This is a genomic window from Curtobacterium sp. 22159, assembly GCF_052045775.1.
Lineage (GTDB): Bacteria > Actinomycetota > Actinomycetes > Actinomycetales > Microbacteriaceae > Curtobacterium.
Map to the genome: position 1 here is coordinate 146277 of NZ_JBQEPN010000006.1, position 94450 is coordinate 240726.

Here is a 94450-nt window from a genome sequence, read left to right on the forward strand (position 1 = left end):
TGCCAGCTGGCACCGCGCCTCCCGTCCGTCTGCGCGCGCTGCCACCGCCGCCGGGTCGACGCCGCCGGGGCCGATGCCGAACGACATCCTCGCTGTCGTACGACGGCGACATCGTCGTTCCGAGTCGCCCCGCGCCATCGCGTCAACTCAGGTTGACAGTGTCGGACCGTCAATGTAGGTTGACAGTCATGGACCGGCCGACCATCACGAGCCTCGCGGCGGGTGCAGCCGGAGACGACCCGTTCTCCGCCCTCGCCAGCGTGCGCGAGCTGCGTCGTGAGCTCGACCGCACCGAGGAACTCGCCGCTCGACGCGCCCGCAACGCCGGCGCGTCCTGGCAGGAGATCGCGACGCTGCTCGGCGTCAGCCGACAGGCAGTGCACAAGAAGTACGGCAGAAACTAGGAACACGATGAGCTCCCCCTTCGCGCGACCCAAGAAGACCGACGGACCTCGCGCCAGCTTCGGCCGGCTGCTGAGCTACCTGTTCGAGAACAAGCCCGCGATGGTCGTCATCATCGTGCTGAGCGTCCTCGGTGCCGGTGCCTCACTCGCCCAGCCACTGCTCGTGAACCAGGTCGTCACGGCGGTACAGCACGGCAACACCCTCAGCACGCTGGTGTGGATCCTCGTCGCGCTCGTGATCGTCTCCGGGCTGCTCAACGGCATCCAGCACTTCCTGCTCCAGCGCGCCGGAGAGGGCGTCGTGCTCTCCACCCGGCGCAAGCTGATCGCGCGCATCCTGAACCTCCCGATCTCCGAGTTCGACACCCGTCGCACGGGTGACCTCGTCTCCCGGGTCGGCAGCGACACGACACTCCTCCGTGCGGTCCTCACGCAAGGCCTCATCGAGTCGATCGGCGGCGCACTGACGTTCATCGGCGCGGTCGTCGCGATGGCGATCATCGATCCGCTCCTCCTGGGCATCACGGTGTTCATCGTCCTCATCGCGATCGTCGTGGTCGGCGGCCTGAGCCGGCGCATCCGCGTCGCGTCGAAGCGCGCGCAGGAGAAGGTGGGCGACCTCACCGCGGCCGTCGAGCGCGGCATCGGCGCGGTCCGGACGATCCGGGCCGCCGGCGCGACCGAACGTGAGGTGCGCGAAGTCGACGACCACGCGACGGAGGCGTACCGGCGCGGCCTCGACATCGCCAAGATGTCCGCGTTCGTCGTGCCCGTGGCGAGCATCGTGATGCAGGTCGCGTTCATCGCGGTGCTCGGCGTGGGCGGCGCCCAGGTGGCCGCGGGGACGATCACGATCGCCACGCTCATCACGTTCATCCTGCTGCTCTTCATGATGATCATGCCGCTCGGTCAGGCCATGGGTGCCGCGGTCGCCGTCGCGCAGGCCCTCGGAGCGCTCGGCCGGATCGAGGAGATCCTGCACCTCCCGACCGAAGCGCAGGACGACGCCGCGGTCCGGGTCGCGGCGGCGGTCGAGACGGACGACGCCATCACCTTCGAACACGTGTCGTTCCGGTACCGCGGCACCGCGGACGCGTCCGGAGCAGACGGCGCGGTGGCGGCGGACCACACGAGCGAGCGCGACCCCGACCAGACGGTGCTGCACGACGTCTCCTTCCGCGTCCCCCGCGGTGCCCGCGTGGCGCTCGTCGGCCCCTCGGGTGCGGGCAAGTCGACGACCCTGGCCCTCATCGAACGCTTCTACGACCCCACCGACGGCGTGATCCGGCTCGGCGGCGTCGACGTACGCGGACTCGACCGTGCCGAGCTCCGCGCCCAGATCGGGTACGTCGAGCAGGACGCACCGGTGCTGGCCGGCACGATCCGGGCGAACCTGCTGCTCGGTTCACCCGACGCCACCGAGGAGGACTGCGTCCGCGTCCTCGAGGCGGTGAACCTCGGTGAGGTGCTGCACCGCGACCCGCGCGGCCTCGACGCGCAGGTCGGCGAGGACGGCGTCATGCTCTCCGGTGGGGAACGTCAGCGTCTGGCGATCGCCCGGGCGTTGCTCGCCGCTCCCCCGATCCTGCTGCTCGACGAGTCGACCTCGTCACTCGACGGTGTCAACGAGCAGAAGATGCGGCTCGCGATCGACGCCGTCGCCGAGGACCGCACCCTGCTCGTCATCGCGCACCGACTGTCCACCGTGGTCGACTCCGACGTGATCGTCGTGCTCGAGCACGGACGGGTCGTCGGCGTCGGGACCCACTCCGAGCTCGTCGAGTCGACGCCGCTCTACCGGGACCTCGCGAAGCACCAGCTCCTGGTGTGACGGACGCCCCTCAGGCGGCGAACGGGTCCGGCGTCAGCACGTAGACCGTCTCGAGGTACTCCTCGATGCCCTCGTGCGAGCCCTCGCGCCCGAGCCCTGACGCCTTCACGCCGCCGAACGGGAACGCCGCGTTCGAGACGACGCCCGTGTTGAGGCCGAGCATCCCCGTCTCGAGCCGCTCCGCCAGCCGCTGCCCGCGCGTGAAGTCCGAGGTGTAGGCGTACGCGATGAGCCCGAACTCGGTGTCGTTGGCGAGCCGGATGCCCTCCTCCTCGGTGGTGAACCGGGTGATCGACACCACGGGTCCGAAGATCTCGGTCGTGAGGATGTCCGAACCCGGCTGCACGCCGTCGAGGACCGTCGGCGCGTAGTAGGTGCCCGGCCGGTCGACCCGCTGGCCACCGGTGACGAGGCGCGCGCCGCGGGAGACGGCGTCGTCGACGAGCCGAGCGGCCTTGTCCACGGCCCGGTCGTCGATGAGCGGCCCCAGCGTCGCGCCGTCCTCACTCCCCCGGCCGATGCGCAGCGCGTCCACCTTCGCCGTGAGCGCGGCTGTGAAGGCGTCGGCGATGCCCTCCTGCACGAAGAACCGGTTCGCGGCCGTGCACGCCTCACCGACGTTGCGGAACTTCGCCTGCATCGCGGCGCTCACCGCGGTGTCGAGGTCGGCGTCGTCGAACACGAGCAGCGGGGCGTTCCCGCCGAGCTCCATGCTCGTCCTGAGGACGTTGTCCGCCGCCTGCTTGAGGAGCGCCGAACCGACGGGGGTCGACCCCGTGAAGGTCAGCTTCCGGAGTCGGCGGTCGGCGATGATGGGCTCGGACAGGCCCTTCGCGTCGAGGGAGGGCACGACGTTGAGCACGCCGTCCGGGAGCCCGGCACGGCGGAACAGCTCCACGAGGAACAGCGTCGTCAGCGGGGTGAGCTCGGCCGGCTTCACGACCACCGTGCACCCGGCGGCGAGGGCGGGGCCGATCTTCCGGGTCGCCATCGCGAGCGGGAAGTTCCACGGCGTGATCGCGTACACCGGTCCGACCGGGCGCTTGAGCACGATGGCGCGGCCGGTGCCCTCCGGGTTGGTGCGGTAGTCGCCACCGATGCGCACGGCCTCCTCGGAGAACCAGCGCAGGAACTCGCCGCCGTACACGACCTCGCCGCGCGCTTCGGCCAGGGGCTTCCCCATCTCGAGCGTCATGAGCGCCGCCAGGTCGTCCTCGTGCTCGCGGACCAGCTCGAACGCGCGGCGGAGGATGTCCGACCGCTCCCGCGGCGCGGTCGCCGCCCACGCGTCCTGCGCCGCCACGGCCGCGTCCAGCGCCGCGATGCCGTCCTCGGGCGTTCCGTCGGCGACCTCGGCGAGGACCTCACCCGTCGACGGGTCCCGCACCGGGAACGTCGCGCCACCGGAGGCCGCACGCCAGGCGCCGCCGATGAACACGCCGGTGGGGACGCCGTGGACCGAGAGGTTCTCGTCCGCGACGGTGGTGGTCGGTCCGGTGGGGGTCGTGGTGGTCACAGTACTGCTCCTCCGGGGTTCGCCAACCCCTCGTCCATGTCGCTGTGGTCGACGTGCCCGCCGACCGTCCGGATCTCCTCGAGTGCCCGCGCGCTCCGCCCCGGATCGACACCCGTGACGAGGTCGTCGTACACCGCCACGTCGAAGCCGGCGGCGCGGGCGTCGAGCGCCGTCGCACGCACGCAGTGGTCGGTCGCGATCCCGACGATGTCGATCGTCACGACGCGGTGCTCGGCCAGCACGTCGGGGAGCGTCCGGCCCTCCTCCGTACGGGCCTGGAACGCCGAGTAGTCCGGTGTGCCCTGGCCCTTGTACACGTGCACGTCGACGGGCTCCGTGTCGAGGTCGGGGTGGTACTCCGCACCCGGGCTGCCGGCGACGCAGTGGACGGGCCAGGTGGTCTCGTAGTCCGGGCCCTCGGGGCCGGCGAAGTGGCCGCCGTTGTCGTCGTCGCCGTGGTGCCAGTCACGAGAGGCGACGATGAGGTCGTACTCGTCGGCGTGCCGGCCGAGGAAGGCGGTGATGCGCCGTGCGAGCGCCGAACCGCCCGTGACACCCAGGGCGCCGCCCTCGGTGAAGTCGTTCTGGACGTCGACGACGAGGAGTGCCCGGGACATGCACCCATCCAACACCCGGCAGGGCTACGAGCCGCTGAGCTTGCTCCCGCAGGAGTAGGTGGCAGCGGTCACGGCGTCGAGCGCGGGCAGCGCGGCGGCCCGCGACGACCCGATGGCGTAGAACGCGAACGTCAACCGCGTGCCGTCGGCGGCGTCGATGTACCCGCCGAGCGTGTTCGCGCTGTCGATCCAGCCGGTCTTCGCGTGCACCTTCCCGCGCGCGACCGCGTTCGCCCCGGTGAACCGACTCGCGAGGGTGCCCGACTGTCCAGCGACCGGCAGCGCGGAGGCGAGCGTGCCGAGCCCCTTCACCCCCGCGGCGACCTGCACCATGAGGTGGGCGACGAAGTTCGGCGACACGGCGTTGGCGGCGCTCTCGCCCGAGCCGTCCTTGATGACGATGCCCGACGGGTCGACCCCGTAGGACTTGAGCGCGGTCTGGTAGACGGAGGTCAGCGACGCGGCGGAGCCGTTCGCACCGGACTCCTTCGACGACACGCGTGCGAGCATCTCGGCGAGGGTGTTGTCCGAGTTGGGGATCATCTGCCCGATGAGCGTCGACACCGGCTGCGAGGACACGGTGGCGATCGTGTCCGTGCTCGTCGTGGCCCGCTTCACGATCTGCGCGTTCGCGGCACCAGCGACCCCGGCGTTCGCGAGGGCGGTGCGGAACAGCGCTCCGGCCCGGCCGACCGGGTCGGTCGAGCGCGGCGAGGTGGCAGCCCCGGGGTTCGCTCGGTCCCCGTCGACCATGAGCGCCGTGACCTCGGGCTGGTAGCCGATCGTCCGCTCGCTCACCGGCCAGGTCGGGTCCCAGGCGTCGGCGTCGTTCCAGTACGTGTCGTCCGTGACGATCGTCGTCACCGGGGTGCTGCCGAGCTTCGCCTTCACCTGCTGGGCGAGCTGCGCCAGCGTCGGCGCCCCCGGGTACACCGTGGCGCCGCCCGCGGAGAGGGTGGCGTCGCCGTGCCCGACGAGCGCGATGGCGCCGCCGGACTCCCTCGTCACGGTGGTGGGGATGCGGTGGTCGCCCCCGAGCACGGCCAGCGCGGTCGCCGTCGTCAGCGTCTTCATCACGCTGCCGGTCTGCGCCGCCTTGTCGCCGTTGCGGGAGAACAGCACCTGACCGGTCTTCGCGTTCATCACGTAGCCCTCGAAGGCACCGAGACCGCTCGCCGAGGCCGCGCCCGAGATCGTGCACGTCCGCAGGGCGGACGGGCCGGCGACGTCCTCGGGGACGGCGCGGCCGCTCGGCGTCGGGGTGGGCGTCGGCGCGGCCGCCGTCGCGCTGGGCCCGCCCGGGGCCGCGGCGGGTGCACTCGCGGCGGCCGTGGAGGTCGGTGCCGGCGTCGTCGCCGCCGCGACGGCCACCGCCCCGCCGGAACCGAGCACGAGCACGGCCGCGAGGCCGCCGGCGATCCACGGGACCGGACGGCGCGCGACGGACGCGCGGACGGCGGTTCGGGCGTCGCGGAGGCGGTCGGCGACGGAGCGCGGTGCTGGCTGCTGGTCGGACATCGCGAACGATCCTACGGAACTGCGGGAGGAGCCTCCAGGCCCCGACCCGATCTGCTCGGGCCGATCTCAGCCGTCCGCCGGGTACCGGACCCCGACCTGGCGACGGGCCTCGTCCATGAGCGCCATGATCGCGACGGTCTCCTCGGGGTCCATCGGCCCGCCCTCATGCGTGCCGGACACCACCATCGACTCGAAGGCGCGGACTTCGTGCGCGTACCCGGTGAGTTCCTCGCGGCCGTCGAACTCCTCGACCACGGCGCCGTCCCGGTCGCGCAGCCGCCACGTCGTCGGGGTGTACCAGGTCGAGTCGATGTCGATGCGGCCGACCTCACCGATCACCGACGCCGTGTTCGGGCTACGGAGGTCGAGTCCGAAGTGCAGCACCGACTGCGCCCCGCCCTCGTGGGTGAGCACCAGGCCCATCTGCGTGTCGACGCCCTGCTCGCTCAGGGTCCCCGCCGCGACCACGTCCGTCGGCACCCCCAGCACGTCGACCGCGAACGACACCGGGTAGACACCGAGGTCGAGCAGCGCTCCCCCGCCGAGCGCGGGGTCGTTCAGCCGGTGCGACGGGTCGGAGGGCAGCGCCTGGTGGTGCGTCGCCTCGACGACCCGGGGCCGTCCGATGCGCCCCTCGGCGATCACCTCACGGATCATCGCCATCTGCGGGAGGAACCGCGTCCACATCGCCTCCATCACGGCGACGTCGGCGCGGCGGGCGGCGTCGACGACCCGACGGGCCTCGTCGGCGGTGATCGTGAACGCCTTCTCGACCAGCACGTGCTTGCCCGCCTCGATCGCGAGCAGTGCGTCCTCGGCGTGGCGGGAGTGCGGGGTGGCGACGTAGACCGCGTCGACACCGTCGTCGGCGACGAGGTCCTCGTAGGAACCGTGTGCGCGCGGGATGTCGAACTCGGCCGCGAACGACTCGGCATGCGCCGCGGTGCGGCTGCCGACCGCCACGAACTCGACGCCGGCGGCGGTGCAGTCCGCCACGAAGGAGCGTGCGATGCCGCCTGTGCCGATGACTCCCCAGCGAACCGTCATGGGTCCTGTCTACCAGGGGGTGCGGACGGCACGNCACGCCACCGACGCGGAGCCCCGAGACCCAGCGGGTCTCGGGGCCTCCGTCAGATCACCTCGGCATCGTCATGGCCGGGGGCGCCGCTGCCTCGATGCGCCTCACTCCCAGCGCAGCCCGGAGCCGCCCATCGAGTAGAGGCCGCTCCATCCGGTGCCCTGACCCGGGGTGGAGTAGGTGTGGTAGAGCTGCCCGTTGCTCCCGATCGCGAACACCTCTTCGTTGTCCTGGTCGTTGTACCCCACGGCGACGTCCTGGAAGCCGGAACCTCCGAGGCCGGACCAGCCGTTCCACCCGTTCGACGGGTCGTACCAGGCGTGGAAGAGCGCGCCGCCACCACCGATCGCGATCACGTCGGTGTTGCCCGAGGCGTTGTAGCCCACAGCGACGTCGGTGAAGTTGGTCCCGCCGAGGCTGTCCCATCCCTTCCAGCCGCTGGAGGGGTCGAACCAGGCGTGGTACATGACACCGCCGCCACCGATCGCGAACAGTTCCTCGTTACCGGCCGCGTTGTAGCCGAGCGTCACCTCGGTGAAGGCGGAACCGCCCATCGAGGACCAGGAGTTCCAGCCGGAGCCCTTGGTGAACCAGGTGTGGTACATCGTCCCGCCGGCACCGATGGCGAAGATCTCGGGCTCGCCGTTCTTGTTGTACCCGGTGGTCACGTCGGTGAAGTTGCTGCCGCCGAGGCTCCCCCAGCCGACCCAGCCCTTCGATGGGTCGTACCAGGTCTGGTACATCTGACCGCCGCCTCCGATGGCGTACAAGACCTCGTTCCCCTCGAGGTTGTAGCTGAGCGCCATGTCGGTGAAGTTCGATCCACCGAGCGAGCTCCAAGCCGTCCACCCCTTCGCAGGGTCGAACCACTTGTGGAAGATCGCGCCACCGCCGCCGATGGCGAAGACCTCCTCGTTGCCCTCGGCGTTGGTGCCGACCGTGATCTTCGTGTTCGAGCTGCCGCCGAGATCACCCCAGCCGTTCCACCCGCCTCCCTTTCCGGGCGTCGAGAAGTTGTTGACGACGTTCCCGCCGGAGCCGATCGCGAAGACCTCTTCGTTCATCGAGGAGTTGTACCCGATCGGTCCGCTGGGGTACCGCTTGTTCGCCTTGTTCTGGCGGGTGCGCTGCTCGGTCGGGAAGCCGGGGAAGGACCAGGCGATCGGCGTGCCCTGCGTGACCTTGGCACCGCACGCGAAGTACGAGCTCGGGCCCGACTGCGCGACTCCCTTGATGATGACCTCGAAGTGGAGGTGAGGACCGGTGGAGTGACCGGTGCTGCCCACCTTTCCGATGACCTGCCCCTTCGACACGACCTGTCCGACGTTCACCGTCGGCGAGTTGACGATCATGTGCCCGTAGCGGGACGTGTAACCTGCCCCGTGGTCGATCACGACCTGGGTGCCGTACCCCTCCGTGCTGCTGGACTGGCGGACGTCGACGACCGTGCCCTTCGCTGCTGCTTCGATCGCCGTCCCCGAGTTGGCCGCGATGTCGAAGCCGGAGTGGGCCGAACCGTCGATGCAGTGACCCTGGACGAGGTTGCCGGTGACCGTGCCCGACACGGGCACGATCATGTCCCCCGTTGCTGCACCGGCGGGTGCCGCAACCACCACGCCGCCGAACATGGCGGCGACGGCTGTGGAGACGGCGAGCCATCTCCCGGTGTTCTTGCGCTTGCTCATCGATCTCTCCCCTGGAGGCCGTCGGGGGGGGGGGGGCACCGCCCCTCGGCGCCCGCCCGCCTCCTCCGGAAACCTATCGATACACACAGGATCGCGACGAGGCCCCACAACGAGCGTCGACGAAACGCCCCACCGGCGGGGGTACAAGATCGCCGGGAATGCTCACGCGTGTCACCGGCGAAGCGGTCTGCCGCCGGCCGAGAGGCCGATCTCCGCACACGACCGCGGCAACGAAAAAGCCCCGATCAACAGGAGCTGGAGTCCGTTTGAACGGGGCTTTTCTTCGGAGCCGCCTGTCGGAATCGAACCGACGACCTATTCATTACGAGTGAATCGCTCTGCCGACTGAGCTAAGGCGGCGGACGCTCCGTTGCCGGAGCGGCACGGGTCACAACTATACAGGTTCACGCGAGCGAACGCGAAACGAGCGCGTCGAGGTCGGCGAACGACCGCTCCAACTCGTCGACCAGGTGCGTGTCGGCGTCACCGTCCGACCACTCCCACCACGCGTGGCGGAGTGCCGCGAGGGCGACGAGCGACGCCAGCCGCGCCCGCCGACGAAGGGCTTCCCCGACGAGGTCTCCGCCCGCCCGCTCGAGCCGTTCCACCACCGCACGCTCGATCGCGGCCTGGAACTCCTTCATCGACTCCATCCGCCGACTGAACAGCTCCGGTGCCGCGCGGAGCACCTGCTGGCGTTCCTCGATCAACCCGCGCTCTTCGATGAGCTCCCGCGTCGAGTGCACGAGCAGCGCGCCCAGGTCCCCGAGCAGGTCCCCCGTGGGCCCCCCGTCCCGGAAGTCCGACAGGAGGGCGTCGTCCGGCAGCGTCGGGTCGTCCCCGAGGAGCGCACCTTCCTTGTTCGGGAAGTAGTTGAAGAACGTCCGCGGGGAGACGTCGGCGCGACGCGAGATCTCGTCCACCGTCACCGCCGCGAGGCCGTCCTCGATCGCGATGCGGAGCGCGGCCTGCTGGATGGCCAGTCGGGTGGCACGGCGCTTCCGCTCGCGCAGGCCGGGTTCGGCGTCGGGCATGCGGCGATTGTCCCATGCGCTGCCGTGCGGCACGCCACTCGCTGTCATGTCTCGCAGCGTGCGTCTCGCTCAGCATCGTCGGGGTCGTACCCGCGCACAGACTGGAGGCGCGGTCCGGGCAGGCACCGCGCCTCCAGTCCGCGTCGTGGTGGCGTCGCGGCAGCGGCTCGCTCGCTCGGTCGGCGGCCGGCCGGCTGTTGGCGGCCGTCGCTCCCGCGCTGCAGGGTGCTCAGCGGCTCGCGCGGGCCACCGTGACGAGCAGCGCCTCGAGCGCGAGGAGCGCCGCGACGTTCGCGGCGATGCGCTGGCGTGCGAGGGCGACGGCGTCGAGGACCTCGAGCGCCGCTGCCGGCGTCACCGACTGGAGCGCCCGGTCGAGGTGCTCGCGCATCGCGAGGTTCACCGGTTCGGCCGGAGCGCCGAGACCGAGCAGCAGGAGGTCACGGTAGAGCGACGAGACGTCGACCAGGATGCGGTCCAACCCGTCCCGGAGGCTCCGGGTCGCGCGCCGCTTCTGGTCCTCCTCGAGCGCGCGGAGCTGCGAACGCAGTGCGGGTGGGATCGTCCCGCCGGGTTCGACACCGAGGGAACGGAGCGCCGCGTCGCGTTCCTCGGCGTCACGCTGCTCGGTGATCGCCTTGGCGTCCTCGTCGGCCACGGCCAACAGCTCCGCCGCGGCCATCACGGCGTCGCCCACCGTCCGGACGCCGAGCACCGTCGTGAGGGTCCGACGCCGACGGGCACGGGCGTCCTCACTCGTGGCGAGACGCTGGGCCATGCCGATGTGGCTCTGCGCCTGCCGGGCAGCGTCCATCGCGAGCGCCCGGTCGACACCGGTGCGCGCGACGATGAGGTCGGCGACGGACTCGATCCCCGGTACCCGGAGCCGGACCGAGCGAACCCGTGAGCGGATCGTCGGCAGCAGATCGGCTTCGCTCGGCGCGCAGAGGATCCACACGGTGCGCTCGGGCGGTTCCTCGAGCGCCTTGAGGAGCAGGTTGGACGTCCGTTCGGTCATGCGGTCGGCGTCCTCGATGATGACGACCCGGTAGCGACCGACCGACGGCGAGTAGTGCGACGACGTCACGAGCTGCCGGATCTCGTCGATCGTGATGATGACCCGCTGCGTCGTGAGCACCGACACGTCGGGGTGGGTCTTCGCGACGATCTGCTGCAGGGTGTGGTCGTCGTCGGGGCCGTTGCCGACGAGGGCGGCCGCGAACGCCGCAGCGACGTTCGACCGGCCGGAACCGGGTGGTCCGGTGATGAGCCAGGAGTGGGTCATGCCACCCGTGCCGTCGGGCCCCTCGGCCGCGTTCCGCAGGGAGGCGACCGCTTCTTCTTGCCCGGTCAGGCCGTCCCACACGCTCACGGGATCATCCTGCCAGTGACCACCGTCATCCCTCATCGATCCCGACGAGGGGACCGACGGCCGCCCGGATGACCTGCTGTACCTCGTCGGCGGGCGCCTCCGCGTCGACGACCAGGAACCGATCGGGCTCCGCTGCCGCCATGTCCAGGAAGGCCTGCCGGACGGTCTCGTGGAACGCCTCGGCCTCGGACTCGAGCCGGTCGAAGGTGTCACCGCGGGCAGCGGCGACCCGGGACCGCCCGACCGTCACGTCGAGGTCGAGCAGGATCGTGAGGTCGGGCGCCAGACCGTCGGAGGCCCACTCGGACACCTCGCGGATGTGCTCCGCGCCGAGGCCGCGCGCGACGCCCTGGTAAGCGACCGACGAGTCGATGTAGCGGTCCTGCAGCACGACGTCGCCGCGGGCGATCGCCGGGCGCACCAGCGTCTCCACGTGGTGGGCGCGGTCGGCAGCGTAGAGGAGGGCCTCGGCACGCGGTGCCACGTGGCCGCGCTCGTGGAGCACGATCTCGCGGATCCGGACGCCGAGGTCGGTCCCACCGGGTTCACGGGTGCGGACCACGGTCCGGCCGTGCTCCTCGAGCCACGCCGTCAGCAGCTGCGCCTGCGTGGTCTTGCCCGCGCCGTCACCGCCCTCGAGCGTGATGAACCGGCCGCTCACTTCTTCTTGGCCGCCGGCTTCCGCGCCGCGGTCTTCTTCTTCACCGGACCCTTGGCACGCTTGTCCGCGATGAGCTGCACGGCCCGGGCGTGGTCGACCGCCTCGATGTCCTCGCCGCGCGGGATCGTCGCGTTCGTCTCGCCGTCCGTGACGTACGGGCCGAACCGGCCGTCCTTCATCTTGATCGGCTTGCCGGACACCGGGTCCGCGTCGAACTCCTTGAGCGCTGCACTCGCTGCCCGGCGCCCGCCGTACTTGGGCTGGGCGAACAGCTCGAGCGCGCCCGGGAGGTCGATGTCGAAGATCGCGTCCTCGCTCGGGAGGGTCCGGGTGTCGGTCCCCTTCTTGAGGTAGGGACCGTACCGGCCGTTCTGCGCCGTGATGGGTTCGCCGGACTCGGGGTCGGTACCGACGGTCCGCGGGAGGTCGAGCAGCTTCAGCGCGGTCTCGAGGTCGATCGTCTGCGGGTCCATCGACTTGAAGAGCGAGGCCGTGCGTTCCTTGGGCGCTGCTGCCTTCTTCGTCGTCTTCTTCGCCGGCGCCTTCTTGGCGGTCGTCGTGTCGGCAGCCGTGGCCGTGCCGGCAGCCGTGGTCGTCCCGGCGCCGGCCGCCGGTGCTGCCGAGGTGTCGAGCACCTCGCCCGTCGCAGGGTCGACCTCCGGCTCGGGCTCCGGCGTGCGCTCGGTCACGTAGGGCCCGAACCGACCGTCCTTCGCGAGCACCTCCTTGCCGGTCTCCGGGTTGATGCCGACGACGCGGTCGCCGAGCACCGGCGCGTCCACCAACTCGCGCGCCTTCTCGGCGGTGAGCTCGTCGGGTGCGAGGTCCTCGGGGACGTTGACGCGTCGGGGCTTCTCCGGGTCGTCACCGGGCACCTCGATGTACGGACCGTACCGACCGATGCGCAGGGTCAGACCCGGGGCGAGCTCGACCGAGTTGATCTCACGGGCGTCGATCTCACCGAGGTTGTCGATGACCGTGCGGAGGCCGCGCTGGTCACCGCCGCCGAAGTAGAACTCCTTGAGCCAGTCGACCCGGTCAGCGTCGCCGTTGGCGATCCGGTCGAGGTCGGCTTCCATGTCGGCCGTGAACTGGTACTGCACGAGGTCACCGAAGTAGTCCTCGAGCAACCGGACCACGCTGAACGCGATCCAGTTCGGGACGAGCTGGGTGCCGCGCAGCGAGACGTAGCCGCGGTCGATGATCGTCGGACTGATCGTCGGGAAGGTCGACGGGCGCCCGATGTCGAGGTCTTCGAGCGTCTTGATCAGGCTCGCCTCGGTGTACCGCGGCGGAGGCGTCGTGTCGTGTCCCTTGGCGACGACGTCTTCGACACCGAGGTGCTCGCCTTCCTTCACGTCGGGGAGCGCGACGTCCGTGCCCGACCGGTCGGAGGACTCGTGTCGGTCCTCGTCGCGGCCTTCCTCGTAGGCGTTGAGGAACCCGCGGAAGGTGATGACGGTGCCGGACGCCGTGAACTCGGCATCGGTGCCGTTCGCCGTCGACGCGATGCCGGCGACCTGCTCGTCCGAGGTGATGCCGAGGACGATCGACGCCGTGGATCCCTTGGCGTCCGCCATCTGGGACGCGATCGTGCGCTTCCAGATGAGGTCGTAGAGCCGCCACTCGACGCCGGTGAGGGTGCCCTCGAGCTGCGCCGGCGTGCGGAAGGTGTCACCAGCGGGACGGATCGCCTCGTGCGCTTCCTGCGCGTTCTTGCTCTTGCTGGCGTAGACCCTCGGCTTGTCCGGCACCGTCTCGGCGCCGTAGAGGTCGGCCGCCTGCTTCCGGGCCGCGTCGATCGCCTGCTTCGACAGGTTGACCGAGTCGGTACGGATGTAGGTGATGTAGCCGTTCTCGTACAGGGTCTGTGCTGCGCGGGCGGTCTGGCGCGGCGAGAGGCGGAGCTTCCGGGCCGCCTCCTGCTGCATCGTCGAGGTCGTGAACGGCGCGGCGGGGCGACGCGTGTACGGCTTTGACTCGACGCTGCGCACGGTGGCGTTACCGGCACGCTCGAGCACGGTCGTCAGGGCGGCGGCCGCGGCCTCGTCGAGCCGGACGGCGTCGCCCTTCAGCGTGCCGCGGTCGTCGAAGTCGCGTCCCGAGGCGACGCGGGTCCCCTGCACACGGGCGAGCCGGGCCGTGAAGGCGGCGTCACCCTCCTTCTCGAAGCGGGCGCTGAGGTCCCAGTAGTTCGCGGAGACGAAGGCGAGCCGCTCGCGTTCGCGGTCGACGACCAGGCGGGTCGCGGCGGACTGCACCCGGCCGGCGGACAGGCCGGGCCCGACCTTGCGCCAGAGGACCGGCGAGACCTCGTAGCCGTAGAGGCGGTCCAGGATGCGACGGGTCTCCTGCGCGTCGACGAGGGCGGTGTCGAGCTCGCGGGTGGCTTCCTGCGCGCGCTGGATCGCTTCCTTCGTGATCTCGTGGAACACCATCCGCTTGACGGGCACCTTGGGCTTGAGGACCTGCAGGAGGTGCCACGCGATGGCCTCGCCTTCGCGGTCTTCATCGGTTGCGAGGTAGAGCTCGTCGGCTTCCTTGAGCGCCCGCTTGAGCTCGGCAACCGTCTTCTTCTTCGCGTCGGAGACGACGTAGTAGGGCTCGAAGCCGTTGTCGACGTCCACCGAGAACTTGCCGAGGGAGCCCTTCTTGAGCTCCGCGGGCAGGTTCTTGGGCTCGACGAGGTCACGGATGTGTCCGACGGACGCCTGGACCTCGTATCCGTCGCCGAGGTATTGCGCGATCGTCTTCGCCTTCGCGGGGCTCTCGACGATGACGAGCTTCTTCGTGCCTGGCACGTGTCTCCTTGATCGATGGTGCGCGTCGGCCCTGGACGACGAGCGCGTCCGGGTCGACCGGGGCACCGGTGACCGGGGGCCGACAGGCACACCATACACATAGTGTTCGGGCTGGTCGTCCGCGGGTCCGGCGACTGCGGATGCGCCGACGGCGAACGGTCCGCCGCCGACGACGACCCGGACGCGCGCGATCGACGCGGCGGTGTGGCAGGTGCCGATCGACGCGGCGTTGGCGCGCGCGACGCGGGCGGCGACCGCACACGGCTCCCCCGAGAGCAGTCCGACGACGGCTGCTGCTGCGGCGACCGCGGAGGCGTCCGCAGCGGACTGGGCGCGGACCGTCGCGACGCGCACCCCCGCCGCGGCGAGCGCCGACGTCCCCACGAGGAGGGCGACACCGACGGCCACCGTCACGAGGACGGTCGCCGACCCGCGCTCGTTCACCGGCCCTGCTCCGCCGCGCACCCGGTGGCACGGAGCGGGACGGCGGAGAAGGGGCCGACACCGCCGCGCGAGGTCTCGACGCACACGACGTCGCCGCCACGCCGAACGGAGACGGCGGCCCCGGGTGCGAGCCGGTCGACCGCGCTCCGCCCTGCGTCGTCGTCGCCGCGCCCGAGCGCACGTGCCGCGGTGGCCGCGGCCAGCTGGAGTCGGCCGAGGCCGTCCACCACGAGCACGGCGGCGACGAGCGTGGTCAGGACGAGTGCGACGACGGGGAGCACGACCGCGAACTCGACGCTCACGGTGCCGCGTTCCCCCGTGGGCGGCGCGACGGCGTCTCCCCCGGCCCGGGACCTAGAGCGAGAGCGCACCACGGACCAGTTCCGTGAGGATGCTCTGGACCTCACCGGAGCGCATCACCGCGACGAGCACCCCGGCGAACGCGACCGCGGCGAGGATGACGACGGCGTACTCGGCGGTGGCCGAGCCCCGGTCGTCCTGCAGTCGTCGGCGGAGTCGGGTCACGAGGCGTCGTCGCTGGGTGGCGGGTGTGTCGGTCATGGGTTCGTCCTTCCTTCTGCGGTGGACCCAGCCTCCTTTCCCCGCAACGCCCGGTACGGCGCGGTCGGCGGATCGGTGGAGGCGTCACAGCACCTCGACGACTGTGGAGGAGAGGACACCGACCACGACCGGCACGACGCCGACGAGGACGAACGCGGGCAGGACGCACACACCGAGGGGCAGGACCAGCCGGACGGCCAGCCGCTCGGCAGCGGCGAGGCCGAGGGCGGCCGCCTCGTCCCGTACGTCCTCCGCGGCAGCGTGCAGCAGGGCCGCCGCCGGCACCCCGGCTCGCCGTGCGAGCCCGAGGACCTCGCGGAGGTGGGCGTCCTCCGACCGCTGGCGTGGGTCCCGTTCCGGCTCGGTCGTGGCCGCCTCCGCGAACGCCGCGCGCACGGCAGCACCGGCAGCGGTCCACGATCCGCCGCCGGACACGGCCACTGCCCACGCGTCGAGCAGGATGCCCGGCACGTGGCCGTCCGGTGTGGCTGCCCGGACGAGCCGCGCCGTCCACGCTCGTCCTGCCCCGACCAGGACGGCGGCGAGCAGGCAGCACGCCCACCCGACCGGCGTCCCGACGAGCACGTGCACGGCACCGGCACCCCACGCCGACCCGAGGGCGAGCCCGAGCACCGGGAGCGCCAGGACGACGCGTGCGCTGGCACGCGGGCCCGCCAGTGCCACCCGCACCGCTCGGTCGGACGCCGCCGAACGCCGCAGGGCCGAGGCGAGTGCCCGGAGCGTGGCGGCCGACGGGGCTCCCGTCCGCTCGGCGACACGGATCACGACGGCGACGTCCTGCAACGCGGCATCGACCCCCCGGGGAAACCCACCGGCGAGGGCCCAGGCCCGGGGCGGGGGAACGCCGGCGGCGACGAGCGTCGCGACCCGGTCAAGGGTCCGAGCAGCGGCGGCGGCCTCCTCCGACGGCCGGCCGGGTCGCCGGGGGAACCGACCACGGCGTTCCCCGTCCGTCCGCGTCACCGCACCCGTTCGACGGGGCGGACGACGAGCCTCCCGTCCGGGCCGACGCCCAGGCCGCCGACTGCACCGAGACGTCGTCGTCCGGACCGCCGTTCGACGTGCAGCACCAGGTCGAACGCGCTGACCGCCTGCCGGGCCAACGCCTCGGCACCGAGGCCTGCCAGCGCTCCGAGTGCTTCGAGCCGCGCGGGCACGTCGGCGATGCCGTTGGCGTGGACGGTGCCGGCGCCGCCGTCGTGGCCGGTGTTGAGCGCGGAGAGCAGTTCACGCACCTCGGCGCCGCGACACTCCCCGACGACGATCCGGTCCGGGCGCATGCGGAGCGCTTCCCGGAGGAGTCGGTCGAGTCCGAGCGCGCCCGCTCCCTCGGCGTTCGCCTGTCGTGCCTCGAGCGCGACCACGTGGGGATGGTCGACCCGGAGTTCGGCGACGTCCTCGACCGTGACGATCCGTTCGTCCCGCGGGACAGCGCCGAGCATCGCGGCGAGCATCGTGGTCTTGCCGCTCCCGGTCGCGCCGGTGACGAGGACGTTCCGCCGCTCCTCGACGGCGTGCTCGACCACGGCCCGCGGGACACGGGTGAAGGCGCCGAGTGCCTCGAGCGCGGCGAGGGTCGGCACGTCCGGTGCGGGGAGCCGGATCGACACCGACGTCCCGCTGACCGAGACGGGTGCGAGGACGACGTGCACACGGATGCCGTCGCCGTGCCGGACGTCGGCGCACGGCGTGGACTCGTCGACGTGCCGTCCGCCGTGTGCGACGAGTTCGGTCGCGAGTCCCCGGACGCGTCGTTCCGGCAGGTCGAGCGCGACGCGTTCGAGCCCGGTCCCGCGGTCGATCCACGTGCCGCGGTCCCCGATGACGAGGACGTCGGTCACGGCGGCGTCTCCGACCAGTGCGGCGAGTTCCTCGAACTCGGCGGCGGCCACTGCCCGCCGTCTGCTCGGTCGGGACGCTCCGGGCAGGAAGGGCGTGGCGGCGCGGTGTCGGTGCATGGCACCGGACAGTAGGGAACGGAGGCCGGGCGGGGGACGGCGTTCGGCGATGCCGTGGACAGGGGCGGCAGCAGCGGACCAATGAACTGTTTTGTACCCCGAACCGGAAAGCCGTACCCCAGTCAGTGTCCACTCCCCGCAGGGCGGATCCGACGAGGAGACCGGGACGACCGGAGGTTGGCGAACGCAACAGCAACACAGCCCGGTGAACTGCGGTTCGATGCACGAGCATGGACAGGTCTGTCCATGCTTCGGCATGCCCGTGCGGATCGGCGGCCACGAAGACCGTCGCGTCCTGCTCGTGCCACCCGCGGCCGCCCGGGGAAAAAGAAGAGGCGGCACCAGTTGGGGGGAACAGGTGCCGCCTTGACATCGGTGGATTGGGGGGAATCCGAACCGTTGCCGCCGGAAACGAGTCCAGCGGGATCTACTGTACCCCATGATCGGCCGTTCCGGACAACCCCCGACACGAGTTCCGGGCGCGCCGCGTCCTCCGCGCCCCCGGGGTAGTCTCCGATTGCACCCCTGCCGCAACGAAGCGAGAGGACATCGATGTCCGTTCCGACCCAGACCGACCCCCGTCACGACGGAGCTCACGACGACGGCGTGACGTTCCCGCCACCACCGGAGTTCGTCGCGGACGCGGTCGCCACCGAGGACCTCCACGAGGCCGCGGCCGCCGATCGGGAAGCGTTCTGGGCCGAGCAGGCACGCAGCCTGCTCGACTGGCGGACCCCCTTCACGCAGACCCTCGACTGGTCCGGCGCACCGTTCGCGAAGTGGTTCGCCGACGGCACGCTCAACGTCGCGGAGAACTGCCTCGACCGGCACGTCCGGGCCGGCAACGGCGACCGGGTCGCAATCCACTTCGAGGGCGCACCGGGCGACACCCGTCGGATCACCTACGCGGAGCTCACCGCCGACGTCCAGCGCGCAGCGAACATGCTCACCTCGCTCGGGGTCGGGCCCGGGGACCGCGTGGTGGTCTACCTCCCGCTCATCCCGGAGGCCGTCGTCACCATGCTGGCGGTCGCACGCATCGGCGCGGTGCACTCGGTGGTGTTCGGCGGGTTCAGCGCCGAGAGCCTGCGCGCCCGGATCGAGGACGCCGGCGCGAAGCTCGTCGTCACCGCGGACGGCGGGTGGCGCCGCGGCGCCGTGTCCCCGCTCAAGCCCGCGGTCGACGAGGCGCTCGAGGGCGAGGGCACCGACAGCGTCGAGCACGTGGTCGTCGTCAAGCGCGGCGGGAACGAGATCGCCTGGAACGACCGGGACCTCTGGTGGCACGACGAGTTCGCGAAGGCCGATCCCGAGCACACCGCCGAGGCGTTCCCGGCCGAGAACCCGCTGTTCATCCTCTACACCTCGGGCACGACAGGGAAGCCGAAGGGCATCGTGCACACGTCCGGCGGGTACCTCACGCAGGCGGCCTACACGCACAAGAACGTGTTCGACATGCACCCCGAGAAGGACGTCTACTGGTGCACCGCCGACATCGGCTGGATCACCGGGCACTCCTACGTCGTCTACGGCCCGCTCGCGAACGGCGTGACGCAGGTGCTCTACGAGGGGACGCCCGACGAGCCGAAGCCCGGCCGTTGGTGGGACCTCGTCGACGCGTACGGCGTGACGGTGCTCTACACCGCACCCACCGCGGTCCGAGCCGCGATGAAGGCCGGGCGCGAGATCCCCGAGGCCCGCAGCCTCGAGACGCTCCGTCTGCTCGGCAGCGTCGGTGAGCCGATCAACCCCGAGGCCTGGCAGTGGTACCGGCAGGTCATCGGGCACGACCGGACGCCGATCGTCGACACGTGGTGGCAGACCGAGACCGGCGCGATCATGATCTCGGCCCTGCCCGGCGTCACGAAGCTCAAGCCGGGCGCCGCGCAGACCCCGCTCCCCGGCATCGTCGCCGAGATCGTGGACGAGGACGGCAACCGCGCCGAGCCCGGTGAGAGCGGCTACCTCACCATCAGCGAACCGTGGCCGTCGATGGCCCGCGGGATCTGGGGCGACCCGGACCGGTTCGTCGAGACGTACTGGTCGCGGTTCCCCGGGCGGTACTTCGCCGGTGACGGTGCGCGGCTCGACGGGCAGGGTGACATCTGGGTGCAGGGTCGGGTCGACGACGTGATGAACGTCTCGGGGCACCGGCTGTCGACCGCGGAGATCGAGTCCGCACTCGTCGGGCACGAGGGCGTCGCGGAGGCCGCCGTCGTCGGCGCCGCGGACGAGACGACGGGCCAGGCGGTGGTCGCGTTCGTGATCCTGACGGCGGAGGCTGCGGACGGGGTCGACCGCGAGGCGACCGCGACGGAGCTCCGCAACTGGGTCGGCACCCGCATCGGCGCGATCGCGAAGCCACGGCAGGTCGTCATCGTCCCGGAGCTGCCGAAGACTCGGTCGGGCAAGATCATGCGGCGTCTGCTCCGCGACGCGGCCGAGGGCCGCCGCATCGGCGACACGACGACGCTGGCCGACCCGACGATCATGGCGACCATCGCGGAACTCATGTAGTCCGCACGGAACGAGCCGCGCCTCCCGTCAGTACGTTCCGGACGGGAGGCGCGGCTCGCGTGTCGTACTCCGCTGACGGACCGTCAGTCGGTGAGCTCCACCACCAACTCCACCTCGACCGGCGCGTCCAGCGGGAGCACGGCGACGCCCACCGCGCTCCGCGCGTGGACGCCGGCGTCGCCGAAGACCTCGCCGACGAGCGTGGACGCGCCGTTCGCAACGGCCGGCTGCCCGGTGAAGGACGGGTCGGACGCCACGAACACCGTCACCTTGACGACGCGGGCGACCCGCTCGAGCGAACCCGCGACCGACTGCACGGCGGCGAGGGCGTTCAGCGCGGCCGTGCGCGCCTCGGCCGTCGCGGTCTCGGCGTCGACGTCGGCGCCCACCTTGCCGGTGACGGACAGCACGCCGTCCACGAACGGCAGCTGGCCGGCGGTGTGGACGTGCTTGCCCGTGACGACGGCGGGCACGTAGGCCGCGACCGGAGCTGCGACCGACGGGATCGTCAGCCCGAGCTCCGCGAGCCGGTCCGCGACGCTCACGCGTCCGCCTTCGGGCGCTTGAGGTACGCGACGAGACCGCCCTCCGGTCCGGTGACGACCTGGACCAGCTCCCAGCCCTCGTCCCCGAAGTTGTTGAGGATGGCGGTCGTGTTGTGGATGATCAACGGGGTCGTGAGGTATTCCCAGCGGGTCATGGAGATCCTTGCCAGCCTTTCAGTCGGCGGTGTCGTTTAGGCTGCATCCTATGTCTGCCCAGAAGACGTCTGCCTCGCGGACCAAGCCCGTCTCTGCAGTCGGCGCCTTCGTCGGTTTCGTCGGGTTCAGCGTGCTCGCCGGTCTGCTCGTCACGATCGGTGTCACCCCCGCGATCGCGGTCGCCGGTGTCACGACGACCTCGACGATCGGCGTGTTCGAGTCGCTGCCGGAGTACATCGAGATCGGCGACCTCCCGCAGCGCAACGAGCTGTACGCGTACGCGAACGGCAAGCCCGTCAAGCTGGCGACCGTCTACGACCAGAACCGTGAAGAGCTGAAGTTCGACCAGATCAGCGACCAGCTCAAGAACGCGGCGATCGACGGCGAGGACAAGCGCTTCTACGAGCACGGCGGCGTCGACATGACCTCGCTCATCCGAGCGGGCGTGGGCAGCATCGCGGGCGGACTGGGCGAGTCCGGCGGCGGGTCGACCCTGACGATGCAGCTGGTCCGCAACATCAAGATGAACCAGGCGCTCGAGCTCCCCACGCAGGAAGAGCGACTGAAGGCGTACAACGACGCCGTCGAGCAGACCATCCCCCGCAAGCTCGAGGAGATGAAGCTCGCGATCGGGCTCGCGAAGAAGTACAGCCACAAGGAGATCCTCACCGGGTACCTGAACATCGCGTACTTCGGCGACCAGACCTACGGCGTGCAGGCCGCCGCGCAGCACTACTACAACAAGAGCGCGTCGAACCTCACCCCGGCCGAGGCCGCGTCGATCCTCGCGATCGTGCAGTCCCCGAACACGCGCAACCTGTCGAACCCGAAGTACTACGACGCGAACGTGGCTCGCCGCAACGTGATCCTCAAGTCCATGTACGCGCAGAAGCACCTCACGAAGGCCGAGTACGACAAGGCCGTCGCGTCGAACCCGAAGGACTACGTCCACCTGACGGAGCCGAGCCAGGGCTGCCAGTCGGCCGCGGGCAACGGCGCTCAGTTCTTCTGCGACTACGCGGTCAAGGTCGTCAAGCAGATGTCGCAGCTCGGTGCCACGCAGAAGGAGCGCGACACCGCCTGGCGCAACGGCGGCTACAAGATCCAGACGACGCTCGACATCAACCTCAACGGACAGCAGAAGGACCTGCTGAACACGTACGACCCGAAGACCGAGACCCAGTTCAAGCTCGGCAGCACGCTCAACTCCGTCGAGGCCTCGACGGGCCGCATCCTGACGATGGCGCAGAACAAGGACTACGACCAGTCGCTGCAGTCGCCGCCGACCTCGACGTCGATCAACTACAGCGTCGACAAGAAGTACGGCGGATCGATCGGCTTCCAGGTCGGTTCGACGTACAAGGTCTTCACGCTGCTCGACTGGCTGAAGGCCGGGCACGGCCTCAACGAGAGCGTCAACGGGACGCCGCACACCATCAACCAGTGGACGCACTGCGGTTCCCCCACCTACCAGGCCTACGGACCGAAGAACGACTCACCGGGCGAGAACGGCATGTTCACCGTCGCCCGCGCCACCGCACTCTCGGTGAACGCCGCGTTCGCGTCGATGGCCGCGAAGCTCGACCTCTGCGACATCAAGCAGACGGCGGAGGACCTCGGTGTCCACTCCGCCGACGAGAAGACGGAGCTGAACTCCTACCCGTCGTCGATCCTCGGCACGAACAACATCGCGCCGCTCTCCATGGCGTCGGCGTACGCGACCATCGCGAACAACGGCACCTACTGCTCCCCGATCGCGATCGACAAGATCACGAACGGCGAGGGCAAGGATCTCGGCGGGCAGCCCAAGGAGTGCAAGCAGGTGCTCGACCCGAGCGTCGCCGCGACCGCTGCCTACGCGCTGCGCGGCACGATCCAGTACGGCACCGCCGTCGGCGCCCAGACCCCCGACGGAACGCAGCTCTTCGCGAAGACGGGCACCACGGACAACGCCGAGCAGATCTGGCTCGTCGGCGGGAGCTCGAAGGTCGCCACGGCGTACTGGCAGGGCAACACGGACGGCGCGAAGACCAGCCTCCGTCACTACTACCCGGGCGCCGGGTACGGCACGTACGCTTCGCAGCGTGCACACGTGTGGCAGCAGGCGATGATCCCGATCAACCAGCTCCACCCGGCCGACCCGTTCCCGACGCCCAGCTCGACCGCGCTTCGTGGCGACAGCAAGGCCGTACCGAACGTCGCCGGCAAGACGACCGCGGACGCCAAGGCGACGCTCGCCGCCGCCGGGTTCACCTACGTCGACGGTGGTTCGCAGGCCGGGTCCGGCACGGCGGGGACCGTCTCCTCGACGTCGCCGGCCGCTGGTTCGCTGCTCTCGTCCGGTTCGAGCGTGACCGTCTACACGACGGACGGCTCGCAGGTGTCCGTCCCGGACGTCCGCGGGAAGTCCGTGCAGGACGCGCGGTCCGCGCTCGGCGACGCCGGCCTCGGGAACGTCGAGGTGCTGAACGAGTACGCGAAGGGCGGCGGCGGCAACGAGTGCAAGGTCGCAGCGATCGCCCCGGGCCCCGGTGAGACCACCACGAAGGGTGCCGACGTGAAGATCAAGCTCTACGGCGACAAGGACGGCAAGGCGCCGAAGGACTGCAAGTGACCCGCGGTCGCGCCGCAGCCGGGGTGATCGCTGCGGGCGCGGCCGCGGGGGCGGCTGCGGCCGCGTGGGGAACCCTCGTCGAACGCCGACGGTTCGGCATCCGGTGGGAGACCGTGCCGGTGCTCCCGCCGGGCTCCCGCGACGTGGTGGTCCTGCACCTCTCGGACATCCACATGGCGCCGTGGCAGGCCGACAAGCAGCAGTGGCTGCGCGACCTCAGCCTCGTCGAACCCGACTTCGTGGTCAACACCGGCGACAACCTGGGCCACCCCACTGCGAACGCTGCCGTGGAGTACGCCCTCGAGCCGTTCCGTGGGGTGCCCGGCGCATTCGCGTACGGCTCGAACGACTTCTTCGGACCCACACCGCGGAACCCCTTCAAGTACTTCTCCGGGCCGAGCAGGATGCACTCCGGCAAGCGCCCGGTCGAACTCGACATCGACCGACAGACGGCCTTCTTCGAGTCGCTCGGCTGGCTCGACGTCAACGACCAGGCGCACGCGATCGAGCTCCGTGGGTCGCGGTTCGAGCTGTTCGGCACGTCCGACGCCCACCGCGGCTGGGACCGCCTCGACCTCCTGCCGACGAACGTCGACGAGATGCGGAGCGACGTGCCGTGGTCGGAGGACGAGGACGGCCCCTCCCCCGTCGCGATCGGCATCACCCACGCGCCCTACCGACGGGTGCTCGACGCGTTCGTGACGCAGGGCGCCGACATCGTCTTCGCGGGCCACACGCACGGCGGTCAGGTGCAGGTCCCGGGCGTGGGGGCGCTCGTCACGAACTGCGACCTCCCGCGTCGGTACGTGAGCGGGCTGCACAAGTGGCAGCACCGTGGCCACTGGTCGTGGCTCGAGGTCTCTGCGGGCCTCGGCACGTCGATCTACGCGCCGGTGCGCTTCGCCTGCCGTCCGGAAGCCGTCGTGGTCACGTTGACCGCCCGCACCGTCTGAGGTGCTCCGGGCGACGCGCCCGGGAGTTCTCCGGATGGTCACGAGCACCCCTGATCATCGGATAGACTTCTGGGGTTGCTCCGGTACGGAGTGACCACACCGCGGGGTGTGGCGCAGCTTGGTAGCGCGCCTCGTTCGGGACGAGGAGGTCGCAGGTTCAAATCCTGTCACCCCGACACTGTGTTGAGACAGTACGCAACAGGCCCTGGTTCTCCGGAACCAGGGCCTGTTGCCTTCCCGCAGGACGATCGACCGGATGTGTCGCCCGACACACGAGGTTCACGAGGCACTCGCCGGGCCGAACGCCCGGGATACGCTCGGCACGACATGGACATCACCGCACCGCTCGCCGCCGTCCTCGCGCAGATCGGCTCCCGCTTCCCCGAGCTGGCCGACGACCCCGTGATGGCCGAGAGCCTGCTCGAGAACGTCACGTCGATGATCGCCGAGGCGCACGAACGCTACCGGGCGGGTGCCGAGGCCAGCATCGTGAGCGACCGGTACCTCGACCCCGCGCACCTCGCGACCGGCGCCCTGCACGCCGAGCACGCCCAGCACCCGGCCGGTGCGATGCTCGCGGCCGAGGTACTGTTCGACGCCTACCTGCCCGTCTTCGTCGACGAGGTCGGAGCGCTCTCCCCCGCGGACGTCCTCCGTGCCACCAGGGCTCTGCACGCCGGCATCTGGAGCCGGTTCCCCGCGGGTGCCATCGCCTACACCGAAGCGCTCCGGCAGCGCGTCACGACGGCGCACCTGGACTCGCGGACCCAGATCGCGCGGGACCTCCACGACCGTGTCGCGCACGGGATCCTCGCCGGTCTCCAGCGCATCGACCTCACCCTGCTCACCGACCCACCCGCCGCGGACCGCACCGCGCGGCTCGAGGACGCTGCCCGGCTGCTCCGCGGAGCCCTCGGGGAGGTCCAGGACCTCGCCGTCGCACTGCACGCCCGCGTCGGGGACGACCTCCTCGACGCAGCACTGGCACGACACGCGAAGGACCTCTTCCCGCCGGACAGCGCGATCAGCATCGTGTCGCTCGGCACGCCCCTCGTGCTGCCGAACTGGAAGGCCGAGGAGGCGCTCACGATCCTGCTCGAGGCGCTCACCAACTGGCGGAAGCACGCCCCCGGATCGACCGCCGTGGTCGAGTTCGACTGGGGCTCCGCGTCGGTGACCGTGACGGTCGCCGACGACGGTCCCGGCTTCGACACCACCACCGAGGCCGACGGCCGGCTCGGACGACTGACGATGCGCGAGCGTGCGGCGCTCATCGGGGCGACGCTCGCGGTGACGAGCGCGCCGGGTGCGGGGACGACCGTCTCCCTCGCCGTCCCGGCGGGGCCGCTGTGAACGCCGTCACGCACGTCGCGATCGTCGACGACCACCGGCTCTTCCGCGAGGGACTCGCCACGATCCTGGCGTCCGTACCGACCATCCGTGTGGTCGCCCACGGTGAGCGTCCGTCCGACGTGCTCGACTCCCCCGAGGTCGCCGCCGTCGACGTCCTGCTCCTCGACGTCGAACTCGACGGACCACCGGCGCGGACGACCATCGCGACCGTGCGGCGCAACCACCCGGGGATCGCCGTCGTGGTCCTCACGATGCACCGGGACGCCGTCCTCCGACGTGCCCTGCTCGACGCGGGCGCGGTGGACTTCGTGACGAAGGACACGCCGAGCCGAGAACTGGTGGACCGCATCGTCCGGGCGACGAGGGTCGACGCCGCGCCCGTGACGTTCCCGGTCGACCTGGTCACCGAGGCCCGCGCGGGAACACCCCTCAGCGACCGCGAGGTCGAGGTCCTCCGGCTCATCGCGGCTGCGCGGTCGAACGCCGAGATCGCGTCGGACCTCGGACTGGCGGTGGGCACGGTGAAGCGGCACGTGTACAACGTGTTCCGGAAGCTCGACGTCGGGTCGCGCGTGGCCGCGGTGGCCACCGCCACCCGGCTGGGCCTGCTCGCCTAGCGCCGACGCGCTACACCGCTGCAGCCGCCCGCACGAGACGACCGTCCGCGTGCAGCGACGCGACGACCTCGAGCGCCTGGTGCCGGTACCGCGCCTGGGCGGCACCGGGCGCGACGATCACGCCGTCCGCGCCGGTCGACGCCGCCAGGGCGTTGATCTTCGCCGCCACCTGGTCCGCGGTGCCGTACGCCTGCCGCTCCGTGCGTGCCGCGATGAACCGCCGCTCGAGGTCCGAGAACTCGTACGCCCGCGCCTCGTCCATGGACACCGGCTCGGGCTTCGCCCCCTGCCGCATCCGGATGAACGAGATCATGCCCGGCGCGGACTGCTCGTCGACGATCGCCGGGTCCTCGTCGGTGACCACCTGCACGCCGATCAGCGCGTTCGGCTCGGACCGGAAGCGCGACGGCCGGAAGGAGTCGCGGTAGAGCGCGAGCGCCGCCTCCGTGTTGTCGGACGCGAAGTGGTGCGCGAAGGCGAACGAGACGCCGAGCGCTCCCGCGACCTGGGCGCTGTACCCGGAGGACCCGAGCAGCCAGAACTCCGGCACGTCGCCGTACCCCGGGACCGCGCGGATGCGTGCGAGCGGGTTGTCGGCGTCCATGCCGGTGAAGAACCCGATCAGATCCGCCAACTGCTGCGGGAAGTCGTCGACGTCGAGCCGGTCGGTGCGCCGCAACGCCATCGCCGTCGCGCCGTCGGTGCCCGGTGCACGGCCGATGCCGAGGTCGACGCGGTCGCCGTAGAGGGCACGGAGGGTCCCGAACTGCTCCGCCACGACGAGCGGGGCGTGGTTGGGCAGCATGACGCCGCCCGAGCCGATCCGGATCGTCGAGGTCGCCGCGCCGACGGCGCTCAGCAGCACCGCCGGGGAGGAGGACGTGATGCCGGGCATCCCGTGGTGCTCGGCGACCCAGAAGCGTTCGTACCCGAGCTTCTCGGCGTGCACCGCCATGTCGATGGAGCCCTGCAGGGCTTCGGTGTTGGACTGGCCGTACTCGCGGGTGGCCAGGTCGAGGACGGACAGGTGCACGGAAGCGTCGCTCATGACGGGGTCAACCGCAGCGGACCCACCGGCATTCCGACGGGTCAGTCCCCGTCGAGCCGACCGCCGGACTCGGTGAGGTAGCAGTTCGCGCAGAGCGACTCGTAGGTGACGTCCACGCCGTCGATCGCGACCTGGGACCCGTCGAAGACGAACCGTCCGTCGACCTTGCGCGCGTTGAACACCGCCTTGCGGCCGCAGCGGCAGATCGTCTTGAGCTCCTCCAGCGAGTGCGCGACCTCGAGCAGCCGCGCGCTCCCGGGGAACGCCTCGGTACGGAAGTCCGTGCGGATGCCGTACGTGATCACCGGGATCTCGTCGAGCACCGCGATCCGGAGCAGGTCGTCGACCTGGCGCGGCGTCAGGAACTGCGCCTCGTCGACGAGGACGCAGCTGACCGGTCGGACCATGCCGTCGAGACGGTCCGACTCCGGGTCGGTGGCACCGGCCTCGGTCACGGCGGCACGCACGTCCGCTCCGGGCGAGAACACGATGTCCACCGCGCGGGTCACACCGAGCCGCGACACGATCTCGCGATCACCCTTGGTGTCGACCGAGGGCTTCGCGAGGAGGACCCGGTGACCACGCTCCTCGTAGTTGTACGCCGCCTGCAGCAGCCCCGTGCTCTTGCCGCTGTTCATCGCGCCGTAGCGGAAGTAGAGCTTGGCCACTACGCGAGGAACCCGTCCTCGGCGGCACGACGGATGAGGTCCGACTTCTTCGACGCGGGACGTCCGACCTTGCTGTACTTCTCGCGGACGCGCCGGAGGTACGTCTTCGCGGTCTCGTACTGCACGTTCATCTGCGCCGCGACCTCGTTCGTCGAGTACCCCGACACGTACAGCCGGAGCGCTTCTTCCTCGCCGTGGCTCAGCTTCGGCCGCTGGTGCGCGTTCGCGCCGGTGGGCAGTGGGCGCCAGTCCCGCTGCGGCGGCGTCTCCCGCGCCACCCCCATGATCTCGCGCGCGACGTCCATGACCTCGCGCATGGGCAGCGACTTCGACAGGAAGGCAGCGGCGCCCGCCGCGAGCGCACGGTCGCGGGATTCGCGGCTGTCGACGCTGGAGAGGACGATCACCTTCGCTCCGGCGGCCCGGCAGGTGCGGACGCGGGCCTCGATCGAGACCGGCTCCTTCAGCTGGAAGTCGAGGAACACCAGGTCCGTCGGGAAGTTCTCACTGTGCACCATCTCGAGCCACGTGTGCGCCGTCAGCGCGAGGTCGAAGTCGAACGCGTTCACCGCGATCCAACTCGACAGGCTGTCCAACAGCACCTCGTGGTCGTCGAGGATCGCCAGCCGCACGCGTCGTGTCCCCGGGTTCGGGAGGGCGGGGCCGCCCTCCGTGATCCGGCTCGGGTCAGTGCTGGTCATAGGAGAACCTTAGTGCGAGGGCGGAGGGTCGGACCGCGACGTCCAGGTCGGGGAACGTCACGCGCAGGACCGCGAAGTACGGGTCGAAGGTGCGGTGGATGCCGACGTCGGAGTCGGCGACGGCCAGGTCGATCGCGACCGCCACGCGGCCACGTCCGGGCCCGCCCGCGGGGACCTGGGGTCCGTCGTCCGCCTCGGACCTGCGGACGGTGGCCCGGAACCCCGCCGGGTCGACCGTGGAGGCGCGGAGCGCGGCACGCAGGAACGTCCGGACGACGGTCCGCTGGTCTGCGTCCAGCGTGGCCATCAGGCCGTCGGGGTCGTCGACGACGGCTGCGCCGCCGCCGGCGACGAGGACCGCGTACTCGAACCAGGTCCGGTCGGCCTCGGCGACCATGGAGCGCCGGATCCCGTCGGCGATCGCACGGGCACGGGCACGGTCGGCGTCGGTGATGACCTCTCGTGTGCGGAGCTCGGCGAGGAACGGCGCGACGTCCCGGGCGAGGATGGTCGACCGGTCGTGCTGGACGCTCGCGGCGATCCCGTCCCGCTCCGCTCGTTCCACCGAGTACGAGCCGGCGCGGATCTGCACGCGTTCGGCCAGACCCGCGAACGTCCGTGCGAACACGGCTGCGGCGGCGGTCAGCACGAGCGTCGGCGCGGCCGCGAGGAAGGCTGCGACGGCGAGCGGCACGTGGTGTGGGAAGACCGCTGCGCCCACTCCCCAGGCGACGCCGACCACGACGGCGAGGACGGAACCGCCGACCACGAGGTCGGTCCAGGGACGGTACGGGGCGCACATGACGATGCCCGTCGCCGTCAGCAGGGACATGAAGTCGTTCAGCGCGTTCCGGTCCGGGCCCCACTGCGCCGCGACGCTCGTCACCGTGGCGACGGCGAGCAGCGCGACGTGCAGGACGAACGCCCACCGCGGGAAGGGTGCGCGGAAGGGGCTCGAAGCGACCAGCACGACCGCACCGGACGCGGCGACGAGGAGCACCGTCAGTGCGCTGAGCGTCGGGCTCCCGACGACGTCGCGGTCGAAGACGGAGACGATGAGCGCCCAGAGCACCCCCGCGGCCCCGAGCACGATCGCGAGCGGTCGGGAGCCCATCGCGCCGAGCGGGTCGTACTGCTGCGCGGTGCGGGAGGAGTCGCGACGACCGGTGCGTGGCGTCATGCTGCCACGCGTCGCACCTCGCGCCGCGTCCGTGGCCGTCGCCCCGGTGCTGCACGTCGACCGGTCCCGGTTCACGGGCGGCCCTCGGCGTCGTCCGCGCCGACCGCCGACGAGCCGGTCGTCGGCGCCCCTCCGGCCACGGGCACCCCACCGGTCGCCGCTGGGTACGGCACCGACATCATGACGCTCGTCCCCGAACCCGGCGAGGACCACACCTGCACGTCACCGCCGACCCGTCCGATCCGCTGCCGGACGGAGCCCCGCAGACCCATGCGGTCCGCGCCCGTGGTGGACTCGTCGAACCCGCGACCGTCGTCCACCACCATCACCGTGCAGGCGACGCCGTCGTCGAAGACGCTGATCTCGGCCGCATCCGTCCCGGCGTGCTTGTGGACGTTGGCCAGGCACTGGCCGACGGCGCGCAGGAGGGCGGTCACGGCCTCGTCGTCGAGCCGGGACAGCACCGTCGGGTCGCCCGACACCGTGACGTCGAGCCCGTGGGCACGGTGCTCGTCCACCATCTGTTCGAACGCCTGCGTCGCGGCGCCCGGCTCCGGTCGGCCCGGCGGCGTCCCGGGAGCCAACCACGCACGACCGGTCAGCATCGCCACGTCGGCATCCACCGTCCGCGCGAGCTGCCGGTCCATCGGCCCGTCGGGCGCGAGGGCGATCGCACCGAGGTGGTTGAGCACGGTGTCGTGCAGGATCGCCGCGGCTTCCGCCTCGACACCGGCCCGGTAGGCGGACACGTGCTCCTCCCGGGCGGACCGCAGCAGCTCGGGCTGCACACGCTCGGATCGCGCCGTGCTGCGACTCGTGAAGAACACCAGCGCGACCACGAAGCCGAGGGTGACCCAGGCGAGCACCAGCGGGTGGGACGGCCCGCCCTGCTGCGCCACCGCGAGGGCCGCCGCACCGCGTCCCACCAGGAAGCCCGCGACGGACCAGAGCGCGACGCGTCCGGCGACGGCACCGGCACCGCCGACGAGCACCAGCGGGATGATCGACAGGGACAGGAGGTAGGACGTGACCCAGCCGACCGGGATCTCGCGTTGCACGATGACGGCGAACCACCAGGCGCACACGCCACCGACCACCAGGAACGCGACGGCGGAGCGCCACGTCCCGAACTGCACGTGCACGCCGATCATGCCGAGCATCGGGATGAGGGCCAGCACCGCCCCCACGACACGGACGTCCGGGTCGGCCAGCCGGTAGAGCAGGAGCACGATGGCCGCTGCCCCGAGCGAGCCGATCGCGGCGGCGTGGAACGCCCGCACGGTCGACCACGCGTTCACTCGCGGAGCGAGGTGCGTGGGGATGCCGAGCACGGGTGGAGGGTCCTTCCGACCGAGTGGGAACGCCGCCCACGATCCAACCACCATCGGCGCGACCGTGTACCCCGATTGTCAGAGCGATCGGCGACCCGCTCGATGATACCGGCAGGTCAGCGATCCTGGTGTCCCCCGAACGCGAACCGACGGGTACTGAGAACGCCGACGCTCAGAACAACGTCGGGACCGCCTCGGTCCGGCGCGGGGCCAGTCGACGGTCGAAGCCCGGGTCGGCGCGCTTCAGCGGTGACCCGATCGGGACGGCACCCACCGCCGTCCCGTCGCCCGCCAGTGCCGCAGGGGCGGTGGACGAGCCGACAGACCGGTTCGAGAACCCCATCGAGCCGGTCGCCGGGTCCACCCGCCCCACCGCGAGCCCGTGCGCCCGGAGGATCGGTCGGACGCGGTCGGCCAGCCAGCGCCGGTAGTCGGTCGGCGCGTACGTGTTGTCGAGGTACATCGACCGGTAGCGCTGCACGAGGTCGGGTCGGGTCCGCTCGAGCCACGCGAACCACCACGGCTTCACGCCGGGACGCAGGTGCAGCGCCGAGTACATGACGCTCGACGCGCCCGCCGCCGCCGCGCGCCCGATCGCGTCGTCGAGGTGTGCCACGGTGTCGGTGATGTACGGCAGCACCGGCATGAGGAACACCGAGCACTCGAGACCGGCGTCACGGACGGCACGGACCGTCGCCAGGCGCGCCGCCGTCGTCGGGGTCCCCGACTCGACCTGCTGCTGCAGTTCGTCGTCGTACACCGCGATCGACATCGCGAGGTCGACGGGCACCGACTTGGCTGCCTCGACCAGGAGCGGGAGGTCGCGCCGGAGGAGCGTGCCCTTCGTCAGGATGCTGAACGGCGTCCCGGACTCCGCCAGGGCGCGGATCACGCCCGGCATGAGGCGGTAGCGCCCCTCGGCCCGCTGGTACGGATCGGTGTTCGTCCCCAGGGCGACCGGGTGACGGTCCCAGCTCGGCTTCGTGAGTTCGCGGTGGAGGACGTCCGCCACGTTCGTCTTCACGACGATCTGCTGGTCGAAGTCCGCCCCACCGTCGAACTCGAGGTAGGTGTGCGTGGGTCGGGCGAAGCAGTACACGCACGCGTGGCTGCACCCGCGGTAGGGGTTGATCGTCCAGCCGTACGTACCACTGCCGTCCGCTGAGGGCACCCGGTTCAGCGCGCTCTTCGCCAGGACCTCGTGGAAGGTGACGCCGGCGAACTCCGGCGTCGTGACACTGCGGACGAACCCGCTGTTCGACTCGAGCCCGGGGAGCGCGTCGCTCCGCGAGGCATCGATCGCCTGCCCACTCCATCGCATCCCGTCATTCGAACACACGTTCGAACGGGATGCAAGCGCGGTGAGCTCAGTGGTGCAGCCCGAGGACCTTCGCCGTGCGCTCGAGGGTCTGGTCGGCGAGCTCCGGGTCGTTGCCGAGGTCCTGCCCGTAGGTCGGCACCATGACGCGGACGGCGCTCTCCCAGCGGTCCCACCGGTCCGGGAAGCACTTCCGCAGCAGCCCGAGCATGATCGGTACGGCGGTCGATGCCCCCGGGCTCGCGCCGAGGAGCCCTGCCACGGACCCGTCGGCCGCGGTGATCACCTCGGTACCGAACTGCAGCACACCGCCCTTGTCCTTGTCGGGCTTGATGACCTGCACGCGCTGGCCGGCGGTGATGCGGTGCCAGTTGCCCGGCTCGGCACTCGGCATGAAGTCGCGCAGCGCGTCGAACTTCGTCTGCTTCGAGGCGAGCAGCTGACCGATGAGGTACCGGACCAGGTCGAAGTTCGAGAACGCGACGCTCAGCATCGGTCGGAGGTTGTGCGGCCGGATCGACTTGAACAGGTCGAGCAGCGAACCCTGCTTGAGGAACTTCGGGCTGAACCCCGCGTACGGCCCGAACATCAGCGAGGCGTGGCCGTCGACGATGCGGGTGTCGAGGTGCGGCACCGACATCGGCGGCGCACCCACGCTCGCCTTCCCGTAGACCTTCGCCGCGTGCTTCTGCACGACCTCGGGGTCGTCGGTGCGGAGGAACTCGCCGGAGACCGGGAACCCGCCGTACCCGCGGATCTCCGGGATGCCGGACTTCTGCAGCAGGTGCAGTGCACCGCCACCGGCACCGACGAAGACGAACTTCGCCGCGATGCGCTGGGTCGACCGACCGACCTCGTTCCGGACGTCGAGCACCCACCCGTCGCTCACCTTCGACCGGGTGAGGTTCGTGACCTGGTGGGACGGCTCGAACTCGACCCCGTCGATCTCGAGCTGGTCGAACAGCTGGCGGGTGAGCGAACCGAAGTCCACGTCGGAGCCCGCGGCCGAGTACGTCGCCGCGATCGGCTGGTCCTTCTTGCGGCCCGGGATGAGCGCCGGAGCCCACTGCCGGATCTGCTGCGGGTCGTCCGAGTACTCGAGCCCGGCGAACAGCGGGTGGTCCTTCATCGCCTCGTACCGCTTCCGCATGTACTCGACGTTCTCGGCGCCCCACACGAACGAGATGTGCGGCGTCGGGTTGATGAAGTTCGACGGCTCGGGGAGCGCGCCCGTCTCGACGAGGTACGACCAGAACTGGCGCGACACCTGGAACTGCTCGTTCACGGTGACGGCCTTGGCGATGTCGACCCGGCCGTCCGCCAGCTCCGGCGTGTAGTTCAGCTCACAGAGCGCCGAGTGCCCCGTTCCCGCGTTGTTCCACGGGTTCGAGCTCTCCTGCGCGACGGTGCCGAGGCGCTCGTAGACCCGGATCTTCCACGTGGGCTCGAGCCGGTGGATGATCGCGCCGAGGGTGGCGCTCATGATCCCTCCCCCGACCAGGACGACGTCGATGGGGTCCACCTGCTTCACTGCCACCCGACGATCCTAGCGGCGTCGGCTGACAAGCCGGGCACGTGGCGGACGGGAGGCGCGCTGCCGGTCCGCAGCGCGCCTCCCGTCCGGGATTGTTTCGACCCGTTGCGTTACGCCGCCACCGAGCGCCGCGCGACGATCGCCTCGGCGATCTGCACGGCGTTCAGCGCCGCGCCCTTGCGGAGGTTGTCGTTGCTGACGAACAGCGCCAGCCCGTGCCCCTCCGGCGCGGACTGGTCAGCGCGGATGCGCCCGACGAACGACGGGTCCTTGCCCGCGGCCTGCAGCGGCGTCGGGACGTCAGCGAGTTCCACACCGGGAGCGTCCGCGAGGATCTCGGTGGCGCGTTCCGGGGAGAGCGCGCGCTCGAACTCCGCGTTCACCGAGATCGAGTGCCCCGTGAAGACCGGGACGCGCACGCAGGTGCCGGCGACCAGCAGGTCCGGCAGCTCGAGGATCTTGCGGCTCTCGTTGCGGAGCTTCTTCTCCTCGTCGGTCTCGCCCTGGCCGTCGTCGACGATGCTGCCCGCGAGCGGCACCACGTCGAACGCGATCGGACGGACGTACTTCACCGGCTCGGGGAACGTCACCGCCGCCCCGTCGTGGGTGAGGGCCGCGGTGTCCTGTTCGAGCGCCGCGCGCGCCTGGCCGAGCAGTTCGTCGACGCCGGCGAGCCCGGAGCCGGACACGGCCTGGTAGGTGGTGGCGACGAGCCGACGGAGCCCGGCCTCGGTGTCGAGGACCTTGAGCACCGGCATGATCGCCATGGTGGTGCAGTTCGGGTTCGCGATGATGCCCTTGGGGGCGTCGTCGAGCGCGTGCGGGTTGACCTCGCTGACCACCAGCGGGACGTCCGGGTCCATGCGCCACGCGCTGGAGTTGTCCACGACGAGTGCACCGGCGGCGGCGAACTTCGGCGCGAGCGCGCGGGACGCGGTGGCACCGGCCGAGAACAGCGCGATGTCGATGCCCGACGGGTCGGCGGTCTCGGAGTCCTCGACGACGATCTGCTCGCCGCGGAACGGCAGGGTGGTGCCGGCCGACCGGGCGCTCGCGAAGAAGCGGACGTGGTCCGCGGGGAACGCGCGCTCCTCGAGCAGGCGGCGCATGACCGCGCCGACCTGGCCGGTCGCGCCGACGACGGCGACGGTGAGGGTGCTCATGGGTGCTCCTGTCGGGTCAGCGGCCGGTGCCGGCGTACACGACGGCCTCGGAGTCGGCGTCGAGGCCGAACGCGCTGTGCACGACGCGCATCGCCTCGTTGAGGGTGTCGGCACGGGTGACGACCGAGATCCGGATCTCCGAGGTGGAGATCATCTCGATGTTGATCGACGCCTCGTGGAGTGCCCGGAACAGCGACGCGGAGACGCCGGCGTTCGTCCGCATGCCCGCGCCGACCAGCGCGAGCTTGCCGATCTGGTCGTCGTACTGGATGCCCTCGTACCCGATGTCCGCCTTCGCGACCTCGAGCGCGGTCAGGACGCCCTGGCCCTGGTCCTTCGGCAACGTGAAGGAGATGTCCGTACGGCCGGTGACCGCCTCGGACACGTTCTGCACGATCATGTCGATGTTCGCACCGGCGCGCGCCACGATCGTGAAGATCTCGGCCGCCTTGCCGGGGGTGTCGGGCACGCCGACGACGGTGATCTTGCCCTCGGAGAGGTCCCCGGCGATGCCGGTGATGATCGGTTCTTCCACGGTTTCCCCCTTCGCAGGGTTGTAGACGATGGTTCCCTCGGCGTTGCTGAAGGACGAGCGGACGTGCAGGGTGACGCCGTGCCGTCGGGCGTACTCGACCGCGCGGATGTACAGGACCTTCGCGCCGGACGCGGCGAGCTCGAGCATCTCCTCGCTGGTGATGCGGTCGACCTTCTGCGCACGCGGCACGACGCGGGGATCGGCAGTGAAGATGCCGTCGACGTCCGTGTAGATCTCACAGATGTCGGCGTCGAGCGCTGCCGCGAGGGCGACGGCCGTCGTGTCCGAACCGCCACGGCCGAGCGTGGTGATCTCGCCCGTCGTGCGGTTGAAGCCCTGGAACCCGGCGACGATCGCGACGTGGCCGGCGTCGAGCGCCTCGCGCACGCGCTTCGGGGTGACGTCGACGATGCGGGCCTTGCCGTGCTGGGCGTCCGTGAGCATGCCGGCCTGGCTGCCCGTGTAGGAGGACGCTTCGACCCCGAGGCTCTTGATCGCCATCGCGAGCAGCGCCATCGAGATCCGTTCCCCGGCCGTGAGCAGCATGTCGAGCTCACGCCCGGCGGGGATCGGCGTGACGGAGTGCGCGAGGTCGACGAGCTCGTCGGTGGTGTCGCCCATCGCCGAGACGGCCACGACGACGTCGTTGCCGGCCTTCTTCGTCTGCACGATCCGCTTCGCCACGCGCTTGATGCTCTCGGCGTCCGCGACGGACGATCCACCGAACTTCTGCACGATCAAGGCCACTGGCTGGTACTCCCGGGGACGACGGTTCCGCGAAGTGACGCGGTCTGACAATGGTAGACGGTGTTTCGCGGATGTTGCGTCGGAGCGGGCACCGACGCAACGATCCTGCGTGCGGCCGCCGGTTCAGCCGCCGACGAGGCGACGGCCCTCGAAGGCGCGGCCGAGCGTGACCTCGTCGGCGTACTCGAGGTCGCCGCCCACCGGCAGTCCGGACGCCAGGCGCGTGGTGCGGATGCCCATGGGGACGAGCAGTCGGCTGAGGTAGGTCGCCGTGGCCTCGCCCTCGAGGTTCGGGTCGGTCGCGATGATGACCTCGTCGACGGTGCCGTCCGCGAGTCGGGTCATGAGCTGCTGGATGCGCAGGTCGTCCGGCCCGATGCCGTCGATCGGACTGATGGCGCCCCCGAGCACGTGGTACAGCCCGCGGAACTCCCGCGTGCGCTCGATGGCCGCGACGTCCTTCGCTTCCTCCACGACGCAGATGACCGCCGGGGACCGACGGGGGTCGCGGCAGATGCTGCACTGCACGTTCTCGGTGACGTTGCCGCAGATCTCGCAGAAGCGGACCTTCTCCTTCACCTCTGCCAGGAGCTCGGACAGCCGCGACGGGTCGAACGACTCCGTCTGGAGGATGTGGAACGCGATCCGCTGCGCCGACTTCGGCCCGATGCCGGGCAGACGACCGAACTCGTCGATGAGGTCCTGCACGATGCCGTCGTACATCAGGCGCCTTCCTCGTGGAGGGAGGTCTCCTCGATGAACTGGGCGTTCAGGATCTCACGGACGACGGCCTCGCCGTAGCGGCCGGCCACGGGCGTACGCCTGACCTGGGGGCTCGGTGCGGCCGGACGTCCCGGCGCCGGCACCTGTGCGCTCGGGGTGGCGAGCACGACGCTCGCCTGCGGGGCGGGAGCCGGTGCGGCCTGGGCGTCCGGGTACGGGTCGCCGTCACCGTAGGGGTCGTCGTCGAGCGGGTAGTCGTCGACGGGGACGTCCGGCGCCGGCGAGCCGACGGCCGCCGGTCCGGCCGCGGGCGTCTGCTGTGCAGGCTGCCCGGACAGCGCGGAGGCGGGACGCAGCTGCGCGGCGAGCGCGGCGTCCGCGCGGGGGTCCGACAGGATCGGCGCGGGCGCGACCGGCTCGCCCGTGTCGGTGGTGCCGAACGGGGCAGACCAGGACGGCTCGACGTGCTCCGGCACCGCACCGGCGGTGGGGTCGGTGGCGGGGATCGCCGCGACGGCCCACTCCGTGACGGGCGCGCTGGGTTCCGCGGCGGGGCCGTCGGACGCCGGCGTCGGGGGCTGCGCCGACGACCGGCCGCCCGTGGCCGCGTCGGACCGGGCGGCTTCCGCAGGAGCGGCCGGGGCGCGATCCGGCGCGTCCTGACGCCCGGGTGCGGACGGCGCAGCAGCTGGCGCGGCCGGAGCGACAGCGGCCGGAGCAGCAGCGCCCTGCCCGGCCTGCGTGCCGGAGCCCGCCTGCGTGCCGGAGCCCGCCGGTGTGCCGGGCGCAGCGCCTGCGGCGGGCTGCGTCGTCGGCGGCGTCGGGGCCGTCTGCGCCTCGGCCGGCTGCGGTCGGGACGCCGGCCGCTGCCGGGCAGTCGCGCGCTGCTGGTCGGCGGGGGCCTGCCGCGGCGGGGCGGACTGCTGCCCCGGTGCGCCCGGCCCGCGCGCGACGAACTTCACCCGCAGGCCGAGCACGTCGACGATGGCCGACCGCAGGAGCTCGCTCACGCTCGTGGCGGGGTCGGTCATCTCCTTGAAGGAGGCAACGTCCTGCTGGCTGGGGAACGTCAGGGTGAGCACGTCGTCGCGCAGCGCGGTCGCCTGCGCGGTGACCACGACCGACCACGCGGAGCGCTTCGACCGCTGGACGTGCTCGACGATCTGCGGCCACGCGTCGCGCAGTTGCTGGAAGCCGACGGCCCCGACCGGACGCACGGCCGGTTCGTCGCCGGCGACGGTGCCCTGCCCCGTGGAGGAGGCGTTGGCCGCCCCGGACGGCGCTGCCGCCTGCTGCTCCGCCGGCGCTTCGGGCGCGCTCGGCACGGCCGCAGCCCACGATGCCGCCGCCGCACGCGCGGCGGCGCCCGGGTCGACCGGCTGGCTGGGCTCCGGCGCGGAGTCCGATCCGGTGGACACCGCCGGTGCGGACGCCGCCGGCCCAGATGCCGCCGGTGCGGACGCTGCCGGGGCGGGCGCCGGGGCCGGGGCCGGTGCGGACGCCGCCCGCGGTGCCGGCGCCGACACGGGGAGGGTCTCCGGTCCGGCCTGGTGCCCACCGGCGTCCCCGACACCGATGCGGCGTTCGAGCCGCTCCACCCGGGCGAGGGCACCACGCTGGGTGTCGTCGGCTTCGGGCACGAGCATCCGTGCGGTCATCAGCTCGAGGTGGAGTCGCGGTGAGGTCGCCCCGGTCATCTCGGTGAGGGCCTTGTTCGCGATGTCCGCCGCGCGGGACAGGCCGGTCGCCCCGAACACCCCGGCCTGGCGGGTCATGGTGTCAAGTTCTTCCGGCGAGACGCCGCGCAGCACCGCGGCGGCGCTCTCGTTCGTCGCCGCGACGACGATCAGGTCGCGCAGGCGCTCGAGCAGGTCCTCCACGAAGCGCCGCGGGTCCTGCCCGGTCTGCACCACGCGGTCGATCGCGGCGAACGCCGACGCCGGGTCGGCAACGGCGAGCGCATCCACGACGTCGTCGAGGAGGGCGGCGTCCGTGTAGCCGAGGAGCGCGACCGCTCGTTCGTACGCGATCGCACCGTCTTCACTGCCCGCCATGAGCTGGTCGAGCAACGACAGGGTGTCACGCACGGAACCACCGCCGGCGCGGACGACGAGGGGCAGCACCCCGGGCGCGACCGACACCGACTCCTGCTGGCAGAGCTGCTCGACGTACTCGAGCATCGCCGCGGGCGGGACGAGCCGGAACGGGTAGTGGTGGGTGCGGGACCGGATGGTGCCGATGACCTTCTCGGGCTCGGTCGTCGCGAAGATGAACTTGACGTGCTCCGGCGGTTCCTCGACCAGCTTGAGCAGCGCGTTGAAGCCCTGCGGCGTGACCATGTGGGCCTCGTCGAGGATGAAGATCTTGTAGCGGTCGCGCGCCGGTGCGAACACCGCGCGGTCGCGGAGGTCGCGCGCGTCGTCGACGCCGTTGTGGCTGGCCGCGTCGATCTCGATGACGTCGAGCGAGCCACCGCCGCCGCGCGCGAGTTCGACACAGCTCGGGCAGACGCCGCACGGGGTGTCGGTGGGGCCCTCGGCACAGTTGAGGCAGCGCGCCAGGATGCGCGCGGAGGTCGTCTTGCCGCACCCGCGCGGCCCGCTGAACAGGTACGCGTGGTTCACCCGGTTCGTGCGCAGGGCGGTCCGGAGCGGATCCGTCACCTGCGACTGTCCGATCAGCTCGGCGAAGTTCTCGGGCCGGTAACGGCGATACAGGGCGGTGACCACGCCCCCAAGGGTAGCCGGGACGACCGACACCCGAGCGCCCGTCGCGAGCACCTGTGGGCAGTGCGGTCCGCGGCCGGACGGCACCGCGCCTCCCGTCCGTGCAGGTGACGGACGGGAGGCGCGGTGCGTGTCCAGCGATGGGTCAGGCGCGTCCGCGGCGGCGGATGCCGCGGGCCAGACGGGACAGGCCGAGCAGGAGGAACCCGAGGACCACCAGGCCACCGGCCGCACCGGCGAGCGGAGCGATGTCGGCGCCGGTGAAGGCGAGGCCACCCGGTCCGGAGGCCGTCCCGACACCGGTCCCGGTGCCGCCGCCCGTGCCCGGTGCGCCCGGCGAGCCCGGGAGCCCAGGCGTGCCGGGGGTCCCCGGCGCGCCCGGCGTGCCCGGCGTGCTCGGAGTGCCCGGCGTTCCGGGGTCACCCGGGTCTGCGGCGTCGACCACCACGGCGACCGACTGCACCGCCGACGTGGCACCCGCCACGGTCTGCGTCACACGGATCGTGTGCCGTCCCACGGCGAGCCGCAGCACCACCGCCCACGCTCCGGTGTCACCCGCGGTCGTCGTGACCGGCGTGCCGTCGTCCGCGACCACCGTCACGGTGGCCCCGGGCTCGGCCGTGCCGGTCACCCGCCAGTCGACGGTGCCGCCGGCCGGTGCCGTCTGGTGCGCGCCCGGCGTCGGCGAGGTGATCGCGAGCGGGTCGACCGCCGCGACCACGACCGCCACCGGCTGCGAGACCGTCGTGGTGCCGTTCACGGACTGCGAGGCCTCGATCGTCCAGTCGCCCTCGGGCACCCGGTCGAACGTGACGCTCCAGTTCCCGTTCGCGTCGGCCGTCGCCGTCCGGACCTGTCCGGTCGACAGGCGAACCGTCACCAGCGCTCCCGGCGTGGCGTGCCCGGTCACCGTGAAGGTCCCGGTGTCACCCGTGCCCGTCGCGGGGATCAGCTGACCCGGCGCCGGGCTCGTGATCGTCACGTCGGTCGGCTGCGCCACGACGATCCGCACCGAGCTCGTGACCGGGTCCGAGGTGACGCCGCCGACGGTCTCGGTGACGGACACGGTCCTCGTGCCCGGCGGCACGTCCCCCACGGTGACGGTCCAGGAGCCGTCCGCGCCCGCGGTCGTGCTCGCGGTCCGGCCGGCGATGTCCACCGAGACCGTCGCTCCGGGCTCTGCCGTCCCGCTCACCGGGATCGACGCCGTGCCGCCCGTGATCGGGACGACCTGGCCGTCGGTCGGGCTCGTCACCCGGACCGGAGCGGCCGGAGCGACTGAGAAGCCGACCGCCGGGGCGTCGGTCGTCGTGCCCGCGACGGTCTCGGACGCCGTGATCGTGTGCGAACCCGTTCCGACCGCCGGGACGGTCACCGCCCAGGTCCCGTCGCCGTTCGCCGTCGTCGTGACCGGGGTGCCGCCGTCGACACGGACGGAGATCGCCGCGCCGGGCGCCGCGACGCCGGCCACCCGGACGTCGGTGCTCCCGCCGAGCACCCGGAAGGCGGTGCCGTTCGCCGGCGTGGTGACGACGATGGCGTCCATCGCCGCCGTCTCGACCGTGACGTCGCGTCGGATCGGCGACGAGACCGTGCCGTTCACGACCTGCGTGACGACCACCGTGTGGTCGCCCACGCCGAGACGGGGGATCTCGGTGGACCACCGTCCGTCGGTGTCGACCGGGACGTCGACCGGCTCGGCACCGTCGACGACGATCCGGACGGTGGCGCCCGCCTGACCCGCGCCGCTGACCGGCAGCGGGGCGCTGGTCGTGCCGGCAGGCACCGTGACGGTGTCGCCGTCGGCGGGGCTGTCCACCGTCAGCGCGGTGCCCGGCGCGACCGTGAAGGTCGTGGCCACCTCCGCCGAGGTCGATCCGTCGACGGTCTGGGTGGCGCGGACGGTGTGCTGTCCGGTCCCGACGCCCTCGAGGTTGACCGACCACGTCCCGGCGCCGGTCACCGTCACCGTCTGCGGGTCTCCCCCGTCGATCGAGACCCGCACCGTGGCGCCCGTCTGGGCGGCCCCGTTCGCGGTGACGGTGGCGACGGAGTCCCGCTGCGCGACGCGCAGCGTCGAGCCGTCGGCCGGTGTCGCGATGGTGATCGGATCCGCCACGCCCACCCGGACGCCGACCGTGACCGGCGCCGAGACGGTGTCGCCGATGCGCTGCGTCACGCTGACCGTGGGTGCGCCGGCGGGGACGTCGGGAACGGACACGGACCACCTGCCGTCGGTGGCGACGGTGGTGGACTCGCTGCGTCCGCCACCGAGGTCGACGACGACGGTCGCGCCGGGCTCGGCCGTGCCGCTGACGTCCACGGTGGTCGTCGCGCCCTCGCCGGCGACCAGGTACTCCTGGCCCGCGGTCGGCTCGGTGACCACGACAGGGGCCCCGGGGCGGATGGTGAACGACGACTCGACCGGGGTGGTCGAGGTGGAACCGTCGACGGTCTGCGTGACGGAGACGTCGTGCGTGCCGACCCCGAGGTCGGGGACGCGGACGCTCCACGAGCCGTCGCCGCCCGCCGTGACGCGGACCGGGTCGCCGTCGTCGACCGTCACCGTGACCGTGGCACCCGGCTGGGCGTCACCGGCGACCGTGACGGTGGTGGTCGCGTCCCGGTCGGCGACCGTGATCGGGTCGTCGCCGGGCTGGCGGACGGTGAGGTCGGCAGCCGCGACGACGGAGACCGGTCGTCCGACCGGCGCGCTCGTGGTGCCGTTCACCGACTGGGTGACCTCGGCCGTCCACGAACCCGTGGGCACGTCCGTGACCGTGGTCGTCCACTTCCCGTCGGCGCCGACGGGAGCGGACGCCGTCCCGCCGTCGCCGAGGTCGACCCGCACCGTCGCGCCCGGCTCGCCGGTGCCCGCGAACGGCACGTCGGCCGTGGCCGCGTCGTCGGCGACCGTGACCGTCGTGGCGCGCGCCGGGGTCGTCACCGTGAGCGGCGCACCGGCTCGGACGGAGACCCGGGCGGTCACCGGTTCCGAGGTCTGCCCGCCGACGACCTGCGTCGCACGGACGGTGTGGTCGCCCACGGGCACGTCCTCGAACGTGGTCTGCCAGCTGCCGTCGGGCTCCGCGGTCACGTCGGCGGTGTCCCCGGTCGACAGCGTCACCGTGACGACGGCGCCGGCCTCTGCGCGGCCCGCCGCGCGGACGTCCGCCGTGCCCGACGCGTCCGCGACGGTCAGGACGTCGCCGTCCGCGGGGGTGGTCAGCGTGAGCGCGGTCCCGGCACGCACCGTGACCGTCCGGTCCGGACTGGAGGCGCTGGTGCCGCCGACCGTCTGGGTCGCGGTGAGCGTCGGGTCGCCGACACCGACGCCGTCGAACGTGACGGTCCAGTCACCGTCGCCGTCCGCCGTGGTGTCCAGCCGGGCGTCGCCGAGTCGCACCGTCACCGGGGCACCGGGCTCGGCGGTGCCGGTCACGGTGACGTCGCGGGTGGCGTCGGGGTCCGGCACGAGGAGCACGTCGTCCGCCGCGGGAGCGGTGACGGTCACCGCGTCCGCGGGCGCGATCGTGACCGTGCGGGTCACCGGGTCCGAGGTGGCCGGGGTCGAGACGGTCCCGGGCAGCGTCTGGTCCACGGCGACGGGGTGGGGGCCCACCCCGAGGTCGGGGAAGGTCACCGACCAGGTGCCGTTGGCACGGACCGTGGTCTGCTGGTCCGGGGCGCCGTCCGTCGTGGCCGAGACCGAGGCGCCGGGCTGGCCCGTCCCGGTCACGGTCACGTCCCGCTGCACGTCCGGCCCTGCGACGAGGATCGGCGCCGTGCTCGGGGACGTGATCGCGACCGGCTCCGCCGTGACGACCTCGAACGTCGTCGGGATCGCGGTGGTGACCGTGCCCTCGACGCTCTGGCTGGCGTTCACGGTGTAGGTGCCGGTCGGTGCGAGCCCGGTCGCGTCGACGGTCCAGGCGCCCGCGCCGTTCGCGTTCGTGGTGAACTGCGTGTCCGGCCCGAGCGACACCGTGACGGCGGCGTCCGGCTCCGCCGTGCCCGAGATCGGCACGGTCGCGGTGGCGTCGCCGTCGACCACGACGAACCGCGAGCCCACGGCCGGCGAGTCGATCGTGATCGCGGTCCCGGGCACCACGGTGAAGTCGCGCGTGACCGTGGGACCCGTCGTGCCGTTCACGGTCTGCACGGCCTCGACGGTGTGCTGTCCCACGGCGAGCTCGACCGGGTCGGTGGACCAGTTGCCCGAGGCGTCGGCCACGACGTCGACCGGCTGGCCCCCGTCGACCGTCACCGCGACCGCGGCGCCGGGATCGGCGGTGCCACGCACGACCACGCCGGCGGTGTCGTCGGGACCGGCCGGCACCTGCTGGGCGTCGGTCGGGGAGTCGATGACGAGGTCGTCACCGACCGCGATCGTGAAGTCCCGGTCGACCGGCGCGGAGGTCCGGCCCGCGACGGTCTGCGTGACGCTCGCGGTGTGGTCCCCCGTCCCGACGTCCGGCAGGGTCACCGACCAGCGGCCGTCCGCGCCCGCGGTGGTGGTGACGGGGTCGCTCGTGCCGTCGAGGACGACGCTGACGTCCGCTCGGGGCTGTGCGGTCCCCGACACGGTCACGTCGATGGTCGACGCGTCGGTGGCGACGTCGGTCGTCGTGCCCTGCGCCGGTGTCGTCACGACGAGTCCGGCGGCCGGGGCGACGGTCACGACCTGCCGGACCGCGGGCGAGGTGGTGCCGCCGACGGTCTCGGTCGCCGCGATCGTGTACCGGCCGACCGGGAGGTCCGGCACCGTCGCCGCCCACTGCCCGTCGTCGTTCGTGGTGGCCGTCGCCGTGTGGCCGCCGCCGAGGGAGATCGCGACGGCGGCACCCGGTTCCGCGGTGCCCGTGAGGTCGAGGTCGGTCGTGCTGTCCGCGTCCAGGACGGTCACCGTCGCACCGGGGGCCGGGGACGAGATGGCGATCGGGTCACCTGCGGCGATCGTGAAGTCCCGCGTGACCGGGGCCGAGGTGGTGCCGCCGACGGTCTGCGTCGCCGTCGCCGTCCGCGGGCCGACCGGGACGCCCTGGAACGTCGCGGCCCAGTCACCCGAGCCGTTCGCCGTCACCGTCGCGGTGAACGACCCGCCGATGCCGACCGTCACCTGCGCGCCGGGCGCCGCGGCGCCGGACACCGTCACGGGCGTGGTCGAGGTGGCATCGGCGACGGTGATGGTGCTGCCGTCCTCCGGCGCGGTGATCGTCAGCGCGGGGGCCGCCGTGACCGTGAAGTCACGCGTCACCGGGCTGCTCGTCGACGACCCCACGGTCTGCGTCACGCTCGCGGTGTACTCCCCCGCAGGCACGTCGCCGACCGTGGTCGACCAGCTGCCGCCCGCGTTCGCGGTGGTGGTCGCCGTACGGCCGCCTCCGAGGTCGACGTCCACGCGGGCCCCGGGCTGCGCGGACCCGGAGAACGGGATGTCGCGGGCGTCGCCGGCGAGGGCGAAGTCCTGGTCCGCCGTCGGGCTGTCGACCGTGAGACCGGCGGCGGCGACGACGCGGAACGCCCGCGCGACCGCTGCCGAGGTGCTGTCGCCCACGGTCTGTGTGACGCTCGCGGTCTGGGCGCCGATCGGGACCTGCGGCACCTGGATGCTCCACGCTCCGGTGTCGTCGGCCGTGCCGGTCGCGGTCACTCCTCCGCCGAGGTCGACGTCGATGCGCGCGCCCGGGGTGGCGGTGCCGGTGAGCGTCACCGCCGCCGTGGTGCCGGTGGTGGTGAAGGTCTGCCCGGTGGTCGGGGTCGCGATCGTCAGCGGCTGCTGCGCGACGACCGAGAACGCCTGCGTCGCGGTGCCGGCCGCGGTCCCGCCGACGGTCTGCGTCGCGGTGGCGGTGTACGTGCCGGTGGGGACGTTCGCGATCGTCGTCGTCCACGTGCCGTTCGCGGCGACGGTGGCGGTGCCGGTCCTGCCGCCACCGATGCCCACGGCGACGGTGGCTCCGGGCTCGCCCGCGCCGCTCACCGTCACGCTGCGGGTCGAGGACACCGTCGGCACGCTGAACACCTGGTTCGCGGTCGGCGCGGCGATGCTCAGCGGGGCGAACGCCGTCGCCCGGACCGTCGAGGTCGCGAGGTCGACCGTCGCGACGTCCGGCCCCGGCAGGATCGACAGCCGCAGGGCGTGCACGCTCCGCGAGCCCGGGTCGTAGCCCCGCGCGTCCCGGAACCCGGTCGTGGTGTCCTGCGCGTTCACGGTGAGGTCGATGACCTGGCGGAGGAGGAGCACGACCGGCGACAGCGCCGTCGCCACCGCGGTGGTCGTGTTCGTCAGCGTCGTGCCGAGCTGAGCGAGCGCCGTGCCACCGATGACCGGGCGCAGCGCCGTCTGCAGCGTCGGCACGATGGTGCCGCTGACGACCGGCGCGAGCACGGTGCCGAGCGGCAGGGGCAGCCCGGCCAGGCTGCCCGAAGAGGTGACGGTGGGCGTGGCGGTCGCGGTGCCGGCGAGCGCCCCGAGGGTGGTGTCGATCTGCAGTCCGAGCGCCGCTGCGGGCTGCCCGAGCACCGTCGCGTTCGTGGTCACGTCGACACGCACGGCGGTGGAGTCGATCGTGTTGACCACGGCGGTCTGCAGCGCCGTGGGCAGCTGCGTGCCGAGGATCGTGGTGATGCTCCGGTTGATCGAGTCGACGGCCGCGGCGGTCAGCACCGGGGTGTTCGCCGGCTGGTCGTTGAGCGTCGTGAGCTCGTCGAGGTCCACGGTGATCGCGCCCGTCGACGGGGTGATCGTGACGGCGCCGTCGGTGAGCGGTCGCTGGAGCACCTGCGTCAACGTGTCGTCGAGGTTCAGGTCCACGTTCGCGGTGATGTTGGTCCCGCTGACGTTCACCGTGCCGAGCAGTGCCTGGCGGAGCAGCGTCTGGATCTGGGTGGTGACGGTGCCGGTGGTGCCCTGCAGCGCGCCGCCGGTGCCGAAGACGCCGTTCACGGAGCTGGAGACGGATCGGAGCTGGTCGCGGAGCGAGGCCGTGAGGCCCTGGACCGCGGGGCTCGTCAGCTGGAGGTCCGCGCCGGCGATCCGGTAGTCGCTGGTGGTCGTGACGGATGCCCCGCGGGTGGCGGAGAGGGTCGAAGCGAGCGCGCCGATCTGGAGCTGCGCGTTCGAGAGCACCGTGGTGTCCGCACCGACGCGACCGAAGAGCGGGTTGAGGTCCAGTGTCGCCGCCCCGGTGCCGCTGCCCGTGCCGACGCCGATCCCACCGTCGTTGGTGAGCAGTCCGGACGACGCCGTGGCGCCGTTCGCCGAGGTCGTGGCGTACTGTCCGTCGACGCCGAGGGTGAGGATGCCGTTCTGCCCGAGGAGGTCGATGTCGTTCCCCAGGTCCACCCCGACGGCGTCGAGGGCGGTCAGGTCGAGGGGTTGGTTCGTGGTCCCGCCACCCGTGGTCGCACCGCGCGCCGAGTACGCACCGCCGAGCTGCGCGATGCCGTCCAGGTCCACGATGCCCGAGCCGCTCAGCAGCACGCCCTCGGCCTCGGAGACGTCGGTCTGGGCCGCAGCGGCGGGTTGGATCGCCACGGTGGCGGCGATCAACGCCGTCACCGTGGCGACGACGCCGCTGCGCAGGAGGAGACGCCGATCGCCCGGTGCTCGTCGTCGAGCCCGGCCGCCAGCACCGATGATCCGTCGTGTCCAGTCGCCCGCCGTCGTGGGTACACGGGTACCCCGCAGCGACACGTGCCTGCGCATGCGTGTCTCTTTTCCTGGCGGGCGAACCCGCCACCTGATCCGGAAGGACTCCCCCGCTGGTGAGGCGGTGGAGGGGCAGGAACCCTGGTTGGGAGTTCCTGGGGGTGATCTTTGCACACGATCAGGTCGATGTCCGCAAGCGCGGACGAAAAAGACTCCTCACGCACCCGCCAGAGCCCGGTTACCCTTGCTGCGTTTCCGCCCTGGGGGAGTTGGCCTGGATGGCGTCACGTGAGGAGCCGCCTGGAAGTCTACCGGACGCGGCGGGCAAGATCGGACACATGAAGATCGCCATCGCCGGAGGACACGGCAAGATCGCCCTGCACCTCACCCGTCTGGTCACCGACGCCGGGCACGACGCCGTCGCCATCGTCCGCAACCCCGCCCACGTCGCCGACGTCGAGCAACAGGGCGGCACGGCCATCGTCGCGGACCTCGAGCAGCTCGACGACGACGAACTCGCGCTGCGGCTCCGCGGGGTCGACGCGGTGGTGTTCGCCGCGGGAGCCGGTCCGGGCAGCGGCGCCGAGCGCAAGCTGACGGTCGACCGCGACGGTGCGATCCTGCTCGCCGACGCCGCCGAACGGGTCGGGATCAGCCGCTACGTGATGGTCTCGGCCATGGCCGCGGACTCGTACGACGCCGAGCGTGCGGTGGTGCCCGCCAGGAGCGAGGCGGACGTCTTCCAGGTCTACCTGCGCGCCAAGGCCGAGGCGGACGCGAACCTGCGTGCCCGCAACCTGCGCTGGACGATCGTGCGCCCGGGTGCCCTGGTCGACACGCCGCCGCAGGGCACGATCGACGTCGGGCGGACCGTCCCCCGCGGGTCGATCCCCCGCGCCGACGTCGCCGCGGTCGTGCTGCACGCGCTCCTCGACGACGCCGCCGTGGGGGTCCAGTTCGAGGTCACCAGTGGTGACTCGCCGATCCAGGCGGCGCTGGCCGCCCTCAGCTGAGGGCGACCGCGGCCGACTGCCGGGCGATCTCGAGCTCCTCGTTGGTCGGGATGACGAGCACCGCGACGCGCGAGCCGTCGGTGGAGATGCGCCGCGCGTCGCGTGATGCGAGCTCGTTCCGGTCCGGGTCGACCTCGATCCCGAGGTGTTCCAGACCCGCGAGCACCCGTCGACGCAGCAGCGCGTTGTTCTCCCCGACGCCCGCGGTGAAGACGACCGCGTCGAGGCCGCCGAGCTGCGCGGTGTAGGCCCCGACGTAGCGGCGGATGCGGTGCCGGTACACGGCGAGCGCCGCCTCGGCCTCGTCGTCGCCGTGGAGTGCGGCGTCCTGGACGTCGCGCATGTCCCCGTTGCCGGTGAGCCCGAGCAGCCCGGACTGCTTGTTGAGCATGGTGTCGAGCTCGTCGAACGACATGCCGGCCTCACGGTGGAGGTGGATGAGGACCGCGGGGTCGAGGTCCCCGGAGCGGGTCCCCATCACGAGCCCCTCGAGCGGCGTGAGGCCCATCGAGGTCTCGATCGATCGGCCGCCGTCGATCGCTGCCGCCGAGGCGCCGTTGCCGAGGTGCAGCACGATCGTCTTGAGCTCGGCGAGCGGACGGCCGAGGAACACCGCGGCCTGCTCGGAGACGTACTTGTGGCTCGTGCCGTGCATGCCGTACCGGCGGATCCCGTGCGCGGCGGCGAGGTCGGCCGGGATCGCGTAGGTGTACGCGTGCGGCGGCATCGTCTGGTGGAAGGCGGTGTCGAAGACCGCGACCTGCGGCACGTCCGGGAACACCTGCTTCGCCGCCCGGATGCCCTCGAGGTTCGCGGGGTTGTGCAGCGGTGCGAGGGTCGACAGGTCGTCGATCTGCCGTTCCACGTCGTCGGTGACGATCGTCGCCCGGTCGAACAGGGTGCCGCCGTGCACGACCCGGTGTCCGACGACGGCGGGCGGGTACTCGTCGAACGAGGGCCCGACCTTGCCGAAGGCGTCGATCATCGCCTGGAAGCCCGCCGCGTGGTCGGGGACGTCCGCCGAGTCGTTCGACGAGGACTCGCCGGTGAGGGCGTTGGTGTGCTTCCACGCCCCCGTCGACTCGCCGATGCGCTCGACGAGCCCGGAGGCGAGCGTGCGCTCCCCCTCGAGCTCGATGAGCTGGTACTTGAACGAACTCGAACCCGAGTTCACGACGAGCGCTGCGGTCACTGGTGGTGTCGCTTTCTGTTCGTGGCCTGGTGGGCCGGACGGGAGGCGCGGTGCGGGTGCTGCGGTCAGCCCGCGTCGGAGGCGGTGCCGGCCTGGATCGCGGTGATCGCGACCGTGTTGACGATGTCGCCGACGAGGGCGCCGCGGGAGAGGTCGTTGATCGGCTTGCGCAGCCCCTGCAGCACCGGTCCGATCGCGACGGCGCCGGCCGAGCGCTGCACGGCCTTGTACGTGTTGTTGCCCGTGTTGAGGTCGGGGAAGATGAACACCGTCGCACGCCCGGCCACCGGGGAGTCGGGCATCTTCGTGCGCGCCACGGTGGGGTCGGCAGCGGCGTCGTACTGGATCGGCCCCTCGACGAGGAGGTCGGGGCGGCGTTCCCGCACGAAGGCGGTCCCCGCGCGCACCTTGTCGACGTCCGCGCCGGAGCCGCTGTCGCCGGTCGAGTAGCTCAGCATCGCCACCCGCGGGTCGATGCCGAACTGCATGGCGGTCTCCGCCGACGAGATCGCGATGTCGGCGAGTTGCTCGCTCGTCGGGTCGGGGATGACCGCGCAGTCGCCGTACACCAGGACGCGGTCGGCGAGGGCCATGAGGAACACGCTCGACACGATGGAGGTCTCGGGGCGGGTCTTGATGATCTCGAACGACGGCCGGATGGTGTGCGCGGTCGTGTGCTTCGCCCCCGAGACCATGCCGTCGGCGAGTCCGAGCTGGACCATGAGCGTGCCGAAGTACGACACGTCGGTCACGGTGTCCCGCGCCAGCTCGATGCTCATGCCCTTGTGGGCGCGGAGCTTCGTGTACTCCTCGGCGAAGCGCTCGCGGAGCTCGGGGTCGAAGGGGCTGACGAGCTGAGCGGCGTCGAGGTCGAGGCCGAGCTCGGTCGCCCGGGACCGGATCGCCGCGGGGTCGCCGAGGATGGTCAGTTCGCACACCTGGCGCTGCAGCAGGGTCGAGGCGGCCCGGAGGATGCGGTCGTCGTCCCCCTCGGGCAGCACGATGCGCTTGCCGTAGCCGCGCGCCCGGTCGAGCAGCCCGTGCTCGAACATGAGCGGGGTCACGACGCCGGACGGGGTGAGCTGCAGACGGTCGCGGAGCGCGTCGGCGTCGACGTGCTGCTCGAACAGCGCGAGCGCCAGGTCCGCCTTCCGCGGGGAGTCCGCCGCGAGACGGCCGCGGGTCTGGGTGATGCGCAGCGCCGTGTCGTAGGTGCCGAGCTCGTTGCGCGCGATCGGCAGCGAGCTCGACAGCCCCTCGAGCAGCCGGGAGATCTGGGGCGCGGTCTCGAACCCGCCGTTGAGGATCACGCCGGCCAGGCTCGGGAACGTCTCCGACTGGTTCGCCAGCAGCGTCGCGATGAGCACGTCGCTGCGGTCGCCGGGCACGACGACGATGCCGCCCTCGATGAGCCGCGGGAGCACGTTCTCCATGCTCATGCCGGCGACGACCGTGCCCAGGGCTTCACGGTCGAGCAGGGCCTCGTCGCCGCGGACGAGCGTGGCACCCGTGGCCTGGAGCAGGGCGCGCACGGTCGGCGCGACGAGGACGCGGTCCTCGGGGATCGCCCACACCGGCAGGTCCGGGTGGTCGTCGTGCACGGCCCGCTCGACGCTGGACACGATCGCGGCGAGGGCGTCCGGGTCGGCGCGGTTCACGATGACGCCGAACAGCTGGGCGTGCGCCGCACGGAGCTCGCTCGTCGTGACGTCCGCCACCTGCGCCATGTCCTCCGGGGTGCGGGCGTCCCGCTCGGCGGCGTCGCGTCCGCCGAGCACGAGCAGCACGGGAGCACCGAGGTTGACGGCGACCTTCGCGTTGAACGACAGCTCCGTCGGGCTGCCGACGTCGGTGTAGTCGGACCCGAGGACCACGACCGCGTCGCACTGCCGCTCGACCTGGGCGAACCGCGTCACGATCGTGGCGAGTGCCGCGTCCGGGTCCGCGTGCACGTCGTCGTAGGTGACGCCGATCGCGTCGTCGTACGAGACACCGACCGCGGTGTGCTGGAGCAGCAGCTCGAGCACGTAGTCGGGTTCGTCCACCGACCGCGCGACCGGCCGGAACACCCCGACCCGACCGACGGACCGTGCGAGGGTCTCGAGGACGCCGAGGGCGACGGTGCTCTTGCCCGTGTGTCCTTCTGCTGACGTGATGTAGATGCGGGTCGACACGGGTCCAGGGTAGCCGCGCGTTTGTCGTGACATCTGGGAGCGCGACGGCCTGTGGACGCGTGTGGTCATCCACACCCCGGAAGACCTGTACCATGGGGTGTCGTCGCCGCGAGGTGGCGCCAGGAGAATTCGCCTAGTGGCCTATGGCGCACGCTTGGAAAGCGTGTTGGGTGCAAGCCCTCGGGGGTTCGAATCCCCCATTCTCCGCAGCGACGAGAGCCCCGGGACCATCGGTCCCGGGGCTCTTCGCGTCCGGTCGGTCCCCCGCACGGCGGACCCCGCTGCACCCCGTCAGCCAAGAATCCGTCCGCGGTGCGCGATCGGGGGTGGAACGGGCTGTCCTCGACACCCCGACGTCCCCTAGACTCACCGCACGGACGGCCCCGGGACGGGCCGGCCACGGTGCACGGAGCGGCAGGGGCGTCGCTCGCGGAGCGGTCCCTCGACCGCGCCTGCGCACCCGAGGGGTGAGGAGCCCACGTGGGGGACCTGACGGCGACGGCGACCGCTCGCCCGCGCACCACCGTGTACGACGTGGTCCTCCGGCCACGCCGGTCGCTGGTGCGGTCGACGATCCTCAGCGTCGTGTTCTCCGCCGTGCCGCTCGCGGTCGCCCTGGTCTGGGTCTCACTCCCCCTGCAGCTCTGGCCCGTCATCGCCGGTGTGGTGATCCTCCTGGCCGTCGTCGTCGGTGCCGTGTTCGTCCGCCTCGCGACGGCGTTCGTCGGCGTGGACAGCGACGGGGTGACGCTGCGCGGCGTCCTCACCGCGAACCGCCGTGTCGCACGCGAGCGGGTGCACGGACTCGTGCGGGCGACGACCTACGGCAGTGCCGTGGAGCGGACGAACCGGGAGCTCGTGGCCGTCGACGCCGACGGGGCGCCGTTGTTCCGCCTGCGGTCCGACACCTGGGGCGACGGCGGGATCGACCGCATCGTCGACGCGCTCGGCGTGCGGGTCCGCGACGAGCCCCGCCCCGTGCCGTCCCGCGAGTTCGCGCGCCGCTGGCCGGCGAGCCGTGCGTGGTACGAGCACCGCGCGGCGACCGTCGTCGTCGGGGCGCTCGCGGTCGTCGTCGTCGCCGGGCTGCTCGCCGTCGAGACCGCCGGTCTGATCGGCGGCTGACCCCGCTCAGCGACGCCGGCGCAGCGTCGCGAATATCCCGCGCACGACCTCCTTGGCGATCGTGCCGCCGAGGTCCGACCCGAGCAGGTCCGACAGCGGGTCCTCCGCGCGGCGCGACGACGTCGTCCTCGACGCCGCACGCTTCGCCCGCCGTTCCTCGGCCGCGCGCTCGGCACGTTCGAACTCGCGCTGCGCCCGCTCGTACTCGTCCTGCGCCGACGCCCGCCCCCGAGCCTCCTGCTCCTCCGGCTCGCCCGCGGCGGCAGCGGACTCCATCCGACGGGCGAGCACCTCGCGCGCCGAGTCGGGGTCCAGCCGGGTGCCGTAGGTGGCGAGCAGCGGCGAGGACCGCACCCGCGCCTCCAGGTCGGCTGCCGGCACGGCGTCCATCGACCCCTCCGGTGCGCGCAGACGCGTCCACGCGACCGGTGTCGGGGCCCCGTCCTCGTTCATCACCGTGACGATCGCCTCGCCGGTCGCCAGCGACGTCAGCACCCGGGCGAGGTCGTAGTCGCTCGTCGGGTACGTCGACACCGTCGCACGCAGCGCCTTCGCGTCCTCCGGCGTGTGCGCCCGGAGCTGGTGCTGGATCCGTGACCCGAGCTGGGCGAGGACGTCGTTCGGCAGGTCCTTCGGCGTCTGGGTGACGAAGAAGACCCCGACGCCCTTCGAACGGATGAGCCGGACCGTCCGGACGACCTGGTCGAGGAAGTCCTTCGACGCGTCGCGGAACAGCAGGTGTGCCTCGTCGAAGAAGAAGACGAGCTTCGGCGTCTCCTGGTCCCCCACCTCGGGGAGCTCGTTGAACAGGTCGGCGAGCAGCCACATCAGGAACGTCGAGAAGACCTCGGGCTGGTCCTGCACGGCCGGGACCTCGAGCAGGCTGATGATCCCCCGGCCGTCCGATGCGGTGCGGAGGAACAGGCGGGTGTCGATCTCGGGCTCGCCGAAGAAGTCCTCGGCGCCACGGTCGGCGAACGCGACGAGCTCGCGGAGGATCACGCCCACGGTCTGCTTCGAGAGCCCACCGAGCCCGGCGAGTTCCGACCTGCCCTCGTCGCCCACGAGGAACGTGAGCACGCTCCGGAGGTCGGACAGGTCGACCAACGCCAGCCCGGCACGCTCGGCGTAGTGGAACACGAGGCCGAGCGAGGACTCCTGCGTCTCGTTCAGCCCGAGCGCCTTCGACAGCAGCAGCGATCCGAACCCGGACACGGTGGCACGGATCGGGACGCCCGTCCCACGACCGCCGAGCGAGTAGAACTCGGCCGGACTCGCCTCGCCCTGCCAGTCCTGGCCGATCCCGGCGGTGCGTGCGAGGAGCTTGTCGTTCGACCGGCCCGGAACGGACACCCCGGACAGGTCGCCCTTGACGTCGACCGCGAACACCGGGACGCCCGCCCCGGCGATCTGCTCCGCGAGCAGCTGGAGCGTCCGGGTCTTCCCGGTGCCGGTGGCACCCGCGACGAGCCCGTGGCGGTTGAGCATCGCGAGCGGGATGCGCACCTGCACGTCGGGCAGCGCCACGCCGTTCACGAGGGCGCCGAGCTGCAGTGCGCGTCCGTCGACCTCGTACCCGGTCCGGATCGCTGCGACCGCCGCGTCGCCGAGCGGGCCGGCGGTGACGTCGGGGCCTGGAGGGACGGTGCCGGTCGACGGGACCGCGCCGGACGGTTCCGTGGTCGCGTCGGCGACGGACGACTGCGCGACCGCGGGCTCTGCGTCGGGGGCGAGGCGCGCCTCCCGGCCCTCCGCCTCGGGCGATCCGGCGACGGCCGGTTCGGCGTCGGCGCTGAGCACCGGCCCGGCCGCTGCCGCCGTCGCGGCGGCGTCCCGCTCGAGGGCCGCGGCGAGTTCCTCCGCTCGCGCCGCCGCCTCGTCGGCGAGGCGCCGCGCCTCGTCGGCGGCCGCCCTCGCCGCCGCCGCTGCCGCCCGGGCCTGCTCCACCGCGTCGCTCATGGGCTCAGCATACGAACGGCCCGCGCGCTGTGGAACGGATCGGTCAGTGCGTCAGTTCCGGCACGGTCCTCGGGCGGACGACGAACCACAGGAGCAGGATCGCGACGGTCGACGTGCACGCCATCACGGCGGCCATCGGCGTTGCGGTCGCGATGCCGATCCAGCCGACGACGGGCGAGATGATCCCGGCGACACCGAAGTTCAGGGCGCCGAGGAGCGATGCGGCGGTCCCGGCCTCCTTGCCGTGCGCGGCGAGCCCGATCACCTGGACGAGCGGGAACGAGAACCCGCAGGCCGCGATGAAGAACCACAGCGGGACGAGCACCCCGACGAGCCCGGCGCCGAGCTGGTCGAGCACGATGATCGCCACCGCCGCGAGGAACAGCGTCGCCGTCGAGCACGCGAGGATCCACTGCGGGCCGACGCGTTGGGCCAGTCGCGAGGACACCTGCACGCCGATGACCACACCGACGGAGTTCACGGCGAACAGCAGACCGTACTGCTGCGCGTCGAGACCGAACAGGCCCTGGAACAGGAAGGGGGACGCGCTGAGGTAGGAGAACAGGCCGCTGAAGACCATCGCACCGATGAGTGCGACACCGACGAAGATGCGGTCCGAGAAGAGCGCCCGGTACCGCTGCCCGACCGACGAGTGGCCGGCCTCGTGCCGTCGCGCGGGCGGCAGCGTCTCGACGATGAGGAGGACCGACGCCAGCACGACCGCGCCGCCGTAGCAGGCGAGGAACACGAACACACCGTGCCAGCTGACGAACCGGAGCATCTGGGAGCCGATGAGCGGTGCGAGGATCGGCGCGAGCCCGTTCACCATCGCCAGTCGGGACAGCATCCGCACGAGCGGCTTCCCGCCGAACAGGTCGCGCACGGTCGCCATCGCCACGACGCCACCCGCCGACGCCCCCATCCCCTGCAGGACGCGGAACAGGGCCAGCACCTCGACGTTCGGCGCGAGCGCGGCGCCGACCGACGCCGCGACGTGCACCGACGTGGCGACGATGAGCGGGAGGCGGCGACCGACCTTGTCGCTCCACGGGCCCACGAGCAGCTGCCCGATCGCGAAGCCGAGCGTCGTCGCGGTGAGGGTCAGCTGGACCGCGCCGTCCGTGATGCCGAACTGCTCCTTGATCGACGGGAACGCCGGCAGGTAGAGGTCGATCGTGAACGGCCCGAGCGCGGTGAGGGCGCCCAGGACGAAGACGTAGACGAGTCGCTGGCCGCGGGAGAGCGAGTCTCCCGGGTGCAGGACGACACGGAGCGAACCGGTGGTGGCGGGCGCGGTCACGAGCAGGGGTCCTTCGACGGTGAGGGGAACGGGGAGGAGGTGATCGCGGCACCGATCGAATCGATTCGGCCGCGGAACCATCCTACGTGGCGTGTGAGCGCTCTCGATGCACCCGCTGTGGGTCTCCCGCGTGTTGTGACCTTCCCGCGACCGTCCGGGCACGGCGCATGCGGTACCGTCGGACTGCTCGACGGGGTCGAGCGATGGGAACAGAAGGGGGTGGGCGTCATGGTGGATGCCCGGATCCTGCACACGACCGCTGCCCTGCGCGACGCCATCATGCGTCTCGCCGCCGCACGTCCGGTCTCCGAGATCACGGTCGCCGACGTCACCCGGGCCGCCGGCATCAACCGCGCCACGTTCTACTCGCACGCCGTGTCGCCCGGGTCGCTCCTGGCGGACGTCCTCACCCCGGAGCTCGACCGGATCCGCGAGGACGACGCCGAGGCCCGTCGCACCGCGGCCGCACGGGGCGCGGGTGCGGACGAGCTCGCGGCCATCACCCGGCGCGGCATCGACGCCGTCGTCGAGCACGTGGTGACCCACCGGGACATCTACGGCAAGGCACTCCCCGACCCGAACGACGGCTCGCTGCACCGGCTGCTCGTCGAGCACTTCACGGTGTCGAGCGCGCAGCACATCCGGTCGCTCGACGCCGCACGGCCGGAGCTCCTCGACGACGTCGCCGCGGGGTTCGTCGCGCAGGGCTTCGTCGGGGCGATCGAGGCGTGGCTCGCGGGTCCGCGCCGGTCGCGGAGGGCGCTGGTGGACACGATCGTGCTGTCGTTCCCGTCGTGGTGGCGCTGACGCACACACTCCGCACCAGCCGGTACCGGCGCACCGCGCCAGCGGGGCGACGGCCGTGACTGGAGGTGGGCCCCACCAGCCGGTACCGGCGCACCGCGCCAGCGGGGCGACGGCCGTGACTGGAGGGACGGCGCCAGCCCGCACCGTCCCTCCAGTCCGTCGACCCGCCGTCAGCGGCGCGCGGCCTGCGTCATCCCCGAGAAGGACACCGCACCGAGCCCGGTGACGTCGTCGTAGCCCGGCGCCGTGGTGAGCGAGGTGTCGTGGTCGAGCGTCACGAGGTAGTCCTTGCCGGACGTGGCGCTCGTGTACGCCACGGCGAGCGGCGACGACGGCGTGCGCACGTCGGTGAACGCACCCGGCACCGCCTTGTCCGCCGCGTACAGCGTCGGGTTCGCGAACCCGAGCCGCGTGTGCGTGGACTGCTGCACGAGCGCCGACAGCGCCGCGGTGATCGGCGACGCGAGCGAGGTACCGCCGTACGTCTCGTTCTCGAAGTCACCGGTGGCGAGCGTCGAGTCGTCCGTGATCGGGCGGATGCCGATCGCGAACCCGGTGTACGGGTCGGCGAGCGCCGCGAGGTCCGGCGAGACGCGGTTGCCGTTCGCGAGCCCGGAGGGCACGACGCCCTTCTGGTACGCGGGCTCCGCGAAGAGGGTGCTGCGGCCACCACCGGCACCGCCTCCGACGAGGCCGCCGGGCAGCGGGGTCGAGTACACGTCGCCGCGGTCGCTGCTGACGATCTGGTCGAGGACGTCGCCCCAGCCGGTCTCGAACGTCTTGCGGCCGTCGGCGCCGACGCCGATCGCGGTACCGCCGACCGAGGTCACCCACGGGCTCGACGCCGGGAAGTCCGGCTGGGCGCTGCCGAGGGCCGCCGACTCGTCGCCGTTGTCGCCGCTCGAGAAGTACAGGCCGATGCCCTCGCCCGCCGCCTGGATGTGGAGGTTCTCCTGGCCGCGGATGCTCGACAGCGGCACGTTCTCGCCGACGTCGCCGTAGCTGTTGCTGACGAGGTTCGCGAGCCCCTGGTCGAGGATCTTCGACATGGCGACGTCGAGACCGCCGCCGCAGTTGGTGCCGCCGACGTAGAGGATCTTCGCGGCCGGGGCGACGCCGTGCACGGACTGCACGTCGAGGGTCTCCTCACCCTGCCACCCGCTCGGCTCCTGGCAGAGCGCGGTGTCGGTGAACTGCGAGGGCGACGGGACGCGCTGCTGGAACGTGGCGCTCGTCAGGGCCGGCTCGCCGTGCTGCGCGGAGTAGCTGTTCGTGTCCTGGACGATCGTGGGCGAGGCGTACGCGTCGATGATGGCGACCGTCTGGCCCTGGCCCTGGACGCCCTTCGCGGCGAGGCCGTCGACGCCGTACGCGGACCGGAGCTGCGACGGGACGTACCCGCAGGCGAAGGTGCGCACCGTCGTCTGCCCGTAGGCCGCGGGCACGGTGGCGGTGTGCTGCCCGTCGTACTGCGAGCACTTCGCGTCGATCCCCGTCGGCGCGGTTGCCTGCTGGCGGAGGGTCCGTGCGGGTGTGGAGGTCGCGGGGGTCTCGCCCTGCTGGACGAGCTCGGGGTGGGTGAGCAGGCGCCCCTGGTCGACGCTGACGCCGCTGACGATTCCGGCGAGGGACGACGGCAGCGACGGTGCGGTGGACGGCGCGACGAGGGTCCGGCCGGCGTGCCGGTAGCTGTGCAGCGAGGTGCCGAGCACCCCGTTCACGACCGACGCCGGGCCGCGGAACACGACGAACTCGTGGCTGGCCGGTACGGCGGTGATCGTGAGTCCCTGCGCTCGGAGGTACCCGGTGACCTGGTCGGCGTCCGCCTTCGTGGGGGCGTACTTCGCGATCCACGCCGCGGGGGTCAGCGGCTTGCGGTAGCGGGCGTTGCCGGGGGTCGACACGGCGGTGGCGAGTGCCTCGGCGCCGTGCTGGTCCTTGAGCGGCAGGTACACCTCGCCCTCGACGTCGGTGCTCGCGGCGACCGTGCCGGCGTCGTTGGCCGCGGTCGCCCACGCGGGCGTGGAGTCGGGCAGGGTGTGCCGGGTCGCGGCGTTCGCGGGACCGGCGGCGAGCAGCACTGCGCCGATCGTGCAGGCGGCCGTGGTGAGGGCGATCGCGGTGGTGCGGGTGCGGTGGGTGTCGTGTCGACGTGGCGTCGGTGGGCGTCGTTGCACTTCGGGTTCCTCTCGAGGGTCCCGCCGCGGTCACGGGTCGCTGGGCGGTCCGTTCCCAGCGGGTTCGTGGGATGCGGTGAGCCGACTGTAATGAGCCCGGTGCAGCACCGGACAGTCGGTGGTTCCACCGACGAACGATGTCACCCGTTCGGGGGCCGAAGCTGTCGCTCTGCTCAGCGGACGACCCGCTGCGCAGGCGGGGTACCTCCGGGCAGCTGGACGCCCGCCCTGAACCCGTCGCTGCCCCTTGCGGAGGACGCCGACGGTGCGCTCACCCGCGTGCGGGCTTCTCGCCGCGCTGGAGGGACAGGACCACCGCGGTCGCACGTGCGGCCGTGGCGGCGTCGGAGTCCATGCCCTGCACGCGGTAGTCGGCCGAGACACCGTCGCCCCCGGTGTTCGCGGTCGGGAGCGGGTCCCCGAGCGCGACGACGACCACGCCCGCGTCGTGGGCGTACTGGATGTCGCCGCTCAGCGCCGCCGGGTCGGCGGCCTCGACGAGCAGCACCTTCGCTCCGGCCCGCACTGCCTGACGGACCGCGGTCCGCTGGTCGCCGGCCGGATCCGCGGCTCCCGCGACCCGCACGTCCGGTCGGAAGCCCGCGGCCGTGAGGTCCCGCTCGAACCGGTCGGAGAGGGGCACGCCGCCGGAGGTCGGCCCGGGGGTGGCCGCGGCGGCGAGCAACACCACGCCGACGACCGCGTTCTGGTCGAAGCCGCCGTCGGAACTCGTCAGGTCGCTGCTCTGCACCGGCGTCGGCGCGACGGAGGTCGTGCCCTGGCAGCCGGTGAGGGCGAGCGCGGCGCCGACGACCACGGCGACGACGGCGATGCGGAGGGACACGGCCGACACGCTACCCGCCCGCGGCGGTTCCGGACGGCGCACTGGGCACCGCGTCGGGGAGGGCGGGCGCGTCCGGGACCGGTCCGAGGCGACGCACGGCGACGGTGGCGAGCAGCGCGATGACGGTCATGCCGCCGAACACGAGCGGGAACGACACCGGTCCGTCGGCACCGCCCGTGCCGATGAACAGCAGCCCGGTGACGGCCAGGCCGATGACGCTGCCGGCCGCGTCCGCGATGGTGAGCGCCGAGCTCGCGAAGCCGTCGTCGCCCTCGCCCGAGAACCGGAGCGTGAGCATCGAGGTCCGTGGGTAGATCGCCCCCATGCCTGCTCCGCCGACGAACCACCCGGCGACGAGCGTCCACCACGGCAGACCGAGCGACGCCACGGCCAGCGCGGTGAGGAGGCTGACGAGCACGAGCCCCAGCCCGATACCGAAGGTCCTGCCGGCGGTCAGGCGGTCTTCCCCGATGCGGCCGTGCAGCCAGCTCGCCCCCGCCCAGCTGAGCGCCGCGACGGTCAGGGCGAGCCCCGCTGCCGAGGCGGACAGGCCGTCCTCGGACTGCAGCAGGAAGGGCACGTAGGCCTCGCTGCCGAAGAAGGACGCGGCGACGAGCCCCCGGAGCAGGATCACCGACGGCAGCCCGGGCGCGGCGCGGAACGTCCCGGTGGGCAGCAGCGGGCGCAGCGCGAACCACGTGCCCACGAGTCCGACCACCACGGCGACGACGCGCGGCCACGGCCCGAGGTCGGGTGCGATGTTGAGGAGCAGGATCGCGAGCGCGGCGCCGACCGACCAGCCGATCCTCGCGCGCTGCCACGGGGGCCGGAGCTCGACCGCGGGCGGGTGCACGCGTCCGAGGGTCGGCACGAGCAGGGCGAAGGCACCGAGGGCGATCACGAGCGCTCCGGCGAACACCCAGTGCCAGTTCCACACGTCGGTCACGATGCCGGCGAGCGCCGGGCCGATCAACGCCGGCACCACCCACGCAGCCGCGAACCCGGCGAACACCGGCCCGTGCAGGTCCGCCGGGAAGATGCGGGCGACGAGCACGTAGAGGACGACGTCGATCGCTCCGGCCCCGAACCCCTCGATCAGCCGGCCCGCCAGGAACACCCCCATCGTCGGCGCGGTCATCACGACGGCGGTGCCGACGGCGAAGAGGACGGCCGAGACCCACGCGACGATCCGTCCGCCGGCGCGGTCCGTCCAGTTGCCGGCGAGCACCATCCCCGGGACGCCGGCGGCGAGGGGTGCCGCGAAGGCGAGCGCGTAGAGGCTCTCGCCGTCGAGGTCACGGCTGATCTCCGGCATGACGGTCGTCATCGCCAGGTTCTGGAACGCCGCCACGGCGACGATCGCGACCATGCCGATCGTGGCGAGCGCGTACGGGCCGCTGAACAGACTGGTCCTCGTCCCCGTGGTGCTCACCGTGTCATCGTAGGCCCACCACCGACGCGACGGCAGGACGGACGGGAGGCGCGGTGCGGCGCCGGTGCGCGCCTCCCGTCCGTCGCGTCAGCGCGCGAGCGCCTGCTGCAGGTCCGCGACGAGGTCGCCGGCGTCCTCGATGCCGACCGAGAGGCGCACGACGTTCTCCGGCACCGCGAGCTCCGTGCCCCGGACGGACGCGTGGGTCATCTCGGAGGGGTAGCCGATGAGCGATTCCACCCCACCGAGCGACTCGGCGAGCGCGAAGAGCTCGGTCGACTCCGCGAACCGCCGCGCTGCCGCGGCACCGCCGGTCAGCGCCACCGAGAGCATGCCGCCGAAGCCGCGCATCTGGCGAGCGGCCACGTCGTGCCCGGGGTGGTCGGCGAGGCCCGGGTAGTAGACGCGCTCCACTCCGGGCGCCGCGACGAGCGCTTCGGCGACCGCCTGCGCGTTCTGCGAGTGGCGCTCCATCCGGACCGCGAGGGTCTTGATGCCGCGGGTGGTCAGGAACGCGTCGAACGGCGAGGAGATCGCCCCCGCGCCGAACTGCAGGAACTGCACCTTCGCCGCGAGTTCCTCGTCCGCGAGCACCACCGCGCCACCGACGACGTCCGAGTGTCCGCCGAGGTACTTCGTGGTCGAGTACACGACCACGTCGGCGCCGAGGGAGAGCGGCTGCTGGAGGTACGGCGAGGCGAAGGTGTTGTCGACCACCACGAGCGCACCCGACTCGTGCCCGAGGGTGGCGAGCGCGGCGATGTCGGCGATCTTCATGAGGGGGTTCGTCGGCGTCTCGACCCAGAGCAGCGTCTGGGCGGGAGCGCCCTCGAGCGCACCGCGGACCTGGTCGAGGTCGCTCATGTCGACGACCACGAGCTCGACACCCCACGGCACGTGCAGGCGGCTCACGAGCCGGTGCGTGCCGCCGTACACGTCGTTGCCCATGACCACGCGGGCTCCGGGGGCGAGGGAGGCACGGAGCAGCGCGTCCTCCGCCGCGAGGCCGGACGCGAACGAGTACGCCGCCACCCCGCCGTCGAGGTCGGCGAGGAGCGTCTGCAGCGAGTCGCGCGTCGGGTTGCCGGCGCGGGAGTACTCGTACCCGTTGCGCATCCCGCCGATGCCGTCCTGCACGTAGGTGGAGGTGAGGTGGATCGGCGGGATGACGGCGCCGGTCGGTCCGTCGGGCTCCTGGCCGGAGTGGACGGCACGGGTGCTGAACTCGGTCATGCTGGCTGCGTTCCTTGATCGGGGGTCGGGGTCACTCGGACAGGTAGGTGAGCAGGTCGTGCCGGGTGAGCACGGTGACCGGCTTGCCGTCCTCGACGACGAGGAGCGCGTCGACCGTCTCCAGCGCGCGACGGGCGGCCGAGACCGACTCCCCGACGCCGATGAGCGGCAGCGGCTCCCCCACGAAGCCGGACAGGGCGTCCGCCATCTTCGCGGCGCCGGTGAAGACCTGCTCGAGCAGCGCCTTCTCCTCGACGGCGCCGACGACCTCGCCGATGACGACCGGCGGCTCCGCGCTGAGCACGGGCATCTGCGAGACGCCGTACTTCGTCATGATGTCGACGACCTCGCGCACCGTGTCCGCCGGGTGCGCGTGCACGAGGTCCGGCAGGCGGCCGTCCTTGCCCGCGATGAGCGATCCGACCGTGCGCTCGTCGTCGGTCTCGGCGAAGCCGTAGGAGCGCATCCACCGGTCGTTGAAGATCTTGCCGAGGTAGCCGCGGCCGCCGTCCGGGAGGAGCACCACGACGACGTCGTCCTCCGTGAGGTCGCGAGCGGCGCGCAACGCGGCGACGACCGCCATGCCGCTCGAGCCGCCCACCAGGAGCCCTTCCTCGCGTGCGAGGCGCCGGGTCATCGCGAACGAGTCGGCGTCCGACACGGCGATGATCTCGTCCGGGACGTCGGCGTCGTAGGCACCGGGCCAGAAGTCCTCACCCACGCCCTCGACGAGGTACGGCCGACCGGTGCCGCCGGAGTAGACGGAGCCCTCGGGGTCCGCGCCGACGATCCGGACCCGGCCCTCGGACGCCTCCTTCAGGAAGCGTCCGGTCCCCGAGATCGTGCCGCCGGTGCCGACGCCCGCGACGAAGTGCGTGATGCGCTGCTCGGTGTCCCGCCAGATCTCCGGACCGGTGGTCTCGTAGTGGCTGCGGGGGCCGTTGGGGTTCGCGTACTGGTTCGGCTTGTACGCGCCGGGGATCTCCCGCACGAGCCGGTCGGACACCGAGTAGTAGGACTCGGGGTGCTCCGGCGGCACGGCGGTCGGCGTCACGACGATCTCGGCGCCGTAGGCCGTGAGCACGTTCCGCTTGTCCTCGCCGACCTTGTCGGGCAGCACGAACACGCACCGGTAGCCGCGCTGCTGGGCGACGAGGGCCAGCCCGACGCCGGTGTTGCCCGAGGTGGGCTCGACGATCGTTCCACCGGGCCGCAGGTCGCCCGAGGCCTCGGCGGCGTCGATGATCCGCGTGGCGATCCGGTCCTTCGAGGAGCCGCCGGGGTTGAGGTACTCGACCTTCACGAGGACGGTCGCACGGACCCCCTCGGTCACCCGGTTGAGCTTGACGAGCGGGGTGTCGCCGACGAGGTCGACGACGGAGTTCGCGTAACGCACGCCGTCGAGTCTAGGCGGCGTGCTCCGGCGACCGCTGGTTCCGTTGCCCCCGATGTCTCGGGCCGGGTCAGCTGCCGACGGCGTCGGCGGGGGCGTTCTGCTGGTGGTGCAGCGTCGCGTAGACCCCCTCGCGCGCGAGCAGGTCGTCGTGGGTGCCCTGCTCGACGATCCGTCCGTGGTCGAGGACGAAGATGACGTCGGCGTCGCGGATCGTCGACAGGCGGTGCGCGATCGAGATGGTGGTGCGACCTGCGGCGGCGGTGTCGAGCGCGGTCTGCACGACGCGCTCGGAGATGGAGTCGAGGGCGCTCGTCGCCTCGTCGAGCACGAGCACCGGCGGGTCCTTGAGCAGCACCCGCGCGATCGCGATGCGCTGCTTCTCGCCGCCGGACAGGCGGTACCCGCGCTCCCCGACGATGGTGTCGTACGCGTCGGGGAAGGAGGCGATCGTCTCGTGGATGTTCGCTGCGCGCGCCGCCGCCTCGAGTTCGGCGTCGGTGGCGTCCGGCTTCGCGTAGCGGAGGTTGTCACGGATGGAGGCGTGGAAGAGGTAGGTCTCCTGGCTGACGATGCCGACGTGCCGCATGAGGTCCTCGTGCACCAGGTCCCGCACGTCCTGCCCGGCGAACCGCACCGATCCCGAGGTCGCCTCGTACAGTCGCGGGACGAGGTACGACACGGTCGTCTTGCCCGCTCCCGACGGTCCCACGAAGGCGGCGAACTGGCCGGGCTGCAGCTCGAACGAGACCCCGCGGAGGGTCGGCTTGTCCGGCTCGCCGTCCGGGTAGGTGAACGTCACGTCGTCGAACGCCACGTGCCCCACGCGGGACTCGTCCACCGGTTTCGCCGTCGCGGAGTCGGTGATCGCGGGCTGCAGGTCGAGGTACTCGAAGATGCGGGCGAACAGGGCCCCCGACGTCTGCAGGTCGAGCACCACGCGGAGCAGCCCCACGGTCGGGAAGAGCAGGCGAGACTGCACGGTCGTGAACGCGACGATCGTGCCCGCCGTGACCGGCACGTCGCCGAGGATGAGGTAGGCGGCGACGACGTAGATGATCGCCGGGATGATCGAGAGGAAGATCTGCACGATCGCGAAGAACCACTGCCCGGACATCTGCTGACGCACCTGCAGCCGGATCTGGTTCCGGTTCTCGGCGCCGTAGCGCTGCGTCTCGCTGCGCTGCTGGTTGAAGCTCTTGGCGAGCAGGATGCCGGAGACGCTGAGCGCCTCCTGGGTGATCGCGGTCATGTCGGACAGCGACTCCTGCGTCTCCGCCGCGATGCGGGCGCGCACCTGGCCCACCCGGCGCTGTGCGATCACGAGCAGCGGCAGCAGGACCACCGCGACGATCGTCATCTGCCAGCTCAGCAGCACCATCGCGACGACCGCGGCGATCACGGTCACGGTGTTGCCGAGCACCGACGAGATCGTGTTGTTCAGCACGCTGGCGACGCCACCGACGTCGTTCTGCAGACGGGACTGGATCACGCCGGTCTTGGTGCGGGTGAAGAACGCCAGCTCCATGCGCTGGAGGTGCCCGAACAGGCGCATGCGCATGGAGCCCATGACCTTGTTGCCGACGGTGGCGGTCAGGTACGTCTGCCAGACGCCGACGCCGGCGCTCGCGATCCAGAGCGCGACCATGGCCCCGACGAGCAGGTACAGGACGGGGAGGTCCGGGCCGCCGCCGCCCTTCGGGAAGAGGCCCTCGTCGAAGGCGCGCTGGGTGAGCAGCGGCGGGATCACCGAGATCGCCGCGCCGACGAGGACGAGCACGACCGTCAGGAGGATCGCGTTGCGGTGCGGGACGAACAGCCCCGAGATCCGCCGCAGCAGGTGCGGGATCCGTGGCGCCTCGGCGTTCGCGGCCTTCTGCGCTGCGTAGTCGCCGCTGGAGATGCGACCACCGCGCATGCCGCCGCCGCGCATCCCGCCGCCCATGCTCACGACGCGTCGCTCCTGCCCATGCTGCAAACCTAGCCCCGAGCGCGGACATCGAGGGCACCGGCACATTTGACCCTGTTCAGGGGGCATGCGACCATTTCCCGTCCCCTTCCCCGCACCACCCGAGGTTCCATGACGTCCGCGCCCACCCGCCCCACGTCCCTCCGCTCGCAGCTGGCACGGCGGAAGCCGATCGAAGTGCTGCAGGCCGAAGCCGCGACGGGTGTGAACGGCGAACCACTGCGTCGGTCGCTCGGTGTGTGGCACCTCACGATGATCAGCGTCGGCGCCACCCTCGGTACCGGAATCCTCGTCGTGCTCGGGACCGCCGTGCCCCTCGCCGGGCCCGCGGTGTGGATCTCGTTCGTCCTCGCCGGCGTGGCCGCGCTGCTGTCGGCGCTGTCGTACGCCGAGATGGCCGGAGCCGTGCCCACCTCCGGGTCGAGCTACTCGTACACCTACGCGACCATGGGCGAGGGCATCGCCTGGGTGTGCGGCTGGTGCCTGGTCCTCGAGTACGCGGTGTCCGTCGCAGCCGTCGCGGTCGGCGCGAGCGAGTACGTCGACGAGACGCTGCGCGTGTTCGGGCTGCACCTGCCGCAGGCGCTGTCGGCACCTCCGGGCGACGGCGGCGTCGTCAACCTGCCGGCGGCGGTGCTGGTGCTGCTCGCCACGGCGATCCTGCTGCCCGGCGCCCGCGAGAGCGCGTGGGTGAACACGCTCATGGTCGTCGTGAAGATCGCCCTGTTGGTGTTCTTCGTCATCGTGGCGTTCTCGGCGTTCCGGGCGCAGAACTTCGAGCCGCTCGCCCCGATGGGTGCCGCGGGTGTCACGGCCGCCGCGTCGAGGCTCTTCTTCTCGTACATCGGCTTCGACGCCGCCTCGACCGCGGGCGAGGAGGCGAAGAACCCCCGCCGTGACCTCCCCCGCGCGATCATCGGCTCGATCGCCCTCATCACGGCGCTGTACATCCTGGTGGCGATCGCCGCGATCGGGGCCCGGTCGTGGACGTCGTTCTCCTCGTCGGAGGCGTCGCTCGTGCGGATCGTCGTCGACGTCACCGGGCAGCCGCTCGTGGCGCTGGTGTTCTCGATCGGGGCGGTCATCGCGATCGCGAGCGTCGTGCTCACCGTGCTCTACGGACAGACCCGCATCCTGCTGACCATGGCGCGCGACGGCCTCGTGCCGAAGGTGTTCGGTCGGGTCTCCCGCCGCACCGGGACGCCGGTCGCCAACACACTCATCATCGGCGTCGTCGTGACGATCGTCGCCGCGCTCGTGCCGCTCGGGGAGCTCGCCGACGCGACGAGCATCGGCACCCTCGTGGCGTTCGCCCTCGTGAACGTGTCCGTCATCGTGCTCCGTCGCACCCAGCCGACGCTCGAGCGCTCGTACCGGGTGCCGCTGTTCCCCGTCGTGCCGATCCTCGGCGCGCTGTGCTGCGTGCTGCTCGCGGTGTTCCTCGGCGTCGGGACCTGGATCGCGTTCGGCGTCTGGATGGTCGCCGGCGCGCTGCTCTACCTGGCCTACGGCCGCCGCCACAGCACGCTGCGCTGACGCGGCCGGCCGCGCGGCGCCGGCCGCGCCGGCCGCGCCGGCCGGGACCCGAGTCTCGCGCTGGGCGACACTTCTCGCGCTCTGAGGCGCGAGAAGTGTCGCCCAGACCGAGTCTCGTCACGTCCGCCACGAGACTCGTCCACATGCCGGGAGGCGCGGCAGAACATCCACACGTGAGCTCGAGCCCGGCCTGACGTTGCCTCCGTCCGGCAACGATGCGGTCATGGAAACCCAGGCACCAATCCTCCTCCGCGCGACCGGCCACGACCCCGGCGGCGACCGTTCCCTGCAACGGAGACACCGCGCCGGTCAGCTCGTCCGGCTCGCCCAGGGCGTGTACGTCGAGTCACGACGGTGGGAGCGGCTGGATCCCGTCGATCAGCACGTCCTCCTCGCGAGGGCGGTCGCCCCGTCCGTCCGGAGGTCCGCCGCGTTCTCCCACGTCACCGCCGCGATAGCGTACGGGTGGCCGTTCATCGGCCGACCGCCGGACCGGGTCCACGTGACGGACGGGGCCACCATCAGGACCGAGCACCGCGCGCACCTCGTGCGGCATGCCGGGACGCCGGCGTGCGGTCGAGCGACCCTTGGCGGAGTGCCGATCACGACCGTCCTGCAGACCGCGCTCGACCTTGCGGCAACGCTGGAACCTGCGGTCGCAGCAGTGGCCATCGACCACGCCGTCCGGACCGGTGCGCTCGGGGTGGACGTCTTCGCTGGAGCCCTGCCGCCAGGGCCCCGACGCGGCTCCGTCCGTTCGCGCACCGTGGCCGCCGCGCTCGACCCCGGACACGAGTCAGCCGGCGAGTCGTACGCCTCGATCCGGATGGTCGAACTCGGCCTCCCACGCCCCGTGGTCCAGCAGGAGTTCAGGCACCGTGACGGCGTGGTGGACCGTGTGGACTTCTGGTTCCCCGAGCTCGGTGTCGTGGTCGAGTTCGACGGCAAGCAGAAGTACTCCGACACACAGATGTTGGCCGGCAGAACTCCCTCCGACGCCGTCTGGCAGGAGAAGATCCGCGAGGATCGGCTCCGGTCGCTCCCCGACGTCCGGACCGTCGTGCGTCCGACCTGGTGGCACCTCGTCGATCCGGAGCGCCTCCGGACCCTGTTCCGCCAGCACTCCGTTGTGATCTGACGACCCGAGTCTCGGCAAGCCGCCCCCGAGACTCGCCCTCAGCGACAGTTCTCGGGCTTCGGAGCGCGAGAACTGTCGGCCAGCCCGAGACTCGCGGCAGCGGCAGCGGCCGCCGCGCCGCCTCCCCGCCGCCCCGCACGCGACGAAGGCCGCCGCCCCGAGGGGCAGCGGCCTTCGTGACCGAACGGTCGAGACTACGCGAGCTCGATCGTGGCGCCGGCGGCCTCGAGGGCCTCCTTCGCCTTGTCGGCCGTCTCCTTGTTGACACCCTCGAGGATCTTGGCGTCAGCGGTCTCGACGAGCGCCTTGGCCTCGCCGAGGCCGAGCGACGTGAGGCCACGGACCTCCTTGATGACCTGGATCTTCTTGTCACCAGCGGACTTGAGGACGACGTCGAACTCCGACTTCTCCTCAGCAGCCTCGGCCGGGGCGCCGGCAGCGGCCGGGGCGGCAGCGGCGACCGGAGCGGCCGCGGTGACCTCGAAGACCTCTTCGAACTTCTTCACGAAGTCCGAGAGCTCGATGAGCGTGAGCTCCTTGAAGGCCTCGATGAGCTCGTCCTGCGAAAGCTTCGCCATGATTGTCTCCTACTACTTACTGATGCGTGGTGTGGTTGTGGAACGCGTGCCCGATCAGGCCGCGGACTCCTGCTTCTCGCGGAGGGCGTCCACCGTGCGGACGGCCTGCGAGAGGGGTGCGTTGAACAGGTACGCAGCACCGAACAGCGAGGCCTTGAAGGCGCCGGCGAGCTTGCCGAGCAGGACTTCACGGGACTCGAGGTCGGCGAGCTTGTCCACCTCGGTCGCGGAGAGCGGGTTACCGTCGAAGTAACCACCCTTCACCACGAGCTCGGGGTTCGCCTTGGCGAATGCACGCAGCGACTTCGCGACGGCGACGGTGTCACCGTGGACGAAGGCGAGAGCGGACGGACCGGCGAGCTCGTCGTCGAACGACGTGATGCCGGCGTTGTTCGCCGCGATCTTGGTCAGCGTGTTCTTCACCACGGCGTACGTGGCGTGCTCACGGATCGACGTGCGGAGCTCCTTGAGCTGCGCGACCGTGAGACCGCGGTACTCGGTGAGCAGAACGGCGTTCGAGCTCCGGAAGGACTCCGTGAGCTCGGCGACCGCAGCTTCCTTGTTCGCCATGGTTCTCCTTGGGGGTGTCTTGCCGGGTAGCCCCAGGTCCACCACACATGAAAAAAGCTCCGGCGCAGAGGCTCGGAGCTGCTCCCCCGCGAACGAGAGGAGTGGTTCGGAACACCTGCGCGGGCTGCCTCACGAGTGAGGACCTTCGGTCCGTGTGCGAGCACACGGACAACCGGCGGTCTTTGGCTTCGAGAACTGTACCAGATGCAGTGGACGGCACCAAACGACGGACGGGAGGCGCGGTGCGGGCTGGCACCGCGCCTCCCGTCCGGTGCACCAGCGGTTCCCTACCCGCGGTCGGGGACGTCCGACCAGGCGGCCTCCGCCGGGTCCTGCTGCGCAGGAGCAGCCGGATCCGGAACAGCAGCCGGGTCGGGGCCAGCAGCCGGGTCGGGGACGGCAGGAGCCGCGCCGGCCTCCGACGCATGCGCCTGCTCCGTCGGCAGGTGCACCGTGAAGACGGTGTCGCCCGGCTCGCTCGTCACCTCGACGGACCCGCCGTGCGCCTGCACGACCGCGTCGACGATGGCGAGCCCGAGCCCCGTCGACCCCGCGGTCCGGGAGCGTGAGCTGTCCGCTCGGGCGAACCGCTCGAACAGCTTCGGCAGGAACTCCGGGTCGATGCCCTGCCCGGTGTCCCGCACGGTCAGGTCCACACCGTCGCCGCGTCCGGCGAGCCCGACGGTGATCCGGGTGCCGTCCGGCGTGTGGGTCCGGGCGTTCGTGACGAGGTTCACGATGACCTGGTGCAGCCGCGCGGCGTCCCCGGCGACGACGACCGGCGTCGACGGCACGTCCATCTCGATCGGGTGCTCGGGCGATGCGGCGTGCGCGTCGTTCACCGCGTCGAGCACGAGGCCGGTCAGGTCGACGTCGTCGAACTGGATCTCGCGGCCCTCGTCGAGCCGGGCGAGGAGCAGCAGGTCCTCGACCATGCTCGTCATGCGCTTCGACTCGGACTCGATCCGGCTCATGGCGTAGACGACGTCCTGCGGCAGGTCAGCGCCCATCCGTCGGGTCAACTCGGCGTAGCCGCGCACGGAGGCGAGCGGCGTGCGGAGTTCGTGCGAGGCGTCCGCGACGAACTGCCGGACCTTCTGCTCCGATCGTTCGCGTGCCTGCATGGCGCCGGCGATGTGGCCGAGCATGCGGTTGAACGCGGCACCGACCCGGCCGACCTCGGTGCGGGGGTCGGCGTCCGGTACACGGACGTCGTCCAGCGCGGTGCTGCGGTCGAGGGGCATGCGGGCCACCGACGACGCCGTCTCCGCGACCCGCTCGAGCGGTCGGAGTGATCGGCGGACGACGACGGCGGCCACGACGGATCCGGCGACGAGCGCTGCCACGACGACGATGAGGACCACGAGGAGCAGTGACCAGACGCTCTCGTAGACCGGCGACATCGGGAGCCCGACGACGAGGACCGCGGCGCCGAAGACCGGGTTGTCGACCTGCACCGCCGCGACACGGTACTTCCCGAGCGAGCCGCCGAGGTCCATCGTGGCCGGCGCCACCCCGACCTTGACCTGCCCGAGCCGGGCGAGCTGCGCGGACGAGAGCTGCAGGCGGGAGCTGTCCTCGGTGAGCACGATGCCGCCGGCTCCCCCGCCCGAGAAGTAGTAGGCGGTGAGCGTGCCCGCGGCCTGCCCGAGGGGCTGGAGCGCGTCGTCGTTCGGACGCTGCCCGTTCGGGTTCTGCTGTCCCTCGCCGAACTTGGTGCTGGCGCGGTTCGTCGCCTTCGACAGCTGCCCGTCGATCGCGCCGGTCTGGATGGACGCGAGCGCGATGATGCTCCCCGCCCCGATCACCGCGCTGACGGCGACGACGAGGGCGACGATGCTCAGGACGAGCCGGCGGCGCAGGGTCATGGACGCGGACCTCAGGAGGTCGGCTTGATGACGTACCCGACGCCACGCACGGTGTGGATCATCGGGGTCTCCCCGGCGTCGATCTTCTTGCGCAGGTAGGAGATGTAGATCTCGACGACGCTGGACTTGCCACCGAAGTCGTAGGACCACACGCGGTCGAGGATCTGCGCCTTCGACAGCACGCGGCGGGGGTTGCGCATGAGGAAGCGGAGGAGCTCGAACTCGGTGGCGGTCAGCTCGATCGGCCGCCCGGCGCGGGAGACCTCGTACGACTCCTCGTCGAGCACCAGGTCACCCACGACGATGCGTGAGTCCCCGGCCTCGGAGATCGAGATCTGCGATCGGCGGATGAGGCCCCGCAGCCGCGCCACGACCTCTTCGAGCGAGAACGGCTTCGTGACGTAGTCGTCGCCGCCCGCCGTGAGTCCGGTGACGCGGTCCTCGACGGAGTCCTTCGCGGTGAGGAACAGCACCGGCGTGTCGTCGTTGTTCTGACGGAGGCGGCTGAGCACCTGCAGCCCGTCGAGGTCCGGCATCATCACGTCGAGCACCATCGCGTCCGGCTTCCACTCGCGTGCCGTGGTCAGTGCGTCCTGGCCGCCGTTGGCGCTCTTGACGTCCCAGCCCTCGTAGCGGAGTGCCATGGACAGGAGGTCGGTGAGGCTGGCTTCGTCGTCGACGACGAGGATGCGCAACGGGGATCCGTCGGCACGCGTGAGGCGCGGGGCTGCTGCAGGCTGGGAGATGGTCACGTCTTCGAGTATCGAGAGATTCCTATGAGCCGTCTGTGGAGCGTCCCTCGGCGGTCTGTGGATCACCGGTCAAGAACTCGGTGACGCGTCAGTACGGTGGCAGTGTGCTCGAATCCTCCGCCTGGCCCGCGTCCGCACGAGACGTCGACACCGAGGGGGTCGAGCGCTCGGCCAGGAGGCTCGGCTCCGCTCGGTCGGACCGGCTCGCGTTCGCGCAGGCGCTCACCGCCACCGCCCCGCTCCTGTCCGCGGGCACGGCCGGCGGGTCCTTCGCCACGCTCGCCGCGGTCGCGGCGGCGGACGTGGCCACCGCCCGCACGGTCGAGCCGCACCTCGACGCCCTCGCGATCCTCACGCAGGCCGGCACCGACGCCCCGGTCGGGTCGACCTGGGGCGTGTTCGCCGCCGAAGCGCCCGGGGTCCGCCTGTGCGCCGCGGTGGACGGCGAGTCCGCCGTGCTCGAGGGGACGAAGCCGTGGTGCTCCCTGGCATCGACGCTCTCGCACGCGCTCGTGACGGCGCACGTCGGCGACGATCGGCAGCTGTTCGCGGTCGATCTCCGGCAGCCCAGGGTCACCGTCCACGACGAGGCGTGGGTCGCCCGCGGCATGCCGGACGTGCCGAGCGGGCCGGTCGACTTCGCGGGCGTCCGGGCCCTGCCGGTCGGCGCTCCGGGTTGGTACCTCACCCGTCCGGGGTTCGCCTGGGGCGGGATCGGTGTCGCGGCGTGCTGGTGGGGCGGAGCGGTCGGGCTCGCCCGGGTCCTGCGGGACCTCGCCGTGTCCCGACCGGAGTCCGAGCTGCTGCAGGCAGCGCTCGGCGCGACGGTCGCCGACCTCCGGGACGCCGAGGACGCCCTGGCGGACGCTGCCGCGCGCATCGACGCCTCGACACCGGACGACGAGACCGACTGGTCGCTGCTCGCCCAGGTCGTCCGGTCGCGGGTCCGCCGGTCGGTGGACGCCGTCCGGGAACGAGTGGTCCGGACGGTCGGCCCCGGTCCACTCGCGTCCGACGCCGCGGTTGCCGCCCGGGTCGCGGATCTCGAGCTCTACGTGCTGCAGGACCACGGGGAACGGGACCTCGCCCGCATCGGACGCAAGGTCGTCCAGCACGGAGGTGCCCGGTGGTGAGCTTCGACCACCGCGAGCCCGGCACCGACCCGGCCGCGTGGACAGCCTTCACCGCGTCGGTGTCCGCGCCGCGGGTGTCCCTCGACGGCATCGCCTCGCTCGTGGTCGTCGCGCCGCACCCCGACGACGAGACCCTCGGCGCAGGCGGCCTGATCGCCACCGCCGCGGGTTCGGGCCTGCCGGTGCACGTGCTGCTCGTCACCCGCGGCGAGCGCTCCCACCCCGATTCCCCCACGACGAGCCCGTCGCGGCTGATCGCCGTGCGTGACGCCGAGTTCCGCGCCGCACTCGGGATCCTGAACGCCGATGCGACGGCCGAGGTGCTCGACGTTCCCGACGGCGGCTTGCGTGAACACGCGGAGGTGCTCCGTGCAGCGCTGTCCCACGCGGTCGACGGCGCGGACGGTCCCGTGCTCGTGGTCGCTCCGTGGCGTGGGGACGGTCACCGCGACCATCGCATCGCGGGTGAGGTCGCAGAGGAGGTCGTCGGGCGCTCCGCCGGCACCGGATTGCTGGCGTACCCGATCTGGACCTGGCACTGGGACGACCCAGTCGACCCCGCGGCGCCGTGGCACCGGGCTCGTGGGTTGACGCTGACCACGACCGCACGGGAGCGGAAGGGTGCCGCGCTGGCCGCGTACTCGTCGCAGACCCGGCCGCTCTCCCCGGCGCCCGGCGACGAGGCGGTCGTCGACGACCGGCACGCCGCGCACCACCTCGGCGAGACCGAGTGGTTCTTCGCGCCGGAGCGCTCGCGCTCGCGGGAGTCCTTCGACGCGCACTACCGCCGGAAGCCCGAGGGGTGGGACTTCGACGGCTCTTGGTACGAGCGGCGGAAGCGGGCCGTGACCCTGGCGGCACTGCCCCGTGAGCGGTACCGGTCGGCACTCGAGCTCGGTTGCTCGACCGGCGTCCTGACGGCGGCGCTGACCGAGCGCGCCGACGCGGTCCTCGGCACGGACATCTCCGAGGCGCCGCTGACACGCGCGCGGACCCGTGCCCCGCTCGCCCGGTTCGTGCGGGCGGCGCTCCCCGACGAATGGCCGGTGGGCCGGTGGGACCTGGTGGTCCTGTCGGAGGTCGGGTACTACCTCTCCCCCGCCGACCTCGACCGGACGATCGACCGCGTGCTCGCGTCCCTCGACGACGACGGCGTGCTCGTCGCCTGCCACTGGCGGCACCCCGACGACGAGGCGGTGACGAGCGGGGACGCCGTCGACGCCCGGCTCGCCGAGCGCTGGCCCCGTCCGGCACTGGTGCGGCACGTCGAGCCGGACTTCGTGCTGAGCGTGCTGCCCGGTCCGGCGGTGGTCGCCCCCGCGACCGCCGAGGGGCTCGCTCCGTGACACTGCCGGCGCGGATCGACGTCGTCGTCCCGGCCCACGACGAAGCGGACGGGATCGGCGCCTGCGTGCTCGCCCTCGCCGGTGCCGTCCGAGCATCGCACCGGGAGCACCCGGACGTCGCCGTGGCCGTGACGGTCGTGCTCGACTGGTGCACGGACGGCACGGCCGGCGCCCTCGCGGCAGCGCGGGACGCCGATCCGCTCTGGTCGTCGGTGGCGCTCACGGTCGTGGCGACCCCACGGGTCGGCGTCGGGCGTGCGCGGTCGATCGGCACGACGACCGCGCTCGCTGCCGGTCCGGCACCCGCGTCCCGGTGGACGGCGCACACGGACGCCGACTCCCGCGTCGACCCGGGGTGGCTCGTGCAGCAGGCCGACGCGTTCGCCGCCGGGGCGCACGTCCTGGTCGGCGCGGTGGTCCCGGACCCGGAGGACCTCGACCCGGTCGTCCTCGCCCGCTGGACGCTCGCACACCCGCCCGGCTCGACCCTCGGCCACGTGCACGGGGCGAACCTGGGGGTGCGCGGGGACGTCGCGGTCGCACTCGGCGGGTTCGACCCCGTCCCGGAGCACGAGGACGTCCGGTTGGTGGAGCGAGCTCGTGCCCTGGGCTTCCGGATCGACGCGACGACGGACCTGCCCGTGGTGACGAGCGGACGCTTCGACGGGCGGACACCCGGCGGGTACGCCGAGCACCTGCGGCGCACCTACGGTGACGCCGGCTGACGGGCGCTTAGCCAGCTCATAGGAACGTGCAGTGTCGGTCACTGGTCCGATGCCTAGGTTCTCCTCGTCGGCCCCGCCGTGCGTTCTGCGCGGCGCGGTGACCCCAGCCGGGCACCACCGAGGAGAACCATGTTCCTGACCTACCTCAGGCGCGAACTCACGAACCGCAAGAAGCAGACCGTCATCATCGCGATCGGCATGGCGCTCGCCATCGCCCTCGTGGTCATCGTGTCCTCGATCGCGGGCGGCGTGAAGGCCGCGCAGGCGAGCGTGCTGCAGTCCGTGTACGGCGTCGGCACCGACATCACCGTGACCAAGACCGAGACCCCGACGGGTTCGAGCACCGGCCGTCCGAGCTTCGACTTCGGCAGCCAGAGCGGCTCCGGCTCCGGCAGCGGCAGCTCCACCGACCTCTCCCAGTCCCGTCTGGCCGTGTCGCGGGGGTCGAGCACGCTGAGCGCAGCGGACGTGAAGACCGTGACGAGCACCAGCGGCGTCAAGGCGGCGACGGGCGTCCTCACCCTCGAGGACACGACGTTCTCCGGCCAGGTCAAGCAGCAGTCCGGCAGCAGCAGCGGCAGCAGCGGCTCCTCGACGCAGCAGGGCCCACCGAGCGGCGGCACCGAGGGCGGCGGCGGCTTCGGCGGCGGCTCGTTCAGCGTCGACTCGTTCACCGTCACGGGCATCCCGGTCACCGGCGACGCCGTCGGCCCCCTCACCAGCACGGAGCTGAGCAAGGGCCGCACCTTCACCGCGAAGGACGCCGGCAAGGACGTGGTCGTGCTCGACGCGAGCTACGCGAAGAGCGAGTCGAAGGCGGTCGGTGACACGCTCTCGATCGGCGGCAAGGACTTCACGGTCATCGGCATCGTCTCGTCCACGGGGTCGTCCTCGACCACCGGCTCGAACACGTACATCCCGCTCGACACCGCGCAGACCCTGTCCGACAACGCGGGCAAGGTGACCTCGATCTACGTCTCGGCGGAGTCCTCGTCCGACGTCTCCGCGATCAAGTCCGCGCTGCAGGCGAAGCTCACGAGCGCGACGGTCTCCACCGAGTCCGACCTCGCCTCGAGCGTCTCGGGTTCGCTGAGCACCGCGTCGAGCCTCGTCTCGAACCTCGGTACCTGGCTGTCGATCGTCGTCCTCGCGGCGGCGTTCCTCATCGCGATCCTCTTCACCATCTCCGGCGTGACGCGACGCACCCGTGAGTTCGGCACCCTCAAGGCGATCGGCTGGTCGAACGGCCGCATCACGCGCCAGGTCGCCGGCGAGTCGCTCGTGCAGGGCCTCATCGGCGGTGTGATCGGCGCCGCAGCGGGGCTCATCGGCATCCTCGTCGTGAACGTCATCTCGCCGACGATCTCGGCGAGCGCCTCCTCGGGCACGAGCCGTGGTCCGGGGGCGGGTGGCTTCCCCGGCGGTGCCGCGTCCGCCGCAGCGGGCAGTGGTGCAGCCGGGGCACCGGCAGGCGGCTTCGGCGCCGGCCGGGCCAGCACGGCCGCCACGACGGACGTCGTGCTGCACGCGCCCGTCACCGTCGAGGTCATCCTCCTGGCGATCGGTCTCGCGATCCTCGGTGGCCTGATCGCCGGTGCACTCGGCGGGTGGCGTGCCAGCCGCCTCCGGCCGGCCGAAGCGCTCCGGAGCGTGGCCTGATGTCCGACCCGACGAGCACCGACCACACCGCAGGACCCCACCCGACCACGCACCCGACAGGAGCCACCGTGACCAGCATCGAGACCGCACCCTCCGCGTCGGACGCGGACCGCGCCTCCCGTCCGATCTACCGTCTGCAGGGCGTGACGAAGACGTACGCGCAGAAGAACCGGACGGTCACCGCGCTGACCGGCGTGGACCTCACCATCCCCCAGGGCCAGCTCGTCGCGGTGCAGGGTCCGACCGGCGGCGGCAAGTCGACGCTGCTGCAGATGCTCGGCGCGCTCGACCGTCCGAGCACGGGTTCGGTGCACCTCGGCGACCGGGACGTGGCGACGCTCGGCGACGGAGCGCTCACCGACCTGCGGGCGACCGAGATCGGGTTCGTGTTCCAGAGCTTCAACCTCATCCCGACGTTGACGGCTCTGGAGAACGTCGAGACCGCGTTCGCCGGGTCCCTCGCGAACCGTTCCCGCGCCGAGATCCGCTCGCGGGCCACGGCCGCGCTGCAGGAGGTGGGCCTCGGTGAACGGCTCGACCACCTGCCGGCGGAGCTGTCCGGCGGTCAGCAGCAGCGCGTGGCGATCGCCCGGGCGCTCGTCAAGAACCCGAGCGTACTGCTGGCCGACGAGCCCACCGGAGCGCTCGACGAGGCGACCCGTGACGAGATCATGGGGCTCATCGAGAAGCAGTGGAAGGAGCGCGGGCTGACGGTCGTCATCGTCACGCACGATTCGTGGGTGGCCAAGCGCGCCGAGCGCCGCCTCCACATCAAGCAGGGGCAGGTGCGCGAGCTCTAGGCGCCTCGACCGCGCCGGAACGGGACGGGAGGCGCGGTGCACGCCCGGCGTGCACCGCGCCTCCCGTCTGCACTCACGCGTCGGCGCGAGCCGCCACCGGGTAGTCGCAGTACGCGAACCAGGCGGAGTCCGGCGACCACGGCGGCACGTTCACCGTCCCCTGCCCGCCGTCCAGCACGACGAGGGTCTCCGGCACGGGGGCGATCCGGGCGCCGTGCACGAGCGCACCGGGGAGCAGCCGGAGCTCCACCCGGTGGTCCGCGGGGTGCCCCTGCACGCCGGGCTCGTAGGAGAGGTAGAGCAGGTGCGCGCCGTCCGGGGAGACGTGCGGGAACCAGTTCACCCGGTCGTCCGCGGTGATCCGGGTGGGCTCCGCCTCGCCGGGACGCAGGGCGACGAGCTGCGCCGTGCCCGGACTGCAGCGTTCGGTGTTGTAGACGAGGACCTCACCGGCGAACGAGCAGCCGTCGGTCGGGTACTCGTCACGGGTCAGGAACGACGGTTCACCCGAGGCCGGGTCGACGAGGGCCACGTCGGTCGTCCAGACGTCGTCCTCCGACAGCTCCCCCACGATCGCCGCGAGCGAGCTGCCGTCGCCGGCGATGCCGTGCAGGTAGAACTTCCGCCGTACCGGCAACGCGGCGGCGGTGTCGGTGATCTTCGTCGCCGGTCCGCCGGCGGGCAGCGGGACGCGGTAGAGCTCGCCGTCCCGCGCACTCACCACGATCGAGTCCCCGGACGGGTCGAGGACGTGGTCGTTGTTGATCTCGTCGACGCCGCCCATCGGCACCGGCACGAGCGCGGTCTCGTCGAGGACGGCGTCGCTGCCGGGCTCGGGCAGCGGCAGCAGCCAGAGGTCCCCGTGACCGTTCAGCACGAGGGTGCCGGGGTCGAGGACGTTCGGCGCCTCGACGAGCACGGTGTCCGACTCGAACACGAGCCTGCTGGTCCGCGCCCGGACGTCGTACACGTGCACACGGCTGGTCTGTCCGGGCAGCAGTCGTCGCCCGCGGGTGTCGGTCATGGGTCCATCCTGTCGTCACGAGACTCGGGCTGGGCGACGTCCCTCGTGCCCGGAGGCACGAGGACTGTCGCCCAGCCCGAGTCTCAGCTGAGCCGTCGGCCGCGCTACTTCACCGCGCCGGCGGTCAGACCGGCCACGAACTGACGCTGAACGACGAGGAACGCGATCACGACCGGGATCGACACCACGAGCGACGCCGCCATGATCTGGTTCCAGTACACGTTCGTCTGCGTGGAGTACTGCTGCAGACCGACCGCGAGCGTCTGGCCGTTGCCGTTCGTCATCACCGAGGCGAAGAGCACCTCGCCCCAGGCCGTCATGAACGAGTAGATGCCGACCGCGACCAGACCCGGACGGGCCGAGGGCAGGATGACCCGGAACAGGGCACCCATCGGGCCGGAGCCGTCGACCATCGCGGCCTCGTCGAGCTCGCGCGGGATCGTCTCGAAGTACCCGGCGAGCATCCAGATCGAGAACGGCAGCGTGAAGGTCAGGTACGTGATGATCAGGCCGGTCCACGACCCGACGAGCTGGATGCCGAGCGCGTTCCCGAGGTTCGTGAAGATGAGGAACAGCGGGAGCAGGAAGAGCACGCCCGGGAACATCTGCGTCGAGAGCACCGCGGTGGTGAAGGTGCTCTTGCCCTTGAAGTTCCAGCGCGAGACACCGTAGGCCGCGAACGTCGCGATGATGAGCGAGAACACCGTCGCGACCGTGCAGACCACGAGCGAGTTGATGAAGTACTGCCCCAGCGGGACCGTGGTCCACATGTCGATGAACGGCTGGAAGGTGATGTTGGTGGGGATCCACGTGAAGTTGTTCTGCACGTCACCGAGCGGCTTGATCGCCGTGGTGATCATCACGTAGAGCGGGACGACCGTGAACAGCGTCAGCAGGACGATGGTGACGATCTTGAACGACTTGGCGCCGACTGTCTCACGCACGGACGGACCTCCGGTTGGTCACGGCGAGGTAGATGCCCGTGACGATGAGCAGGAAGATGAGGAGCAGGACGCTCATCGCGGCGCCGGAGCCGAAGTTCCAGGTGATGAACGACGCGTTGTAGATGTGGAAGCTCAGCAGGTCCGCCGCCGGGGGCTGCGCGGTCGAACCGAACAGGACGAACGGCGTGTTGAAGTCGTTGAACGTCCAGAGGAACATCACGAGCACGAGCGTCACGTTGACCGGGCGGACCATCGGCAGCGTGATCGAACGCCACTGGCGGAACGGCTTCGCACCGTCGACCGAAGCGGCCTCGTACACGTCGGCGGGCACGGACTGCAGGCCGGCCATGAGCATGAGGAAGGCGAAGGGCCAGGTCTTCCAGATCGCCACGACGACGACCGAGACGAACGCGTTCGAGCCGATGAGCCAGAACGGGCCGGTGCCGTTGAACAGGTGCAGCTGGTCCACGAGGACGTGGTTGATGGCACCGGAGTCGCGCTGGAACATGAACTTCCAGGTGATCACGCCCGCGTACATCGGCAGCGCGTACGGCACCAGGAACAGGGTGCGGAAGAGCCCACGGCCCTTGAACGGCTTCTGCAGCGCGACGGCGGCGGCCATGCCGAAGACCCACGACAGTCCGACCACGAGCACGGTGAACCCGCAGGTGATGAGGAACGAGTTGAGGACGCCCTTGCCGATCGCCTGGTCGAAGTCCACCACGATCGAGTAGTTGTGCAGCCCGGCGAACGGCGCCGCACCCCAGTTCGCGATGAAGTACTTGGTGAGCTGGATGAACGAGATCCAGATGCCGGTGAGCATCGGGACGATGTGGATGAGCAGCTCGAACAGGATGGCCGGCGCGACGAGCGCGTACGGCAGCCAGTTGGTCTTGCGCTTGCGGCCTGGCGGACGGCCCGACAGGGTCGGGGCCTTCGTGTGCGTCAGGTCGATGCGCTCCGAGTCGGGCAGGACCGTCGTGGACATGGGTGGTGGCCTTTCGGCAGGAGGAGGATCGGGTGCTTCGCACCGACGACCGGGGCAGCGGTCTGGTGGTACGGCATGCGTGAGCCGATCGGCTCACTCCCGGCGCGCGGGCCGGGTGGGGGGAGGAGGCCCGGACGCGTCCTGACGGACGCGACCCGGGCCTCCTGGCCGGGATCAGCCGTTCGCCTGGGACACCTGGTCCTGGGCGGTCTGCAGCGCGGACTTGATGTCGCTGTCCGACACGGTCGATCCGGTCGCGATCTTGGCGAACATGTCGTTCATCGCCTTGCCGACCGTGGACTCGAACTGGTCCTCGGCGGGCACCAGCGGGAGCGGCTTCGCCTTGTTGTTGTAGATGTCGAGGAACGTCTTCGTCTGCTCGTCCGTGACGGAGTCAGCAGCCGAGGCGAGCACCGGCAGCGCCGAGTACGGCTTGTCGAGCGTGGCCTGGGTGTCCGCGCTCGTCATGTACTTGACGAACTTCAGCGCGCCGTCCTTGTTCTTCGTGTTCTTGAAGATCGACAGGTTGATGCCAGCCGGGAACGACGCGATGTCCTTGGCGCCGGCCGGAGCTGGCAGCGCCACGACACCGAACTCGTCGGCCTTCATGCCGAGGGACTCGATGGTCGCGTTGGCGTTGTTCTGGTTGAGGATGAACGCGGCCTTCTTCTTCGCGAAGTCCGTGGTCGACTGGGTCGCGTTGTCGTACTGTGCGTTCGACGGGTTGGCGGCCTTCGCGACCTGCATGAGGTCGAGGTAGCGCTTGATCCCGTCGACGTTCGCCTGCGACGTGAAGGTCGGCTTGCCGCTCTTGTCGAACCACTCGCCGCCGTTCTGCGCCGAGGTGATGAAGGCGAAGTGCGCGTTCTCGGTGTACGAACCACCCGCGAGGCTGAACCCGTAGGTCCCGTCCTTGGTGAGCTGCTTCGCGTCCTTGACCAGGTCCTCCCACGTGGTGGGCGGGGTGATCCCGGCGTCCGAGAGGATCTTCTTGTTGTAGTACAGGCCGTAGGCGAGGCCGTAGAGCGGGACGCTCGTGACCGTCTTGCCGGGCGCACCACCGGTCGACAGCGCGACCTTGCCGAACTTGTCGGAGCCGCCGATCGCCTTCATCTCCGAGGCACCGAACTCCTGGAAGGCGCCGGTGGCCTGGAGCGACGTCGCCCAGGTGTTGCCGATGTTGACCACGTCCGGGCCCTGGCCCGAGGTGACGGCGGTCTGGATCTTGTTCTGCAGGTCGTTCCAGCCGATGACCTGGAGGTTGACCTTGATCCCGGTCTCCTTGGTGAACTTCTTGAGGACGGGGGTCAGCACCTCCTTGTCGTTCTGGAGCGACGTGCCCTGGTTGGACGCCCAGTAGGTGAGCGTCTTCGAGTCGCCGGAGGAGCCGGACGACCCGGAGGAGCAGGCTGCGAGGCCGGTCACGGTGAGTGCCGCGGCCGCGGTGATGGCCAGTGCGCGGAAGGCAGTGCGCATGACTCTCTACTTTCTCGTCGTTGAGATGGTGCTGGGGATGGAACGGTTCGTGCTGTCGGGTGCTGCTGTGTGGTGCGGGTCGTCCCCGTCCGTCAGGACAGGGTCGACTCCGCGGGGTCCCAGCCCTCGGGGAGGGTCGGGGAGGGTGCGACGGTGCTCTCGACGAGCACCGACTCACCACGTTCGGCCGCCTCGGCGATGGAGACCATCACGTCGAGGACGTGGAAGGCGAGGGCGCCGGGGACCCGGTTCTCCTCACCGGCGCGGAGGGAGCGGGCGAGGTCGACCACGCCGGTTCCGCGCGAGTACGTGGACCCCACCGCGGGGATCGTCTCGGGTTCCTCCGAACCGAGCGCGTACAGCTCGGTGTCCCCGTCGAAGTTGTTCGGGTCGGGGAAGACCACGGTGCCCGTCTCGCCGGCGATCTCGACGAAGCCGGTGCGGCCGCGGTCGGACTCGAAGGAGAAGACGCTCTGCGCACTCCCGCCGTTCTCGAACTCGATGAGCGCGGAGTGGTTCGTCGGCACCTCGACCGGGAACTCGGTGCCGGCCTTCGGACCGGAGCCGATGGTCCTGGTCGCGCGGGACTTCGACGCGGTGGCGGTGACCTTCTTGACCGGACCGAACGTCTGCACGAGGGTCGTGATGTAGTACGGGCCGATGTCGAAGAGCGGACCGGCGCCGTAGGCGAAGAGGAACTCGGGGCTCGGGTGCCACGACTCCGGGCCGGGGCTCTGGAAGAGCGTCAGACCGTTCAGCGGCCTGCCGATGCGGCCGTCGCGGATCGTGCGGAGCGCGGTCTGGAGGCCGGCGCCGAGGAACGTGTCCGGTGCGACGCTCACGGTCTTGCCGGCGGCGAGCGCGGCGTCGCGGAGCTGTGCGGCGCTCTCACGGTCGAGGGCGTAGGGCTTCTCACCCCAGACGTGCTTGCCTGCGGCGAGGGCCTGCAGGGCCACCTCGACGTGGGCGGCGGGGATGGTCAGGTTGACGACGATCTCGACGTCGTCGTTCGCCAGGAGCTCCTCGACCGTGCCCGAGCCGGCGACGCCCCACTTCTCCGCCTGCGACGCTGCGCGGGACAGGTCGATGTCGGCGATGAAGTGGACCTTGACGTCGGGGAAGACGGTGAGGTTCGACAGGTACTGGTCGGAGATGACCCCGGCGCCGATGACGCCGACGCCGACCGGGCCGGTCTTGGTCGTGCCGGTGCGCTGCGCGTCGGCGACGCTGCTGGTCACGGTGGTGGTGTCGGTCATGCGCGGGCCCCCTCGAGGAACGTGTAGGAGTCGGTGACGGCCTGGAAGACGTCCCCTTCGTGGTCGTCGAGCTCGACGACGTGGAGGGCGTCCGGCGCGGCGTCGATGATCTCGCGGATCGGCATCACGCCGTCGCCCACGGCGACCTGCTTCTTGTCGTCGTGCGATCCGTCGCCGTCCTTGACGTGCAGGAACTGGACCTTGTCGCCGTACTTGCCGATGATGGCGACCGGGTCGTCGCCGCCGACCTTCACCCAGTACGTGTCGAGCTCGAGCACGACGTCGTCGGACAGTGCGTCGGCGAACACCTCGTAGGCGCTGACGCCGTCGATGCGGTTCGAGAACTCGAACGCGTGGTTGTGGTAGCCGAGGGTGAGGCCGTGGTCGGCAGCGCGGGGGGCGAGGGCGCTCAGTTCGCGGGCGATCGCCTCGACGTCCTCGCGCGTGGTCCACCGGGCCTCGTCGATGTGCGGGTCGATCAGGGTGCCGGTGCCGGTGGTCGCCGTCGCGTGGAAGATGCGCTCGAGGTCCTGCTCGCCCGCGTCCAGCAGCCGTGCGTGCCCGCTCGGAGCGGCGAGGCCGGCGTCCTTCAGGGCGGCCGCGTACTCGTCGGCGCGGTCCACGTAGCCGAACAGTTCGACGTTCGTGAACCCGATGCCGGCGATGCGCTGCAGCGTGCCGGGGAGATCGGCAGCGAGGGCGTCGCGGACTGTGTAGAGCTGGACCGAAAGCGGTTGGGTCACCAGGTGTTCTCCTCGTCGAGATGGTGCGGTCGACATCGACCGAGCGTCACACTACGAGCACTTCTGTCGGCGGTCAAGCAGAAGTCGGGAGAAAGTCGACGAACTTCATTGCGTGGCGCGTTCGATGTGTGGTTCACTCCCCCACATGGTCGACTTGACTCGGACGGCAGCGTCGCCTCCGGTCGGGACGAGCGAGCTCTTCCAGATCCTCCGCGACGGCGTGCCGCGGACCCGGGCCGAGCTCGCCGCACTGACAGGACTCGCACGCTCGACGATCGGCGTGCGCCTCGATGCCCTCACCGACGTCGGACTCGTGGGACCGGTGGACACCGCCGCCTCCACCGGTGGGCGCCCGCCCGCCCAGGTGGCACTGAAACCGCGCGCCCGCCTCGTGATCGCGGCGGACCTCGGCGCCTCGCACGGCCGCGTCGCCGTCACCGATCTCGTCGCGGCACCCCTCGCCACCCGCGAAGCGCGGATCGACATCGCCGCGGGACCGGTCCCGACGCTCACCTGGCTCGTCGAGACCATCGACGACCTGCTCGACGAGGTCGGACGCGCACGGGACGACGTCATCGCGATCGGCATCGGGGTGCCCGGACCCGTCGAGTTCTCGACCGGACGCCCCGCGAACCCGCCGATCATGCCCGGCTGGGACGGCTTCGACGTGCCCGGCTGGCTCCGGACCCACATCGCCGCGCACGTCCTGGTCGACAACGACGTGAACATCGCCGCGCTCGGCGAACGCGAGCACGGCTGGCCCGACGTCGACCACCTGCTCTTCGTCAAGGTCGCCACCGGCATCGGCTCCGGCATCGTGTCCGACGGCGAGCTCCAGCGCGGCGCACAGGGCACCGCGGGCGACATCGGGCACGTCCGCGTCTCCAGCGCCGGCGACGTGCCGTGCCACTGCGGGAACACCGGCTGCCTCGAGGCCGTGGCGTCGGGGCCCGCGATCGCCCGACGGCTCCGCGGGAAGGGCCACGACGTGCACACCAGCGCGGACGTGCTCGACCTCGTGAACCGTTCCGACCTCGACGCGATCCAGGCCGTGCGCCAGGCGGGCCGGGACATCGGCGAGGTCCTCGCCACCTGCGTGTCGCTCATGAACCCGTCCGTGATCGCGCTGGGCGGCTCGATCACGCAGGCCGGCGAGCACCTCCTCGCCGGCGTCCGGGAGGTCGTGTACTCGCGCTCGATGCCGCTCGCCACCGAGCACCTCGTGATCGCGCAGTCGCGTGCGGGTTCCCACGCAGCCCTGCAGGGGGCAGCCGCCCTGGCGATCGGCTACGCGCTCTCCCCCGCCGGCGTCGACGAGCTCGTGACCTTCGCCGAGGGGCGTCAGCTCGTCTCGTGACCGGCACCGCCGGGGCGTCGGTTCCGTGTCGTCGGCGCGTCCGTTCTGTGTCGTCGGTGCGTCGGTTCCGTGTCGTCGGTTGCGTGTGGTCGGTGCGTCGGTTTCGTCTCGTCGGTGCCCGGGGTGAGAATCGACGGGTGACGATCGTGCAGCCCACCCTGTGGGGCGACCTGGACCCCGGCCTGGAGGCGCAACCCGCCTCCGGCACGTCGGCTCCCGTCGCGCACGACACCTTCACCGCCCTCCGTGGGCACACCGGCCGGATCGTCGCACACTCGTCCGACCGCGTCGCCTGGCTCCGCGCCCGCGCCATGGGCATCACCGCGACCGACGTCGCCCGGCTCGCCTCGCTGCGCGCCGTGGACGCCGTCGTGACGGACAAGCGGTACGGCTCCCGGTTCTCGGGCAATCCCTACACCGAGCACGGCAAGGAACGCGAGCCCGTCATCGCCGCCTGGGTCGCGGCCACGCACGGCATCCAGCCCTCCGCCCACCTGTTCCACGCCGCCACGAACCGAGCGCACCTCGCGACGCCCGACGGCGTCGGGGTCGACGGGTCCTCCCGGGTCGTGCTCGCCGAGATCAAGACGACCGCGAAGGCCTGGCGCAGCATCCCCCGCCACTACCTCCGCCAGATCTGGTGGCAGCAGTACGTGCTCGGAGCGGACCGCACCCTGTTCGTCTGGGAGCGCCACGACGGGTTCGTGCCCGTCGCCGACGAGCCCGAGTGCCGGTGGGTCGACCGGGACGACGACCAGATCCGCGGCCTCATCCAGCTCGCCGACCTGGTGCTCGACCGGTTGCGCGGTCTCCGGAACTAGACCTTCACCAGGCGCAGGCGGCTCATCCCGATCACGAGCACGCCCATGAGCGCGATGAAGACGGCCACGCCGAGGCAGTACAGCGCGACGACCCCGTAGCCGAGGTCGGGGTTCAGGAACGGGTACGGCACCCATCCGTCCGTGGCACCGCGGATGAGGATGACGACGAGCCACACCGCGGGGTAGACGAGGAACCACCACACGTGGCGCAGCAGCAGTCGACCACGGTCGGAGAACAGCAGCCAGTCGAGGACCGCGTACAGCGGCATGATCCGGTGGAGCACGTCGTTCGACCACTGCACCGAGGTCTGCACGTCGGCGTGGACGAGCAGGGTGTTGTAGACGATGCCCGTCGTGGCGATGTACACCGTCGACGCCCCGCGGAACAGGCTCAGCCGGAGATCCCCCCGCTTGCGCCTCGCGGCGGCCACGAGGGTCGCGGCGAACGCGACCGCGATGAGGATGTTCGACTGGATCGTGAAGTAGCCGAAGAAGTTCGGGAAGTGGTAGCTCGGCAGCTTCGAGCTGACCAACCACTGGGCGAGGATCGCCGACACCACGGCGATGACCGCGAGCAGCCGGAGCGAGTTCACGAGGATGCGCACGAGGCCACGGTAACGGGACACCTCCGGCGCAACGAGGAAGGACCCGCACCGAATCCGGTGCGGGTCCTTCCTGGACTGATCAGTGGATCAGATGGCGTTGACGTCGAGCGGGATGCCCGGGCCGAAGGTCGTCGAGACGGCGCCCTTCATGATGTAGCGGCCCTTCGACGCGCTCGGCTTGAGGCGGTTGATCTCCTCGAGCGCCGTGGTGATGTTCTCGTCGAGCTGCTCCGGCGTGAACGAGGCCTTGCCGACGACGAAGTGCACGTTGGCGTGCTTGTCGACACGGAACTCGATCTTGCCGCCCTTGATGTCGTTGACGGCCTGCGCGACGTTCGGGGTCACGGTGCCGGTCTTCGGGTTCGGCATGAGGCCACGCGGGCCGAGCACCTTGCCGAGACGACCGACCTTGCCCATGAGCTCGGGCGTCGCGACGGCGGAGTCGAAGGCGGTGTAGCCCTCGGCGACCTTCTGGATGAGCTCGTCGCCACCGACCTCGTCGGCACCGGCGGCGATGGCGGCCTCGGCAGCAGCGCCGACCGCGAAGACGATGACGCGGGCGGTCTTGCCCGTGCCGTGCGGCAGGATGACCGTGCCACGGACCATCTGGTCCGCCTTGCGCGGGTCGACGCCGAGCTTGAGCGCGACCTCGACGGTGGAGTCGGTCTTGGCCGAACCGGTCTCCTTCGCCAGGGCGACGGCCTCGGCGGGGGTGTAGAACTTGTCGGCCTCGATCGTCGCGGCCGCGGCCTGGTAGGCCTTGGACTTCTTCGCCATGGTGTTCTCCTCGGGAGCTACGTGGTTGACGAGCCGGCGCGGCTCTCCCACGGAAAGGTGTTGGGGTGTGTGCCTGAGGCGGTCGGGCTTACGCCTCGACCGTGATGCCCATCGAACGCGCGGTGCCGGCGATGATCTTCGCGGCGGCGTCGATGTCGTTGGCGTTCAGGTCGGCCTGCTTGGTCTCGGCGATCTGACGGACCTGGTCCATCGAGATCTTCGCGACCTTGACCGTGTGCGGGGTCGAGGACCCCTTCTGCACACCCGCAGCCTTCTTGATGAGCTCAGCTGCCGGCGGGGTCTTGAGGACGAACGTGAACGAACGGTCCTCGTAGACGGTGATCTCCACCGGGACGACGTTGCCGCGCTGCGACTCGGTCGCGGCGTTGTACGCCTTGCAGAACTCCATGATGTTCACGCCGTGCTGACCGAGCGCCGGACCGATCGGGGGTGCCGGGTTGGCGGCGCCCGCGTTGATCTGCAGCTTGATCAGGCCCGTGACCTTCTTCTTCGGTGCCATGACTTGTGTCTTCCTCCTGGAATCGAACGCACGGGGACCCGTGCACTCTCCCGCTGGTCAGGCCGTTCCGGACCGCGGTGCAGCCCCGCACGCACGGAGCGCTCGGGGCCAAACTCGATAAGTGTACTAGAGCTTCGTGACCTGGTCGAAGCTGAGCTCGACCGGGGTCTCACGCTCGAACAGCGAGACGAGGACGGTGAGCTTGCCGCTCTCCGGCTTGATCTCGGAGATCGAACCCGGCAGACCCGCGAACGAGCCTTCCTTGATCGTGATCGTCTCGCCGATCTCGAAGTCGACCTCGGCCGCCGGCTGCGACTGCGCACCGGCGGAGCCCTTCGCGCCACCCTTGGTCGGGGCCGCCTCGGCGACCTGGACGAGCGACTTGAGCATGCCGAACGCCTCGTCGAAGCGGAGCGGCGTGGGGTTGTGGGCGTTCCCGACGAAGCCGGTGACACCGGGGGTGTGCCGGACGACGGACCACGAGTCCTCGTTGAGGTCCATGCGGACGAGCACGTACGAGGGGATCCGGACGCGGGTGACCAGCTTGCGCTGCCCGTTCTTGATCTCGACGACGTCCTCCATCGGGACCTCGACCTGGTAGATGTAGTCCTCCATCGACATCGACACCATGCGGTTCTCGATGTTCGACTTCACCCGGCGCTCGAAGCCCGCGTAGGAGTGGATGACGTACCACTTGCCCGGCTTCATGCGCAGCTCGGCCTTGAACGCCTCGTACGGGTCGACCTCGGCCTCGTCGTCGGCGGCGTCGAGGGCTTCGTCGGCGGCGAGCAGCTCGTTCGCCTCGGCCGCGGACTCCTCGGCCAGCTCGACCTCTTCCTCGTCCTCGACCGCTTCGACGGCGGCCTCGGCCTCGTCAGCGGTGTCCACGTCGAGAGCGTCGTCGACGACGGCGTCCGCTTCCGGGTCGCGCGCTTCCTGGAGGGCCGTGAGCGCCTCGTCGATGCTGGCGTCGACCGTGCCGTCGTCGGGCTCGTCGCTCAGGCCGAGCGACTCGTCGTTCTCGTCCTCGATCTCGATCGCGCGCTCTTCGGCGGACTCGACCGAACGCTCCTCGCCGGTCTCGACGTCGCCTTCCTGGTTCTCCTCGACCTCGGAGGACTGCTCGGCAGCCGTGGCGAGGTCGATGTCGTCGCGGGAGTTGTCAGACACTGTCGATTCTTTCCGTTCGGTGGTGCGGATCGGGTTGGCGGGCGGATCGGGTCACGATCGGCGCCGTCTCGGGCGACCGTACTCCTGTCCGCGAACGGCCAGGACAGCCGAGGTCCGGGTCAGGCCGTGGGCCCGTTGCCGAAGACGTACCCGACGCCGAGACCGAACACGAAGTCGAGGACCGACACGATGACCATCATCACGACGACGAAGACCAGGACGACGCCCGTGTAGCTGAAGAGCTCCTTGCGGGTCGGCGTCACGACCTTGCGCAGCTCGCCGATGACCTGGCGGATGAAGAGCACGATGGCAGCGAACGGGCCGCGGCGCTCAGCCCGGTCCTGCTTCGCCTTGGCGACGACGTCGTCCGCCGTCGTCTCCATGTCTTTGCTCGCCAACTTCTACCCTTCCAGATGTGCAGGGCGGACAGGACTCGAACCTGCAACCTGCGGTTTTGGAGACCGCTGCTCTACCAATTGAGCCACCGCCCTTCGGACACGACTCGTCACCGATCCGTGTTCCGGTGGTCGAGTGTACGGGAGTCCGTCACACGGTGTCCACTTGACGGATGCTCCGGCGTGCCGCGCCGGTAGGCTGGCCACCGTGAGCACCGAAGCCCCCGGCCCCGAGTCCACCGCCAACCCCGCTGCCGCGCCCACCGATCGGCCGCGCATCGCGTCCCGCATCGCCGCGATCGCCGAGTCCGCGACGCTCAAGGTGGATGCGAAGGCGAAGGCACTCAAGGCCGCCGGTCGGCCGGTCATCTCCTTCGCCGCCGGCGAGCCCGACTTCGCCACGCCCCAGCACGTGGTCGACGCCGCGGTGCAGGCCGCGCAGGACCCGAAGAACCACCGGTACACGCCCGCCACGGGCCTGCCCGAGCTGAAGCAGGCCATCGCCGAGAAGACCGCGCGGGAGTCCGGCGTCACCGTCGACCCGTCGCAGGTGATCGTCACGAACGGCGGGAAGCAGGCCGTCTACCAGGCGTTCCAGACGATCGTGGACGACGGCGACGAGGTCCTCCTCCCCGCCCCGTACTGGACCACCTACCCCGAGGCGATCCGTCTCGCGGGCGGGGTGCCCGTCGACGTCTTCGCCGGCAGCGACCAGGACTACCTGGTCACGGTCGAGCAGCTCGAGGCGGCCCGCACGCCGAAGACCAAGGCGCTGCTGTTCTGCTCACCCTCGAACCCGACCGGCTCGGTGTACACGGCCGAGCAGACGAAGGCCATCGGCGAGTGGGCGCTCGAGCACGGCATCTGGGTGATCAGCGACGAGATCTACCAAGACCTCGTCTACGACGGCGTCCGGTTCACGGGCATCCTCGACGCCGTCCCCGCCCTCGCCGACACGACCATCCTCGTCAACGGTGTGGCGAAGACCTACGCGATGACCGGGTGGCGGATCGGGTGGTTCATCGGCCCCGCCGACGCGGTCAAGGCTGCGTCGAACCTGCAGTCGCACCTCTCGTCGAACGTCTCGAACGTCTCGCAGCGGGCGGCCATCGCCGCACTGACCGGCCCGCAGGAGCCCGTGACCGCGATGCGCGAGGCCTTCGACCGCCGTCGGAAGAGCATCGTCGACGGGCTCAACGCCATCCCGGGCTTCGTCACGCCGACCCCGAAGGGCGCCTTCTACGTCTACCCGGACGTCACCGCACTGCTCGGCAAGGAGTGGGCCGGCTCGACCCCGACCACGACGCTCGAGCTCGCCGACCTCATCCTCGAGCACGCCGAGGTCGCGGTCGTCCCGGGCGAGGCGTTCGGTCCGTCCGGCTACCTCCGTCTGTCGTACGCGCTGGGCGACGACGACATCGCCGAGGGCGTCGCCCGCCTGGCGAAGCTCTTCGCGTAGCCCCCCCAGGGCGGGGTCGCACCTCGCCAGAGACATCGCGCCCCGTCACGACGGGGCGCGATGTCGTTCCGGGGGTGCCGCCCCGGTGCGACGGATGGGCCGGGAGGCGCGCCCCGCCTCAGGCGAGGAGGTCGCCGACCACGACGGGCTCCGGCACGAGCGAGACACCGAAGCGGTTGAGGACGGTCACCTGGACGTAGCGGGCGAGTTCCGCGACCTGCGCCGCGGTCGCTCCCCCGCGGTTCGTCAGCGCGAGGGTGTGCTTCGACGAGATCGCCGCCCGGGAGCCCGGCACCGCGTACCCGCGGTGCACGCCGGCGTGCTCGATGAGCCACGCGGCGCTGAGCTTCACATCGTCGCCGGCGGGCCAGCGCGGCGCATCGGTCGGCAGGGTCTCGGCGAACGCGGCGGAGACGATCGGGTTCGTGAAGAACGACCCCGCGCTCCACGTGTCGTGGTCGTCCCCGTCGAGCACCATGCCCTTCGAGGCGCGGAGCCGGAGGACCTCGGCCCGGACCGCCGCCGGGGCGACGCGGTCACCGAGCTCGACGCCGAGCGAACCGGCGAGCTGTGCGTACTGCACCGGGACGCCCGCGGCGTCCGCGACGCCGAGACGGAACTCGACCGTCAGGACGACACCGCGTCGGCCGTGCTTGAGCGTCGACGTGCGGTAGCCGAGCGCCAGCTCGGCCGCGGGTACCCACGTGCGCTCCCCCGTCGACGCGTCGAGGAACTCGATCCGGGTGAGCACGTCGGACAGCTCGACCCCGTACGCGCCGATGTTCTGCACGGGGGCGGCACCGACGGTCCCCGGGATGCCGCTGAGCGCCTCCAGTCCGGTCCAACCGTTGTCGACGGTCGAGGCGACGAACGCGTCCCACGGTTCACCGGCGGCGACCCGGACGGTGACGCCGTCGGCGTCGGCGGTGTACTCGACACCCATCGTGCGGACGAGCACGACGGTGCCGTCGAATCCGTCGTCGGCGACCAACAGGTTGCTGCCGCCCCCGAGCACGAGCCACTCGTCGTCACCCCAGGCCGCGGTGGCGTGGTCGACCAGCTCGTCGGTCGTCGTGGCCGTCAGGACACGAGCGGCGGGACCACCGACGCGCAGCGTCGTGAGGTCGGCGAACACCGGCTCCGACACGGTCAGCGGAACGCCACCGTGACCTGCGCCTTGCCGAGCACGGTCTGCCCGGCGGCGGTCACGGTGAGGTCGATGCGCTGGGGACGGCCCTCGTCGTCGACGGTGCCGACCTTCGCGAGGACGCCGACCGTCGCACCCTGCTCCGGGTCGACGACCACGGGGCGGGTGAAGCGCACGCCGTAGCGGACCACCCAGCCGCGGTCGCCGAGCCACTCGGAGACGGGCTGGACGGCGAGCCCCATCGTCAGCATGCCGTGCGCGAGGACACCGGGCAGTCCGACGGCGGCGGCGACGTCGTCGCGGTAGTGGATCGGGTTGAAGTCGCCCGACGCTCCGGCGTACCGGACGAGCGAGTCACGGGTGAGGTGGACCTCGCGCTCGGCGACGACGGTGCCGACCTCGAGCGCGGTCACGGGTGCGGTGGTCATGCGTCGTCTCCTCGGACGACGAGGGTGGAGGTCGCCGTGACGACGTGCTCCCCCGCGGCGTCGTTCATCGTGCTCTCGGCGGTCACCATGGCGTTGCCGCCGAACGTCTTCACGCTCGTGACCGTCAGGGTCGCGGTGAGCTCGTCACCGGCGACGATGGGTCGCTCGTAAGCGAAGGCCTGCTCGCCGTGCACCACGCGGGAGAAGTCGATCCCCGCGTCCGGCTCGGCGAGGAGCTGGGCGAGCGTGGCTTCCTGCACGACCACCGCGAAGGTCGGCGGCGCGACGACGTCGTCGTAACCGGCGGCGCGCGCGGCCTCGGGCTCGTGGTGGATCGGGTTCGTCGCGAACACGGCGCGGGAGAACTCGCGCACCTTCTCACGACCGACCAGGTAGGGCGCGGCCGGCGGGAACGTCCTGCCGACGAGCTCAGGGTTCACAGACACGTCGGCAGTCTAGCGACGCGCGTCTGGGGGCTTGTCTTTCATGAGCATGCATCGGCTATGCTCGCTCCACGCGGTTCGGGGGAACCGATGCCGGCCCGGACGATCCGGACCGTGGCTTCCGGGGAGGGGAACGACGATGGACGCGACGACCGAGTTCGCCGTGCACACAGGAGACCGGTGCACCGCCATGGAGGTCGCCGGCGCAGCACTGCGGCAGGCCGGCCACCACGTCGAGTCCACCGGCGGCACCATCACCGCGACGACCGGCAGTCGCATGCTGACGATCCTGCTCGGGGCGCTCGTGCACCCGTCGCGGGAGTTCCGTCGGTACGAGCTCTCCACGACCGTCTCGGGGACCTCCACCACCATCACGCTCCGGCACGCCGGGCACGTCACAGCGGTGTCGGGCGGGGGCATCGGCGCGGGGCGGCGGCAGAGCGACTGGCAGCAGGTGAACGCGATGCTCGAGCGGGCGCTGCGTTCGGCCGGGGTGCTCGCCGGGCGGATCGAGCGGCGCTCGTCCTGACGCGGGCGCCGGCGGCGCCGCGGGCGGTGTGCGCGGCGCGGGCGGGCGGCGGGCGGGCGGC

At 71.5% G+C, this 94450-nt stretch carries 76 protein-coding genes, 4 tRNA genes and 1 other RNA gene; 23 read left to right on the forward strand and 58 right to left on the reverse strand.

Annotated features, from left to right (window positions below; all coding sequences use genetic code 11):
• The first annotated feature begins 188 nt into the window (after positions 1 to 188).
• Both ACTJKO_RS09105 and ACTJKO_RS09110 read left to right on the forward strand, forming a co-directional pair.
• Positions 189 to 404: a hypothetical protein gene (locus ACTJKO_RS09105; protein WP_022907338.1), complete on the forward strand. Its 216-nt coding sequence runs from the start codon at positions 189 to 191 to the stop codon at positions 402 to 404.
• 7 nt (positions 405 to 411) lie between these two features.
• On the forward strand, positions 412 to 2235 hold the full coding sequence (locus ACTJKO_RS09110) for an ABC transporter ATP-binding protein (protein WP_440687879.1): 1824 nt from the start codon (positions 412 to 414) through the stop codon (positions 2233 to 2235).
• Between the two features lie 10 nt (positions 2236 to 2245).
• On the opposite strand, the gene ACTJKO_RS09115 is transcribed toward ACTJKO_RS09110, so the two are convergent.
• The 14 genes from ACTJKO_RS09115 to ACTJKO_RS09180 all read right to left on the reverse strand — a co-directional run bounded on the left by ACTJKO_RS09115 (position 2246) and on the right by ACTJKO_RS09180 (position 17501).
• Complete coding sequence (locus ACTJKO_RS09115) at positions 2246 to 3751, reverse strand: NAD-dependent succinate-semialdehyde dehydrogenase (protein WP_440687881.1); 1506 nt, start codon at positions 3749 to 3751, stop codon at positions 2246 to 2248.
• Positions 3748 to 4368 carry an isochorismatase family protein gene (locus tag ACTJKO_RS09120; protein ID WP_440687883.1) on the reverse strand — a complete coding sequence of 207 codons (621 nt, stop codon included), beginning with the start codon at positions 4366 to 4368 and terminating at the stop codon, positions 3748 to 3750. Before ACTJKO_RS09120 ends, ACTJKO_RS09115 begins: the two co-directional genes overlap by 4 nt.
• Before the next feature lie 24 nt (positions 4369 to 4392).
• Positions 4393 to 5886: a D-alanyl-D-alanine carboxypeptidase/D-alanyl-D-alanine endopeptidase gene (gene dacB / locus ACTJKO_RS09125; RefSeq protein ID WP_440687885.1), complete on the reverse strand. Its 1494-nt coding sequence runs from the start codon at positions 5884 to 5886 to the stop codon at positions 4393 to 4395.
• Between the two features lie 66 nt (positions 5887 to 5952).
• A complete protein-coding gene (locus tag ACTJKO_RS09130) occupies positions 5953 to 6933 on the reverse strand; it encodes a Gfo/Idh/MocA family protein (protein WP_440687887.1) in 981 nt (326 codons plus the stop codon).
• A 135-nt stretch (positions 6934 to 7068) separates the two neighbouring features.
• Positions 7069 to 8649 carry a peptidoglycan DD-metalloendopeptidase family protein gene (locus ACTJKO_RS09135; RefSeq protein WP_440687889.1) on the reverse strand — a complete coding sequence of 527 codons (1581 nt, stop codon included), beginning with the start codon at positions 8647 to 8649 and terminating at the stop codon, positions 7069 to 7071.
• 287 nt (positions 8650 to 8936) lie between these two features.
• Positions 8937 to 9009, reverse strand: a tRNA-Thr gene (locus ACTJKO_RS09140).
• Positions 9010 to 9053: 44 nt separating this feature from the next.
• On the reverse strand, positions 9054 to 9683 hold the full coding sequence (locus tag ACTJKO_RS09145; protein WP_440687891.1) for a TetR/AcrR family transcriptional regulator: 630 nt from the start codon (positions 9681 to 9683) through the stop codon (positions 9054 to 9056).
• A 229-nt stretch (positions 9684 to 9912) separates the two neighbouring features.
• Positions 9913 to 11055, reverse strand: a complete 1143-nt coding sequence (locus ACTJKO_RS09150; protein WP_440687893.1) for a DNA polymerase III subunit delta' — start codon at positions 11053 to 11055, stop codon at positions 9913 to 9915.
• Between the two features lie 25 nt (positions 11056 to 11080).
• On the reverse strand, positions 11081 to 11716 hold the full coding sequence (tmk, locus tag ACTJKO_RS09155; protein ID WP_440687895.1) for a dTMP kinase: 636 nt from the start codon (positions 11714 to 11716) through the stop codon (positions 11081 to 11083).
• A complete protein-coding gene (gene topA / locus ACTJKO_RS09160) occupies positions 11713 to 14517 on the reverse strand; it encodes a type I DNA topoisomerase (RefSeq protein WP_440688016.1) in 2805 nt (934 codons plus the stop codon). The genes tmk and topA overlap by 4 nt, the downstream gene beginning before the upstream one ends.
• A 440-nt stretch (positions 14518 to 14957) precedes the next feature.
• A complete protein-coding gene (locus ACTJKO_RS09165; RefSeq protein ID WP_440687897.1) occupies positions 14958 to 15263 on the reverse strand; it encodes a TadE family type IV pilus minor pilin in 306 nt (101 codons plus the stop codon).
• Between the two features lie 52 nt (positions 15264 to 15315).
• Positions 15316 to 15522: a DUF4244 domain-containing protein gene (locus tag ACTJKO_RS09170; protein ID WP_440687899.1), complete on the reverse strand. Its 207-nt coding sequence runs from the start codon at positions 15520 to 15522 to the stop codon at positions 15316 to 15318.
• Between the two features lie 84 nt (positions 15523 to 15606).
• Positions 15607 to 16506: a type II secretion system F family protein gene (locus tag ACTJKO_RS09175; RefSeq protein WP_440687901.1), complete on the reverse strand. Its 900-nt coding sequence runs from the start codon at positions 16504 to 16506 to the stop codon at positions 15607 to 15609.
• Positions 16503 to 17501, reverse strand: coding sequence for a TadA family conjugal transfer-associated ATPase (locus tag ACTJKO_RS09180; protein ID WP_440687903.1), 999 nt, complete (start codon positions 17499 to 17501; stop codon positions 16503 to 16505). Before ACTJKO_RS09180 ends, ACTJKO_RS09175 begins: the two co-directional genes overlap by 4 nt.
• A gap of 552 nt (positions 17502 to 18053) precedes the next feature.
• On the opposite strand from ACTJKO_RS09180, the gene acs reads away from it, so the two are divergent.
• Positions 18054 to 20018: an acetate--CoA ligase gene (gene acs / locus ACTJKO_RS09185; RefSeq protein ID WP_440687905.1), complete on the forward strand. Its 1965-nt coding sequence runs from the start codon at positions 18054 to 18056 to the stop codon at positions 20016 to 20018.
• Between the two features lie 83 nt (positions 20019 to 20101).
• On the opposite strand, the gene ACTJKO_RS09190 is transcribed toward acs, so the two are convergent.
• Positions 20102 to 20563, reverse strand: a complete 462-nt coding sequence (locus ACTJKO_RS09190; RefSeq protein ID WP_440687907.1) for a RidA family protein — start codon at positions 20561 to 20563, stop codon at positions 20102 to 20104.
• Positions 20560 to 20718 carry a hypothetical protein gene (locus ACTJKO_RS09195; protein ID WP_022907077.1) on the reverse strand — a complete coding sequence of 53 codons (159 nt, stop codon included), beginning with the start codon at positions 20716 to 20718 and terminating at the stop codon, positions 20560 to 20562. Before ACTJKO_RS09195 ends, ACTJKO_RS09190 begins: the two co-directional genes overlap by 4 nt.
• Before the next feature lie 50 nt (positions 20719 to 20768).
• On the opposite strand from ACTJKO_RS09195, the gene ACTJKO_RS09200 reads away from it, so the two are divergent.
• The 5 genes from ACTJKO_RS09200 (at position 20769) to ACTJKO_RS09220 (ending at position 26256) form a co-directional block, all read left to right on the forward strand.
• Positions 20769 to 23333 carry a transglycosylase domain-containing protein gene (locus ACTJKO_RS09200; RefSeq protein ID WP_440687909.1) on the forward strand — a complete coding sequence of 855 codons (2565 nt, stop codon included), beginning with the start codon at positions 20769 to 20771 and terminating at the stop codon, positions 23331 to 23333.
• Complete coding sequence (locus tag ACTJKO_RS09205; RefSeq protein ID WP_440687911.1) at positions 23330 to 24286, forward strand: metallophosphoesterase; 957 nt, start codon at positions 23330 to 23332, stop codon at positions 24284 to 24286. Before ACTJKO_RS09200 ends, ACTJKO_RS09205 begins: the two co-directional genes overlap by 4 nt.
• 102 nt (positions 24287 to 24388) lie before the next feature.
• A tRNA-Pro gene (locus ACTJKO_RS09210) sits at positions 24389 to 24462 on the forward strand.
• Between the two features lie 151 nt (positions 24463 to 24613).
• The gene (locus tag ACTJKO_RS09215) at positions 24614 to 25639 is read left to right on the forward strand and encodes a sensor histidine kinase (RefSeq protein WP_440687913.1); all 1026 of its coding nucleotides are present in this window, start codon (positions 24614 to 24616) and stop codon (positions 25637 to 25639) included.
• On the forward strand, positions 25636 to 26256 hold the full coding sequence (locus ACTJKO_RS09220) for a response regulator (RefSeq protein ID WP_440687915.1): 621 nt from the start codon (positions 25636 to 25638) through the stop codon (positions 26254 to 26256). The genes ACTJKO_RS09215 and ACTJKO_RS09220 overlap by 4 nt, the downstream gene beginning before the upstream one ends.
• Positions 26257 to 26266: 10 nt before the next feature.
• On the opposite strand, the gene ACTJKO_RS09225 is transcribed toward ACTJKO_RS09220, so the two are convergent.
• The 13 genes from ACTJKO_RS09225 to ffs all read right to left on the reverse strand — a co-directional run bounded on the left by ACTJKO_RS09225 (position 26267) and on the right by ffs (position 47885).
• Entirely contained in the window at positions 26267 to 27304 is a 1038-nt protein-coding gene (locus ACTJKO_RS09225) for an LLM class flavin-dependent oxidoreductase (RefSeq protein ID WP_440687917.1), read from the reverse strand.
• A gap of 41 nt (positions 27305 to 27345) precedes the next feature.
• Positions 27346 to 27972 (reverse strand): thymidine kinase, encoded by a 627-nt coding sequence (locus ACTJKO_RS09230; protein WP_440687919.1) that lies wholly within the window; start codon positions 27970 to 27972, stop codon positions 27346 to 27348.
• Positions 27972 to 28673 (reverse strand): response regulator transcription factor, encoded by a 702-nt coding sequence (locus ACTJKO_RS09235; protein ID WP_440687921.1) that lies wholly within the window; start codon positions 28671 to 28673, stop codon positions 27972 to 27974. Before ACTJKO_RS09235 ends, ACTJKO_RS09230 begins: the two co-directional genes overlap by 1 nt.
• On the reverse strand, positions 28660 to 29853 hold the full coding sequence (locus ACTJKO_RS09240; RefSeq protein WP_440687923.1) for a hypothetical protein: 1194 nt from the start codon (positions 29851 to 29853) through the stop codon (positions 28660 to 28662). The genes ACTJKO_RS09235 and ACTJKO_RS09240 overlap by 14 nt, the downstream gene beginning before the upstream one ends.
• A gap of 71 nt (positions 29854 to 29924) precedes the next feature.
• Positions 29925 to 31184 (reverse strand): sensor histidine kinase, encoded by a 1260-nt coding sequence (locus tag ACTJKO_RS09245; protein ID WP_440687925.1) that lies wholly within the window; start codon positions 31182 to 31184, stop codon positions 29925 to 29927.
• 172 nt (positions 31185 to 31356) lie between these two features.
• Positions 31357 to 32505 carry an Rv2578c family radical SAM protein gene (locus tag ACTJKO_RS09250; protein ID WP_440687927.1) on the reverse strand — a complete coding sequence of 383 codons (1149 nt, stop codon included), beginning with the start codon at positions 32503 to 32505 and terminating at the stop codon, positions 31357 to 31359.
• A gap of 46 nt (positions 32506 to 32551) precedes the next feature.
• Positions 32552 to 34039 (reverse strand): malate:quinone oxidoreductase, encoded by a 1488-nt coding sequence (locus tag ACTJKO_RS09255; protein ID WP_440687929.1) that lies wholly within the window; start codon positions 34037 to 34039, stop codon positions 32552 to 32554.
• A gap of 107 nt (positions 34040 to 34146) precedes the next feature.
• The gene (locus tag ACTJKO_RS09260) at positions 34147 to 35199 is read right to left on the reverse strand and encodes an aspartate-semialdehyde dehydrogenase (RefSeq protein ID WP_440687931.1); all 1053 of its coding nucleotides are present in this window, start codon (positions 35197 to 35199) and stop codon (positions 34147 to 34149) included.
• A gap of 16 nt (positions 35200 to 35215) precedes the next feature.
• The gene (locus tag ACTJKO_RS09265; protein WP_440687933.1) at positions 35216 to 36481 is read right to left on the reverse strand and encodes an aspartate kinase; all 1266 of its coding nucleotides are present in this window, start codon (positions 36479 to 36481) and stop codon (positions 35216 to 35218) included.
• 123 nt (positions 36482 to 36604) lie between these two features.
• Entirely contained in the window at positions 36605 to 37204 is a 600-nt protein-coding gene (gene recR / locus ACTJKO_RS09270; RefSeq protein ID WP_278310153.1) for a recombination mediator RecR, read from the reverse strand.
• Positions 37204 to 39933, reverse strand: coding sequence for a DNA polymerase III subunit gamma and tau (locus ACTJKO_RS09275; RefSeq protein ID WP_440687935.1), 2730 nt, complete (start codon positions 39931 to 39933; stop codon positions 37204 to 37206). Before ACTJKO_RS09275 ends, recR begins: the two co-directional genes overlap by 1 nt.
• 142 nt (positions 39934 to 40075) lie before the next feature.
• Positions 40076 to 47641: a choice-of-anchor G family protein gene (locus ACTJKO_RS09280; protein WP_440687937.1), complete on the reverse strand. Its 7566-nt coding sequence runs from the start codon at positions 47639 to 47641 to the stop codon at positions 40076 to 40078.
• 147 nt (positions 47642 to 47788) lie between these two features.
• Positions 47789 to 47885, reverse strand: an RNA gene (gene ffs / locus ACTJKO_RS09285) — signal recognition particle sRNA small type.
• 37 nt (positions 47886 to 47922) lie between these two features.
• Between ffs and ACTJKO_RS09290 the strand changes: the two genes are divergently transcribed.
• The gene (locus ACTJKO_RS09290; protein ID WP_440687939.1) at positions 47923 to 48597 is read left to right on the forward strand and encodes an SDR family oxidoreductase; all 675 of its coding nucleotides are present in this window, start codon (positions 47923 to 47925) and stop codon (positions 48595 to 48597) included.
• Here the strand turns inward: ACTJKO_RS09290 and ACTJKO_RS09295 are convergent.
• Together ACTJKO_RS09295 and pta are read right to left on the reverse strand one after the other, a co-directional pair.
• A complete protein-coding gene (locus ACTJKO_RS09295) occupies positions 48590 to 49789 on the reverse strand; it encodes an acetate/propionate family kinase (RefSeq protein ID WP_440687941.1) in 1200 nt (399 codons plus the stop codon). The two genes, ACTJKO_RS09290 and ACTJKO_RS09295, sit on opposite strands and share 8 nt — an antisense overlap.
• 65 nt (positions 49790 to 49854) lie before the next feature.
• Positions 49855 to 51963: a phosphate acetyltransferase gene (pta, locus tag ACTJKO_RS09300; RefSeq protein ID WP_440687943.1), complete on the reverse strand. Its 2109-nt coding sequence runs from the start codon at positions 51961 to 51963 to the stop codon at positions 49855 to 49857.
• A gap of 122 nt (positions 51964 to 52085) precedes the next feature.
• Here pta and ACTJKO_RS09305 point away from each other — a divergent pair.
• Positions 52086 to 52170: transfer RNA gene (locus ACTJKO_RS09305), tRNA-Ser, on the forward strand.
• 273 nt (positions 52171 to 52443) lie between these two features.
• Entirely contained in the window at positions 52444 to 53088 is a 645-nt protein-coding gene (locus tag ACTJKO_RS09310; protein ID WP_440687945.1) for a hypothetical protein, read from the forward strand.
• A gap of 6 nt (positions 53089 to 53094) precedes the next feature.
• Here ACTJKO_RS09310 and ACTJKO_RS09315 read toward each other — a convergent pair whose 3' ends face one another.
• Both ACTJKO_RS09315 and ACTJKO_RS09320 read right to left on the reverse strand, forming a co-directional pair.
• A complete protein-coding gene (locus ACTJKO_RS09315) occupies positions 53095 to 55047 on the reverse strand; it encodes a helicase HerA-like domain-containing protein (RefSeq protein ID WP_440687947.1) in 1953 nt (650 codons plus the stop codon).
• Between the two features lie 43 nt (positions 55048 to 55090).
• Positions 55091 to 56347: a multidrug effflux MFS transporter gene (locus ACTJKO_RS09320; protein WP_440687949.1), complete on the reverse strand. Its 1257-nt coding sequence runs from the start codon at positions 56345 to 56347 to the stop codon at positions 55091 to 55093.
• A 228-nt stretch (positions 56348 to 56575) separates the two neighbouring features.
• Here ACTJKO_RS09320 and ACTJKO_RS09325 point away from each other — a divergent pair, with 228 nt between their 5' ends.
• The gene (locus ACTJKO_RS09325) at positions 56576 to 57154 is read left to right on the forward strand and encodes a TetR/AcrR family transcriptional regulator (protein ID WP_440687951.1); all 579 of its coding nucleotides are present in this window, start codon (positions 56576 to 56578) and stop codon (positions 57152 to 57154) included.
• A 170-nt stretch (positions 57155 to 57324) separates the two neighbouring features.
• Here ACTJKO_RS09325 and ACTJKO_RS09330 read toward each other — a convergent pair whose 3' ends face one another.
• The 6 genes from ACTJKO_RS09330 to ACTJKO_RS09355 form a co-directional block, all read right to left on the reverse strand.
• Positions 57325 to 59331 (reverse strand): S53 family peptidase, encoded by a 2007-nt coding sequence (locus ACTJKO_RS09330; RefSeq protein WP_440687953.1) that lies wholly within the window; start codon positions 59329 to 59331, stop codon positions 57325 to 57327.
• A gap of 271 nt (positions 59332 to 59602) precedes the next feature.
• Complete coding sequence (locus tag ACTJKO_RS09335) at positions 59603 to 60175, reverse strand: hypothetical protein (RefSeq protein ID WP_440687955.1); 573 nt, start codon at positions 60173 to 60175, stop codon at positions 59603 to 59605.
• Between the two features lie 10 nt (positions 60176 to 60185).
• Positions 60186 to 61607 (reverse strand): MFS transporter, encoded by a 1422-nt coding sequence (locus ACTJKO_RS09340; protein ID WP_440687957.1) that lies wholly within the window; start codon positions 61605 to 61607, stop codon positions 60186 to 60188.
• Between the two features lie 87 nt (positions 61608 to 61694).
• Positions 61695 to 62840 (reverse strand): cystathionine gamma-synthase, encoded by a 1146-nt coding sequence (locus tag ACTJKO_RS09345; protein ID WP_440687959.1) that lies wholly within the window; start codon positions 62838 to 62840, stop codon positions 61695 to 61697.
• Positions 62841 to 62871: 31 nt separating this feature from the next.
• Positions 62872 to 64236, reverse strand: coding sequence for a cystathionine beta-synthase (locus ACTJKO_RS09350; protein WP_440687961.1), 1365 nt, complete (start codon positions 64234 to 64236; stop codon positions 62872 to 62874).
• A 67-nt stretch (positions 64237 to 64303) separates the two neighbouring features.
• Positions 64304 to 66178, reverse strand: a complete 1875-nt coding sequence (locus ACTJKO_RS09355) for an ABC transporter ATP-binding protein (RefSeq protein WP_440688018.1) — start codon at positions 66176 to 66178, stop codon at positions 64304 to 64306.
• Positions 66179 to 66313: 135 nt separating this feature from the next.
• Between ACTJKO_RS09355 and ACTJKO_RS09360 the strand changes: the two genes are divergently transcribed.
• Positions 66314 to 67738, forward strand: coding sequence for an amino acid permease (locus ACTJKO_RS09360; RefSeq protein ID WP_440687963.1), 1425 nt, complete (start codon positions 66314 to 66316; stop codon positions 67736 to 67738).
• A 223-nt stretch (positions 67739 to 67961) separates the two neighbouring features.
• A complete protein-coding gene (locus ACTJKO_RS09365) occupies positions 67962 to 68876 on the forward strand; it encodes a hypothetical protein (RefSeq protein WP_440687965.1) in 915 nt (304 codons plus the stop codon).
• Between the two features lie 194 nt (positions 68877 to 69070).
• On the opposite strand, the gene rplL is transcribed toward ACTJKO_RS09365, so the two are convergent.
• The 4 genes from rplL to ACTJKO_RS09385 form a co-directional block, all read right to left on the reverse strand.
• A complete protein-coding gene (gene rplL / locus ACTJKO_RS09370; protein WP_022907351.1) occupies positions 69071 to 69454 on the reverse strand; it encodes a 50S ribosomal protein L7/L12 in 384 nt (127 codons plus the stop codon).
• Positions 69455 to 69508: 54 nt separating this feature from the next.
• Positions 69509 to 70024 carry a 50S ribosomal protein L10 gene (gene rplJ, locus ACTJKO_RS09375; protein WP_440687967.1) on the reverse strand — a complete coding sequence of 172 codons (516 nt, stop codon included), beginning with the start codon at positions 70022 to 70024 and terminating at the stop codon, positions 69509 to 69511.
• A gap of 287 nt (positions 70025 to 70311) precedes the next feature.
• Positions 70312 to 71892 (reverse strand): sensor histidine kinase, encoded by a 1581-nt coding sequence (locus tag ACTJKO_RS09380; RefSeq protein ID WP_440687969.1) that lies wholly within the window; start codon positions 71890 to 71892, stop codon positions 70312 to 70314.
• A gap of 11 nt (positions 71893 to 71903) precedes the next feature.
• Entirely contained in the window at positions 71904 to 72644 is a 741-nt protein-coding gene (locus ACTJKO_RS09385) for a response regulator transcription factor (protein ID WP_290131238.1), read from the reverse strand.
• Between the two features lie 104 nt (positions 72645 to 72748).
• Between ACTJKO_RS09385 and ACTJKO_RS09390 the strand changes: the two genes are divergently transcribed.
• From ACTJKO_RS09390 to ACTJKO_RS09410, 5 genes are all read left to right on the forward strand, one after another.
• Positions 72749 to 73777, forward strand: coding sequence for an acyl-CoA dehydrogenase (locus ACTJKO_RS09390; RefSeq protein ID WP_440687971.1), 1029 nt, complete (start codon positions 72749 to 72751; stop codon positions 73775 to 73777).
• Positions 73774 to 75123 (forward strand): PIG-L family deacetylase, encoded by a 1350-nt coding sequence (locus tag ACTJKO_RS09395; protein WP_440687973.1) that lies wholly within the window; start codon positions 73774 to 73776, stop codon positions 75121 to 75123. The genes ACTJKO_RS09390 and ACTJKO_RS09395 overlap by 4 nt, the downstream gene beginning before the upstream one ends.
• The gene (locus ACTJKO_RS09400) at positions 75120 to 75848 is read left to right on the forward strand and encodes a glycosyltransferase (RefSeq protein ID WP_440687975.1); all 729 of its coding nucleotides are present in this window, start codon (positions 75120 to 75122) and stop codon (positions 75846 to 75848) included. The genes ACTJKO_RS09395 and ACTJKO_RS09400 overlap by 4 nt, the downstream gene beginning before the upstream one ends.
• 129 nt (positions 75849 to 75977) lie before the next feature.
• Positions 75978 to 77507, forward strand: a complete 1530-nt coding sequence (locus tag ACTJKO_RS09405) for an ABC transporter permease (protein ID WP_440687977.1) — start codon at positions 75978 to 75980, stop codon at positions 77505 to 77507.
• Between the two features lie 125 nt (positions 77508 to 77632).
• Positions 77633 to 78307 carry an ABC transporter ATP-binding protein gene (locus tag ACTJKO_RS09410; RefSeq protein ID WP_440688020.1) on the forward strand — a complete coding sequence of 225 codons (675 nt, stop codon included), beginning with the start codon at positions 77633 to 77635 and terminating at the stop codon, positions 78305 to 78307.
• A 73-nt stretch (positions 78308 to 78380) separates the two neighbouring features.
• Here ACTJKO_RS09410 and ACTJKO_RS09415 read toward each other — a convergent pair whose 3' ends face one another.
• The 6 genes from ACTJKO_RS09415 to ACTJKO_RS09440 all read right to left on the reverse strand — a co-directional run bounded on the left by ACTJKO_RS09415 (position 78381) and on the right by ACTJKO_RS09440 (position 84738).
• Complete coding sequence (locus ACTJKO_RS09415; RefSeq protein WP_440687979.1) at positions 78381 to 79331, reverse strand: TolB family protein; 951 nt, start codon at positions 79329 to 79331, stop codon at positions 78381 to 78383.
• A 104-nt stretch (positions 79332 to 79435) separates the two neighbouring features.
• Positions 79436 to 80275, reverse strand: coding sequence for a carbohydrate ABC transporter permease (locus ACTJKO_RS09420; RefSeq protein WP_440687981.1), 840 nt, complete (start codon positions 80273 to 80275; stop codon positions 79436 to 79438).
• Positions 80268 to 81263, reverse strand: a complete 996-nt coding sequence (locus tag ACTJKO_RS09425) for a carbohydrate ABC transporter permease (RefSeq protein ID WP_440687983.1) — start codon at positions 81261 to 81263, stop codon at positions 80268 to 80270. The genes ACTJKO_RS09420 and ACTJKO_RS09425 overlap by 8 nt, the downstream gene beginning before the upstream one ends.
• Positions 81264 to 81437: 174 nt before the next feature.
• Positions 81438 to 82739, reverse strand: a complete 1302-nt coding sequence (locus ACTJKO_RS09430) for an ABC transporter substrate-binding protein (RefSeq protein WP_440687985.1) — start codon at positions 82737 to 82739, stop codon at positions 81438 to 81440.
• A gap of 92 nt (positions 82740 to 82831) precedes the next feature.
• The gene (locus ACTJKO_RS09435) at positions 82832 to 83995 is read right to left on the reverse strand and encodes a Gfo/Idh/MocA family protein (protein ID WP_440687987.1); all 1164 of its coding nucleotides are present in this window, start codon (positions 83993 to 83995) and stop codon (positions 82832 to 82834) included.
• Positions 83992 to 84738 carry a sugar phosphate isomerase/epimerase family protein gene (locus ACTJKO_RS09440; RefSeq protein WP_440687989.1) on the reverse strand — a complete coding sequence of 249 codons (747 nt, stop codon included), beginning with the start codon at positions 84736 to 84738 and terminating at the stop codon, positions 83992 to 83994. The genes ACTJKO_RS09435 and ACTJKO_RS09440 overlap by 4 nt, the downstream gene beginning before the upstream one ends.
• A gap of 145 nt (positions 84739 to 84883) precedes the next feature.
• Here ACTJKO_RS09440 and ACTJKO_RS09445 point away from each other — a divergent pair, with 145 nt between their 5' ends.
• Together ACTJKO_RS09445 and ACTJKO_RS09450 are read left to right on the forward strand one after the other, a co-directional pair.
• Positions 84884 to 86095, forward strand: a complete 1212-nt coding sequence (locus tag ACTJKO_RS09445; RefSeq protein WP_440687991.1) for an ROK family protein — start codon at positions 84884 to 84886, stop codon at positions 86093 to 86095.
• A gap of 137 nt (positions 86096 to 86232) precedes the next feature.
• Entirely contained in the window at positions 86233 to 86916 is a 684-nt protein-coding gene (locus tag ACTJKO_RS09450) for a YqaJ viral recombinase family protein (RefSeq protein ID WP_440687993.1), read from the forward strand.
• On the opposite strand, the gene ACTJKO_RS09455 is transcribed toward ACTJKO_RS09450, so the two are convergent.
• The 6 genes from ACTJKO_RS09455 to ACTJKO_RS09480 form a co-directional block, all read right to left on the reverse strand.
• Positions 86913 to 87521 (reverse strand): Pr6Pr family membrane protein, encoded by a 609-nt coding sequence (locus tag ACTJKO_RS09455; protein ID WP_440687995.1) that lies wholly within the window; start codon positions 87519 to 87521, stop codon positions 86913 to 86915. The two genes, ACTJKO_RS09450 and ACTJKO_RS09455, sit on opposite strands and share 4 nt — an antisense overlap.
• Before the next feature lie 87 nt (positions 87522 to 87608).
• Positions 87609 to 88298: a 50S ribosomal protein L1 gene (rplA, locus tag ACTJKO_RS09460; RefSeq protein WP_440687997.1), complete on the reverse strand. Its 690-nt coding sequence runs from the start codon at positions 88296 to 88298 to the stop codon at positions 87609 to 87611.
• Between the two features lie 88 nt (positions 88299 to 88386).
• Positions 88387 to 88818, reverse strand: a complete 432-nt coding sequence (gene rplK / locus ACTJKO_RS09465; protein ID WP_079236584.1) for a 50S ribosomal protein L11 — start codon at positions 88816 to 88818, stop codon at positions 88387 to 88389.
• Positions 88819 to 88944: 126 nt separating this feature from the next.
• A complete protein-coding gene (gene nusG / locus ACTJKO_RS09470) occupies positions 88945 to 89988 on the reverse strand; it encodes a transcription termination/antitermination protein NusG (RefSeq protein WP_440688000.1) in 1044 nt (347 codons plus the stop codon).
• Between the two features lie 119 nt (positions 89989 to 90107).
• Positions 90108 to 90371: a preprotein translocase subunit SecE gene (secE, locus tag ACTJKO_RS09475; RefSeq protein WP_440688022.1), complete on the reverse strand. Its 264-nt coding sequence runs from the start codon at positions 90369 to 90371 to the stop codon at positions 90108 to 90110.
• A gap of 35 nt (positions 90372 to 90406) precedes the next feature.
• Positions 90407 to 90479, reverse strand: a tRNA-Trp gene (locus ACTJKO_RS09480).
• Between the two features lie 181 nt (positions 90480 to 90660).
• Between ACTJKO_RS09480 and ACTJKO_RS09485 the strand changes: the two genes are divergently transcribed.
• Positions 90661 to 91842, forward strand: coding sequence for a pyridoxal phosphate-dependent aminotransferase (locus tag ACTJKO_RS09485; RefSeq protein ID WP_440688024.1), 1182 nt, complete (start codon positions 90661 to 90663; stop codon positions 91840 to 91842).
• A gap of 118 nt (positions 91843 to 91960) precedes the next feature.
• Here the strand turns inward: ACTJKO_RS09485 and ACTJKO_RS09490 are convergent, their stop codons facing one another.
• Genes ACTJKO_RS09490 through ACTJKO_RS09500 form a run of 3 tightly spaced genes read right to left on the reverse strand, consistent with a single transcriptional unit; the run spans position 91961 to position 93863 of the window.
• Positions 91961 to 92977 carry a UDP-N-acetylmuramate dehydrogenase gene (locus ACTJKO_RS09490; RefSeq protein WP_440688002.1) on the reverse strand — a complete coding sequence of 339 codons (1017 nt, stop codon included), beginning with the start codon at positions 92975 to 92977 and terminating at the stop codon, positions 91961 to 91963.
• Between the two features lie 14 nt (positions 92978 to 92991).
• Positions 92992 to 93417, reverse strand: a complete 426-nt coding sequence (locus tag ACTJKO_RS09495; RefSeq protein WP_440688004.1) for a MaoC/PaaZ C-terminal domain-containing protein — start codon at positions 93415 to 93417, stop codon at positions 92992 to 92994.
• Entirely contained in the window at positions 93414 to 93863 is a 450-nt protein-coding gene (locus ACTJKO_RS09500; protein ID WP_440688006.1) for an FAS1-like dehydratase domain-containing protein, read from the reverse strand. Before ACTJKO_RS09500 ends, ACTJKO_RS09495 begins: the two co-directional genes overlap by 4 nt.
• A 136-nt stretch (positions 93864 to 93999) precedes the next feature.
• Between ACTJKO_RS09500 and ACTJKO_RS09505 the strand changes: the two genes are divergently transcribed.
• Complete coding sequence (locus ACTJKO_RS09505; protein ID WP_440688008.1) at positions 94000 to 94389, forward strand: hypothetical protein; 390 nt, start codon at positions 94000 to 94002, stop codon at positions 94387 to 94389.
• The last annotated feature ends 61 nt before the right edge of the window (positions 94390 to 94450 follow it).

Coding starts and splice junctions, on each gene's coding strand:
- ACTJKO_RS09290 (WP_440687939.1), top strand. CDS start 47,923: ATGAAGATCGCCATCGCCGGAGGACACGGCAAGATCGCCCTGCACCTC.
- ACTJKO_RS09235 (WP_440687921.1), bottom strand. CDS start 28,673: ATGACCAGCACTGACCCGAGCCGGATCACGGAGGGCGGCCCCGCCCTC.
- ACTJKO_RS09325 (WP_440687951.1), top strand. CDS start 56,576: ATGGTGGATGCCCGGATCCTGCACACGACCGCTGCCCTGCGCGACGCC.
- ACTJKO_RS09445 (WP_440687991.1), top strand. CDS start 84,884: ATGGTCGACTTGACTCGGACGGCAGCGTCGCCTCCGGTCGGGACGAGC.
- rplK (WP_079236584.1), bottom strand. CDS start 88,818: ATGGCACCGAAGAAGAAGGTCACGGGCCTGATCAAGCTGCAGATCAAC.
- ACTJKO_RS09405 (WP_440687977.1), top strand. CDS start 75,978: ATGTTCCTGACCTACCTCAGGCGCGAACTCACGAACCGCAAGAAGCAG.
- ACTJKO_RS09315 (WP_440687947.1), bottom strand. CDS start 55,047: ATGAGCGACGCGGTGGAGCAGGCCCGGGCGGCAGCGGCGGCGGCGAGG.
- ACTJKO_RS09195 (WP_022907077.1), bottom strand. CDS start 20,718: ATGACCCGCTGGGAATACCTCACGACCCCGTTGATCATCCACAACACG.
- ACTJKO_RS09240 (WP_440687923.1), bottom strand. CDS start 29,853: ATGACGCCACGCACCGGTCGTCGCGACTCCTCCCGCACCGCGCAGCAG.
- ACTJKO_RS09260 (WP_440687931.1), bottom strand. CDS start 35,199: ATGAGCACCCTCACCGTCGCCGTCGTCGGCGCGACCGGCCAGGTCGGC.
- ACTJKO_RS09225 (WP_440687917.1), bottom strand. CDS start 27,304: ATGAGCGACGCTTCCGTGCACCTGTCCGTCCTCGACCTGGCCACCCGC.
- ACTJKO_RS09110 (WP_440687879.1), top strand. CDS start 412: ATGAGCTCCCCCTTCGCGCGACCCAAGAAGACCGACGGACCTCGCGCC.
- ACTJKO_RS09200 (WP_440687909.1), top strand. CDS start 20,769: ATGTCTGCCCAGAAGACGTCTGCCTCGCGGACCAAGCCCGTCTCTGCA.
- ACTJKO_RS09345 (WP_440687959.1), bottom strand. CDS start 62,840: ATGACCGAGTTCAGCACCCGTGCCGTCCACTCCGGCCAGGAGCCCGAC.
- ACTJKO_RS09145 (WP_440687891.1), bottom strand. CDS start 9,683: ATGCCCGACGCCGAACCCGGCCTGCGCGAGCGGAAGCGCCGTGCCACC.
- ACTJKO_RS09415 (WP_440687979.1), bottom strand. CDS start 79,331: ATGACCGACACCCGCGGGCGACGACTGCTGCCCGGACAGACCAGCCGT.
- rplJ (WP_440687967.1), bottom strand. CDS start 70,024: ATGGCGAACAAGGAAGCTGCGGTCGCCGAGCTCACGGAGTCCTTCCGG.
- ACTJKO_RS09435 (WP_440687987.1), bottom strand. CDS start 83,995: ATGACCGACACCACCACCGTGACCAGCAGCGTCGCCGACGCGCAGCGC.
- ACTJKO_RS09105 (WP_022907338.1), top strand. CDS start 189: ATGGACCGGCCGACCATCACGAGCCTCGCGGCGGGTGCAGCCGGAGAC.
- ACTJKO_RS09380 (WP_440687969.1), bottom strand. CDS start 71,892: ATGACCCTGCGCCGCCGGCTCGTCCTGAGCATCGTCGCCCTCGTCGTC.
- ACTJKO_RS09120 (WP_440687883.1), bottom strand. CDS start 4,368: ATGTCCCGGGCACTCCTCGTCGTCGACGTCCAGAACGACTTCACCGAG.
- ACTJKO_RS09365 (WP_440687965.1), top strand. CDS start 67,962: ATGGAAACCCAGGCACCAATCCTCCTCCGCGCGACCGGCCACGACCCC.
- ACTJKO_RS09130 (WP_440687887.1), bottom strand. CDS start 6,933: ATGACGGTTCGCTGGGGAGTCATCGGCACAGGCGGCATCGCACGCTCC.
- ACTJKO_RS09505 (WP_440688008.1), top strand. CDS start 94,000: ATGGACGCGACGACCGAGTTCGCCGTGCACACAGGAGACCGGTGCACC.
- rplL (WP_022907351.1), bottom strand. CDS start 69,454: ATGGCGAAGCTTTCGCAGGACGAGCTCATCGAGGCCTTCAAGGAGCTC.
- ACTJKO_RS09495 (WP_440688004.1), bottom strand. CDS start 93,417: ATGACCACCGCACCCGTGACCGCGCTCGAGGTCGGCACCGTCGTCGCC.
- ACTJKO_RS09280 (WP_440687937.1), bottom strand. CDS start 47,641: ATGCGCAGGCACGTGTCGCTGCGGGGTACCCGTGTACCCACGACGGCG.
- ACTJKO_RS09430 (WP_440687985.1), bottom strand. CDS start 82,739: ATGCGCACTGCCTTCCGCGCACTGGCCATCACCGCGGCCGCGGCACTC.
- ACTJKO_RS09180 (WP_440687903.1), bottom strand. CDS start 17,501: ATGCACCGACACCGCGCCGCCACGCCCTTCCTGCCCGGAGCGTCCCGA.
- dacB (WP_440687885.1), bottom strand. CDS start 5,886: ATGTCCGACCAGCAGCCAGCACCGCGCTCCGTCGCCGACCGCCTCCGC.
- acs (WP_440687905.1), top strand. CDS start 18,054: ATGTCCGTTCCGACCCAGACCGACCCCCGTCACGACGGAGCTCACGAC.
- ACTJKO_RS09425 (WP_440687983.1), bottom strand. CDS start 81,263: ATGTCCACGACGGTCCTGCCCGACTCGGAGCGCATCGACCTGACGCAC.
- secE (WP_440688022.1), bottom strand. CDS start 90,371: ATGGAGACGACGGCGGACGACGTCGTCGCCAAGGCGAAGCAGGACCGG.
- ACTJKO_RS09135 (WP_440687889.1), bottom strand. CDS start 8,649: ATGAGCAAGCGCAAGAACACCGGGAGATGGCTCGCCGTCTCCACAGCC.
- rplA (WP_440687997.1), bottom strand. CDS start 88,298: ATGGCGAAGAAGTCCAAGGCCTACCAGGCCGCGGCCGCGACGATCGAG.
- ACTJKO_RS09355 (WP_440688018.1), bottom strand. CDS start 66,178: ATGGGCGGCGGGATGCGCGGCGGCGGCATGCGCGGTGGTCGCATCTCC.
- recR (WP_278310153.1), bottom strand. CDS start 37,204: ATGTACGACGGCATCGTGCAGGACCTCATCGACGAGTTCGGTCGTCTG.
- ACTJKO_RS09215 (WP_440687913.1), top strand. CDS start 24,614: ATGGACATCACCGCACCGCTCGCCGCCGTCCTCGCGCAGATCGGCTCC.
- ACTJKO_RS09360 (WP_440687963.1), top strand. CDS start 66,314: ATGACGTCCGCGCCCACCCGCCCCACGTCCCTCCGCTCGCAGCTGGCA.
- ACTJKO_RS09170 (WP_440687899.1), bottom strand. CDS start 15,522: ATGACCGACACACCCGCCACCCAGCGACGACGCCTCGTGACCCGACTC.
- ACTJKO_RS09250 (WP_440687927.1), bottom strand. CDS start 32,505: ATGCGATGGAGTGGGCAGGCGATCGATGCCTCGCGGAGCGACGCGCTC.